Raw genomic sequence first — 107,965 nt, 5'->3', positions numbered from 1 at the left:
CGGGCGCGGCTTCCATGTCACGCCACGTGGCCGTCTCGGCGTCCTCATCGAGGCAGACCCTGAGATGCGTTTCCTTGAGCGTGTGCTGCACCTCGATGCCGCCCTTTTCGCCATAGATCCGCACGCGCAGGTCATTGTGATGGCCCGTTGCCCAGCGCGTGGCGTGGATGACGCCGAGGGCTCCGTTGGAAAACCCCGCTGTCATGACAAAACTGTCATTGGCATCGAGAACATATTCGCCGATCCGGTCGCCGTCAGCCTTAGGGAAGGTCTTGAGGCGGCTTGTGATCGTCTCGATCTCGGTTGCCGCGCCATAGGAGGCGAAATCGAGGATGTGGATGCCGATATCGCCCAGCGTGCCGTTGGAGCCGTGCCCCTTGGAAAGACGCCACAGCCATTGCGGCCCGGTGCGCCAGTCCCCCCATGTCTTTGAAACGAGCCAGCTTTGCAGGTAGGAGGCTTCTATGTGCTTTACCTCGCCAATGCGGCCGGAAAGCACCAGCTCGCGCGCCGCGTGAAGCTCCGCAACATTTCGGTAGCTCAGATTGACCATCGCCACCACGCCTGCCTTTTCAGCCGCATCCGCCATCTCCGATGCTTCGGCGAAACTGGTGGCGAGCGGCTTTTCGCAAAGCACATGCTTGCCGGCGGCTATGCAGGCCAGGCTGGTCGTGTAATGGGCCGCATCGGGCGTCACATTGGTGACCGCGTCGAATTCGCCCCAGGCGAGCGCCTCGTCCACCGTGGCGAACTGGCGCTCGATCTTGTGCAGTTCGCAGAAGGCCTTGAGGCGCTCTGCATTCATATCGACACCGCCGACGATGTGCACGCCGGGAATGGCCGCAAATCGGTTGGCATGCTGATTGGCCATCTTGCCTGTGCCAAGTATGAGCAAACGCATAGGAAGTCGTCCTATCTGAAGCCGGCTTCGCCGGGCTTGTGCAATTTGGGCCCGCGCTCGGTGATGGGTTCGGGAGCTTTTTCCACCGGCACATTCGGCGCATCGTGAATGGCGGTGTAGGCCGGCGCGGGCGAATAGGCCCAGCGCACAGCGTTCCTCAGCACCTTGTGCACCATCGCGTCGTGATAGGTGGGATAAGCCTCGTGGCCGGGGCGGAAATAAAAGATATTGCCCGCGCCGCGGCGGTAAGTAAGGCCCGAGCGGAAAACCTCTCCTCCCTGAAACCAGGAGATGAAGACAGTCTCGAGCGGCTCCGGCACGGAGAATGGCTCCCCATACATCTCTTCTTGCTCCAGCTCGAAATACTGCGGAAGGCCTTGCGCGATCGGGTGGCCGGGATTGACCACCCAGACGCGCTCGCGCTCACCCGCCTCGCGCCACTTCAGCGCGCAGGGCGTACCCATCAGACGCTTGAAGATCTTGGAGAAATGCGCCGAGTGGAGCAGGATGAGGCCCATCCCTTCCCATACGCGCTTCGCCACGCGCTCGACGATCTCGTCCTCAACCTGGCGGTGGGCCTTGTGGCCCCACCAGACGAGCACATCAGTTTCCTTCAGCGCCTTCTCCGTCAGCCCGTGTTCCGGGTCCTGCAGGACGACTGTTTTGACCGACAGATCACCTTCGGCCCCAATGGCCCTGGCAATGGTCGTATGCATTCCTTCGGGATAGATCGAGCGCACGAGCTCGCTTTGCTGCTCGTGCACATTTTCACCCCACACCAATACGTTGATGCTCATGAGCACCCTTTTCTTCTTTTCTTTGGATCATGCGCGCAGGACACCCCGCCTTGGGTCCCTGAGCTCCTTCGTTCAAACGTGCCACCTGATGGAACGCGCCTGACTACAAACCCGGACGGAAAGCCTTGGGCTGGATCCTTGACTCTGGTGTGAATGAACCCGCCTTTTGGCACCCCGTGGTGCAGTGGTTCGGTCGGCAAATGCCGGACTTGCCTTGGTTTAAGACAGTCTCTTGTCGGCTCTCGGCCGAGGACACGCTGCGCCCCCGAATTTCGTTCTGTTCTCTTTCTGCTCCTCAGTCAAGGACGTTTCAAAGGCCGCGGCGAGGATGTTCCCACGCGTGTGATTCCTGCCACGCTTACGAAGCACACTAGCCGATAGACAGAAGCCGGTTGCCGCGCGCGGACGCTGGAAAAACACCCAATTTTGTCGAGATTGCGGGAAAGATCATGCTGAGCCAAAACATCGCAGCCGACGACCACGCCGGACAAGAGCGTTGCTACAGAGCGCGATGGAAAGCGCATCCCGCTTACGCTTTGCATCAATGTGCGGGCGTTCCGCCGCGCCGGACATCCTGCGAGACGGGCGAGAGCATGCGCGTAAGGGTGCCGTCCCGGCGCGCGAACTGATGGTAAAGGGCAGCGGTTGCGTGAAGGAAAGCCAGCACGCCCGAGCCATAAGCCAGATAGGCGTGAATGTTCGACCAAAGTGCTTCAGCCGCCTCTGAGCGCCTCAGCGGCAGGTCCGGCACAAGCACGAGATTGAAGGCGAAGCTCGGTATCATCAGCGGGGAGGTGGAGGCAACCGCCCAGCCGGTGAACGGCACGAAGATGGTCATGGCAATCAAAGTGGAATGAGTGAGGCTGGCGGCGATCGCTTCGAGGCGGGAGGTTCGCGGCACCGGCCGCGGCTTGGCGGCTGCGAGTGCCCAGGCAAGGCGGAGGAGCGCCAGAACCATGGTGAGGAAGCCCAGCGATTTGTGCCATTGGTAAAGATCGAACTGTAGCCGCGGATCGCCGGTGGTTATCTGCGTGAGATATCCGAGCCCGATCTGGCCGAGAAAGAGGATCGCGATGGTCCAGTGGAACAGGATTGCGATGAGGCCGTAGGAGTGGGGGCTGTTGCGCCACATCCCGGCATCTATCCAAGTTGCTCGTAAGCACGGGTCGCGATCTCCTTCAGCCGGTCACGCGGCAGGTCGCCCACCAGCGCGCAGCTTATCCCATCGTCGCTCCAGAAGAATGCCTCGAGCCGTTCGAGCTTGGCGTAGCGGAAGGCCGTTTCCCGATCGTCCTGCGTCGGGATGACGTAAAGCGTCAGCCTGCGGCCGGTCTCATCCTCGTACATGAACTGCGCGGCGGGTCCGCTCGAAGCGGGAAGCAGCCGCCCTCCGACCAACGTAAGACCGTCGGGCCGCAGGTCCGGCACGGTAATCGTGCGGTCCAGCCGCTTGGACAGCCAGGCCTGCAGATGGTCTGCCTCGTCAGCCCAGACCTCCACCGGATGGCGGACTTCGGCGGCGTAGACGCGGTGAGCTTCCAAAGCCTCGGCCACAAGCGTCGCCTGCACGGGAGCAGGGCCCCAGAGATCGCGGGCGAGCCAGCCTCCCGTGGCGCCTGCGGCCACGAGAAGGACGGCGGCAGCCGCCAAGCGGGTCCAATGCATGGTCCGGGCGCGGAATGCGTGCTCGATCCGGCGGGCGCTCAGGCGCGGAGGAACGGGTTCTGCCGCGACATGGCCATAGAGGGCGCGCAACGCCTCGTTCTGCCTGCGCCATGCCTCGACTTCTTCCGCTGCAGCGGGATCGGCGGCAAGATGTGCTTCGACCTCCTGGCGTTTCGGATCTACGAGGGCGCCGTCGGCGTAGGCGTGCAGGTCGTGCTCTGTGATCTTGCTTTCCCTGCGGCTCATTTCACGGACCTCAGTTTCGGCGCGCCCGCCTCCGTCAGACGCCTCAATGTTGCACGCGCCCGTCCCAAGCGCGACATAATGGTGCCCAGCGGAAGAGAAAGGACCTCCGCTGCCTCGGCATAGCTCATTTGCTCGACAGCCACGAGAAGAAGCACTTCCCTTTGCTCCGCCGGCAGCGACTGCATCGCCCGCGCTGTTTCGGCAAGCGCCAGCCGGCCCGATTGCGTATCGGGGCCCGGCGGGTCCGCCGCAAGCACGTCGAGAGGCAGATCAGGCGCATGCCTGCGCCGCCTCATATCGTTTCGGTAGAGATTGAGCAGGATACGGAACATCCAAGAGCGCAGGGAACCCGATGGTTTCCAGAGTGCGCGCTTGCGAATGGCGCGTTCGAGACAGTCCTGGACGAGATCATCCGCGTGATCTGCATCGTGCGTCAGAGCTCGGGCATAGCGCCTCAGCGCTGGCACGCATTCCTCGATCTCGTCCAGGATCTGCGACATGCCCTACTCTTTTGCGAGGTGCCAGACCCCGCCTACGCCGTCTCCCGTTACGTCACCCGGCTTTTTGTCGTTCTTCCAGAGGTAGAGCGGCATGCCTTTATAAGCCCATTGCATGCTGCCGTCCTTGCGCTGGACGAGCGTGAACTCTCCCTCGGCGGCTGCGCCGGATGCAGCGATAAGGGGCGGCCAATTCTCGGCGCAAGTGTCGTAGCAGTTTGTCACCCCTGCGGTATCCTTGTCGAAGATGTAGAGCGTCATGTCCTTGGCATCTGTAAGGATCTTGCCTCCGGCATTCTCCACGGATTTTATCGCTCCGCCCACATAATTCTCGGCGTAGGTGAAGGGCATCGTAGCCGCCAGCGCGGCGGCGACCAGGATTGGAATACGCATGTTTGAAACCTTCCTTTGTGAATGATGCGGGTTGACTGTCCGCAGGAAGAGAACAGTAGCGAAGGGGAATTTAATCCCCGCTTGCCGATAAAATTCGCAATTTTCCTATATCGGCTGCCCCTGAAGCATCATGTCGAAATGCACGATGTTCGAGTAGATCGGCGTGCCGACATCCATGCCATAGGGGGAACGGAACACTTCACCCACCACGCGGAAGGCGATGTCGCGCCCCTGGCGTCCCGCGAAACTTGCATGAAACGTCTCCCGGCGTGTAACGCCGCGCGCGGTAAGCGTTCCTTCGATGATGGCGCTGTTGGGGCCAGCGGGGCGGACACTGGTGGAGCGGAAGGTAATGCTCGGATGCGCGGCTGCGTCAAAGACGGCCTTCGAGCGCAGGAAATTCTCCACCCGCGATTCACCGGTCGCCACGCTCGCAGGCTCCAGCGTGATGGTGACGTTCGAACGCGCGATATCGTCGGGGTGAAGCTCGAAGGCGCCGGAAAAGCGTGAAAACCGGCCCCTGATCCCGCCGCCGCCTACCTGTCCGACGAAGAATGCGATTTCGGAAGAAGGTGCGATAGTATAGCGGCCGCGCAGTTCGGAGAGGGATTGCGCATGAGCGAGGCCGGCGCCGATCAGGATTGCTGCCGCTATCAGCAACGTCTTGAACATGGGTGTTCTCCAAAGGTCGGGAGGCGAGGCCTTAGATTGGAAGAACACCGCATTCCAGCGGATAATCCGGGGCGGCATATGTTTTTTAGCAAGTGGTGTTGCTCGGCGCCGCCTTCGCTCGATTTTGATAGCAAGCCCCATGCCTTTTCAAGGCTTTGGAAACTGTCTGCCATGTCCTTGTTTGACAGTGCCGGAGGGAAGTGAGAGCTTCGATCCGAAGGTCGCCGTGGCCGTTAAACGGCGCGGCGGTCCCGGCTGTTCGTCGGATAAAGGAGACTGCAATGGTTGGCACGGCGGATGTGGCTTCGGGTGGCCGTTCTGAACTTAGAACGCGCTGGGGTTGGGTAGTGGCGCTAGGCGTTATCTTCCTGATCGCGGGCGTCATTGCACTCGGCAGTGTAGTGACCGCCACGGTCGCGAGTGTGTTCGTGGTTGGCGTAATGATGACCCTTTCTGGAATTGCGGAGATCATCCATGGTTTCCAGATGAGGAGCTGGGGGCGCTTCTTCCTGTGGGTACTGATTGGCGCCCTTTATGTGGTGGCTGGCTTTATCGCCTTCTCAAATCCACTCTTGGCCTCCGTGGTCCTGACGCTCGTTCTGGGCATTGGGTTGATCGCGGCAGGAATCGTGCGCGGCGTTCTGGCAGCCCAGATGCGCGATGCGCCCGGTTGGGGCTGGATTCTCGTTTCGGCCGTCATAACGGTGATTGTCGGTCTCATAATTGTTGCCGGCTGGCCGGCGACGAGCCTTTTCGTGCTGGGTATCTTCCTGGGCGTCGATCTGATCTTTGCCGGCGTGGGCTGGATCGCTGCCGGGTTGGCGCTGCGCAACCCGTAATTCGGGAAGCTCCTGCCTCAGCGAGTATGATGCGGCAGGAGTGGAAGGAGCTGCCGCAGAATAGCGTCGATCTTCTCTGCGCAGTTGGCCGCGCTGGTCAGCGCCTCCTCGATCGTGTCCGTGCGCCGGTCTCCGATGGCGGCGGTATTGGTGATCGCGGAAATGCCGATGACGCGCAATCCGCCATGCACCGCCGCGATGACCTCCGTAACAGTCGACATCCCCACGGCGTCACATCCGGAAGCGCGTAAAAAGCGACGCTCGGCAAGCGTCTCCAGGGAAGGGCCGAGAATGCCTCCATAGATTCCCTTGTGGACTGGCTGGAGCGCTCGCTCTGCAGCTTCCTCTGCAAGATCGAGGAGGGCGGGATCATAGGCCCGCGACATATCGGGAAAGCGCAGGCCGATCTCGGGGCTGTTGGAGCCGACAAGCGGATTGAGGCCGGTGAAATTGAGGTGATCCTCAATCAGCATCACGTCCCCTGGCCGGTATGCCGGATGAAGGCCGCTGGCGGCATTTGTGACGATGAGGCTGGCGCTGCCAAGCCGCTTGAGGAGATAAGGACCAAGCGCGATGTCCTGCGGGCTGCGACCTTCATAGAGGTGAAGCCGGCCTTGCATCACCGCCACCCGCCTCCCGTGGAGAGTGCCAATGACGAGCTGTCCTTTATGCCCGGGGGCGGTTGGAACCGGAAAGGCTTCGATCTCGGTATATGGGATCACCTCCGCGTCGTCGACGGATTGAGCCAGATCCCCAAGACCGGAGCCCAGGATGATACCGACCTCGACCGGTGGGCCAGCCCGCGCGGCGATCGAGCCATCAGCGCGATTGAGCCGTTCGAGCAAGCTTTCTGGCATTGGCTCTTCTCCCCGGGAGATTACTTTCCAAGCTCTATGGAACGCTGCCGGGCCGCTTCCACGGCCTCGCCCAGGAGTCTTTGCAGCCGCTCTTCGCCCATCAGAACCTTCAGTGCGGCCGCGGTCGTTCCGTTGGGGCTTGTGACCTGCTCTCTAAGCATCCCTGGCTCCTCGCCGCTTTCCTTGGCAAGAACTGCCGCGCCATAGACCGTCTGCATGGCCAGCTGCTTTGCCGTTTGAGAGGGCAGGCCGGCTTGCTCGCCCGCCGCCGTGAGGCATTCGATGAAGTGGAAGACATAGGCCGGACCTGAGCCCGAAACAGCTGTTACGGTGTCCATGAGGCTCTCATCCTCGATTGTGGCGACCGCTCCGTTGGTGGCCAGGAGTTCGTTGACGAATTCCTTTGTCTGCGGGCGGACATTCCCATTCGAGACAATCACCAGCATGCCCTTCCCGATTGCAGCGGGCGTATTCGGCATGCAGCGGACAACGGCTGCGTTATGTCCCAACAGCTCTTCGAAGAGGGAAATCCCCGCGCCTGCGGCGACGCTCAGAAAGGTGGCGCCTGGCGCGAAGAAGCGATAATCGGGCACCACCTGATGAACCATCTGCGGCTTCACGGCAAAGATGACGAGATCCGCCTCCCTCCAGGGCAACGCATCTGGTTGAGCTGCGACGCTCACCCCACAATCGGCGGCACGGGCACGCAGCTCGTCGTTTGGTTCAACGACGCTGATATCGGCCGCGGAAAGCTTTCCCGCCGCGAGCCAGCCCTTCATCATGGCATAACCCATATTGCCGCAACCGACGAGAACGACTCGCTTGCCCATCAACACCTCCTATGCTGCTCAAGCAATGGCGCGTCGGGCCGCGCGATGCAACCATTTCGATGGAAACTCGCATCCCTCCCGCCGCCACAGGCTTGTTGAACGCTAACGGCTGCGGCAATAAGCGGGGCGACCATGCCGTTGCACGCGCGGGCTTTTGCCGCTTATGTGAGTAATGGGCAGCCGGAGGAGCGAGTTATCCATGGTGCAGATTATTGATGGAAAGGCCGTCGCTGCAACGATCCTGGAAAAGGTGACACGCGAAACTCAGGACCTCAAGGCAAATGGCGTTACGCCCGGCCTGGCGGTCGTGATCGTGGGCGAGGATCCTGCAAGCCAGGTCTATGTGGCCTCCAAGGGGCGGAAGGCAACCGAGTGCGGTTTTCACTCGGTACAGCATTCGCTGCCGGAGAACACCTCCGAAGAGGAGCTTGTTTCACTGGTGGAAGCCCTCAACCGCGATCCGGCAATTCACGGCATCCTCGTCCAGCTTCCGCTTCCCAAGCAGATCGATTCTGAACGCATTATCCACACGATCGCGCCGGAAAAGGATGTCGACGGCTTCCATATTCTGAATGTCGGCATGCTTGGCACCGGCGCGGTCACCAAGGCCCTGGTGCCCTGCACGCCAGCCGGTGCGATGCTTCTTATCGAGGGCGTGCGCGGCAAGGATCTTTCGGGACTGTCCGCCGTCGTCATCGGCCGCTCGAATATCGTGGGCAAGCCAATGGCCAATCTGCTGCTCGCCGCCAACGCCACGGTTACGATCGCGCACAGCCGAACCGCCGACCTGCCGGCGGCGTGCCGCGGCGCGGACATTCTGGTTGCGGCGGTTGGGCGGCCGGAAATGGTGAAGGGCGATTGGATCAAGCCCGGCGCTACCGTTATCGACGTCGGCGTAAGCCGGATTCCCGCGCCCGAAAAAGGCGAGGGCAAGATGAAGCTTGTTGGCGACGTGGCCTATGCCGAGGCGGAGAAGGTGGCCGGAGCTATCACGCCGGTGCCCGGAGGTGTAGGCCCGATGACCATCGCCATGCTGATGGCCAATACGTTGGCGGCAGCTTCGAAAGCTTCCGGTCGCGATTTGCCTGCATTCTGAAGCGAGCTTAAAAGAGCAGCATCCGCCACGCCAGTCCAGCAAGCGCGGCAGAGAAAAGGACCGCGGCAAGCGGCGCTCTGAAAAGGAAAATCGCAAGAAGAGAGGCGGCCGTCAGGACCACCGCTGGCCAATTGACGCTTGACCAGATGGGCACCTCGACGCTCATGCCATAACCCCTCACCAGCGTAAGCGTGCCAAAGAGCACGTGCAGTGAAAACCAGATCGCCAGATTGAGGATGACGCCGACGACGGCTGCGGTGATCGCTGACATGGCGCCCGTAACGGCACGGTTCTCGCGCAAGGTCTCGACAAAGGGAGCACCGAGAAAGATCCAGAGGAAACAGGGGACGAAGGTTACCCAGGTGGTGAGGATTGCGCCCAGGGTGGCTGCGCTCATGGGGTCGAGCGGCCCGGGATCGCGAAAGGCGCCCATGAAGCCCACGAACTGGAGGACCATGATCAGCGGACCGGGAGTGGTCTCCGCCATGCCTAAACCGTCGAGCATCTCGCCGGGCCGCAACCAGCCGTAATGCTCCACGGCCAGCTGTGCCACATAGGCAAGCACCGCGTAGGCGCCGCCGAAGGTCAGCACGGCCATCTGGCTGAAGAAGAGGGCTATTTGGCTGAAGACGTTGTTCAGCCCCAGAGTGCCGACGATGATCGCGACGGGCGCCAGCCAGAGCACGAGCAGGATGATCGATATTTTTAGCGACCACGCGACATTTGGCCGGGCATGCGCTGGCACTTCTTCTCCAAGCACGGAGTCTTGATCGGCTGTGACGACAGCGCTTGTCTTGCCGTGCCCGCCGCCGATCCGGAACAGGGAAGACCCGGCCCTGCCGCCCAGATAGCCGATGAGGGCCGCAGAAAGAATAATGACCGGAAACGGCACGTCGAAGAAGAAGATCGCGATGAACGCCGCTGCGGCAATCGCCAGCATGGCCCGGTTCTTGAGCGCCCGCTTGCCAATCCGCACCACTGCGTGGAGAACCACGGCGAGCACCGCCGCCTTGAGGCCGAAGAACAGGCCTTCGACGAGATCGACATTGCCGAACGCGGCATAGATATAGCTGAGCCCCAGGATGGAAAGAAAGCCGGGCAGCACGAAGAGTGTGCCTGCAACCAGACCGCCCGCCGTGCGATGCATAAGCCAGCCGATATAGACGGCAAGCTGCTGCGCTTCGGGGCCGGGAAGCAGCATGCAGTAGTTTAGAGCATGGAGAAAGCGGCTCTCGCCGATCCAGCGCTTCTCCTCCACGATGATTCGGTGCATCACTGCAATCTGCCCCGCAGGCCCGCCAAAGCTTAAGGCCGCCACCCTGAGCCAAACCTTTACGCCCTCTAAGAAGGGAATTCCGTGCTCGCGAGCGGGCACTGGCCCCACCGCTTTGGACAAGGATTCGCTCATGCCGTGCTCTCTACTGACCCTGGTAAGGCGCGGCGGGATTGGCGCGCTTGGCGAGAGGGGTGGCGCAAGTTTGGTGCACGGTCAAGACGGCACCTTGCGAGCCCTTCAGTTCACCGGTTGAAGCGGATGGATCTCGCCTACGACATTCGCGGGCCCGTGGATTTTATCGGTTACATCGTGAAAGTCGTAAATGTTCGCATCGTTCGGGAAGAAGAAGATGCGGTCCGGTAGAAGGGGGAAATTGGTTCCCAGATAATTGTTGAATACGATGCGGTAACTGTTCACCGGCGTGATGTTGGATCGCAACGCGCCATAGTCCCGATTAGGAAAGAAATAGGCGTTGATAATCCCGGCCTTGACCCGCAGCTCATCGGCGGGGGACTCCTGCCAAGGGACGCGCCAATCCCGTTCCGGAAAAGGTCCCTCATCGGCCTGGAAGATAATGATCGGCGGCTCGCGGTCGGGGCTCTGGAGCGCTTCCACGGTCTCTTCGATTATCTTGTTCGAATAGCCGATCCCATCGATATAGGCTTGATCTTCGCCCCGCTCGCGTTGCTCCAGCATCGTGAGGCACCGGCCATCGGGCGTGAAGACGAACGGTCCGTGGGTGGTCAGGAAATGCGCGAAGACATAGACGGGTTTCTCGCGCTCGCCGATGGCCTTGATCTCTTCCAATTGCCGCGGCACGCGCTGGCATTGCCCATTGTCCCAGTCGATGCGCCGGGTGATCGGCGCCTCGGGAAGAACGTGGAAGAGCGGGCGCATGACGGTGGTCCGAAGATAGCTCATTTCGAATTCGCTGAAACCGTGCGGACGGTTCGCGTCAGCAAGCAGGTTGTCATAGGTGCCAACCCACCAGTTGCCGAATTGGACGATCTCGTAGCGCTGCGATTTCAGGAAGCCGCTTACCCGGCTTCGGTCCAGCATTTCATAAATGGGGTGCCAATTGCTGCCTTTGACGCGCGAATCCTTCTGGAGGGGGTCGAGATAATCCATGTAGAGAGTCGAGGCGATCGAGTGGCCTGTCTTCTGGTAATTCGAGTAACTGTCCCGTGCCACGTAGAAGCCTCGCTCTTCGAGAAATCGCCCGATGTCGCTGTTGTCGATGCCGAAATGCTCCTTCAGAATCGGCTCCGAGGCATAGCGGTCGAAGATGAAGTGGTAGATGTCGGGCGGCCTTTTTCCGGAAGGCCGGTTGCTTGCAGGCGCAGTATAGGGCGCGATTTCCGCCATGGCCCTGTCGAGATCATAGGCGTCACGCGCGGCACCATGCTGCCACTCATAATTCGCCACTTTCCATATGGGCGTGATCAGCAAGACAACCGCAATGCCGGTAAGGACGCTGTGAAGCAGCCTCGCCGCCTTGCGAAGGAGAAGAGCCAGAACGGTCGCTGCCGCCAGAATCGCGAGCGCATAGGGCAGCGTCTTCGCCATGGAAAAACTGCCATGGACGATGTCGTTCAATGGCCTGAACAGCTGGGCGTAGAAGAGCAGGCCGGCCACCCAAACACTGGCCAGGACGGCTGTGAGCCGGTCAAGGCGTCGGCGCAGAAGCGCCACCAGCAGATAGACGGCGAGTGCGAAAATGAGCACGCCGGCAAGCGACTTAAGCGTGTCCCCCAGATCGGCGTGGTCGAGATTTCGCGCCAGAACGGCCAGAACGGAAGCTGCCGCGAATAAGAACGGGTGGAGGGGATATGAGCCGTCCGCAAAGACGGAACGGCGAGAAGAACCCCCAGTTGCGTCCCGCCCGCTCGGCTCTTCAGTCTCGGCCATTCTTACCCTCCATGGCGATGGCGGTCCCCGAACCGTGCTACCGAAACTTTAGTACTTTAGTTAGATGCATTTAGCTGACTCACGTTGTATATGACAGATACATGACAATTTTATTGAACATAAAGGAACGTCTGGGCACCGTTTGCGTTCCAAGCCCGTTGGGACGTGTAACCAACAAGAGGAAAGGCAGGTCTGATGCACCGAAAGATTGCATCCACTCTATTTCCGCTCACACTCTCGCTGTTGTTCGTCGGTATTTCCACTTCCGGTGCCTATGCATATCTGGATGCAGGGACGGGCAGCATGATTCTTCAGGTGCTGCTTGGCGGTCTGGCGGGATTGGCAATCGCTGGAAAGCTTTATTGGCATAAGTTTCTGGCGGCGATTGGCATCAGACGCGAGGCACAACCGGTCGAAGTCAAGGAAGATCCCTCCAAAAACGTGCAGGCTGATAGGTGAACGAACCGCGTCCGCTGCAAAAGGGGGCGACGGTCGCCATTGAAAGCCTGTCAGGAGTAGACACAACCCCGCAGGCCATCGAGCGTGAGCCCGGCTCTTACCGCGATCGGAACGGAGCCGTCTTCTACGGGGACGGCCGGGTATTCCGGTATTTGAGCGCGCAAGCGTTGGCCAACTGGCGCCTGCTTGAAGTGGCGCCGTTTTTTCAAGTGTTTAAGCGTGAGGGCCATGTAGTCGATACCTGGACTGTCGATCCTGGTGCGGAAGGATTGGAACTCGGGCGCTGGGCGGGCGTGGTGGAGCATGCCCGCATGCCCTTCATATCCTACCCCTATGAATGGTCTTTCGGCATGCTGAAGGATGCCGCGCTTCTGCATTTGGAACTGATGCGGGGCGCCCTTTCCGCCGACATGATCCTCAAGGATTCTTCTGCCTATAACATCCAGTGGAACGGGGTTCGGCCGGTTTTCATCGATATTCCTTCTTTCGAGCCGCTGAACAAAGGCGAACCGTGGGTAGGCTACCGTCAGTTTTGCGAGCTTTTTCTCTATCCCTTGATGCTGCAGGCCTATAAGGGCGTGGATTTCCGTCCCTGGCTGCGGGGCCGTGTGGACGGCATTCCGGCGGAGGAGATGCGGGCACTGATGTCTTCGCGCGACCTTCTCAGGCCCGGCGTGCTCCTGCATGTGGCCGCGCAAGCGGCCCTTCAGAAGCGGTATTCCGGTGGCGGGCAGAATATGCGCGGCGCTCTTGCCGATGCAGGCTTCGGCAAAGCGTTGATTGAGCGCAATGTCGAGAAGCTGTCCAGGCTCGTTGGCCGGCTGGAGCCCGCCAATACGAAGACGACCTGGGCGGACTACGACCGCACGCACTCCTATGATGACGCGGAGCTGAATAAGAAGATCGATTTCGTGCGCCGGTCGGCGGCAACCCGGCATTGGCGACTCGCATGGGACCTGGGCTGCAACACCGGCACGTTCTCGCGCATCGCTGCTGAGCACTCCGACTATGTCGTGGCCATGGACGGCGACTGGATGGCCATCGAGCACCTCTACCGGCGCGAGAAGGGCGCGGATCGGGCGAAGAATATCCTGCCCCTTGTGGTCAACCTTGCCGATGCTTCACCAAGCCAGGGCTGGCGCTGCGCAGAGAGAAAGGCCATCACCGAACGCGGCCGGCCGGAACTCACTCTCTGCCTCGCCCTCGTCCATCACATCGTCATCTCAGCCAATATTCCGCTCGCGGATTTCATCAGCTGGCTGGCGGGGCTGGGAACATCGCTGGTGATCGAATTTGTGGGCCGGGACGACGAGATGGTGAAGACGCTGCTCGCCAATAAGGACGATCAGTACGACGATTACCATCCTGATGTCTTCCGCGCGCTTCTGTCGGCTCACTTCGACATCCAAGCGGAGGAACCGCTCAAGGGAGGTAAGCGGCACATCTATTTCGCGACCGCGAAATAGCGCTTCCTAGGGGAGTGTGCCTCAAAACACCGCCGCGCCCTGATCTGCCGGTGAAACGATCTGACGGAAGCTTGCGAAGAGCTCGCGCCCCATGCCGTAATGTTCATAGGAGAGATCGGCCGATGCGGGAGCGCGGGCGGAAAATTCCTCCGCGTCGACCAGAGCCTCGACCGTTCCGGCTTCCGCGTCCAGCCGCACCAGGTCTCCATCCCTGAGCTTTGCGATTGCGCCGCCGTCGGCGGCCTCCGGCGTGACATGGATTGCGGCAGGCACCTTGCCAGAGGCGCCGGACATCCGCCCGTCCGTAAGCAACGCGACCTTGTAACCCCGGTCCTGCAGCACGCCGAGCACCGGCGTAAGCTTGTGCAGCTCCGGCATGCCATTCGCCTTCGGCCCTTGAAAACGGATGACGGCGATAAAATCGCGGTCGAGCTCGCCCGCCTTGAAAGCCGCTTGCAATTCTCCCTGTGCGTGGAAGATAATAGCCGGCGCCTCTATAATCCTGTGCTGGGGCTTTACGGCAGAGGTCTTGATGATGGCCTGCCCGAGATTGCCCTTGAGCACGCGTATGCCGCCGGTCGGCTGAAACGCTTTCGCGACAGGCACGAGCACCTTCTCATCCCCGCTTTCGTTAGGCGCTATTTCGCGCGTCACTGAACCGTCAGGGCCGAGCTTTGCTTCAATCGCATATTGCCGCAGGCCCGCTCCCCAGACGGTCTGCACATCCTCATGCAGAAGACCGGCATCGAGGAGCTCGCGGACAAGAAAGCCGATCCCGCCCGCGGCATGGAAATGGTTCACGTCCGCAAGGCCGTTCGGATAAACCCGCGCCAGAAGGGGCACATGCTCCGAAATCTCGGCGATGTCCGCCCAGGTGAGCTTGATGCCGGCGGCCGCCGCCATGGCCACGAGATGCATCGTGTGATTGGTGGAGCCGCCCGTTGCGTTGAGCCCCACCACGCCGTTCACGACCGAGCGCTCGTCGATCATGCGGCCTACCGGCGTGAACTCGTTGCCAAGCGCCGTAATGGCGAGCGCACGCTTCACCGCCTCTTTGGTAAGTGCATCGCGCAGCGGCGTGTTCGGATTGACGAAGGAGGAGCCCGGAATGTGCAGGCCCATGATCTCCATCAGCATCTGGTTGGAGTTGGCCGTTCCGTAAAAGGTGCAGGTGCCCGGTCCGTGATAGGACTTGGATTCGGCATCCAGCAGCGCTTCGCGCCCGATCTTTCCTTCGGCGAAAAGCTGGCGGATCTTCGACTTCTCGTCATTCGGCAGACCGCTGGTCATGGGGCCAGCGGGGATGAATATGGCCGGCAGGTGACCGAAGGTAAGCGCCGCGATGGTCAGCCCCGGAACGATCTTGTCGCAAATGCCGAGATAGACGGCAGCATCGAACATGTTGTGCGAGAGACCGACCGCCGTGGCGAGCGCGATGACGTCGCGCGAGAAAAGCGAAAGCTGCATTCCCGGCTGGCCTTGGGTAACGCCGTCGCACATGGCGGGCACCCCTGCCGCCACTTGCGCCACACCACCTGCTTCCCGCGCTGCCTCCTTGATGAGCGCCGGAAACGTCTCATAGGGTTGGTGCGCCGACAGCATATCGTTATAGGCGGTGATGATGCCAAGATTGGGAACGGTGTCACCCGCTAGGGCCTGCTTTTCCTGCGGGCCGCAGGCGGCAAAGCCATGCGCCAGGTTTCCGCAGGAGAGCGTGCTGCGATGAGCTCCCTTGGCCGCCGCTTCGTCCACGCGGGCAAGGTAGGTTTCCCGTGTCTGGCGCGAGCGCTCGCGGATGCGGGCTGTGACGGCTTCGATTTCTCGCCTTGCGGTCATGGCTTCATAACCTGTCATGGTCGAGTCCGAGTGGCTTCGGTCTCGATAATATTCAAGATGTCAGGGGCGCTTGCCCGAGGCGCTTGCCGCTCCCGGTGCCCAATAGATAGCGACTGGGGCCGCGGCTTGTTCCACGGCGATCCGCACGGGCAGCTTCGCACCGGTCTCTTCGGCAAGTGCGGCTTCGAGCAGCCGGCGCTTCTCCTGCCCTTCGATATGGAGCACCATGAGCCGTGCCTGGCAAAGAAGGGGCATGGATAGCGTCAGGCGCGGTTCTCCGGCGCTCCTTGCGTGAATGGGCAGCACGCGGCGATTTTCCACCTGCAGCTTGAGCGCGATATCTTCCGCATCCGGAAAGAAAGATGCCGTGTGCCCGTCGAGCCCCATGCCGAGCACGACGACATCGAGAGGCAGCGGGAGCCTGCCGATTTCCTCGTCTGCCTTCTCGGCAGCCTCCTCGACCGTTTCGACCGGCTGGTAAAGCGGTACGAAGCTCGCTCGCGCCGCATCGTTCTGCAGCAAATAACGCGAAGCCAGAGCAGCATTCGACCGCTCGGAAGAGGGAGGAACGAAGCGCTCGTCTACAAGCGTGACGATAATGCGGGCCCAATCGATCTTCTTTCGCGACAGAGCGCGGAAGAATGGAGCTGGAGTGCTGCCGCCGGAAACGGCGATGCTCGCCATGCCGCGCTTTTCCAGAGCCGCCGCAAGGTGCTGCGCCACCGCTTCGGCGAGGGCTTCCGCGAGAGCCTCGCTCGCGGCGAATTCATGCCAGACTGCCTTGGCCATCAGAAGCTCTCATGCCAGGTGCGACCGTCACGTTCGATGAGGGCGATCGACGCTGAGGGGCCCCAAGTGCCTGCGGTATAGGGCTGCACCGACTGGCTACGCTCCTCCCATGCCGCATGGATTGGGTCGATCCACCGCCAGGCAGCTTCCACCTCGTCGCGGCGCATGAAGAGTGTCTGGTTCCCGCGGATTACATCCATGATCAGCCTCTCATAGGCATCCGGATTGCGCTCGTGAAAGGATTCCGCAAAGCTCATGTCCAGCGGGATCTGCCGCAGCCGCATGCCGCCCGGACCGGGATCCTTGATCATGATCCACTGTTTGACACCTTCATCCGGCTGCAGGCGAATGACGAGCTGGTTGGCAAAGATTCGGCCTGCCGCATCGCCGAAGATCGAGTGGGGAATGGGCTTGAACTGGATGACGATTTCGGAAACGCGCGTGGCCATGCGTTTGCCGGTGCGCAGATAAAAGGGCACGTCTGCCCAGCGCCAATTGCCGATCTCCGCCTTCACTGCGACAAAGGTTTCCGTGTCGCTCCCGCCATTCCCAAGCTCTTCCAAATAGCCTTTCACCGCGCCGCCATTCGAAGCACCTGCCCGATATTGCCCGCGCACCGTCACGCGCTCCGAATTGAGCTGATTGATCGGCCTCAAGGCACGCAGCACTTTCAGCTTTTCGTCGCGGACGGCATCGGCATCCAGAGAGGCAGGCACTTCCATAGCGACGAGGCAGAGGAGCTGCAGCATATGGTTCTGCACCATATCGCGCAGGGCGCCGGCTTTGTCGTAGTAGCCGGCTCTGCCTTCCAGGCCGACGGATTCGGCGACGGTGATCTGTACGTGATCCACATGGGCCGAATTCCAGAGCGGCTCATAAAGCGCGTTGGCAAAGCGCAGCGCCATCAGGTTCTGGACCGTCTCCTTGCCGAGATAATGGTCTATGCGGAAAATCCGGGCCTCATCGAAAACCCGGCCTATCGAATCGTTGACCTCCCGCGCAGTTTCCAGGCTTCGTCCGATCGGCTTTTCAACGATGACGCGCGAGGTCGGCGTCGCGATATGGTGAGCATCGATTTGGGCGACGATGCTGCCGAACAGGGAAGGAGCAACGGCGAGATAGAATGCGCGGACATTCGCGCTATCTCCGATTGCCGCCTTCAGCTCTTTAAAGCCTCGGCCCGTGGTGGCGTCCGCCGACACGTAGGAAACTCGGGTAAGAAACCGGTCGAGCTCACGATTGTCGATTTCGGCCTTGGCCACATGCGCTTTGATCGCATCCAGTGCGAAAGAGCGGTATTGGTCGTCGCTCAACTCTGAGCGGGAAGAGCCGATAATGCGTGTCGGCTCGCTGAATTGGCCGGCACGCTGGCGCTGGTAGAGGGCGGGCAGCAGCTTTCGTTCGCAAAGGTCACCTGTTGCCCCGAAGACCACGAGATCAAAAGGCTCTACCGGTATCGTTTGGCTCGTCATTGGCTTTGCGTCCGCTTTGTTATGGTCGCTACATAGTCTAATCGATTTAATAAGGCCAGAGCCCTGCCGCCGGCTTTTTGCCGGGGCGCGATAAGACGGCGTTTCCGTATCAAGAGGATAGGTTGGGAAGCCAGCCTTGCAAGCTTTCACTCCTGGCGAGCGCCGGGATGGTTACCAGCGCCTAGATTCGGTCTCGCAGCGCGTACCAATTCAGCGCGAGGAAAAGGAGGGAATGGCGCAGGCGGGTCCCTCCGGGGAACTGTGGAATGCGCAAATCCTCGAGCAGTTTGAGGCGATCCCGGTTTCCTGCGGCGGCTTCCGCATAGAGCCGGCCCATGAAATTCGCCAGCATCACGCCATGACCGGAATAGCCACCCGCGGCGATGACGTTGGGCATCACTTCCCTCACGAAGGGACGGCGCGGCATGGTGATGCCGACGGAGCCGCCCCAGGCATGGGTGATCTCGATATCGCGCAGATATGGGTAAACTTCAGCGATTTGGCGCCTGATCTGGGCGCGGATTTCACGCGGGCTGCCCTTGGAATAGACTTCCCGTCCGCCAAAGAGCAGCCGCCCGTCTTTAGACTTCCGAAAGTAGCGGACGACGAAACGGGAATCATCGACGCTTTCTCCACCCGGAAGCACGGGGCTATCCGCTCCAAGCGGCACGGTCGCGCCAATGAAGGAGCCGATGGGAAGAAGGTGGGCTGCGACCGCCGGCTGCAGATTGCCGGTATATGCATCGGTCGCAATGAGGCATTTCTCTGCCGTGATCGTGCCGAAGGGCGTCGCCACCCGCACTTTTCCGGAAAGCGTATTGATGTTTGTGGCGCGTGTGCCTTCAAAAAGGTGGGCTCCGGCCGCGGCTGCTATCCGCGCGGTACCGATCACCAGTTTCAACGGATGAATGTGGCCGGTTCCCGTGTCGCGGATACCAGCCACATAGCGTGTGGATCCCAGCCGCTCCCTGGTCTCCTCGGCTCCCATGAAGCTGATATGCGGATAGGAGTAGCGCTCGCGCATGATGTCTGCATGGGCGCGGTATGCGTTGACATACCGCCGCCTATGGACGACGGAAAGCTGCCCCGGCATGTAATCGATCTCGATTCCATTCACCTGCGCGAAATCGATAAGATGCGCCTTGGCTTCCTCGGCGAGATCGAAAAGCGCCTTCGACCGCGTGTAGCCGAGATCAGATTCCAGCTCCTCCGCCCAGGCGCGCTGACCGGTGCCGAGCTGGCCTCCATTTCGGCCGGACGCGCCGTCGCCCATCCTGTGTGCCTCGATCAGGGCGACATCCGCGCCTGCCTTGGCAAGATGGACCGCCGCCGACAGGCCCGTGAACCCCCCGCCGACAATTGCTACATCCGCTTGCCGGTCACCGTCGAGTCGCGGATATTCCGGCCGCAGGCCTATGGTATCCTCATACCAGGAGTAGCCGGGAGAAATGGGGGATTGGTGAGGCATGGCAACCAGCGAATAGGGAGTAGCGAATAGCGAATGGCGGGCTGGCGGAAGATTAAGAATGTCATCCCTACTCGCTAAACCCTATTCGCTACTCGCTTAATCACACATTCAACAACAGATACTCCCGCTCCCAAGGGCTGATGACCTTCATGAACGTCTCGAATTCAGCCCGCTTGATTGCGGCATAGGTGCTCGCGAAAAGATCGCCGACAATATTCCTGAGGCTCTCGTCCGCTTCAAACAGGGCGACCGCCTCGAGGAGACCGCGGGGCAGGTTGATCACGTCCGTGTTGACCGCTGTGCCGGCCGGTGCGTCGGGTTCGATCTTTTGGAGTATTCCGATCAGTCCGCACGCCAGGGAGGCGGCAAGCGCCAAATAAGGATTGGCATCGGAGGAGGGTATGCGGTTTTCCACGCGCCTGGAGTTCGGATCCGAGCGGGGCACGCGAAAGGCAGTCGTCCTGTTGTCATAACCCCAGCGCGTGTTGACCGGCGCCGAGCCCGCCTGTGTCAGCCGCCTGTAGGAGTTCACATAAGGCGCCAGCATGATCAGCGCGTTCGGGATATGCTGCTGTAAGCCGCCGATGAAGTGACGAAAAACGTCTGTTTCTTCGCCGTTCTCATCGGAGAAGACGTTGCGCCCCCCCTTCAACGTCACCACGGATTGATGGATATGCATCGCCGAGCCCGGCTGATCCTGGATCGGCTTGGCCATGAAGGTGGCGTACATCTCGTGTTTGAGCGCGGCTTCCCGGATTGTCCGCTTGAAGAGGAAGACCTGATCGGCAAGTTCAACCGGGTCGCCGTGGCGCAGATTGATCTCCAGTTGCCCCGCGCCCTCTTCGTGGATGAGCGTATCGATCTCCAGCCCCTGGCCTTCGGAGAAGTGGTAGATGTCGTCAATGAGTTCGTCGAACTCGTTGACACCCGCGATCGAATAGCCCTGTCCGCCACCGATCGGCCTTCCCGAACGCCCGACAGGAGGCGTCAGCGGGTAGTCGGGATCAGGATTCTTGTGAACGAGATAGAATTCGATCTCAGGGGCGACAATCGGCTTCAGGCCGTGCTCCGCATATTTGGCGACGACCCGCCTCAGGACGTTGCGCGGGCTGAATTCGACCGCTCGCCCGTCCTGATGCGCCAGGTCGCAGATCACCTGGGCGGTCGGGTCCGTCTCCCATGGAACCACTGAGAGGGTAGAGAGATCCGGCACGAGTTTCAGGTCACCGTCGTCCTCGGGATAGGTGAACCCGTTGCCGTCTTCAGGATATTCGCCGGAGATGGTTGCCATGAAAACGGCGGACGGAAGAGCGAGGGACGTGTTCGAAATGAACTTCTTCGACGGCATCATCTTGCCGCGCGCGACGCCTGCTTGGTCCGGCGCAATGCATTCGATATCCTCGATACCGCGCCATTCGAGCCAGGCTCGCGCTTCTTTCCAGCCCTTAACTCCGCGCAAATTCTTCAAAAAAGCGGGCGTCCGGCGTCCGCCTCTGTTGGTGCGGCCTGCCTTGCTGTCATCTAACATTGGTTCACCAAGAATGCTCTGATCACTATAGCCCTGGCACAACCTAGAAAGAAAGGGTTACCAAGATTGAGCACGGCCCTTTCAGGCCTGCGCCGTCCTTTTTTGGATGCGTGGCTAAGCGGGGTCCCGCGTCAGGCGCTCAACGACCGGCTGCAATGTCTCCGGCATTATCGGCTTTGCGATAACCGCATCCGCTATCCCATCGTAGCCGGGATTACCGAGCCGGGACGGCTCGACGATCAGCACGATTCGAGGGAAACCGGTTGCCGAAGACTGTCTTAGATCGGCCACCGCCTGCAACAATGCATCCAAATCGCCGTATGATCCTTCATCGATGATAAGCAATGCCGGGCGGTTAGTGGCCACCGCCTCGAGCGCGGCTTCGGGGCTGACCGCAGCCGTCTTCAGATAAATGCGCTCGATCATGCGGGAAATGACGATGCGATTGATGGGTGAGGCCGCAACAACAAGGATGCGGCAATCACCCCTAGCCGTGATGGAATGAGTTTCACGGCGGCCTGAACCCCCAAGGCCGTATCGTCCCATGCTTGTCCTCATCCTGATTTTCGCTGAACCGCCGGTTCAATGCATGGTTGCGGTGAGCCGCGGCATACTCGTTATTGGAGGGCCTATGTCAACCCGCATAAACGTACGTATGAAACTTCATCAGGAACCGGTGATCCACCAAATCGCTCTTTGGGAAAGCAGTTGATGGACCGTGGGCGCCGGGCAGGTTTTCTGCGCTATTTTGGCGCGCCTGGAACGGGCGCGCGGGTAAGAATCTTTGCGAAAGGCCGTCCAGACGGATTGGAACGCTTTAAACCGCAGCTTTGCTGCGGAAGCGCATTGCACCACAGCAAATTTCGCCCTTGTCGCCCCCATCAAACGACAATAGGTTTGCCGCTGATTTCCCCGTTTTCCCGCGACGGAAAGGCGGGGCGGAACTGGTCGACAATGGGAGACGAAAATGAACCGAAAGGCTGGTCTGTTTTCTGCCGTTTCCGTCGCTGCGGCGGTATTCGCCTCGGGCGCAGCGGCGCAGGAGCGCACCGTCCACGTCTATAACTGGTCCGATTACATCGACGAATCGATCCTGCAGGAGTTCACTGCCGAGACCGGGATCAAAGTCGTCTACGATCTCTTCGATTCCAATGAAATTCTGGAGACGAAGCTGCTTGCCGGTGGCACCGGCTATGACGTCGTTGTGCCTTCGGGCGAGTTCTTGGCGCGCCAGATCCAAGCAGGCGTATTTCAGAAGCTCGACAAGTCGAAGCTGCCCAACCTCTCGAACATGTGGGATTTCGTATCGGAGCGGACGGCCGTCTACGATCCGGGCAACGAGTATTCGGTCAACTATATGTGGGGCACCACCGGGATCGGCTATAACAAGGCGAAGGTGAAGGAGGCGCTCGGCACGGACAGGATCAATTCGTGGGACGTGGTCTTCAAACCCGAGGTCGCTTCCAAGCTTGCCGGCTGCGGCATACACGTGCTCGATGCTTCGTCCGAGATCACACATGCTGCGCTGAATTACCTCGGGCTCGACCCCAACAGCGACAATCCCGACGATCTTCAGAAGGTTGAGGCGCTGTTGCTTTCCGTGAGGCCCAATATCCGCAAGTTCCACTCTTCCGAATATATCAACGCGCTTGCCAACGGAGACATCTGCGTGGCTGTCGGCTATTCGGGCGACGTTTTCCAGGCCCGCGACCGGGCGGCGGAAGCCGGCCAGGGCGTGGAGATCGCCTATGCGATCCCGAAGGAAGGCGCCCAGATGTGGTTCGACCAGATGGCGATCCCCGCTGATGCGCCTCATGTGGAGGAGGCTCACGAGTTTATCAACTACATGATGCGCCCCGAGGTGATCGCCAAGGCATCGAATTATGTATTCTACGCGAACGGCAATAAGGCTTCGCAGGAATTGCTCGATGCGGAAGTTATCGATGATCCGGCGGTCTATCCCGACGACGCAACCCTGCAAAAACTCTTCACGGCCACGCCCTATGACTCGCGTGCGCAGCGCCTGATCACCCGCATGTGGACCAAGGTGGTCACCGGTCAGTAGCGGCTATAAAGGTCCGGCGGGCTCGCCGGGCTCTCCGCCTCGGGGTGGGACAAGACGGAGCAGGCGATGGCATCGCTGGGCAGCATTCGCAGGAGCTTTGCGCCCTGGGCGGACCCCAGTGCAAAGCCTTATATTCGCTTCGAGAATGTGAGCAAGCGCTTCGGCGACTTCGTCGCCGTGGATGACCTCTCGCTGACAATTTATGAGCGCGAATTCTTCGCGCTTCTAGGCGCTTCCGGCTGCGGTAAGACCACGCTTCTGCGAATGCTGGCCGGTTTCGAGCAGCCGACTTCCGGGCGCATCCTGCTCGACGGACAGGATCTGCTCAGGGTGCCGCCTTACCGCCGTCCCGTGAATATGATGTTCCAGTCATATGCGCTGTTCCCGCATATGACGGTCGAGGCCAATATCGCCTTCGGGCTCAAGCAGGACGGGATGCCCAAGGCAGAAATCGCCGGGCGCGTGGCGCAGATGCTGAAGCTCGTGAAGCTCGAGCCATTTGCGAAACGCAAGCCGCACCAGCTTTCCGGCGGCCAGCGTCAGCGCGTGGCGCTGGCGCGCTCCATTGCGAAAAGGCCGAAGGTCCTGCTGCTGGATGAACCGCTGGGAGCGCTGGATAAGAAGCTCCGCGAGGAGACCCAGTTCGAACTGATGGATCTTCAGCACGACCTGGGCCTCACCTTCCTGGTCGTCACGCATGATCAGGAAGAGGCGATGACGATGGCCGATCGGATCGCCATCATGGATAAGGGCCGAGTGTTACAGGTGGCAACCCCCGCGGAAGTCTATGAAGCGCCGGCGTCTCGCTTCGTTGCGGATTTTGTCGGTTCCATCAACATGTTCGAGGGAAGATTGGTGAAGGAGAACGCCGGCATCGCCCACATCCGCGATGCGAGCGGCGCGGAATTCTGGGTGGGAGGTTCGACGCGCGCCGCGCCCGGCGATACGGTCTGGCTTGCGATCCGCCCGGAAAAGATGCGCGTTTCGCGCGAACGCCCGCCGGAGGCAGAAAACGCGTTCAACGGTGAGATCTGGGACATCGCCTATCTTGGCGATATGACGATCTACAATGTGAGGCTGGATGATGGCCGGATTGTCAAGGCGAGCATGATCAACAGCATGCGCCGGCTTGAGGATGCGCTCACCTGGCACGACCGGGCCTGGATCTCCTTCTCGGCCGATGCCGTCGTGCTGCTGACGGAGTAGAGATGCGAAAGCTTGTCCCCAGCCTCGGCAGGCGCCTGGTCATTGCCGTTCCATATTTTTGGTTGCTGGTCTTCTTTCTCGTTCCCTTCTTCATCGTCCTGAAGATCTCGCTATCGCAGCCGATGATCGCCATACCGCCCTATTTGCCTGTCTTCAGCTGGCAAGACGGCATCGGCGGTTTCATCCAGAAGCTGGGGGCTCTCTCTCTCGACAATTATCTTTGGCTCGCGGGCGATCCGCTTTACGTGAATGCCTATCTCTCGAGCCTTTGGATCGCCGCTGTTTCGACACTTCTCACCTTGCTCGTGGGTTATCCCATCGCCTACGGAATGGCGCGCGCGCCGCTTTCCATCCGGCCCATTCTCCTGATGATGGTGATCTTGCCGTTCTGGACGAGCTTTCTGATCCGCGTCTATGCCTGGATCGGAATCTTGAAGCCTGAAGGGCTTCTCAACCAGTTCCTTATGCTGCTTGGTGTCATCGACCAGCCTCTTGTCATCATCAACACGACGACGGCAGTCTATATCGGCATCGTCTATTCCTACCTGCCATTCATGGTACTGCCGCTCTATGCGACACTGGAAAAAATGGACTATTCGCTGATCGAGGCGGCCGAGGATCTCGGCTGCACGGCCTTCTCTGCTTTTTGGAAGATCACCTTTCCGCTCTCCCGCCCAGGCATCGTTGCGGGATGTATGCTGGTCTTCATTCCGGCCGTCGGCGAATTCGTCATTCCCGATCTGCTCGGCGGTTCCCAGACATTGATGATCGGCAAAACGCTCTGGAACGAGTTTTTCGCCAATCGCGACTGGCCGGTTTCTTCAGCAGTGGCGATCGTGCTCCTGCTCCTTCTGGTATTGCCTATCGTCTACTTCCAGCGTGCCCAGGCGCGTGCGCAGGAAAAGGCGGGTTGACCATGGCTGGCACATGGGGACGTTTCAATGTCGCTGCGCTGGTTCTGGGATTTGCATTCCTTTACCTTCCGATCGTCCTGCTGGTGATCTATTCATTCAACGAATCCCGCCTCGTGACGGTCTGGGCGGGGTTCTCGACGCGATGGTACGTCTCGCTTCTGTCAAATCGCGGATTGATGGAGGCCGCCTGGGTGACGGCGCGGATCGCTTTCATCTCGGCCACGGTGGCAACCGTACTGGGAACAATGGCGGCCGTGGCCTTGACGCGCTACACGCGGTTTCGTGGGCGGCTGCTGTTTTCGGGAATGGTATTCGCGCCTTTGGTTATGCCGGAGGTGATCACCGGGCTGTCGCTGCTGCTCCTCTTTGTAGCGATCGGGCTCGACCGCGGGTTCATGACGGTCACTCTGGCCCACATTACCTTCTCGATGTGCTTCGTTGCCGTGGTGGTGCAATCGCGGCTGGTGTCATTCGACCGCTCGCTGGAGGAGGCGGCGATGGATTTGGGCGCCACGCCAATGCGGGCGTTCTTCCAGGTCACGCTGCCGATCATTCTCCCGGCGGTGATTTCGGGCTGGATGCTTGCCTTCACCCTTTCGCTCGATGATCTGGTGATTGCGAGCTTTACGTCGGGGCCGGGTGCCACGACCCTGCCCATGAAAATTTATAGCCAGGTGCGCCTGGGTGTTACGCCGGAAATTAACGCCGTCTGCACGATTTTGATCGGCGTGGTGACCATTGGGGTCATCGCGGCCTCGATTACAAACAAGCGGCGTGAGTTGCGGCGCCGGCGAGAGGAACTGCTAGCGTTCGGCTCTTAAGGCCTTCAGGGAGTAGATTGGCTTCTCAGTCTTCCGCCGGGAGGAAGGAGGCGATGAATGGGGCCGCCCAGTTGCCTCCTACAAAGAAGGAGAGGGGCGATTTAAGCCGTTCATCCGTGTTTTCCGGCGCAGCAAGCGTGCCATAAAGCGCAAGCCCGCGGCCGGCAAGCGGAACGAAACCATTTATCCCGATGGTGTAAGGGCCCGACTTCGCCTCGGCGTCATTGATCTGCATCACGCCTTTGCTGACCGTCGCCTTCATCTTGATGCTCTCCGTTCGCAGCATCCCTTCTTCCAGCGCTGCCATTGGAAAGAAGTTGCCTGCTTCGCTGCGGGTCAGGAAAGCATCGATACTGAGCCCCGGTACGCTGCCGGCGCCGAGATTTGCCGAAACACTCCCGTCCGCCGATTGCAGCACCGTTTCGATGCGCTGCCCGGTGCCTTTCAGTATCAGGGAGAAATCGCCGGTGGCCTGGGGCATGAGCCTTTGATAGCCGAATGCAGCGGCCATTTCGCCGATATTGATCTCCTCGCCTGTCATGCTGATGTCGACGTTATCTCCGTTGCTTCGGCGCAGGCCAAACTGCAATGTGCCGCCAAAGGCGCTGGCATCGGAAATATCGAATGCCGCAAGGTCCTCGCGCACCATCGCCGCTGCCGCGACATCAGTCAGGACCGCATTGTCATATGTGGCGGAAGCCGCTGAAACACGAAGGTCAAAATCAAGCTCGGTCTGCGCTCCGGGTTCTTTCTGTTCCTCATTGCCGGTAGAAAGCGGATTGAAAGCATCCAGCAAGGCACGCAGATTAAGGGTATCGAATGCAAGGGTGCCCGCAACGGTAGGGCGGCTTGAATCGAAGGTTACGTCGAGAAGACCTTCCGCGGCGCTCTTATCGAGTGTGAGCGCGGCTTGTTCGAATTTCAGGCGTTTTGGATTGCCGAGCATTCTCGCAGAGATGGAAAACGGTCCGATCCTGCTGGCCAGCGGCATGCGCGAGTGGGTCCACTCGACGAGCCGGCTGAGGGAGGGCGCCGATAGTGTAAAATCCCCGTCTACAAAACCGTTTTCCGAACGGCTCGCCATCCCCTCGAAAGAGAGATTGGCTGGCGGCGCTTTAAGCGAAAGACTGACGGCTGTATTGCCGCCGCCGAAAAGGATTAACGGCTCGGCAATGGAGGCGGTGAGCGAAATGCTTTCTCCGTGCCAGATACCTGTGGCGGAAAGCGACGCCTGGCGATTGAGCGCAGGCCAGTCGAGCGTGCCCGAAAAGCTGGTGACTATATCGCTCTGGTTCTGTCCGTCTTCCGCGACAATGCGGCCCTCCTCGAACTCGATCTTGCCGAAGGAGTCATTTGGGAGGAAGGCGGTGTCGGGATTGCGTGGGGCGGCGGAAACTGCCTGCTTGGCGGCTTCTACGGATTGGGGGACCTTGCCCCATCCCTGCGGGGAAATGGGCTGTAGCTCGTCCCCCCGCTGCCTGACACGTAGCACCGGGCGGATCAGCCGCATGCGGGTGAACACGATATCGCCGCGCAGCGCGGCGAGGGCCGAAAGATCTATGTCGATCCGCTCGGCATCGAGCACGGTCTGGCCGTTGCTTCCCTCTGAATCCAGCAAGGTGACGTCGTGGAGCACGGCCTGAAGCGGCCAGACATTGATTTCCGGTGTCTCGTCCAGCCTTACGTGATAGCCGCTCCACGCGCTCATCTGGTAGGCGATGCTGTTCCGCACGATCCGGGTTGAGGCGATTAAAGGAAGCACTGCCACAACCAATACGATGAGGAGCACTACCGTGCCGACAGCCCAGCTACCTTTCTTCGCCAGCGATATCGGCATACATCCTCGCCGTAATTCCCAACTTTGACCGAACCGTTCCTCGCGGTTTAAACGATGGGGTTCCCAATTCAAACCCTTCTAACACAGTTTGTTAGAGGCTGTTAGGGACCTGCGATCTGGGGTGGCAAGCCTGAAGGCTATCCCTGCTTGCTCGTTTGGGTGAGTCGTTGCATAAGCGGCGAGTTTGATGGAGCACGAAACATGAAGCAAGCAATGCCGCTTTGGATCCCATCGGCCGAGCAGATCGAAAAGGCGCCGATGACCGCCTTCATTCGAGAGGCAGTTCACCGGACGGGCCGGTCTATCGATGGTCATGCCGCGCTTCATCGCTGGTCCGTCGATCACCGGGAAGAGTTCTGGCAACTCGTGTGGGATTTCTGCGGCATCATCGGCGAGCGCGGAGAGCGCGTGCTTATCGATGGCGACAAGATGCCCGGGGCCGCCTATTTCCCCGACGCTAAGCTGAATTTCGCTGAGAACCTGCTTTGGAAGTCCGGCAATGGCGATGCGATAGTCTTCCGCGGAGAAGACAAGGTGGAGCGGCGGATCTCGTGGCATGAGTTGAAGGCGCTCGTTTCTCGCTTGCAGCAGCTCTTCAAGGCGGAGGGTGTAAAGGCAGGTGACCGCATCGCCGGAATGATGCCGAATATGCCCGAAACTGTTGCAGCCATGCTTGCGGCCGCATCGCTCGGCGCGGTTTGGTCCTCCTGCTCGCCGGATTTCGGCGTGCGCGGCGTGCTCGACCGCTTCGGTCAGATCGAGCCTGTGCTCTTCATCGCGCCGGACGGCTATTGGTATGGCGGAAAAGCTTTCGACGTGGGCCAAAAGACGGCCGAGATTCTTTCGGCGCTGCCGAGCGTGAGGAAAGCTTTGATCGTCGACTATCTGGGCAGCGCGCGGAATGCTGCATCCGGCATCGAGCGTGCGGTTGCGCTGGATGATGCAATTGCTCCATTCTCGGCGGGGCCGCTCACCTATGAGCGGCTGCCCTTTGCGCACCCGCTCTATATCCTCTTTTCCTCGGGCACTACGGGCATCCCCAAATGCATCGTCCACTCGGCCGGCGGAACGCTGCTCCAACATGTGAAGGAGCATCGTTTGCATGCCGGGCTCGCAGATGGAGACCGCTTCTTCTATTTCACGACCTGCGGGTGGATGATGTGGAACTGGCTGGTCACCGGGCTTGCTTCGGGTGCAACGCTTTTGCTCTACGACGGCTCTCCCTTTTATCCGGACGGAAACATACTCTTCGATTTCGCGGCCGGCGAGCGGATGACCTATTTCGGTACGTCGGCAAAGTTCATCGACGCGGTACGCAAGGCCGGACTTGAGCCGGCGAGAACGCATGATCTTTCAAGCATACGCGTGATTTCCTCGACAGGTTCGCCGCTTTCGCCGGAATGCTTCGAGTTCGTTTATCATTCGATCAAGAAGGACGTGCATCTGGCTTCGATCTCCGGGGGGACCGATATCGTGTCCTGTTTCGTACTGGGGATCCCCCTGCTTCCCGTCTGGAGCGGTGAGATACAGGGGCCCGGTCTTGGCATGGCCATTGAAGTCTGGGACGACCAGGGCCATCCGCTGGAGAGCGGGAAAGGGGAGTTGGTCTGCACGAAGGCGTTCCCCTCCATGCCGATCGCCTTCTGGAACGATCCGTCGGGCGAGAAATACCGATCCGCCTATTTCGACCGATTCGAGAATATCTGGTGCCATGGCGATTTCGCCGAATGGACGCCGCATGGAGGTATCGTCATTCACGGCCGCTCCGACGCCACGCTTAATCCCGGCGGCGTGCGCATCGGCACGGCGGAGATTTACAATCAGGTCGAGCAGCTTCCGGAAATATTGGAGGCAATCTGTATCGGCCAGGATTGGGACGGCGACGTGCGCGTGGTCCTGTTCGTGCGGCTTGCCGAGGGTTTGATGCTCGATGAGGCCCTGCAAAAGAAAATCCGGGATCGCATCAGAACAGGCGCAAGCCCGCGCCATGTGCCGGCCAAGATCGTGGCGGTGAAGGATATTCCGCGCACGAAATCCGGCAAGATCACCGAGCTTGCCGTGCGCGACGTGGTGCATGGACGCGAGGTGAAGAACAAGGAGGCGCTCGCAAATCCGGAGGCTTTGGAACTCTACCGCGAGCTTCCTGAGCTTAAGGATTGAGGCGTCTTACGTGCGAGCTTACCGCTCTACCAAGGTTGATGGAGCGTTGCGCGGGACTTTACCGTAATCCGACGGCGAACCACGCAGTTGCAATTTAACTTTGTCGGGTAAGCTTCTGTTAAGGGTTGGCACCAATAGTCCGAGCCAACTTGACGGATCGGCCCCGAAACGCGGAAAAGATCTCGGCAAGCCCGTTTTTTAAGCACCGCTTTTTAGGCGCCCTCCGGGGGCGCCTTTTTCTTATGCCTCGCGGTCGCGCATTAGCGCGCCGGAGAGCAGGATGACCGGTGCGATGGAAGTCGCAATGATAACAAGAGCAGCCATTGCGCCATCCTCGACCACGCCGCGCGAAGCGTTCTCATATACGAAGGTGGCAAGCGTGTTGAAGCCGAAGGGGCGAAGGAGGATCGTTGCCGAGAGCTCCTTCACCGTATCCACGAAGACGAGGATCCCGGCCGTCAGGATGGCCGGTTTCAGGAGCGGCAGAAGCACCGACAGGGCGCTCCACGCTGCGGATCGACCGAGGCTTCGTGCAGCTTCGTCGAGATGTGACGGCAGTTTCTCAAGACCTGCCTGTATGGCTCCTTCCGCGAGGGCCAGGAAACGGATGGCGCAGGCAAGCACCACGGCTGCCGCCGACCCGGTGAAGATAAGGCCCGTGGAAAAGCCCGCATATTCGCGCGCCAGCGCATCGACCAAGTTGTCGAACCGGGCGAGGGAAATCAGGAGTCCCAGCGCCAGAATAGTTCCGGGCAATCCATAGCCGACGCTGGCGATACGCACGAGCAGCGCCATGGACCGCGAGCGGGCAAGCCTGGCCGCGTAGAGCAGCATCAGCGAGATGGCCACGGTGAGGATCGCCGTTGCAAGGGCCGTTAAAAGGCTGGTGAGAAACGCCTCGGCGAGCTTCGGGTCCGTCAGCTGGTCAAGCCGGTTGAGCGCATATCGGCCAAATACGAGGAAGGGGATTCCGAATCCCGATATGATGGGAAGAAGACCGAGGAAGGTCGCAACCGGCGCGCGCCATCCGCGAAGCTGGATCCGCGACGGTCGCGATTTCATCTGTGTCGCGCGCGGTGCATGGAAGCGCTGGTTGGTTCGCGCCATCCGTTCGGCTGCAAGCAGCGCGATGACGAGAAGTAGCATCACCAGTGCGATCTGCGCCGCGCCCACGAGGCTGCCGCGGTTGAGCCAGGTCGAGTAGACCGAAAGCGTAAGGGTGCGCACTCCCAGATGCTCGACCGCGCCGATATCGTTGATCGTCTCCATGAGCACAAGCGCGATGCCGGCCGCGATTGCCGGCCGTGCCACGGGAAGGAGAACGCGCCAGAAGACGCGGGCCGGAGCGGCACCCAGCGTGCGCGCCACATCGGCGATGTTTCGCCCCTGCATGAGGAAAATGACGCGCGCGGTAAGATAGACATAAGGGAAGGTCACCGAGGTCATGACCAGGGCGGCGCCGCCCGTGGACCGGATTTCCGGAAACCAGTATTCACTGCGGCTTTGGAAACCGAATATCGCCCGTATCATGCTCTGCAGCGGGCCGACATAGTCGAAGAACTCGGCGAACGCATAGGCTGCGAGATAGGGAGGAACGGCGAGCGGAAGCACAAGCGCCCAGGCAAGGACGCGGCGCAAGGGGAAGTCGTAGGCCACCACCAGCCATGCGCAGCCCACACCGATGAAGCCGGTCCCCAAGGCCACGAGCGCAAGGAGCACAGATGTGGTAATGGAAGCTTGCGGAAGAACATACCGCCCCAGGTGCGACCAGTCCGCTCCTCCCCCGGATAAAGCCACTGCGACAACCGTGAGGATCGGCAGGAGCACGATTGCCGCCGTGACAAGCGCGGCGATGAGGGCCACCGGATGGCGCGGCCGCCTGCACCCGCGCGCCAACGCGTCGGGGTCTGAGATCGGTTCCCTGAAGGTGTAGCTGACCATGGTCTAACAGAAAGCCGGGCCGATACGCATCGGCCCGGCTCTCAAATGAACCGAATGGGATTAGCTTGCGGGGCCATCATCGAGGCCGACACGGTCGACCATTTCCGAAGCGGCCTGGCGATATTTTGCGATCTCCGCCAGCGAAAGCGAGTCCGGCTTTATTTCACCGAAGGATGCCACGATCTCGGAGGTCGGAACACCGGGCATGACGGGGTATTCGTTGTTCTTCTCGGCGTAGAGCTTTTGCGCTTCGTGTCCGGAGAGGAATTCCATCAGCTTCAGCGCGTTTTCCTTGTTCGGCGAGTACTTCGCCAGCGCCATGCCGGAGATGTTGACATGGGTGCCGCGGTCAGTGGTGTTGGGGAACAGCACCTTGATCGCGTTCGCCCATTCTTTCTGCTCCGGCTCCTTTTCATTGGTCATCATGAGGCCGACATAATAGGTATTGCCGATCCCGATGTCGCATTCGCCGGCATAGATCGCCTGGGCCTGGTCACGGTCGCCGCCATTCGGCTTGCGTGCCAGATTGGCCTTCACGCCCTTGAGCCACTCCTCAGCCTTCTCTTCACCGTGATGAGCGATCATCGAAGCGATCAGCGCTATGTTGTACATATGCTGGCCGCTGCGCATGCAGATCTTGCCCTTCCACTTAGGATCGGCAAGCTCCTCATACGTAATCTCGTCCTGTTGGACTCGCTCTTTCGACGCGTAAATAACGCGTCCGCGCGTGGTCAGTCCGAACCAGTGCCCTTCAGGGTCCCGGAATTCCGCCGGGATATTGGCGTTGATGACTTCGTCGTCGACTGGCTGGGTGACGCCCTTTTCCTTCACATTGACGAGCCTGCCGATATCGACGGTCAGCACCACATCGGCCGGAGAGTTCTGCCCTTCGGCGGCAATACGGTCCTCAAGTCCCTGATTGAGAAACAGCACCTCCGTTGCGATACCCGTCTCTTCGGTAAAGGCATCGAGCAGCGGCTGGATCAGTCCCGGCTCCCGATAGGTATAAACATTAACCACACCATCCGCCTGTGCGGCGGAAGGCAGGAGGGAAGTTCCGGCCATCAGAGCCAAGGCGGCTAGGCCCATCTTCAACTTGAGGGAATGCATCGTCTTTCTTCTTTCTCTGCTTCACTGGGGGCAAGGCCCAGGAGTGATAAAGCCACAGGCGGCGCGAACTTGTAATGATGGCAAAGTCCGCCCCCGTCAAGAAATTATTTAGTAAAAACAGAAGTTTAGAATTATTCTAAACTATAGTAGTCAAGTTTTAGGAAGTTCCCCTTTTACTCCGCGAGCACGCGTGTTGGGGGGAATATAATTTCCACGAGCGTGCCTTCGCCGGGCGTGGACGCGATTGAAAACTGCGCTCTGTTCGCCTCGACCATGGCGCGGGTGAGCGGCAGGCCGAGGCCCGTTCCGTCCCCCCGCTTACGCCGCAAAGCATTGATTTGCCTGAATGGCTTTAGTGCCTCGTCTAGTTCGGCAGAACTCATGCCCACACCGGTATCACGCACGCGCAGGACGACGGAGCCATCCCGTTCATAGACGGTGGAGACAACCACTTGCCCGCCGGCCGGCGTATAGCGCACCGCGTTGGAGAGCAGATTAATAGCGATCTGGCGCACGCTCCTCAAATCCGCCACCACATCCGGCAGGCGGGAGGCCAAAGACGAGCGGATGATCACACGCTCGCGATTGGCCTGCGGCTGCATCATGGCAATCACCTGGGCGAGGGTGTCGTTCAGCGGTACAGCCTCATGAGCCATCTCCTGCTGACCTGCCTCAATCTTGGAGATGTCGAGGAGATCGTTGACGAGATCGAGCACGTGGTTTCCTGAACGGTTGATATCGCGCAGGTAGTCGCGATAGCGGTCATTGCCGATCGGACCGAATTTCTCATCGATCATCAATTCGGAAAAGCCGATGATGGCATTGAGGGGGGTGCGGATTTCATGGCTTACGCGGGCGAGAAACTCGCTTTTTTGAGATGAAGCGCGCTCGGCCTGCGCCCGTGCCTGGGTCAGGTCCTCCTCCGCACGTTTCCAATGGGTTATGTCTCGCAGCACCGCGCAATAGCCGCTACCATTCGGCAGCCGTCCGATCGTCATGAAAAGCGGGATGAAACGTCCTTGCGATTCACGCCCGATCACCTGCCGGCCGTCATTCAGCACGCTTGCGACGCCGTTGTCGGAGAGCCCGGCAAGGTAATCCTGCACGGTACGCTGGCTTTCGATCGCGAAGAGGGAAGAGAACGGCTTCCCGGTGACATTCTCCGCGTCAAAGCCGAAAAGCGCCTCCGCCGGCCGATTGATGGATCGGATGGTGCCGTCATTGCCGATCACCGCAATGCCGTCTGTCGCCGTGTCGACGATGGCGCGCATTTCCGAAAGCCGCGCCTCAAGCTCTGCAGCCTTCGCCGCTTCCTCCGGTGTCGGTTCGGCCTGCATAGCCGGATGCAAGGCAAGCATGAGTGCTTTTCGGCCGTCCCAGGCAACGGATTGAAGATGCGCCTCAACGGGTCTGTCCGTGCCGTCCGCCATGCGCAGCAGAAGCGTTTTCTTGGGAGAATTGCCCGCAGCCGGTTCCTCGAACAGCGCCCCAAGACCGCCGGCCGATTCGAGCTCGGCGAGATCGGCATAGCCGGTCAGCCTGTAAAATTCACGGTTGGCGTAGTGCAGCCGATCGCCGGAATGAATGAGCACGGGAAGAGGCAGATGGGCGAGGATCGTTTCCGCCTCCGTCTGCTTGCGCTCCGCCTCGGGGCGATGAAATGCGGAAGGCAGATAGGCGATTTGCGACCTGCGTTGGGGTACCGTTTCGTCCGGTTCGGCCGCTGGTCCTTGTTCCTTCGATCCGCTCGCCGCTTGCTGGAGGCTGTCTTCCGTCTCCTCGGGCTCACGATATGTTTGCTCTTCTTCCTGCTCGAAGTGAGCTTCGGTATCAGGAACAGGATCCGATGCCTCGCCCCCGGCTGCCTTTGATTGCCGCGGCGCATCTGCTTCGAGCTCTGGCCGCACCTCCTCACCCTGGCCGCCAGGCGCGGCTTCAAGCTGGAGGTCTGGGTTTTCTTTATCTTCTAAGCTGGCGTTTTTCAGATCGTCCTGATCAACCTGATCAGCCTGATCGGCGGGGGATTGCAGCTCTTCAATATCGTGTCGCGAGCCGTCAGCTTCGACCATTGCGGTCGGCTGGCTCACATTCTCGTTGGCAGGGTTTTCAAAGACCTCTTCCTCTGCCCCGTCATCAAGCTCGCCATTTCCCTGGGCGAGGGGCCCTTCTTCCGCCAAGGTGGTCGAGTTTGGTAGCTCGTCCTGCGTGCTTTCCACCGCCCGGCCGTTCAGCGGGCGGTCTGCACTTTTTTTCCCTTCCTTGTCTTCCGCATCCAGCCGACCTTCGCTGGCTCGCCGCAATCTCTCGCCAATCTCGCGGAATGTCGTGCGCTCACTCGCCGAAAGACTGCCGTCCCAAGTACTCTCCCGATGTTCGGCGAGGCGGACAATTTTAGGCTCGGACTGCGGTTCGGCGGCCCTGCCGCTGGCTGGTTTTTCTCCTTGGAACGGATCAGCTTTAACCGGGTCGCTGGTGGCGGATTTATCTTGGTCAACGGAGAAATCAGAGGGGCGGTGCGGTTCCTGCTCTTCGGAAACGGGGGTTGTGGCGTGTGTATTCCCTCGGCTCGATGGCGCGAGCACCGTTCCGATCGCTTCAGGATCGAGCTCCGCTTCACCCAGTCGAGCAATGCCAAAACCACGGAAGCCTTCGAAAACGCGTCCGCGGCCATAGATCGGCAGCGCCGCGAGATCCACGGGCACTTTGAGGTTGGTGCCCTCCAGCGGCCACATGACGGTGCGCCCGGACCATGTATCCCGTCGATCCAGCAGTCGGCTGATCGAGCCGTCGGCATCAAGGCCGAACGCGTTGGAAACCTCCCGGAACGTTCGGCCGATCACATCCGTCGCGTTCCTGCCCATCGCCTGGGCGAATTCGTCCGAAATCGAGCTGAAACGTCCTTGAGCATCCGTGCGCCAGGAAAAGCGGACCGTGCGCGAAGCGGTTCTTTCGTCCGGCTCGTGTGGCCTTGAAGTGTGGTCCTGCGGCGCAAGCGGCTTCTCTCGCCCGGCCGAACCCTCGTGAGCGGCGCTGCCGGCCTCAAGAGCTTCTTTCTCGGGCGCCGCGACACGGATTGACGCCGCAGGCGCGATGTTCTCAGAAACACCGTCCTCCACGATGAGGAGAAGATGCCGAGCGGGATCGTCCGTAAGGCGGGCGATCCCGGCAGGGAGATGAGTCCTGGCGGGTATCCGCGTCTTTACGAGCCGCGTCTTCTCTTCTCCCACGTCCTGAACGAGACGCAAGAGCGTTTCCGGTTCGATGCCCAGCTGATCGAAGCCGGTGGAAGCGGCCGAGACCGTGCCATCGGCCTCGACAAAAGCGGCGAAGTGGCCCGGTTCGCTGAAACCGGCGACCGCGCGATGGGTAGGCGCTTCGTCCGAAGAGGTCAGGGGAAGAGCAAGCAGGAGCGCTTCCTCACCGCCAGGAAGCGCGATCGCGCTCGCTTGCACCGAGACAATCCGGCTTTTCAGGCCGCTCGTCACCCTAAGCGCGATCGCTCGGTCGCGTCCGATATTTGGGAAGCCGGGGGTGGCACTGATTTGCCGCAGGGCCGTGGCGGGTAAGCGTGACCTCTCGCCAATAGCGGCCTCGATATCGGGAAAACCGAGCCAAGCGGCGCCTGCTCCGTTAGCCCAGAGAATTTCATCAAGGCTCGCCGACAGCACCGCTAACGCGTCACCGGCGGCGAACCGCTCGCGCACTTCATCAAGAACGACTATGTCGAGAAATGAATAGGATTTGGACGCCATTCAGCCCGACCATCAACACGCGAGTTTCAAGTTAACCACTTGTTAATAAGAGCACGATCAGGCGCCGTCCACAAACCTTCTCGGGACGTGCACCGCGAAATCGCAGTTTGGTTAATTGAAAGCGTCGTAATTGTGCACTGCAACAAAAATATTGCAACGCACAAGTTTTGCGCTATATTGAGCTTAGATTTGAAGGATGCCGGCGGGCAGGCTGGCGAACCCGAAGGGATGATCAGCATGAGCAAGACCACCAGCAATAAAGGGCCGGAATTCTCCGCATTCGACCCCTCGACGGCCACGGAACAGCTTCGCAGTTTCACCGAAAAGACGGCGGATCAGGCGAAGGAAACATACGAGCGAATGAAAATGAGCGCTGAAGATGCACGCAAGGCCTTCGAGGCCTCTTTTGATACCGTGAAAAACGTGAGCGACGAGATATTGCTCAAATCCGTCGCTGCTGTACGCGCGGGGACGGAGGCTAATCTTGCCCAGGTCGAGGCTCTGGTGGCTGCCAAGAGCTTCTCCGATATGATGGAGCTGCAGAGTTCGTTTCTGCGCAAGCAGATGGAACTCGCGCTGGACCAGACACGCGAGTTCCAGACCCTTACACAGAAGGCCGCCGTCGAATTGACGAAGCCGGTGAAGGACGCTTTCGAGAAGGCGATCAAGCAGGCAGCGTGAGGCGAAGCGTCGCGCTGTAATTTCGAATAGCGGATTCTATATGTGTTCCGTTCGTTAGAACATGGGGTCGGTACTCCCTCCTCCCTCCGATCCCTTAGAAAAAGACCGGGGTTCCTCCCCCCGGTCTTTTTCTTTGCGCTTGTTGTCGATCAGGCAGCATCCGCTCTTGAAAACACTCGGATTTGCCCGTAAGGACGCGGGGAAAGACGTCGACGGCGCGCGGTTGTAGCTCAGTTGGTTAGAGCGCAGGATTGTGGCTCCTGAGGTCGGTGGTTCGAATCCACCCAACCGTACCATCTCCTTACCCTCCCTGATCGCCCAGCCTATTGACAAGCGCCGCGCCGCGGCCGATCTGGAAAGCTTGGATTTGCGGGCTTCATGTCCGGATTCGCCTCAACCGCGCGACCTGGGTTGGGCGACCTGCTCTAGGCGGCAGACAACGACGTTGAGGATTGTCACTCTGCTCAATGAGAATCGAAGTGCTCGCAAAGAACGCTTCATCGTAGCGAGAATCTGGCGGGTCTCCTAGTCCGAAATAGAAAATGCGGCGTCGGGACCACAGTCGTTCCCGGCCGGGCCAGAAGTCTAGCTTATCCATATTTGCAATATTCTCTATGCAAAGACTGAGCCTTCCACATTGGGTGCCATGCTTATTCTAATGGCGCGGGTGGCGATGCCGCGTTGATGCTTTAAGCCGAACCCGAACTTGGGAGGATCATATGACTAAGAGAATATTTGTAGCGTTGAGTTTGACGCTTCTGGCCTGTACCGCATTCCATAGCTCAGCCCGAGCGCAGACCACCGCGCAGCAGGGGGAAAGCTCGTCGCCTTCCGCGATTCCGGCAGGCTGGCGTGCCCAGGGCTTAGAGCCGATCAGCTATATAGAAGTACTGCCCGGCAGCCTTCGCGCCTTCAAAATGAGCATGAAGCGCGTTGGCGATGCGTGGTACCTGTTCGTTGCGACAGGGGCGCGGGGCAAGGGCGGGTTTGAGGTCTTTGACGTGACCGATCCCACCAAGCCGTCCCGCGTCAGCACCGTGGAGGTGCCGGGCAGCGCCGGGCAGATCACGGTGGGCGACAATCTGGCGATTATCGCCCAGCAAAGGCCCTATGCCGAGCATTCCGTCCAGGAAAAGCCCTTCGATGGCATCGCGGCCGAACCACGTCCGCTCGCGACGATTTTCGACGTCAGCGATCCACGGAATCCGAAGAAGGTTTCGGAATGGATCGCGTCCGGCTGGGGCACGCATCGAAACACCTACCCCGGTGGGCGATACGCCTACATGTCCGCCTGGGTCGAGGGCTTCAAAGGCCAGGCAACGATGGTTGTCCTGGATCTGAGGGATCCCGCAAATCCCGTCGCGGTCGGAGGCTGGTGGCAACCCGGCCAGAAGGACGGTGAGCCCGATCGGCCAACGCCGAACGGCTTCCATGGGCCTGTTAACATCAATCCCGCCGAAAACCTGCTGACCACCGCTTATACCCCGGAACTGGTGAACCTGGACATCACTGACCCCGCAAAGCCAAAGCTGATCGGCAGCCTGACGTTCTCGCCCTTGCCGGATGTCGGCGCGCAAGCGATGCATACCGCCCTGCCAATGCGCAATGGCATGATGCATGTGAACTCGGAACCGTCCAAGCCTGGATGCGGCGCGGAAAACATGAGCTTTGCCGGCATCGTCGACAATAGCAATCCCGCTGCACCTGTCCTGGTCAGCTACTACCCGCGTCCTACCCCGCCTGCCGACTCCGGGATCGCGAGCTTTTGCGAGGAAAGTGGCCGCTTCGGTCCCCATAACGTCAATGGCGAAAGCCACTCGCCGTACCTGAAAGACGCGTCGGAGGACGACCTCGTCTATATGACCTATTTTACCGCCGGCCTTCGCGTTTACGACGTGCACGACCCCTTCGCGCCGAAGGAGACGGGTTGGTTCTTACCTTCGTTCGATCCCGCGGGGCCCTCACGAGGCCTGGAGGATGTGATCGTCGATACGCGCAACGTCGTCTATGCAAGCAATGGCCTGGGGCGCGGCGTCTGGCTTTTGCGTCCCACGGGCGATGGGGCCATATCAGAAACCAATACCAAGACCGGGAACTAGGATTTTCCACATTCAACCGGTGGGCGCGTCGGGCTGGTCAATGCCCGGCGCATCCCTTTGAAGACTGATCGGAAGGACCGATCCCGGCTGCGTCATCTAAAAAGAGAAGCCCAGTCGGCACGCAACTGGTCGGCATCCGCCACTGCGTGCCCCAGCCCGCTTAAGGCTTGCGCAACGGTGGCCACGAGCGCGGCATTGTCGGGCGCGATGCATCCGTCAGGCAAAAAGATATTGTTTTCGAAGCCGGTGCGTACATGGCCGCCCATGAGGACGGCAGCCGTCCCGCAAGCGGCTTCGCGCGGGCCGAAGGCGCAGACCATGAAATGCCGGAAGCGCGGCATGTCTGGTGCGAGAAATGGCAGCAGATCCGCGGGCGCTGAGCGCTGGCCTTCCGTGTAACGGCCAAGCACGTAGAGGACCGGCAGATCATCAAAAGGCAAGACTCCGCGGGCCATCATCTCCTTGAGCTGCCGGGCTTCATCCGGGTGATAGAGGATGATCTGCGGAAGGATATTTTCCTGTTTCATGAACGCCAGAAAGCGCGCGAATTCGGCCTCGTGCGAGGCCTGGGGCACCAATTCTTTCAGTGCGAGTGAGGCGGCTTCGGGCCGAACCTGACGCACAATCTCCATCTGCTCGGGCGGTTGATAACGGCCAACCGCTTCAGTCGTGATCTGAAGCACCAGCTTTTTCCCCACAGCCTTCCGCACGGCGCTGATCGCCTCCGCATAGGCCTCTGCCTCAAGAATGTGCCGGTCTTGTTTGTCGCGTACATGCATGTGGATCATCGCTGCCCCCGCATCGAGACACGCCGCCGCCGTGTCCGCCAGCTCTCTTGCCGTCAGCGGCAGGGCGGGATGGTCGGCTTTAGTGCGTCGCGCGCCATTGGGGGCGATTGCGATAGTGGCAGGTGCCGTCACGGGATCGGTTTGCATCACCGCATTCTCCATTCGTTGCAGACCGTGCAACATTTGTTGCATAGCTGGAATTGCCGGTCTAGGATGCTTCTCATGGATTGTGCGACTTTTGCCGCGGAGATCACAAGGTCGATCGGCACACTTCCCGGCCAGTTGGAAGTGGCGGCACGATATGTGCTGGAAAATCCTGGCGACGTGGCGCTTTTGTCCATGCGCGAGCAGGCGCGCCGCGCCGGCGTTCAGCCCTGGACCATGACGCGACTTGCAAAGCGTTTCGGATTGGATGGCTATGAGGCGGTGCGCGAGCTCCACGGAAAAGCGCTGAAGGAGCAGGCGCTCGGCTTTGCCGGAAGGGCCGGCGCGCAAATGGCGCGCCAGCGTGAGGCGGGCGGGCCGATGCTGGCCAAGGAAATTGCATCCGCAGCCGCCTGCCAGATCTTTGCGTTGGGCGAGGCGGGAGCGGCCCACACCCTTTTCGAAGCGGCTCAGGCCATGGCGCGGGCACGCCGGGTCTATTGCGTTGGTCTGCGCTCCAGCCGGCCGGTGGCCGAACATCTTGCCTATATGTTGAACTTCCTTGGCGAGAAGGCCGTCTACCTCGATTTCAGCGACGGTGTGGGACTAGACGCGCTTCGCTTTGCTACTCAGGACGACCTGGTCTTCGTGGTTACGGTCGCGCCCTATACGAGGGCGGCCGTGGAGGCGGCGCGGCATGCCCATGCCAGGAGTCTTTCGATCATTGCGCTGACCGACCGCCCGGCTTCGCCCGTTGCACGGCTTGCCCGTCATGCCATCCTGGTGGGAACCGAAAGTCCCTCATTCTTCCACGCCATGGCGCCTGCCTTTGCCGCAGTCGAGATCCTGGCGGCTCTGGTGGCCGGGGAGGGCGGCGACGCGGCTCTAGAGGTGATTGCCCGCACGGAGCGCCAGCTTTCCGACCTCAAGGTTCACGTTTTCGAATACGGGTCCGCGCATCGGCAAGGAAACCATTCATGACCTATATCTTGCATCGCCAGATTCATGGCCAATTGCCTGTCGCTGCGGGCGGCCGGGGTGTAAAGCTCTTCGACAGCGCGGGGAAGGAATATATCGACGCTTCGGGCGGGGCGGCGGTTTCCTGCCTCGGCCACAATCATCCTGATGTGGTGGCTGCGCTAAAACGCCAGGCCGAGAAACTCGCCTACGCGCACACGAGCTTTTTCACTAACGAGCCAGCCGAGGCGCTGGCCGAGAGGCTGGTAAAGGCGGCGCCGGAGGGTATCAGCCATGCCTACCTCGTATCAGGGGGGTCGGAGGCGAACGAGGCTGCGCTGAAGATGGCGCGGCAATTTTTTGTCGAGAAGGGCGAAGCGCAGAGGCGGCACATCATCGCCCGCCGCCAGAGCTACCACGGCAACACGCTGGGTGCGCTTGCTGCGGGCGGAAACGAGTGGCGCCGGGCCCAATTCCGACCGCTTTTGATTGAAACGCATCACATTGACCCTTGCTATGCCTATCGCTACCGGCAGCAAGGGGAAAGCGATGAGGAATACGGTCTGCGCGCTGCTCAGCAGCTGGAGGACAAGATCCTTGAACTCGGGCCTGATACGGTTATGGCCTTCATCGCCGAGCCGGTGGTGGGCGCCACTGCGGGCGCGGTGCCGGCCGTATCGGGCTATTTCAAGCGCATTCGCGATATCTGCGACCGCTACGGCGTGCTGCTTATCCTAGACGAGGTCATGTGCGGCATGGGCCGTACAGGTACGCTTTTCGCCTGCGAGGAGGACGGTGTTTCGCCCGATCTCGTCTCGATCGCCAAGGGTCTCGGTGGCGGCTATCAGCCGGTCGGCGCCGTGCTCCTCTCCCGCCAAATCTTCGATGCCTTTGCGCAGGGTTCAGGCCTTTTTCAGCACGGCCACACTTATATTTGTCACCCGATGGCCTGTGCTGCCGCTCTTGCGGTGCAGGAGGTGATCGAACGCGACAACCTGCTCGCCAATGTGCGGGAGATGGGAAGCTATCTTCGTGCGCGCCTTGAAGCACGATTCGGCAATCATGCCCATGTGGGCGATATCCGCGGCCGGGGACTTTTCCTTGGCTTGGAACTGGTCGCCGACCGCGCCACCAAGGAACCGTTCGACCCGGCACGCAAGATTCATGCAGGCGTGAAGAAGGAAGCTATGGCGCGGGGCCTTATGGTTTATCCTGCCGGAGGAACCATAGACGGCGCGCGCGGCGATCACGTGCTTCTTGCCCCGCCATTCATTCTGGACAAAGAGACGGCGGATACCATCGTCGATCGCCTGGGAGAGGCAATCGATGCTGCGTTGGGTTAAAAAAAGATGCAAAGGGAGGACGCCGGAAGCCCATCCTGAACACTGAGGAATACATAAACAATCTGTTGCAACTTGCGGCAGAATGCGCAGTTTAGTCATCGGACTGGCTGGGGTGTAGCGAAACTGGCTCCTGCCAGCGCGATACGGGAAAAGGCCTGATGTTCCGCACGTGGCGCAGGCGCTGGCTTTCGCAATGCGAGGGCCGTTACGATATCGACGTGCATATCATTGTATAGGGATCTAGGGAGTCGCCATATGAAATCCAATCGAACACTCGGTCTTGGACTCGCCGCGGCCATGGTCGGTACGCTCCTGGCCGGCAATGCCGCTGCACAGGAGCAGCGTTTCGTATCGATCGGTACGGGCGGCGTAACCGGAGTCTACTATCCGGTCGGTGGCGCCATATGCCGTCTGATGAATCAGAACCGTCGTGAGCATGGCGTTCGCTGTTCGGTGGAATCGACCGGCGGCTCGGTTTTCAACGTGAACGCAATCAAGGGCGGCGACCTGGAGTTCGGCACGGTGCAGTCGGATGTTCAATATAATGCCTTCAATGGCGAGGCCGATTTCGCCGACGGGGGCGCGCACGAGAAGCTGCGCTCGGTATTCTCGCTCCATGCGGAGCCGCTGACGGTTGTGGCACGTGCCGATGCCGACATTTCCGACTTCGACGGCCTCAAAGGCAAGCGGGTCAATATCGGGAATCCCGGCTCTGGCCAGCGTGCGCTGATGGACCTGCTCATTGCCGAAAAGGGCTGGACCAATGCCGATTTTGCTCTCGCGTCGGAGCTTGCTCCGGCGGAGCAGGCTTCCGCGCTGTGCGATAACAACATCGATGCCTTTGCCTACACGGTTGGCCATCCGGCCGGCGCTATCGAGGAGGCTACTACGACTTGTGACAGCGTGATCGTGCCGGTGGAAGGCGAACTGGTCGACAAGCTGGTCGAGGAAAATCCATACTACTTCAAGGCCGTTATCCCAGGTGGCATGTATCGTGGCACCGATCAGGACGTGAACACCTTCGGCGTGGGCGCTACGCTGGTGACTTCCGCAGATGTGCCGGAGGACGTCGTTTATACGCTGGTGAAGGCGGTCTTCGACAATTTCGACGACTTCAAGAGCCTGCATCCGGCGCTTGCCGGCTTGACGCCCGAGCAGATGGTCAGCCAGGGCAATTCGGCTCCGCTCCATCCGGGTGCCGAGAAGTACTACGAGGAAAAAGGCTGGCTCAACTAAGCTAGCTTTCCAAGAGGGCGCCCGTGTGGGCGCCCTTCTTCGTTGCGCATGCGCGACAGCGCGCGATAGCTAACATGAAGTGCGCAATAACTAAAATTGATAATAAAAAGAATTTCGATCGGGAACATACAGATGGCCGAAAAAACGAAAAACGTGACGGGAGAACAAGCTCCACTTTCCGCAGACGATCTGCAGGATCTTGTCGCCTCAACTGATACCGGTGCTCGGGAGCCCTCCGGTATCGCAGGCTATATCATTGCCGGCGTGGCGCTCTGCTGGTCGCTGTTTCAACTCTATATCGCTTCGCCGGTGCCGTTCTCTCTTTCCTCGCTGACGGGTCTGCCCCTCGTTTTCAACGATACGCAGATACGCTCGGTGCACCTCGCTTTTGGCCTTCTGCTTGCGTTCCTGGCCTATCCTGCCTTTTCGAGCAGCCCGCGCGATCGCATCCCTGTGATCGACTGGATCCTGGCGATAGCGGCTGCATTCTGTGCTCTTTACATCTTTATCTTCTATCGCGAGCTTTCCGGCAGGCCGGGCGCATCCATCACCCGTGATTTGGTGGCCGCCGGGATCGGCATGGTCCTGCTTCTGGAAGCAACACGACGCGCGTTAGGTCCCCCCCTCATGGTGGTGGCCATTATCTTCCTGGCCTATGTCTTCTTCGGTTCTTCAACCGTTGTTCCGGATGTCCTGAGATGGGGCGGCGCCTCGTTTTCGCGCGCCATGGACCAGATGTGGCTCACGACCGGCGGCGTTTTCGGCGTTGCCATCGGGGTCTCGGCCTCGTTTGTCTTCCTTTTTGTGCTGTTCGGCTCGATGTTGGACAAGGCCGGGGCAGGCAACTTCTTCATCAAACTCGCCTTCGCATTTCTCGGTCATTTGCGCGGCGGTCCGGCGAAGGCTTCGGTCCTTTCCTCATTGATGACCGGAATGATTTCCGGCTCGTCCATCGCGAATGTGGTCACGACCGGCACCTTCACCATTCCTCTCATGCGCCGTATCGGCTATTCCGCCGAGAAGGCCGGCGCGATCGAGGTGGCAAGCTCGGTCAACGGGCAGATAATGCCGCCGGTCATGGGCGCGGCCGCTTTCTTGATGGTCGAATATGTCGGCATCCCCTATTCGGAGGTCGTCCGGCACGCCATCCTTCCGGCACTCATCACCTATATATCGCTGCTTTACATCGTGCATCTGGAAGCGGTGAAGAAGGACATGCCGGTGCTGCAGCGCCGCCAGAGCGGCCCGTTCTTCATGTCTCTGGTGCGCTCCCTTATCGTCTTCCTGTCCTTCGTTCTCGTCCTGATCGGCACCTACTGGCTGGTCAAGCTGGTAAGGATGGCTCTGCCGGGACTTTCGACGGAGATCTTGATCTTCCTTCTGCTGGGGGCGTATGTGGCCGCGCTTTGGTTCGCGGCCAAGGTACCCGACCTTGAACTGGACGATCCCAACGCACCGGTGGTGAAGATTCCCAGCGCCCTGGAGGTTGCCAAAACCGGCTTCCACTTCCTTTTGCCGCTCTTCGTACTTGTCTGGATGTTGCTGGTGGAGCACCGCTCGCCGGGGCTTTCGGCCTTCTACGCGGTCCTGCTGCTGATTGTGATCATGCTCACCCAGAAGCCGTTGAAGGCGTGGTTCCGCCGGTTGCAGACGCCGGAAATCCGTGCCGCTGCTCTGGAAGGCTGGTACGATCTCGGCAATGGTATGATCCTCGGCGCGCGCAACATGATCGGCATCGCCTGCGCGACCGCCGCGGCGGGCATCGTCGTCGGCACCGTCACGCTCACGGGCGTCGGCCAGGTCATGGCCCAGTTCGTCGAGCTGCTTTCGGGCGGCAACATCTATCTCATCCTCATCTTCACCGCCATCATCAGCCTGATCCTGGGCATGGGGTTGCCGACGACGGCGAACTATATCGTCGTCTCCACCTTGATGGCGCCGGTGATCGTGAACCTTGGCGCCGCGAACGGCTATCTCATCCCGCTGATCGCGGCCCACATGTTCGTCTTCTATTTCGGCCTGATGGCTGATGTGACGCCGCCCGTTGGGCTTGCTTCCTTCGCCGCATCCGCCATTTCAAGGGCCGACCCGCTGCGCACCGGCGTTCAGGCGTTCTTCTACGAGATGCGCACCGCGCTCTTGCCGTTCGTCTTTGTATTCAATCAGGAACTCCTGTTGATGGACGTGACGCTGCTGGGCGCGATCTTCGTGTTTATGAAGTCTACAATTGCGATGCTGCTCTTTGCCGCCGCGACGCAAGGCTTTTTCATGACCAAGTCGCGCCTATGGGAATCGGCAGCGCTTCTGCTCGTTACCGCCGCGCTCCTCCGGCCGGGCTTCTTTCTCGATTTCGTGCAGCCGCCCTATGAGCAAATCGAGCCACAGCGGCTTTTCGAGGTCGTGGAGCAGCTTCCGTCTGATTCAGAGGTGCGTGTGCTGATCAGGGGCCCGAGCTTTGAAGATCCTGACCAGACATTGGAGCGCACGATGGCCTTCAATCTCGGAGAGGCAGGGCAGGATGGGCAGATGCGTTTCGAGGAGGCGACAGACCTGCCGGCGCGCATTGAAAGCGGCTCGGTCATTCTTGATGAGCCCCTGGACCTGAACAGCCTGTCCGGCCGCACCCTGTCCAATATGGACTTCTATGCTGATGAGCCGGTGCAGGTCGTGGCTTTCGAAGTGCCCGCGGAACGCATGCCGAGGGAGGTCTTCTATATACCCGCCGTGTTTATACTGGGACTGGTCATGTTCCTGCAGCGCCGGCGCGGCGGTACGCTCGCCGGCAATCCTGTCCCGCAACCCGCCTGAGAAGAAGCAATGTACAAGGACATACTCCTCTCCATCGATCTCGGCCATGCGGAAGACGAGCTGCGTGCGGTCAATACCGCTGTGGAATACGCCCGCTCATTCGGCAGCCGTCTGCACGTGATGACCGTCGTCCCCGATTACGGGATGTCTATTGTTGGCGGCTTCTTTCCCAAGGAGCATGAGCAGAAGGCGATCGAGCACGCGAACGAGGCGCTGCACGAATTCACCAAAGAAAACGTGCCCTCTGAGATCAAGCACCGTCACATCGTAGGCCACGGCTCGATTTATCGCGAGATCCTGCGCTATGCGGGGATCGTGAAGGCGGATCTGATCGTATTGTCGGCCAAGAGGCCGGGACCGGAAGACTACCTGATCGGCCCCAATGCAGCGCGGGTCGTTCGCCACGCCATGATTTCAGTACTGGTTGTACGGTAGCGCGAGCGGCTCCTGAAAGGTGTCCGATCTTCGATCAGCCATTTCCCTAAAAGCTGGCGAAAGAGAAATACCACGCAGCCTGCGCAAGGGTGTTGCCGCGGACCCCGTTTTGCCGTTCAATGCCCTCCTGGCGGGTGCGAGGAAACTGGATGCGCGACGAGGGCGCTTTTCACTTTCTGGACGGCGGCGGATCAATGGCCGCAGCTATACGAGGCCATGACTGGGCATCGACTTCCCTGGGACCTATCGACAGGTGGGACGCAGCCCTCAGGATCGCCGTGTCTATGATGCTGAATTCCAGCTTCCCCGGATGCATCTTCTGGGGGCCGGACTTCATCAGCATTTACAATGATGCCTTCAAGCCGATTCTGGGGGAGAAGCCGAAGGCCCTTGGTAGACCGCTCCGGGAGGTTTGGAGCGAAATTTGGCCCACGGTCGGCCCAATTGCGCAGAAGGCTTACCGTGGCGAGGCGACATTCAGCGAGGATTTTCCGGTAGTCATAAACCGGCATGGTTATCCGGAGGAGGCGTGGTTCACTTTCTGCTATAGCCCCGTCCGCGACGAAAAGGGACATATCGCAGGGATATTGGCCACCGTGTCGGAGACGACAAATAAGGTCCGGGCCGAACAGAAGCTGCATTTGCTCAATGCCGAACTTTCTCATCGGATGAAGAACCTGCTTGCAATGGTTTCCGGCCTGGCCGGACAGACGCTCCAGTTCGCCGCTTCGAAAGAAGAGGCGCACAGAACGCTCGTGCAGCGCTTGTCGGTGCTGGCTGAAGCACATTCGGTGTTCATGGAAGGAAGGCGTAGCCGAGCGCCAATGAGGGCTGTCATCGAACGGGCATTGTCGCCGTTCAGATCCGGGCGGGGGCGGATATCGATTGATGGCGCGCCGCTGGACCTTTCCGACAAGCAAGCGCTGTCACTGGCGCTCGCGATTCACGAACTCGCCACCAACTCCATCAAATATGGCGCTCTTTCGGCCCCGGCGGGAGAAGTTGCAATCTGCTGGAAAGCAGGCGACGTCGGCACAGAGGATGAATTCAAGCTGGTCTGGATCGAGAAAGGAGGGCCGCCCGCCAAAGAGCCTTTGCGAGCAGGCTTCGGCACGCGGCTAATCGGGGAGGTGCTGGCCGCCGACTTCCGAGGCAAGGTGTCGCTCACCTATCCGCCCGAAGGCTTTCGCTGCGAACTGGCGACTCGCATGAGGGAGCTTGATTCGCCCGACAGCCCTGAATCGGATCCTCGCTTGCTGGCGCCGGCACCGAGCGTGCCGGCCACCCACTGAATATCCCCGCTCAATTGCTGCAAGCACACTGATGCGGCGCGGGCATATCGCTTGGACAAGCGGCGGAGCTTCCGTTCGCCTTGGCTCTTGCGTTCATCTGATTATTTACTGCGCATGATCGATCCCAGCCGGGCTCGGTCGGTCACCTTGAAATCAAACACAAGAACCCCTCCGTCGGCCAGATAGGGACCGACGAACTCCTTGAATTTCTGGTGCTGGGGATCGAAATACCTGGTCTCTTTTACGACAGGCGCCCCAACATAATAGTTCCGGTCCCCTTCGGAGCTGAATGTAACGACGAAGGCTTCCTCGAAACCGCCTGCTACGCCTTCTCCGCTGCTTTGTTTGCCGGATTCGATCAGAACGATGTAGGGCTTGCCGTTACGCGTCGCCGACTTGGCCAGGTCCATGAACCGGATCCTGATTTCTTCTCGCTGGTTTTCCGTGGTTCCGGCCTTGTAGCGGAAGAGGACGATGTGCCGGATAAGGCCAGGCTTGTAGTCAGGGCTGGTGAAGGTGGCCGCGCCCACTTCGCGAAGCTCATTATCCAAAATCTGACGCGCCGGAACGCTCTCAGCGGCATAACCCGGACCAATCATGGATACTGAAACCAGAAGGGTTGCTATAAGCTTTTTCATAATTTACTCCAAACCTAATAAACTATACAAATTCCATTTTACTATTCTACGATATGAGAAATGCATTGCCGTTTTATAAATGAAACCCCAGGCTTTTAGGTAAATTATTCTTCAGAAAAGTGAGCCTTGCTTTCCGGGCTCTCGTGCAGGAGCGCTTTTCCGGTTCGTATTCGAGGACTTCCCGGTTGAGATCGCCCCTATGTTGCCGTCCGCAAATTGCAGGCGTAGCGTCTCGCCCGGCTTCACATCGCTCGCGCGCTTAAGCGGCCTGTCTTCGCCATCCCGCACCAGCGCGAAACCGCGTTCCAGAACGCTTTTATAGGAAAGCGATTCCGCGAGCCTGACCGCCTGCTCATAAACCGTCCTCGCGCGTTCCACCCGGAGGGAAACTGCGCGGTCCTTCCTCGCTATGGCAATCTTCAGGCGCTCGCCAAGAGTTGTTATTCGCTGCAGCGTCACGCGCGGGCTGACGCGTGCGGCATCGCGGTCGAAACGGGCGCGGCGATGGCGTACCAGGCCTTGATAGACGAGGGGCAGCCGCTCACCGCATTGGTTGGCATCGCGCCTTGCCTGTGCAATCCGCCGATCGAGCGTGGCGATGGAAACCCGGACGGCGTTTAGATGCAGGCGCTTGCCTTGCGTGGAGGTTTGCAGCGCACGGCCCAGCCTGCCTGCCGCTTCGTCGAAGCGTCGGCGCGGCAATGCGAAGAGCTGGTCAGGGGAGGGGAGCGCACGCGCCAGACTGCGCGTCTCCTGCCGCCGCCGGTCGAGACAACGGGATATGGCGCCCTTAAGCCGGGCGGAAAGGCGCGCGATATTGGCCTCCAGTTCCGCTTTCACCGGCACGGCCACTTCGGCGGCGCCCGTCGGGGTCGGTGCGCGCCGGTCGGCGGCAAGGTCTATGAGTGTCCAGTCCGTCTCGTGACCGACCGCCGAGATCAACGGAATCGCGGATGCGGCGGCGGCGCGCACAACCGCCTCGTCATTAAAGCCCCACAGATCCTCCAGGCTGCCGCCGCCGCGCGCGACGATAAGGATATCGGGTCGCGGGATTGTCCCGCCCGGCTGAAGCGCATTGAAGCCTGAGATCGCGGCGGCAACTTCCGCGCCGGTAGTCTCTCCCTGGACCCGCACAGGCCAAACGACGACATGGACGGGAAACCGGTCGGTGATGCGATGAATGATATCCCTGATAACGGCACCGGTTGGCGAGGTAACGACGCCGATCACATGCGGCATGAAAGGCAGCGGCCGTTTTCGGCTCTCCGCAAACAACCCTTCTGCGGCCAGCTTGCGCTTCCGCTCCTCCAGGAGCGCCATCAGAGCGCCGGCCCCGGCCGGTTCAAGACTCTCGATGACGATTTGATATTTTGACGAGCCCGGAAAGGTGGTGAGGCGGCCTGTCGCGATCACCTCCAGCCCTTCCTGTGGAGGAAAGCGCAATCTGGCGAAAGTGGTTTTCCAGATCACCGCTTCCATACGTGCCCGCTCGTCCTTGAGCGAGAAATAGCAATGGCCCGATGAATGGGCTCCACGGAAACCGGAGATCTCGCCACGCACGCGCACATGTCCGAAGGTATCTTCGATCGTGCGCTTCAGTGCATGCGAGATCTCGCTCACCGAATATTCGGCGACATTGCTGAGCGAATCGTCTTTTTTTGCTTCTTCCATTTTTCGATTGAGCAGCCTGCCGCTTCCAGCGTCAACCCGTTCTAAGCCGCCGACGGACCTCCCACCGGCCACCGGCTATCGCGGGACGTCACGGCAATTGTGCTCCAGAAACTCACCACCCCGGTAGCATGTGGCTGGGTCGCAAGCGCTTACCCCGTTTCATGCGATGCGAGAAGGCGGTAAAATCGAGGCCTTCCGTCTCCTCCACCACGGAAAGCGGCATGGAGATGTTGTCCAGGCTTTCCGAAATGTGGCGTGCAAGCGCGTCCACGAGCTCGGTCTGGTTCGTGCGTCCTCGCATGATGCCGATATGGCAGTCCGGCAGCTTTGGGAAGCCGTCCTTTTCCGCGAGAATCCGCATTCCGGGTCTGAGTGTGCATTCCGGAAGGACGGAGATCGCCGCTCCAGACAGAACCGCAGCGGTGATCACGGTTGCCGAGAAGCTTGTAAAAAGGATTCGATAATCGCGGTTGATTTCGCGCAACGTATCGCAGGCAAGCCGTCGCCAATTGCAGGTTGGCCGTCCAAAAGCCATTGGCAACACTTCACGCTCATGGGTGGAGTGATTGGCCGAACCGACCCACAAGAGCGGCTCGCGCCGCACTGTCTCTGCCCCTTCCTGATCCGTCACCAGGGCAAGATCCACATTGCCTTGCCGGACGTGGTGCACCAGGTTGGCAGTCGGCTCGCAAAGAACCGACATCTCCACACGCGGGTTGGAGTGGGAGAAGCGGGCCATAATCTCCGGCAGGAAACGCTCGGCATAATCATCGGGCATGCCGATCCGCACATGTCCCTCAAGGCTGTCGTCATCGAAGGCAGCCAGCGTTTCGCGATTGAGGCGCAGGAGCCTCCGGGCGTAGAGGAGCAGCCGCTCGCCATCGTCGGTCAGCCGGTTCGAACGGCCGTCTTTCTCGAAGAGCGGCTTCCCTACCCGCTCTTCGAGGCGCCGCATCTGCATGGACACTGCTGATTGTGTTCGATGAACCTCTTCCGCCGCTCGCGTGAAGCTTCCCGTGTCCGCAATGGCGATAAAGGTCGCAAGCTGGTCGAGATCGAGCGGCGCCGACATTGCGGCCTCCTATAAAGGACATTGATGGAAAAGATTAAAAACATTCGTTCGACTAATCAATACCCTTATGAGAGAAGGGCACCGTTCCTGAGTAGGACGGCAGACTGTTCGTCGCGGTAGACCCTTTCCGCGCGACCCATTCGTCGTTTCCAAAAAGCCGCTATTCAGAAATGGCTAAAGGAGATTGCCATGCGTGCAGAACAGACAATCGCGCCGATCACCACCGCCAGGCCGGGTATTGTACTGCGTCTAGCGCGCACGGTATCGGACATGCTGCGTTTATGGTCGAACCGGCGCGCGATGCGCAGATTGAGCGAGCTCTCGGATTGGGAACTCGTGGATATCGGCCTCACCCGCGAGGATATCACGCGAGCCTATGACGGACCCATCTTGAATGATCCGACGCGGCACCTTGAACAGATCGTGCGTGCCCGCGCCAATGAGGAATGCGTGATACGCCGCCGACCCTGATCAACCGTTCATGCAGGCATTTACTCCCATCACGCCGGTTCCCCCCGGCTGCCTGCAAACCTGCCCGGCTCTCTGGAGCCGGGCTTTTTTATTGGGCCGATCCTGATTCGTCCTCTTCTTCCTCCGCCGGGCGGCCGGGAATGACATAAGACCCCGATAGCCATCTATTCAGGTCGATGTCTTTGCAGCGTTTGGAACAAAACGGATAGAACTCGCGCGACGAGGGTTTGCCGCATTCAGGGCAGGGCCGCTTGGGCCGCAGCGGCGTGATCTTTTCAGCCTTTTCAGTCGCACCAGCCATAGGTCAGACTTGTGTCCCCGCCGGCCAGTTCAGATAGGCTTTGAACCCGTCGGCGGCAAGTAAGCTTACCGTTTCATGGAGTGGCAAGCCCACCACATTCGTATAGGAACCGACCAGCTTGACGACGAAGGAGCCGGCCAGGCCCTGAATGGCGTAGCCGCCCGCTTTTCCCCGCCATTCCCCGGACGCGATATAGGCTTCCAGTTCTTCTCGGGAGATGCGCTTGAAGCGCACGCGCGTTTCCACCAGCTTGTGCCGAAGCTTACCGGTTGGGGTGAAAAGGCATATGCCGGTATAGACCCGATGCGAACGGCCCGAAAGAAGACGAAGACAGTTTGATGCCTCATCGGCGATCTCCGTCTTCGGCAATATGCGCCGCCCGACAGCCACCACCGTATCTGCCGCAAGCACGAAGGAATCGCGTTCTTCGCCGTCCTTCCTCAGTCGCTCCAGTGCCTTTTCGGCTTTGCTGCGTGCGAGTCGCTTTGCCAGCGAACGTGGGTGCTCCGCCTTCAGCGGCGTTTCGTCGATTTCCGCCGGAACAAGCCGATTCGGCTCCAGCCCCGCCTGTTGCAGGAGCTGCACCCGCCGGGGCGAAGCCGACGCAAGGATAAGTTTGGTGGGTGCGCTCATTGCCCTGCTAGATAACGCAGCTATTTGAAGCGATAGGTGATCCTGCCCTTGGTCAGGTCATATGGCGTCATTTCCACAAGAACCTTATCGCCAGTCAGAACGCGGATGCGGTTCTTGCGCATGCGGCCCGCAGTATGTGCGATGATCTCATGGTCGTTCTCGAGCTTTACGCGGAACATAGCGTTCGGCAAAAGCTCGGTAACAACACCGGGAAATTCCAGGACTTCTTCCTTCGGCATCCGATACCTTCATTTTGGCGGCACAGTCGACTTGGCCGGTTCTTTCACCGTTGCAGAGCTCGGGAGATTAAGGGGCCAAGCCGAAATCGCGCGGAACCTAGCCCATCCTCCACCATTTGTGAACAAGCAACAGTCATGTTTCGTCAGTGAATGCCAGCCCGAACCTTTCGGCAATTTGCACGGCAATCGCGTTTCGCACGTCCCGGTAGGCGGCCATGATCTGATCACGCGTCCCCTCGACCGCGGAAGGATCGAGTGTCGGCCAGTACTCCACCTCGACAGGCATGGTGCGTGTGAGCTCCAATGCGGCGTGGTGCGCTTCCGGTGCGAGTGTGACGATGAGATCGAAAAACGTGTCCTCCAGTTCCTCCAGCCGGCGCGGCACCCAGTTCTCCAGAGCAAGGTTTTCTTCCGCCAGAACCGAGTCGACAAAGGGATCGCGCGGCCCTTTGCGCACGCCAGCCGAGGCAATGAAGATAGATCTTGGCAGCATGTGCTTTGCAAGCGCTTCGGCCAGGGGCGAGCGGATGGAATTGCGCCCGCAAAGAAAGAGCACCGAGCGTGGCCTCGTGTCCCTCACACCCGATGGCCTTATGCCTGGATGGCCTCCGGAAAACTGCGATGTCATGGTCATCTTCGCCAATGCAACACGCAGATCAAGGTGAAGAGCCGCCGGGCCGTGTTGAAATCCACCTCGATCTTTCCATTGAGGCGATCCATCAATGTCTGTGATCCCTCATTGTGGAGCCCGCGTCTTCCCATGTCTATCGCTTCGATCTGGCTCGGCGTGGCGGATCGGATAGCCTGGTAGTAGCTTTCGCAAACGAGGAAATAATCCTTTACGATGCGCCGGAATGGCGTGAGAGAGAGCATGTGGGTAACGACGGGATCGCCACCCTCTCTCGTCACACTGAGCGCCAGGCGCGAGTCGATCAGCGAGATCTTCAGCCTGTAGGGGCCGCCCGCCTGATCGCCTACAGGATGAAACGTATTTTCCTCGACGAGGTCGAAAATGGCGACCGCACGTTCATGTTCCACATCGGGCGGTGCGCGCCCGACGGTCTCGTCCAGCTCGACATCGATGAGGCGTGCCTTGGCTGAACTCCGCTCGCCCATCGGTTTACCTTGGCAGCCTCTAGGTATTGAGCCGTATCGAGACGGAACGGCCATGCGCCTCCAGGCCTTCAGCCTTCGCGAGAGCAATGGCGGCCGGGCCCAGTACCCGCAGCTGATCCGCGCCGAGCCGAAGTATCGACATGCGCTTCATGAAGTCGAGCACGGAAAGGCCTGAGGAAAAGCGTGCTGAGCGGGCCGTCGGCAATACGTGGTTGGATCCGCCCACATAGTCCCCGATGACCTCAGGCGTGTGGCGGCCGATAAAGGCCGCCCCCGCATTGCGGATACGCGAAAGCAGCACTTCTGCATTCTCCGTCGCCAGCTCCAGATGCTCCGGTGCGATCCGATCAACGAGTTGAGGGACTTCCTCGAAGCTGCGGACGAGAATGACTGCCCCGAAATCACGCCAGCTCGCGCCCGCGATTTCCGACCGGGAAAGCCGCGTAAGCTGCCGCTCGACGGCATCGGACACCGCTTCAGCGAAGTTTGGATCGTCCGTCATGAGGATCGACTGCGCCGCTGCATCATGTTCAGCCTGGGCCAGAAGATCGGCCGCGATCCAGTCAGGATCGTTGTCACGGTCCGCGACGACCAGCACTTCGGAGGGGCCGGCGATCATATCGATACCGACCTGTCCGAAGACCTGCCGCTTTGCGGCGGCTACATAGGCATTTCCTGGGCCGACGATCTTGTAGACGGGGGCGATGCTCTCCGTTCCATAGGCAAGCGCAGCCACGGCCTGTGCGCCGCCGATCCGGTAGATCTCGCTCACGCCCGCCAGATCAGCCGCAACCAGCACAAGAGGATTGATCTCGCCGTCCGGGGAGGGGACCGTCATCACCACGCGCTCGACGCCGGCCACACGGGCCGGTATCGCATTCATGAGCACCGAGCTTGGATAGCTGGCGAGCCCGCCAGGCACATAAAGGCCCACGGCGGTAATCGGCGTCCATCGCCAGCCGAGTTCCACCCCGAGCGGATCGGTGTAGCGCGCATCGGCAGGAAGCTGGCGGCGGTGGTGCGCCTCGATACGGTCCTGCGCGAGCTTCAAGGCTTCAAGCGTCTCGGGATCCGTCTTCCCGTATGCCGCCTCGATCTCCTCGCGCGAAACGCGCATTTGGATCTGCGCAGGATCAAAACGATCGAACCGCCTGGTATAGTCAGCCACGGCTGAATCGCCTTCAGCCCGCACGCGGGCGATAATCTCCCGCACGGCGGTGTCTACTTCCTCGGAAACCTCGCGTTTGGTCGACAAGAAGGCGGCGAAAGCCGTTTCAAAGTCCCTCTCGGCGGTGGAAAGTCTCATCGGCATGCGTGCGCCCTCAATTGCTGTGCCGGGGGCGAACCGGCGTTTCCCAGGCCGCACCTAAATCGCTCAGCCGCGCCTCAATGCACTCCACCTCGAGCTGGACCGTGGCCCCGCCGGAAAAGTCGAGCTCGACCGTTCCCGACGGCGTTTCACCCGGTAAGAACCGGACGGCCAGCAACGAAAGCACTTCTTCCGGCTTAGCCATATCGATGCCGGCGGAGCGGACTGTCAGCACTCGGTCAAACGAAAGTGCGGAAAGCCGCCGCTGGTGAGGCTGCCGGCGGAAGAAGAAGCCTTGCCCTTTGTTTTCCCAAACGAAGCGCCGCATGGCGAGAGTGAAACGCTTTTCGCGCTTTTGGTAGGTGATCTCTCCCACCTTCATTACCGCGTCCTGAACATGCGCGGAAATGATGTTCAGATCTTCCTCATCGAGTGCGGCGAGCTTCAACAGTTCCATCACTCCACTCATATTCCGGGCCGGCGGACCGGTTGGTAGCTCCTGCTGCGGCGGTCAGCCGGAAATGCGCTCAATGTCAGCGCCGCAGCTGGACAGTTTTTCCTCCAGCCGCTCAAAACCGCGATCGAGGTGATATACGCGATTGACGGTGGTTTCGCCCTCGGCTGCCAGGCCTGCGATCAGGAGAGACACCGACGCCCGCAGGTCGGTCGCCATTACGGGCGCACCTTTCAGCCGGTCCACCCCCTCCACGACGGCCTCTTGCCCGGATAGTGAAATGCGCGCGCCGAGGCGCGCCAATTCCTGCACGTGCATGAAGCGGTTCTCGAAGATCGTCTCTGTGATCCGTGAGTTGCCCTTGGCCTTTGTCATCACGGCCATGAATTGAGCCTGCAGGTCGGTGGGAAAGCCGGGGAACGGCTCGGTCGTGATGTCGACCGGGCTGATGCCGTTGCCGTTGCGCCTGATCCTAATGCCGGTATCGGCTCGGGTGATTTCCGCCCCGGTCTGTTGAATGACATCGAGCGCGGTTTCAAGAAGATCGGCCCGCGCCCCTTCAAGCATTACGTCGCCACCCGCCATGGCGACCGCCAACGCATAGGTGCCGGTCTCGATCCGGTCCGGAATGATGCGATGGCGCGCGCCGGAAAGGCTGGTGACGCCTTCAATAGTGATTGTCGGAGTGCCGGCACCGGATATCTTAGCGCCCATGGCGTTGAGGCAGTCGGCAAGATTGACGATCTCCGGCTCTCTTGCGGCATTTTCCAGCACCGTCTGCCCCCTTGCGAGTGACGCGGCCATCATCAGGACATGGGTGGCGCCGACCGACACTTTCGGGAAACGGAACCGCGTCCCAACAAGGCCGTCCTTCGCCCTCGCGATCACGTAGCCGCCTTCGATATCGATCGCAGCTCCCAGGCTGCGCAGGCCCTCGATGAAAAGATCCACCGGGCGCGTGCCAATGGCGCAACCGCCCGGCAGCGAAACTTTCGCCTCGCCCATCCGCGCCAGAAGCGGGCCAATAACCCAGAAGCTCGCCCGCATCTTGGACACGAGTTCATACGGAGCCGTCGTGTCGACGATGCTGCGAGCGGTGAAATGGACGGTGCGCGAATAGCCCTTGTCCTGGTTCTCGCGCCTGCCATTGACGGAGTAGTCCACGCCATGATTGCCGAGAATGCGGATCAGTTGCTCTACATCAGCAAGATGCGGGACATTTTCCAATGTCAGCGTATCGTCAGTCAGAAGAGAAGCGATCATCAGCGGCAGCGCGGCATTCTTCGCCCCGGAGATCGGGATCGTTCCATTGAGCTCGCTGCCCCCGCGGATGCGTATGCGGTCCATGAATGTCTCTTTCCCGGGAGAGAGGGAATCCCGGTGTTGACGGTTGCTGATCTTGCCTCTCCTAGAGCAACCCCGCGGCCGGTTCAAGAAAATGCGTCCGCTGCGTTCCTTGAGCCGAATTCAGTTCTGCCCGGTTTTCCCAGCCGATGGAATTCCGTCTGCCCGTTCGTCGGCGTTGCCGTTGCGGCGCGAGCGGGCCTGGGCCTTTCTGCGCGCCAGATTGGCCCTGAGTTCGGCAGCAAGGCGTTTCTCCCGCTCCTTCTTGGTCTCCGTCTTTTCCTTCATTGTCACTTCTGGCTCCTTTCAGTTTCCCACCTCGGCTTGGCGCTGAAGCGATCTGCACATCCTCCTATATATAATGGAGCTAGCGCTTGCGCTGCGGCGATCGATATGGCAGAAGGCCGCCCGAACGCGACGCTGCCGTAGCTCAGTGGTAGAGCACTCCCTTGGTAAGGGATCGCCTTTTTCATCTAAGCACCTGTCTTTGTTAGGATTTCTGTGGCGGCGTCAGGGCCTTGGGCCGCTAGTGGGCCAGTAAGCCGGTTTGTGACTGTTCTGTCCTTCATCGCATGCCCGTAGATGTCGATAACGATCTGTGGGCTTTCCCAGCCACCAAGCCACGCCACAGTTACGGGGTCTACACCGGCCCTTAGAAGCCCGGTGGCAAAGCCATGCCGCAATGCATGCGGTGTGAGTGGTTTTATCCCCGCCCTCTTGATGGACGCCTTCCAGGCCGACTTGACGCTGTGGCGGCTGGAGTAGCCAAACACCTTTCCACCCCTGTCTGTGGTCAGGTTCGCCAATCTCACCACCAGATGGGGCGGCAAATGCACCACGTGGTCATGGCCGTTCTTCGTCTTCCATAGGACAGCTTCACGCCTCTGGAAATCTATGGTCTTCCAATGCAAGTCGGTCAGGCTGCTTAGGCGCGCACCCGTCAGATAACCGAAAACAGCCAACGCCCCCAGATGTGGCGGCGCTTCCTTCTCGAAAGCCAGTACCCAATCCCAATCAGCTTCATCCCGATGCTTTTTGGGTACCTTGAACCGCTCCACTTTCCGTAGCGGCGGGCACAACTCCAGGCTGGCAGCGTGATTGATGACTGCCACGGTTGGCGTGATGAACTGGCGGTTGCGTGTAGATGGCGAGGCTTTGGGGTAGACCTTGATGGCCGCAAGCCGGATGGCACCCGCCGTGATGTCCTTGACCAGTGTTTCCTTCCAATGCTCCAAGACGGGGACTAGGAAGCGGTCAGATTTCCCCGCATCGAGATAAAGCGTCACGGCGTGCGCGAATGTCAGGACCGAGGCCGGTCCATCGAGATCACGTTTGAAGGCTTGCGCTTCCGCTCTGTTGGCGAGCCGCTGGGCGATTTCTTTGTCAGTCGTTTTAGCGCTTGCGTGTAGGCGTCTTCCGGCAACCGTGCCACGGTACCACCAGACTTCACCGCGCTTGTAGAGCTTGAGCGGCATGGACGGCTTGCCTCCAGAATTGCTTCAATATCGTCTGTCGTCAGGAGCATACGATTGCCGATAATCCGGCACGCGCCAAGGTGTCTTGCCATCTCCCGCACGCGGCGCGGGGACCAGCCCGTTTCTGCGGCAAACTCTTCCGGCGTGACCAGTGCGGGTAGGAAAGCAGCCTTCGTCATCCCCGCCCGTCCCCTTCGAGTGCGCGGCGGTCTGCTTTCAGGGAGCGGATTGCGGCAGCACCCTTTTCCTTCGCGTTGTTCTGAGCCAAGGTGTAAAGAGTGTATGCCTCCGGTGTCCATCCAACCCACGGAACACCGGGTTTCCCGTATCTCCCTTCGCATGGCAATGAAGAAACCACCCCCGCTGCCCTTTCCAGGGTCTCGTCGTCTAGCTGTCCGGGGGCGAGTATGCGATAGCCTGCGGCGGTGAGTGCCGCAATCTGCTGGTCTACGGCAAACTCCAGTTTACGACCTCGAATGGGGAGATGTAGGAGTCCGTTCGTCAAGATGTCGCGCGCGCTCATCGCCCACTCTCCTCGTCCTGCTCGTCAGTCGAGAAAATCCATCTCGCTGTGCTACTCACCTGGAAGCCGCGCTCGCAAGACGGGCATTCAACGTCATGTGTGTGGTTCTCATCGTAGAGAAACCACGCCTCGTTGCGGTCGATATCGAAGTCGATGCCGCAATGCGGGCACTTGGGCGCGGCGGTTGCGGAGAATTCCCAGGGCCGGCCTTCTTTCAATGCTTTCAATGGTTCACTCATCGCCCGCTCTCCTCACCTTGGCCTGTATCCTGGTCGGATAGGGCGCGGAGGGTTGCTAAGAGAAGAGCGATGGCGGGGGTAGCGCCCGTGGCGGCAGAATCGACGTGAGGGCCGCATATCTCAGCCCTGCCATACGTCCGGCCACCACCGCTGAGATATGCCACCTCGATGTCAACGAAACCGTTGTCGAGAAGGAGCGTGGCAAGCCACAGAGCGTCATCAACCTTCGTGGTGAAGCACCGGTAGGTGTGAGGATCGGCCCCGCTGTCGTCGTCGCGTTGGCGCAGGACCGATATCTGTGGGACCAGAGCCGTTGCTATTGCCACGTCGAGTGCGTAGCTAGGCCCTTCCGTTTCCAGTCGCTCGATCAGTTCCCGCAGATCACCCATCGCGGCCCTCCATTTTGAGGGCGGCGCGGCCGCGTATGATGGCCGAGGCGATGCTGTCGCCGCACCATTCGACAGTGCCATCCGCCTCTTCCCATCGCGCCCAGAATGGCGGTGTTTCCGGGTGCGCGCGGCATCGAACGATCGGCGTTCCACCTATGTTGGATGGGCTATAGATCGACTCGCCCGTAAAGCCGACAATCTCCCACTCCACGCCGTCAGCGTGGAACCGATCACCGGTACTCACCTCCACCGTACCGGCGCTGCCCGTCAGCCTACTCCGCATCGCCACCTCCTGCTGTAGGGGCGGCGTCCTTCATCGCTTCTGCCCGTTCCTTGGCAGCTGCGAGAGCTTCGTGTTCCGTATCGAATAGGATGACTTCATCATCATCGTCATCAGGGTTGAGCGTCGGTGATCGAAATGCAAACTTATCGGGGCCGTTATAGCTGCTCCGAAGAAGGCAAACGCAGAAATCCGGCACATTACGCAGCGCCTCGTGCGGAGAGTCGCCGCTGTCTTCGGGGTCGAAGTCGCGCCACCACCAGTCCGGCTCGCTCGGCACCGCCTGCTCCGGCTTGCCTGCCGTGAGGGCATCGCGCAGTGTATGCGCAGCGTCGGTGTCCTTGGTCGGCATCTGATGGCCGCACACATCGCAGGCTAGAAATCCACTATCAAGGTACAGCAAGGCCACCTTGGCCGCTGACTCCAACTCCTCCCGGTTCGGCTTGCCTGCCGTGAGGGCGGAGCCGAAGGGTTCATTTGGATATATGCGCTCGTCTCCTATTACCGGCTCTCCGGCATTGGCTTCCGCTCTGGCGAGGGCTCCGTCTAGCGCTTCGGCGGCCTCGGCTACGACCTGTCCGAGAACATCATTACCACGATCAGCAAGATAGGCGCGCTGGGCCTCCCGCAGTGCCTTAGCAGTCTCTAGCACTTCCGCGTAACGGGACGCTCCCGCTTCGTCCTTAAGCATTTCTATGGGATGCCTTGCTTGGGCGAGAGCGGCTTCAGCGTCGCCAGCTAATCGGTCAATAATCGGAAGCCAGTCAGCCCGTTTATCTCCTTCCTGGCATCTAATACGGATCGCCTTTAATGCGCGCAGAGCATCCGTCACCCGTGCTTCGGTGGCCTTGCGGCACCGAGCATGGAAAAGACCGATCCTGACCGCCTCGTCCCGTTCCCACTTCAGCCGCAAGATTTCCTGCTCTCCCATCACCTCCCGGCCCTCGGCATTGGCTTCCGCTCTGGCGAGGGCAGCGGCTTCGAGTGCTTCTATGTACGAAAGCAGAGCTTTGGCATAAGGACCGTAGTCAAAACCGGTATCTCTGGCTTCAAATGCCTTTTGCACCAATTCAGGGCGGTCACTCATCCCCGCCTCCCTTCACAAGCGAGCGGGCGATGGCGGACTCAACCACTGTCGCATCAGGTATGAGCGCCCATGCTAGGCACTCGCCCTCTATGCGGTAGTAGCAGTTTTCATATTCGAAGTTCGCGTTGTCATAGAACCAGCCCGTGACGGGGCACCCGTCATCGTGCATATCCTCGCAGTTCGGGTCGCCGCAGCCGTCTTCGAATTCCAGAGGATAGCTGTTCAGATAATACGCCGGCATGGTGAAATTCTTACCTGTGTGGCGACTCCTCATCATGATGATGCATGCCTCCATGTTGCCCCTAGCGACATCCGGCACCTCACTCCCCGCCTTGAATTCGAGCGCCACACGCTCCGCGAGCCGGTCGCGCTCAGATTCGGCATTCTTCGCCTCTGCCTCCAGGTTCATGGAGAGCGTTTCCAATTCACGAACCCTCTGGTTCGCTACCATCAGCTTTCCAATGGTCTCAGCCAGCTTGGCACGGAACTCATCCCGCTCCCCCTCCAGCGCCGCGTTGCTCTCTAGGAGGGTGCTGAGGGCTTGGGTGGCTTCATCGACGGCTAATTCGATGTTGATGTTCCCGGGATAACACCGGTCCCATCCTTCCAGCCGCGCAATCAGCCCCGCATAGTCTGGTGTGGTGGTCATTGCTGTGCCTCGTAAATCGGCCTTGGCCCGGGAACGGGGAGCTTCGGTGCCCGCTCCTTCTTGGCAAAGCCTTGTGATTGGATCTTCACCTTCGCCCTGGTCTTCATGCCCATGAACTGCTGGCGAACGGTCTTCGCTGCTGTCGGGGTATCTCTGTTCCGTGTTTTCCAGCCATGGCAGCGTGGGCAGACAGCGCGGCAGTTCTCCAGGCTGTTGTCCTTAGAATTGGCATCGAGAATGTAGTGGTCGTATTCGACGCCAAGACTTAGGTCTGCGGTGCAGCGCTGGCCTTCTGGAAGGCCGTACCAATCCCCGACAGCCTCACAGCGTTTGCCGGAGCGCTTGAGGGCTTCCTTGCGGGTCTTGGTGGTGAACTCCTTGCGGGCCATCATGCTAGCTCCCACAGTTCGCCACGGCGGTAGCTGGTATAGGTGAGCCAATCCATGGCTCCGCGACCCGTGTTGCACTGGTAGCAAGCTAGAGCGAGGTTATCGCGGCGACTTGTACCTCCTTCGCTTTGCCTACGAAGGTGCTCTAGCGTTTCTGATGTCGGTAATGGCTTCCGCTTCTTGGTCGTGACAATAGGCGGCGTCAAACTCACGCCGCAGTAACAACACCGGCGTCCCTGCCTCTCTCTCAGGATGGTTCTCAGGGCATCTTTCGCCATTACCGCACCTCGCGCAGATAATTGGCGTACTGCCTGCCGAACTCGTCTTCGAAAGCCTGGGACAGTTCCCGCTCCAGATCGCGTAGGATGACGTATTCATTCAAAAGCCGGGTCATGCGCTCCTTGGCTTCTGCGTCGGGATCTACAGGAGCGCGGCGCGTGTGAGGTTTGATCTGGAGGGTCTTGGTCATGCGGCGACCCTCCGCTCATGGCGGTAACGCTGCGGCTTCCTTCCTTCGTACCAAAACATCACTCGCGGCGGCTCGTTGAACACGGCGAGTGTCAAGGAGCCCGGATAGCGGCGTGCGGACTTCCGCAATGTTCTGCCGCTCTGAGAGGCTGTATCAACGATCAACAGCGTCCCGTGATCCGGGGCTTTGGCTCCAAACGGAATGAACGGGACTCTAAGAATATGGGAGGCATAGACTGCCGCAACCGCGCCAGATCTACCTGGGCCAGTCACCGCCCCAACCCAAGTATATTCTGCTGACCGCAGCGCTGTTTGCAGCCTCGTGCGGAACTCCAGTTCTGAAACGACGCGCGTCATGCGGCCCTCGCTTGCGGCACATAACCGTATTTCTCTGCCAGCCAGCGCTGAGCGATATTGAAAAATTCGGACATTTCCGCTTCGTTCATTCGGTCGAAAGCGATGGATCCGGGAATGGCGACCGTCAGATTGCCTACCTTCACCAAGTCAACAATGCCAAGCTCCAGCTTCATCGCCTCGTGAAGGCGCTCGGCAGAAGCCGCGCATTCCGTGGCCGCGACGACTTCATGCAACATAGACCAGTATGCCCTTAGGCGGGGGAGGCTGCGGAAGGCCTTGATATCGACCTTCACGCGCTGTCCCTGCGCCACGCCATCAAGGGCGCGCAAATCCATGTCCATCTCTGGCACGAGATTGTTTCCGCGTCTGATGAAGGCATAGATCGGCTTTTCTGACTGTTTCCCCGCCATCGCCGCTGCTCCTAGAAAGGCAATGGGTCGTCGTCCAGATCGTCGTGGACGTAACCGCTTTGCTCAGGCTGATGGTTGTTGACCACATCGGATATTTGCCGTGCATCGAGCATCTGAAGCTCGCCGCGATACTTCTGCAGGACAATCTCGGTCGTGTATTTGTCGTTACCCTGCTGGTCCTGCCATTTGCGGGTTTGCAGAGAGCCTTCAACAAAGACCTTCATGCCCTTGCGCAGGAACTGCTCAGCAACCTTGGCGATCATCTCATTGAAGATCACCACGTTGTGCCATTGCGTGTTTTCCTTGCGCTCACCCGTATTCTTGTCGCGCCAAGTCTCGGCGGTCGCGATTCGTAGGTTCACTACCGGTGAACCGTTGTTCAGGCGGCGGACCTCGGGGTCTGCCCCAAGGTTCCCAATGAGGAATACGCGATTCAGTGATCCAGCCATGATGATTATCCTGCCATTGTGTAGTCGATTGGTTCTTTGGCCGCTTCGGCGCGGAGCTGAAGCCGCCGCTTCTCAAGCTCTTCCTTGACGAGCGCCTTCCAGCTTTCCGGCCACTTGTCGTCGTCGGCCTTCTTGCGCCACATCTCGGCTAGTTGCTTGAGACCCGCGCCTGTGTGGACCTCCAGCAATTCCTGCTGGAACTCGTCCCAAACCTTTTCTTGCCGAAGGGAATACGGAGTGCGGGTTCCGTCCTCGCGCCAGCCAGTTTCGGGCCTGCCGTTGGCCTTCCGTGGCGGTTCTGAGTTGGAGCCGGCTGCTTCCTCCGCGAATTCCTGCTGCATGGTGTTGACGTATTTGTTGTCGTCAAACATGCCCATATGCACGTCTGCGCCGACACCAAGCAGCTTGAACGCGTTGGTTAGAGCGTCCGTGAAGGCCTTCTTAAAAGCCTCATCGTCGTTTTCCCAGCGCTCGGGCCGGTTGTATTGCGTGTTCGCCTTGATGTGAGTGACAACCTTGTCTCCACCGACACCGAAGACCGCGCGGCGCTCTCCATCCCACATGTACCAGCCAGAGACGGTGCAGTAGACGAGGACTTCCCTGTTGTCGCCGGGAACAACTTGGAAAACTGGCTCGTTCACGCCCCAGCCGGTTCCGCATGGGCCGAACTCTTCCGTCAAGCGGCGGTATGACCACATTGGCTTGATCGCCGTACCGGAGAAGCCGCCGCCGCGCTTGAACCGTGTCGTGTGCTTGGGGTCGGTTCGCCCCAGAATATCCCAAAGCTTAGTATTCTCGCTCATTGTCTCAATCCACGTATGCGATTTCGAGTTCGGCCATTGCCTGCGGTGACGTGGCTGTGTCGCGTAGAAGCTGAGCCATGCAGCCTGCGCAGGCGGTGAAACCTTGCTGGGTGTATTTGAGCATCCGCCGCATGGTCGCGACGGGATAGGTAACCTTGTGAATCGCCAGCTTCTTTCGCCCAAGATCCCAAAGGGCATAGGGCGTCGTCACCAGTTCCTCGCCGTCGAGCGCGAACTGTGTGATTGTGTAATCGAAGCTGTCGATTACCTCTTCGGCACTGGCGTAAAACCTAAAGCGGATAGCCTGGATATCGATGGGTAAATCACTACCCTCAATTGTGCCTCTCCAGTGCTTATGATGCTCTGTTTCGCGCACAAGCTTCAGCGTGTCCGGTAGGTTCTTCTCCCACTCGGCCAAATGATCGGCATCACGAAAGAAGAAGTCGAAATCGCTGTCGAGAGACTGACGGATGAGTGTCCCGCGGATCGCGCCGCCTGCGCACCACGCCCCGTTCTGGACCTTGCCAAGGATACGCATCAGGTCAGCGGTATCGCTGCCGGAGCGCTCGCAAAATTCCGGAAAGTTAAACCTCAAAGTGCTCATCGGTTCACCCGCCTTAATTCGTCTTCCAGAAATCGTGAGAGTTGCCACGGCGCATCCTTGGGGCCGTAAAGCTCGATCAATTCGCGGATGATGCAGCGGGCCTCATACTCTGTTCGCCCTGGCTGCTTTTCGAACACGCTAGGTTCGTCCAGCCTTTGTGCTGTCTCAGCCATTGCTCTCTCCTGACAGCTTCACCAATTGCGCGCGAAGCTCTTGGATTCTCTTGGTGTTGGCGTATTTGCCGTCTCGGAGATCGTTCGGGAGGTTTGCTGCCTCTGCGAGATCGAGGGCTTCATGGAAGAGATCGGCCCTGACGTATTCCGTGCAGCCGTTCTGCTCCCGGCTTTCACCGACAACAGTCAGATACGGCTTGCCGGATGGGAGAGAGACGCCACCGCCACGGACGCGCGCCCAGATCCGTTCGGGCATTCCGCTGTGTTCTGCTTGGGAGGCGTGTTGGAGGGATCGGGTCATGCGGCCTCCTCCTCCACCCTGCGTCTTAAAGCCTCGAATGTACGTTCGGTGCAGAAGATCACCCGGCCCTTCACGGCCACCGTCTCATCATCGACCGTGATTGCTTCACCGGAACGCTCGTCAGTGATTGTAGTGCCAGCGTCCACCTGCATCACGTGCATAGACCCGATAGGAACAGTGTGGTATTCAGACGGGGAGAGGGTCATGGGCGCTTCCCCTCGGCTTTAGCTATGGCTTTGTCAGCTATGGCTTTGATGTTCCGATAGGTTTCCGCTCGCCTCGTGCCACAAGGGCCGGGGTGAACAAAATAGTCGTCGCATGGGTGCGTGCATGAGCACCGATGCGAGGAAATCTCAGCGTCGAGTGATCGTGCTATTTTCTTTAGCGCCTCCAGCATCTCGGGGGCGGCGGCCATGATTTTTCTACCCCCTCCGCGCGAGTGGTCTAACCCCCAATGCGCTACGACATCCGGTGGCGTCTTTGGGTGCATAAGTCTGCTCACGCCACTTCCCTCTCGACTTCCAGAAGCACGTCCAGCACCTTGTCATCCGCTTCGATGCGCTCTGCGATCAGAGCGGCCATCTGCCGGAACATGCTCATTTGGCTGCGGTAGAGATTGACGCCGTTGACGTAGACGTCTGTGACGCAAACAATGCGTTCGCCGGTCTTCGCATCCCAATCGAGGCAGCAATCGGCTTCGCCTTCGATGTCCATCAGGACGGGCTTGTCAGTGTCGGGATCGGTGATTGTCTCACAAAACGGAAGTCTCATATCCGTTCTCCTCATTCGAAACTGATGTTCTGAACGTGCTGGCAGAACTCATCGCCAGCTTCGGCTTCGATCAATTGCAGGGCCACCAGCTCTGCCTGTGCGCGGATCAGGGAAAGCGCCTCCGAAATGTTGACGCCGTTCTGAACCGCGACATCCTTCACTCTCGGGAGAAACACGGCGTCGGGGACGACTGCCCCGCATACGCCTGCGGCTATCGCCATGAACGCCGCTTCCTCGATTGGATCGGAATGGGCGGGGTTCTCGAATGCGCCTACCCATATTGCGCTAGCGAGGGTCACTGCTGAAATCCGCTTAAGCATCTCGCTCTCCTCTCTCGGCAAAGCCGTCTCTGCCGGGGTTAGGCGTGGCCGTCGCCGTCATGGCTGTAAACACGGGTGTTCCACGCTTGAATTGCCTCTGAACGAGTGTCCTTGGCCGGACCATCCGCGTGACAGTCCCGGCAGACAACGAAGTAGATGCTGACGAACCCGTAGTGAGAGGCGCTGTCCTGGGTGCGGCGCGATCCGCAGAAGGGGCAGGGCTTTCGGTCGTAGGGCATCGGTTCGTTTCCCGTTCAACAATTGTCATCATATACGGAAAAAAACGCATTGCAAGCGGAAATGCGGAAAAATTCGGAAATTGTTTTGCGGAAGGCGGAAAAGTCCGCTACATAGTCCGCATGAAGAAACGTAAGAAGAACGTTCCCTTTGCCGCCCGACGATTCGCTTTCAGGCGTGATGTGTGGCTGCGCAACCTGCTGTGTTCGGATCTTCCCTCGGGCGCTAAGGTCGTGGGCGCGCGGCTCTCGCTTTACATGAATGAGGGCAAGCAGTCGGCGTTCCCCACCCATGACAAGCTTGGAGAAGAGTGCGGACTATCCGGGCGTCAGGTCAGGGATCATTTGCAGAAATTGGAGGGCGAACGCTGGGTGCTCATTAAGCATGTTCGCAACGCCGGAAACCATTACTGGCTCCGGTATTGGTGGGATGAATAACGGAAGTGCACCGCCGTTATTTAACGGAAGTGCACCGCCGTTGAATAACACAAGCTGAATAACACAAGCTCTTTATCTCTAGTTATTGGGCTCTGAGATAGAAGGGTAAGCTCTAGGGGAATTTTGGGTTAAAGACGCTCAATACGACCCCCTTCACCACCACATAGAAGGCTTCGTCTCCACCTAGAATGAGCGGTTTATAAATCGGGTTCGAGCTGCGGGGGTGCAATACCGTCTTGCCGTTCTCGAAAGACACCTTTTTCAGGGTTGTCTCGGACTTCCCGTGCTCCATGGCTTCGACATGGACAAGCATCCCTGGCTTGAGTGTCAGCCCGCTATCGCCAAAATCAACGCAGACCACAAAGGACCCATCTGGTGCCTCCAGGTCCATGCTATCCCCCGCCACGGCCAATGCGTATTGCTTCGCATGCAGGAATCGCCTGTCTTTTGCGACGGGGATAGTCCCCTGATCATCGTGCTCCAACATGTATGTTTCAATCCAAGCTCCCGCGCGTATCGTTCCAATGACGGGCATCTCGGACAAATCATTTTCGAGGGCAACCTCTTTTAACGTTGACGGCTCGTTAAGATCACCCCCGAGTTTTTCGGCAATTTTTTCCAGATCCTCAGCCTTGAGGCTGCGCTTCCGCCCAATGAGGTAGTCGCGCACATAGTCCTTGTCGCGACCGATTTCCCGCGACAGCCGGGCGGCTGTGAAACCCGCATCTCGAATGGCCTCGGCCAGTTTTTCCGGCGTCAGTTTTGGCATGCGCGGAATCTATATTCGCAAGAAATGCAGGCAACGCGTAAAAATTCGCTTGCATGAGGCGTAGAAATACGCATACTGGCAACTATGGAACAGGAACTTCGATCCCGACTTTTCGAGACCGCCGAACGTCTGTCCAGCCTTACGGGCATGTCGGAGCAAACGATTAGCCAGCGCGCAATCAAAGACAACACATTTTTCAAGCGCGTTCGCGAGAACGGGGCCGGGTTCACCGTGAAGACGTACGACCGGCTCATGGAATGGATGGAACGTGAGTTGGAGCGGGCGCATGTGGAGGCCGCATGACCAAGCGCATGAATTGGCGCAATGCGCGCCGACAGGTTGTCCCTCAGTGCTTGAGCGAAGGCGAGGTCCAATCTCAATCTGGTGCAAATGCGAACCTCTGGAACATTGCCACCATCAATGACAGTCTCGGCCAGGGACAGGTAGATAACGCTTCCGTTAACCACGCGCGCCTCTGTGAGCAGAGTGGGCATTTTGGCGTCGACGTGAACAGGTTCCTCGATGACCCAATCTATATCGCCTATGCGAAGCGTCTTCCCACTCCGAACCACAACCTCATCGCTCATCAGAAATCCCCCTTCGGTAAGAACTACGACCTGGCGAGCGTGAACGCGAAATTGGCGGGAGTCCAGTCATGACCAAGATCAACGATGGTGGGCCTGCTTTCGGTTGCGGTGTCATGCCTCATCCGACTGATGTCACAAAGTCAGTACCGGTGGCTGGGCTTACGGTTCGTGACTGGTTCGCGGGGCAGGCTCTTTCCGCTATTGCAAAGAACCGTGAGGCCCTCTCCTACGCGACCGTAGGAGTAGAGGCGGCTCAATGGATGGCGAAGCAGGCATATGATCTGGCCGACGCTCTCCTTGCCGAACGCTCCAAATCCCAGGGGCAAGAGCCATGAGCGCCTCCATTATCTCATTCACCAATCACCGCGTCCCTTCCTCCCGCGCGGTGACTCCAGCCGACGAGGGGTGTTTCTCCTCCCGCCTCTCGTCGGCCCCCCTTTCACCACTGGAGTGTGACGCGCTCACTCGCGTGGGTAGCAGCACGATCTATCAGCCTTCCTCATCCATGGTGACGCCAGTCCGCAGGAAGGTAGGCAGGTCTCCTCACGACCGACTGAACCACCGTGACAAAGACGGGCTGGCACTGTTTTCCTACTGGACCGCTCCTAAAGACCATTGGTGGCGCGCATGATCTGGCGTGAGAATTACGAAATCGTCTGGCACTCCGAGACCACCGACGACCTTGAGGTTCTGGTCCGCAAGGACATTGCCTCCGCGTTGGAAGGGCTCGATAGCCCAGAAAATCTTATTTTCCATACCGTTTTCTTGGACGAAAGCAGCTACGACAACTGCCCCGTCGTGATCGTATGGGGCCAAGAGGGCGATCAGCGGTTCCACGCCGAATACCATTCTGGATCAAGCCTCGTTCCCATAGCCGAGGTTTTCGAATGATTGTCATTGCAGCCTATCCAGGCGCGGCGGCCGAGCGTGGGGCTGGGCATTGCGGCGGTCCCAGCCCCACTCTTCGGCGCGAGTGCGAGGTTATCCGCGCCGCCTGTGAATTCTTTGGGAGCATAAGGGCGCTCCCAAGCCCTGTTTCTTTCGCGCGTGCGCTCATCCAGCTTCGCCAAAAGTCGTTGAGCGTCTGCGCTGAAGTCTTGCACCAGTTCTCTCCATTCGCCGCCACTTGCGGCTTAGTTGCTGTCCCTGACGGACACAGGGGTAGCAAGAAGGAAATGAAATGTCCGACAAGCGTCTTGAAGGATCTGACAAAATGAGTGTCGAAGTTGTCAGTCAGGCACGGGGGATGGCGGATTTTATCATCCGATCCGAACATCGCGGGCCGGGGGATACTGTTGAGGCTGCAATCCATAGGGCGGCACGCAACTACGGCGTACCGGCTCAATGGCTTCACCGTCTTCGCTACCGTCATCGCAGCTTGCGCGATCTCCCGGCATCAGCATTCCTTTCGCTCGTCAATGCCTGCCAGAGGGCATCTGAGACGGCAGAGAAAGCTTACCAATACGAAAAGGCATTAGCGGATGCGCGCAATTCGAAACTTGCTGGCCTGGCTTCTGCTTTGGCTGGAGAGGAAGCTGAGGGGTCTTTGAAATGACGGTCTATTGCATACGACGGCGTGGGGACGGGAATGGATTACTGAAGTTAGGCTATACAGGTAATCTTGAGGGGCGCGTGCGCCAATACCGGCAGCAGCACCCCGAAGGTATAGAGTTGGTTGTATCAGTCCCAGGAGACAGAGACCTTGAGGCGGTCCTTTTGGAGCACCTCAGTGGGTCAAATTCCGTTGGGGAATGGTTCGAGCCAACCATGGAAGTGCTCTCTATGGTCGAGACGCTTGAGCGGGTTGCCAAAAGGCGTCGAGGACATATCGGAGACATCAAAAGTTCCGATACGGCTCCGTCCGGCGACGCACCCCCTATTCCTAGTGAAGATCCAACGATGGAAGCGATTTGGAATGCCGCTCCCGATCTATCGAAAATTCCAGACGATATAGCTCTCGACATACAATCTCTTGATTGGGAGAGCCGTCATCGGATGGCAATCGAGCTTAGGGAGTGGGCTGCTTCGGCGGCTGAATGGGTAATGCCTGAGTTGAAGATGGGTCGCCTCGAATGATCCTTCTCCGTGATCGGGCGGGGGATTGGGCCGAATGGATCTGTCCTGAGCTAAAGGACGACTAGCGCCACTCACCCCTCACCACACCCGGAATCTGTTCAAATGAGAGAACAAATGCCGACCTTAAGACGAACAAAGCCGAATTGGGGCTTCATCGCCACGCTGGTTCTCTGTCTTGGCGTGTGGGCCTTTGCGTTCTGGTGCGGGCTTGCGAGGGGGTTCTAATGGTCAAGGATATTCGCTTCCTCAGCCGCCGCGACAAACGCCTGTCTCGCTTGTTCGGGTTCGCATTTCCCCTGAAGGCATCGCAGGAGAACTTTACGCGCCTTCAAGTTAGCGGGGCCTTTCGGTGCGTGTGCGGGCCATTCCTGCAACATAATCCTTGCGGCCAAGGCAGCATCTCCGACAACCCAACGCTTATTCCCGGCCTTACCGGCGAACACACATACAGGCGGGGACCAAGAGCCAATCGGCATAACGCGATTCAATGCGTGGCGGGCGGGGAGGTTGCATGAGCCTCAATCGATACGCCAAGAAGCGAGACGCTGCCGAACCAGAGGTCGTTTCCACCCTCCTCAGGCGCGGCTTTAGTGTCGAACGCGTCGACAAGCCCGTGGATCTCCTCGTTGGCTTCCGTGGCCGTATGTGGCCCGTCGAGGTGAAAAGTGGCCACAGTGGCTACGCCAAACGCCTCAACGAAAACCAGCAGAAGTTTGCGGACAAGTGGCGCGGTCCTGCCGTGGTCATCCTCCGAAGCGCTCAGGACGCGATGGATTGGGCTGTTTCTGTAGCCAGTGGAGAGGCCGCATGAAGTTCTCCATGGCTGAACTCTACGAGATTTACCAGGGCGTATGTGCCTCACTGGCGGATTTCATTGACCTTCACCGGTTGAAGAAAGACCGGCCCGATAGTTGGTTTTCACAACAGGAACGGCTGCTCGCCGCGCACAGACAGACGCGGGATGCCTACGAGCGCGCCGCAAAGAGGAATGCTGCAGCATGAGGAGCTTGCCCAAGGAAATGACACTTCGCGAAATCCTCTCATGGGCCAGCAGGTCGCCCATAGTGCAACAAGGGATGATTGACGAGAATGGTGAACCGTATTGGCTCCCCGCGCGCTCACTATCGTATTGGCCGGGGCCAATTACCCGTGTTCGTCATCGTCTCCGCTGCGCATGGCTCGTATTCGCTGGCCGTGCTGACGTTCTGCACTGGAGGTAGCAGCATGACACAAGCAAACGAAACGAGGGCTGTTCTACGGCAAATTTCGAAACGGCTGCGCGCCAAGGGGTTGGAATTAGCCCTCAACGAGAGCAGCACTTTCGGTGACAAGGTTGTCGGAGCGGCGCTTATCCATGCTGCGGAGGAGATCGGTGCCGCCCTCAAAGAGGAGGTGTCGGGATGAACTTCGAACGTTTCTGGAGTCTCTATCCTCGCAAGGTCGCCAAGCGCACGGCCCAAAAGGCATGGGACAAGGAATTGCGGGCAGGGACCGACCCGGCAGAAATCATCGCCGGACTAGAGCGTCAACTGCCGACCTTGGTTCGTAGGGAGCCTCAATTCATCCCCCACGCTAGCACGTGGCTACATCAGGGCCGTTGGGAAGACGAGATAGAAGCGCCGCGCCCGAGCAATACAATCTCAGCAGCCCAATCCATCATAGCCAGACTGGAGCGCGACCATGAACGCGAAGGACAAGATCCGCGCGGCCAAGGCCATATCGATCATGCTCAATTCATTTCCTCTACAGCACGGCACTGATGCTGAGGTTCAGTTGGCAAGCTTCCTGGAGTGCATCGACCAATTCTCGCCTGAGGCTGTGGAGGAAACCTGCCTTCGATATCGGCGCGGCGAAATTGTCGGGCACGATGCCCGGTTCGCGCCTTCAACGGCGCAATTCACTCAATCCGTGAAAGAGCGGCAAAGCCATCTCGATTGGCTCAATGCGTCGCGTATCGCGCCGGAGCGGCAAATCCCCAAGCCATACTCGCCGCGCGTCAGCAAAGAGAAGATGCAGGCATTCACCGACGCACTGCATGGGAGGCGTTCATGGGAAAGCCTGTCGGAAGAATTTGGCATCCCTGTGAGGGATGTCGACTGAATGAATGGACCCCTGAGTTGTGGGAAATCGCAACAGCAGATTGGGGGAACTGGGAAACGCAAGAGGTAAGAAATGCCGTCAGCAAAACTAAACCCGATGGCGAGACACGCAATAGCCCGAGCCTATTTCGCGGGAGCGAGACCAAGCGAGATTGCGCAGGATTGGGGCGTGAGCTTGGAATACGTTCTCGCACAAGCCCGTTGGTTGGAAAAGCGCAGGCTGGAGCGACAGGCGAAGATTGCGGCCAAAAGGCTGCGTGAGTTCCAGCACACAGCGCAGATCATACATGTGAGCTTTGGAAGGTCGAAGCCTGAGATCGTGCCTCTCAAGTCAGCGGTAGGACGGGAAATGGGCATCAAGGCTTATCAGGAGAAGGGGAAAGTCACTGTCCCGTATGTGAGCATTATTCACGGCAAGTAGCATCATCAACCAAGCGGCGGGGAAAGATGACTTGGTATGCAATCAGGACTGTGCCGGGAGCACAGAAACCGCAGAGAGAATATGCAGTTGAGCCCACATCTCTCGGCAAAGATGGACGGCCACGGGGTAAAGGTTACCGCATCGTTCCGAGCCTCAATCCGAATATGTCAGCAGTCGAGCGAGCGTTGAGTGAGGCGGGCTATGTACATTACATGCCAGCGGAACGGCGTCTCGTTCGGGATCGCAAGCACACCGATCTCTGGAAAGCGCGCCGCTTTGCCATGCTGGTAGGGTACGTTTTCGTCAAAGGGCCGGTGGACTTCAGAGCGCTGGAGCCTGTTCCCGGCGTTCACAGTATAGTGGGCATTTGCGGAAGGCCCATGGAAATAGACTTGCTCGACATTCTCACGCTTCGTTCGATGGAAGCGATAGCGGAAGAAAAGTTTGACAGGGATGCTCGGGTAGCGCGTAAGACGATCCGCATCAAATCCAAGAAAGACGCTCGCTTGAAGAAGATTGTGGAAAAGCTGGAGCGTGCCGATGATTTGGTGGTATCTCTGGATGTGGTTGCCGCTTGACAGAGTCGTTACTTTCCCGTAATGATTGGAATGGTGATTTGCGCGACGGGGATTCGTCCCGGCGCACAGCGGGGAACTTCACCACTCCGCGCATGGCAAAATATTGCCTGAATTTTCAGATCGGGCGCTCCCAGCGAGGCGCGCTTAATCGCTGAGGGAGAGGCCGGATGCCATTCCTGCCACTAACTGGACCTCCCGCGTGAGTTAGCCCGACCATTCCCCTGCCAGGGGTCGCCAGAGGCCGTATCGGATACAAGCCCGGTGCGGCCTCAATCAATTCACAGCTTGCGAGGTTGCTTACCGAAAAGGCCCCTGGGCCGCGCGAATGCGCTAGGTAAGACGGTTGCGGATTTCGCCCCTCGCACACAGGTAGGATTGGGTGAGTCTCGGCTCTTAAATGGCTCTGCCAGCCTGTCCTACCCCATCACAGCTTGCCCGCCTCCCACGCAACAGCACAGAAGATATTATCTCTCAGGCGTCTGGCGAGTGCGGGCAGACCTATTCGGAGCATCTCATGTCCCGCTCCAGACGCAAGACGCCGATCAGCGGCATAACCAAGGCAGAAAGCGACAAGTGGTTCAAGCGCAGCGAGCATCGGCGTGAGCGTCGTGCTGTCTCTACTGCTCTTATATCGGGTGAGGATCTTCCCAGCCCGAAACAATACGGCAATCCGTGGCGCGCGATGAAGGACGGCAAGAGCTGGTTTGACCCGATCTGCTTCCCGCAACTGATGCGCAAGTAGGAGGTGTTCAATGCCCCGCGAATATTTCATCAAGCGCCGCTCGGCAGACATCGACGGGGAACCGGACGGCGAACACTACCTCGCCAAGACGGTCTACGAGGAATACGAGCTGATTGACACGGGCGTCGTTGATCAGAACGGCGACAAGATCATGGCTCGCCGGAAGATGCAGCCGATTGGGTTCGTTCGGTTCCCAAGCAAGTAGCTGAGGGAGTTAACGGTCAACTCTCTTGAGAGTTTCGCCTTTAAAGGAGCTTCCTTTCTTTTCGTGTGCGTTAGGGCCGATGGAATTAAACCAAACACACCACCACTCGTCTCCGTTCTGGCGACTCTCGACGGTCATATTTGGACCGCCAGAATTAAGCTCTACGACATCACCCACTTTGAATTCCATTTCTCACCTCCATTGATTGAAGCCCGACTAAAGCAAACAACCATCCGATTCGGCAAGCTTCCCTGAATTAAATCAAAGGAAATCAAACATGGCTCGTGGCGGTAAGCGCGAGGGCGCTGGCCGACCGGCTGGTGCTGTAACCAAGCGCACGAGAGAGATAGCGGACAAAGCGGCCACTGATGGCATTACGCCGCTGGAGTTTATGCTTCAGGTGCTTCGCAATGACGGGGCAGACATCAAGGACCGCATGTGGGCTGCTGAGAAGGCAGCGCCGTATGTCCATGCCAAGCTTTCGAGCATTGAGCATCGCGGCGATCTGAACGTCACCACACGCACGAAGGAAGAGAGAGACGCAATTGTCGAAGCCGCTCTACGCGCCGACACTTGAAGACCTCGCCTTTTCCCGGCTCATTGCATATGCGGCATATCAATGGCCTGGCTATCGGGACGCGGCGCACCATAGGCTTATCGCGCGCCATCTGGAGGCTGTAGAGCGGGGCGAGATCAAGCGCCTTATGATCACGATGCCGCCGCGCCATGGCAAATCCATGCTGGCGTCGGAGTTCTTCCCGGCTTGGTATCTTGGTCGCAACCCTGATCATTACGTTGTCACGGCCACCTATGCACAGGAACTGGCCGACGATTTCGGGCGCAAGGTCAAGAACCAGATCGAGGACGATTATTTTCGGGCTGTGTTTCCCGGCGTCGGGCTGGCTGACGATAGCAAAAGCGCCAAGCGGTTTCACATAGATGGGCAGTTCGGCGGCTACGAGCACGGCACTACGCAACGCGGTGCGTTCTACGCTGTCGGCGTGGGTGGACCACTCACCGGTCGTGGGGCTCATCTGCTGCTCATTGATGATCCGGTTAAAAACCGGGAAGACGCGGAATCCGAGGTAATCCGCAAGAAGACCAAGGACTGGTACACGTCGACCGCCTACACGCGCCTAATGCCGGGTGGCCGCATCGTCATCATCCAGACGCGGTGGCACGAGGACGATCTGGCTGGCTGGCTCCTTTCGGAGCATGGTCACGAAAACTGGACAGTTCTAGATCTTCCGGCCATCAGCGATGATGGAGAGGCCCTATGGCCCGAACAATACGACATCGAGGCATTGGAGCGCATAAAGCGCGCCCTTCCGCCGCGTGACTGGTCGGCGCTCTATCAGCAGCGGCCAAGCCCCGAGACGGGCGACTATTTCAAGCGCGAATGGGTTCACACCGTCGATAAGCTGCCGCCACGCGATCAGATGCTGATCTATGGCGGTTCTGACTATGCCGTCACAGCAGATGGCGGCGACTTCACCGTGCACGTGGTGATTGGGCTCGATCCAGAAGGCCGCATGTATTTGCTCGACCTGTGGCGCGGGCAAGCCTCGTCGGATGTATGGGTAGAGGCGTTCTGCGATCTGGTCCTGAAATGGAAGCCCGTTGGCTGGGCGGAAGAGACAGGCCAGATCAAAAGCGGCGTTGGGCCATTCCTCGTTAAACGTATGCTGGAGCGAGCTGCATATGTCGCTCGCGAGAGTTTCGCCACGCGGGGCGACAAGGCAATCAGGGCGCAATCAATTCGTGGCCGCATGGCGATGAACGGGTTGTACGTCCACAAGGACGCGCCGTTTCTGTCCGACCTGATTTCGGAGCTTATGAGTTTTCCGGTTGGCGTCCATGACGATCAGGCCGACGCGCTCGGGCTCGTGGGGCAATTGATCGATCGCATGAGTAACGGCAGCAAGCCCAAGGCAGAGAAGCCCAAGCCTGTCTATGCATTCGATGACGGTAAGGTGCTTGCGCCACCGCTACCGGGGCAGAGGAGACGATAATGGAACTTCTGAACTTTGTCTTCTCGTCCTTCTGGACATTTTGCGGCAGCGTGATCCTGCTTTGGATTGTCGTGATGCCTTTTCTTGCCATCGCAGTGGCAATCGGAGCCCGTAAATAGCGATGGCTGACGCTCTCGAAACAGAATACGCCGATACGCTTGAGGTCGAGAACGACCCTAAGTCGTCCGCGCGTGTTCTGGCGGCGATCAAGAAGGCAGAGCGCGCCCTTAACGACTGGCAGGCACTTTGCGACCGCATTGACGACATCTATTCGCGGCGTGAGCTTTATAGCGAAGACTGGATAGACCCGGACTATGATTTGTTCTGGGCGTCCATGGAGATTATGAAGCCCGCAGTCTATGCGCGGCCTCCTGTTCCTGTCGTCTCGCCACAGTTTAAGGACCGGCGCAAGCTTCAGAACGTCACGGCTGAGCTTCTGGAGCGGTCTGTCATATCGGGCTTTGACCGCACGTGCATTGACGAGGCGATGTGCTGCACCCGGGATGACCTGATTTTCTACAATCGCGGTCAGCTATGGCTCACCTATGAGACCGACGAGAAGGGCGGCGGTCAGCGCGTTGTTGTCGATCACGTAGACCGCAAGGACTTCCTACATCCTCCGGCGCGCAAATGGTCTGAGGTGCCTTGGGTCGCGAAACGAGCCTGGATGACCAAATCGGAGATGCGCAAGCGTTTCCGTAAGACATCCGGCGATGCCTATATGGATGCGAAACTGGCAACACCCAGCCCTCAGCAGCGTGACGATGACGGCGGGGCAGACCACAGCAAGAAGGCTGGTGTCTGGGAGGTCTGGCACAAGCGCGATAACCGCGTCTATTGGGTGGCGGAAGGCGTTTCCGTCATGTTGGACGAGGGCGAGCCGCACCTGAAGCTTCGCGGCTTCTTTCCTTGCCCCAGGCCAGCCTATGGCACACTGCGGCCTCGCACACTTGTTCCAGTACCGGATTATCTTCGGTATGCAGGTCACTTCAAGAAAATCGACAGTCTGACGCGGCGCATCTACGCATTGCTTGATATGGTCCGCATGAAGGGCCTTATCCCGGCAGGTGGTGACGTTGGAGACACGGTAGAGGAGCTGCTGCGCAATGATAGCGACACAGCCATGCTGGTCCCTGTCCCTCAGGCTGCATTAACCTCGGGCACTGGGGATTTCGTCCAGTGGATGCCCCTTGCTGAACTGGCTCAGGCCATTCAGGGGCTTATTGAGGCCAGAAGGGAGCTTTTCTCCGATTACGACCGTCTTTCCGGCATTTCCGACATCATGCGCGGCGAGACCGAAGCGGATGAGACGCTTGGTGCCCAGCAGCTCAAAAGCCAGTATGGGAGCGTACGTGTTCGCGAGAAGATTGACGAGCTTCAGCGCATTGCCCGCGATGTGACGCAGATCGCCGCTGAGATCATGGCGGACAACTTCAGCCGGGATACCCTGCTCGAAATGAGCCAGATGGAGATTCCGACAAAGGATGATATCGAGAAGCGCGTTCAGGAAATCGAGAACGCTGCCGAAGAAGAAATGAACAAGCTGGGTGAACAGGCCAGACAGGCCATGCAGCAAGCCCAGCAGTCCGGTCAGCAGCCCGACCCCAATCAGACCAAGCAGCAGCTTCAGCAGGCTCAGCAGCAAATCGTCGGGAAGTATGGCCCGATGCTGAAGGAAGCCAGTGAACAGGTGCCTATCGAAGACGTGATGGATCTGCTTCGCAATGACAAGGCGCGCGGCTTCGCCTTCGAGGTGGCGACGGACAGCACCATTCTTACCGACGAGCTTCAGGAGAAGCAGCAGCGCAATGAATTCCTGACAGTCTTTACCGGCGCGTCCCGGGGCCTGATTGCGTTGGCTGGCATGGGTGAGCCCGCCGCGAAATTGGCAGGTGAGGTGCTTAAGTTCGTGCTCCAGCCATATCGCGTTGGTCGTGAGCTTAACAGCGTCATTGATGAGTTCATCGATTCCGCTCCGCAGATGGCCCAAGCGGTTCAGGGCGGGGAGGGCGGCGAGGCTGAGAAGGCCATAGCAGAGGCCAACGCCAAGATTGCCGAAGCGGAGCTTGGAAAGGCGCAAGCGGCTATTAAGAAGGTCGATGCAGACACGCAGCTAAAGACTTTTGAGCTTCAGCAGAAGCAGCAAGCCGCTGCGGTTGAGGCCCAGCAGGATCGCGAGCGCTTCCAACTGGAGATTGCCGATACTCAGGGCAAACTCAAGGAGACGGCGGCCCGCATTGATAAGATTATGGCGGAAATACGGAAAATGGGCGTCGACGCTCAGAACCAGACGCGCAAGGAAGACCGCGAGGACTTCAAGGCCACGACTGAAGTGCAGATGCGCGCCACTGATCAAGCCATGCAGGCGGAGAACGCCGAGCGTGAAGCGGCCTTTCGCGCACAAGACGGTCAGAGAGCCGACAGGCAGCAGGATTTCACCGAGCGCAGCAGTGATCGGCAGATGAGCCTTGCTGAACGGCAAGCAGAACGTGAGGGAGCCGAATAATGGCTGTAGGTGGAATCCCGGTCGTCATTGTTCCAAACGGCTCTCCAGTCTCTCCCGGCGCTCTTGGTATTCCCGTCACCATTGTTGGCGGTAACGGTGCTGCAGCCGTTCAGGACGGCCAGACAGTCGCCATGGAGGATGGCAGCGGTAACAGCCTTGGTAATGGCACTATCCACATAGATGCTAACGGCAATGTCACCGTTGACTGGCCAGGTGGTGGTTCTGGCACACCTCTTGAAGACGGCGAACCCGTCAATCTCGATAGCCATGACGGCAATACCATTCTTGCATCGACCGTCGCGCGCGTGGCCGATGGAAACCTTGTCGGCGTGCTTCTCCCTCAAAATTACGCGGTCATTCAAGATGGCGTAGGCAATTTCGATATTGCGAACTACGGCTCCGGCCAGGGTGCGGTAGCGGTCATTGCTCGTGTGTCGAATAACGAACCTGGCGTGCAGCTTGCCAACTCCACCACGAAAATCGCCATCAATGCGGCTCCTGTTTCGATCACGGCAGGTGGCAAAACCGTAGGCGCAACAATCGCCGTGGATCAAGGCGAATGGCAAGCCTTTCCATTGACGGATGCGACAGACGCCATTGTCGAAACGTCCGATACCATCCCGGTTATCGATATGGGCGGCTCCAATGAGGATGCCGTAGTGGTGGTGGACAACCATGTTGTTCTGCACGCGCTTTTGGCCCCGAACCGCTGCATAGCGCACGACCAGCAGGCGCTCCAGATCCCGGTGACGGGGACATACACGGATACGGCCACGCTCACTGTGGCGAACGGCGTCATAACCGGAATTACACTCAGCTAGGAGAAATACCAATGTCAGACGTGCGCAGGCTTGTAGAGCTGGGCATGGTGCCCCCGCTCGCCAAGGAAGTAGCAACACAGATCGATGCGGCAGGTGGTGATCCCATTACGCCACCGGCCCCAATCGCTACGGCGGATGCGACCGATGCGGCGACCACGCAGGCGCTCGTCAATGAGTGCAAGGCCAAGATCAACGAGATTATCGCGGCCCTCTGATGGCGTTTGCATGGTTTGATGCCGGGGATGGCCGCAAGGTCTACCGGCGCATTCCAGAAGGGTCACCGAAGGCGCGTTCTGTCCTCCCATGCCCTATGCTCATCAAGGATTTTGATGAGCCCGTACAGAGCATGGCGGATGGCAAATGGTATTCGTCCAAGTCCGCTCTTGCTGCTTCGCATAGAGCGAGCGGCAACCCATACGGTCAGGACTTCATTGAACTTGGCAATGAGCAAATGCCGTTTGTCGAGCACAAGACCGATGAAAAAAAGCTTCGCGATGATATTCGCGCGGCAAAGGCTGACCTCGATGCTGGCTGGCGTCCAGAGGTCGTAGCACTGGAAGACTGACCAGCCTCCTTTCCTCAGACAAGGATATCATGATGGAAACCACCACGGTCGAGCAGCCGGGGACGGTGGCGCTTGAGCCGCCTTCCACGGTCCTTAATCCTGATACGGTCAAGAACCCAAGCGGGGGCGGTCAGCCCCCCTTGAGCGATCAGGCACCATCGGTCGAATCCGTTCTAGAAGGCGAGCTTGCACGCCTGAAGGAAGAGGATGTGAAGGCTGAGAAGCCTGAGGCCAAGCCCGAGAAAGAGCCTAAGGACGCACCGAAGGAAGCGGCAAAGGTCGAGGACGACAAGGCAAAGGCCGAAGACAAGACGGCCAAGCAACGGGATGAGACGGGCAAGTTTGCCAAAGCCGAGAAGCCTGCCGAGCAGGTAGAGGCCAAGGCAGAAAAGGGCGCGCCTGAGCAGGCCGCAGCCGAGCGGAGCGCGCCGGAGGAAACCCGCCAGTCTGAGGGGCGGAAGTACGCCGAGCCGCCCGCTCGGTTCCTGCCGGAGGCTCGCACCAAATGGGCAAACGTTCCCAACGAGGTAAAGGCGGAGTTTCACCGCGTTTCTGAGGAGTTTGAACGCGAGCTTCAGGAGCATAAGCAGTTTCGCGAAGAGCTGCGCGAATACGAGGATTTAGCTAAGCAGCACAATGTGACCGTCAAGGACACGATGGCTCGCTATGTCGCCGCTGATCGGCATCTAAACCAGAACTTCGGCCAAGGCGTGGCGCAACTCATGCAGATGTACGGCCACAACCCGGCACAGGGTCTTTCTGCCATCATGCAGGCCCTTGGGGTCACGCCGCAACAGTTTGCCGAGTATGTGACGAAGAACCCGCAGGTCGCGGCTGCGCCGCAGTCTCCTCGCCCGCAAGCACCACAGCAGCAAACGCTTCCGCCGCAAATGCAGGAGCTTCAGCGCGAAGTGCAGGAACTCAAATCGCAGCTTGTGACGCAGACGGTCTCGCCCATTATCGAGCGCTTTGCGTCCGAGCATCCAGACTATCGCACGCTGGAGCCGCAGATTGTTGCGGTCCTTAAGTCCGGCGTGATCGAAGAACTTTACGGCACCGGCTTGTCGCCGGAACGGAAGCTCGCAGAGGCGTACCGGATAGCTGGTGGGAATCTCTCACCTTCACGTTCCGTGCCAGAGCCCGTTCCCGCACACTCCGAGCCGAAACCCGTGCCTTCCAACGATGCTGGCATGAAATCCATCCGTGGCGCTCCCGACGATGGTGCAGACACCGTGGTCGAGGAGGCTGAAACCGACCTTCGCGAGACGCTTCGCAAGGAACTGCGCAAGCTCTCCGCATAATCCGAAAGGAACGAGCCCATGGCTATCGTAGAAGATCGCCATTATAGGCAGCTCCTGACTGCCGCCGTTGCCAAGAGGCAGCGCGAAATTCAGGACATCGTGTACAATGCGACCCCACTTACCCGCATCCTTCGGGATCAGGGCCGCATTCAGGTTAAGCGTGCTGGTGGCCCAGAGCTTCGCGTTCCCGTGGAATTCGAGAAGCTACAGGCTCAGTGGTTCACCGGGTACGACAAGATCGAGATCACTCCCAAGGAGCTGCTGAACTCGGCAGTCTTCAACTGGTCTCGCGTCGTCGGCATGTTCTCCCTTACGGGTACGGAACTGCTGTTCACGCGCGGCGAGGAAGAGGTGATCGACCTCATGTCGTTCTATGTCCGCGCTGCGGAAAAGAGCGTCAAGGAGGAATGGGAAACCTCGATTGTCGCTGACGGTACAGGCAACGGTGGACGGCAGATGATCGGCTTTGGCGGTGCCATTCCGATTGTACCGAATACCGGCGTCTATGGCGGTATCGACCGTGCGGAAGTTGCCAACTGGCGCACTAGCACGTTCAACGCTACCACTGACTTCACCGATATCGGCACGGCCTGGGATTCCACGACCGCACGCCCGATCATTGAGCGCATTGCCCTCAATCGTTCGCGCAACGGTCAGTACCCGGATCTGTGGATCTTCGACGCCTTGTCGTACCAAGCTGTCTCGGCTTCGTTCGTTGCGCATCAGCGCCTCGCAACGGAGCGTTCGGCTCGTCTCGGCTACAACGGCCTTGCCTACCACACCCCGGCTGGTCTGGTCGATCTGGTCGCAGCGGGCGGCGTCGGGAACGTCATGCCGGCGAATACTGCGTTCGGCATCGATACGTCCGCGCTTTCGATCTACGAGTTCCCCGGCCAGTCCTTCGTGCCCTTCCATCCGGGCGATGGGATGCGTCCCATCAACCAGGATGCGGTTGCGCAGGGCATTGTGTGGTCCGGTCAGCTCGTGCTCGAAAACCCGCTCTTCACTGTTCGCCTGATCACGGCGTAACCGAAGAAAGGAAAAGATCATGGCTTTCCGCACTACTCCCCAGCTTGGTCAGCAACTCGATGAAGTTGGCGCCAACTATTGGGACCTGCTGGCCGGCATCACCATGCCGTCCCCCAAGCCCGGCAACAAGGAGCTGGGCAGCGACGGGGGCGAGTACTTCTTTGTCACAGCCACCGCAGACATTGCGGCCACGGCGACGACGGGAACGCAGGTGACGCTCACCTATCCGGCCTATACGGTCGCAACCGGTTCTGGCGGTTTCTATACGCCTCCGGGCGTTGCCGTGAAGAGCGGTGATGCCCTGTGGGTTCGCCGCGGTGCCTATAACGCCGCTCCGGCGTAAATAGGCAACATCGGAACCAAGAGGGGCGGCTTACGGGCCGCCCTTTTCCTTTCAAACCTCAGACAAAGGAATTCACCATGGCTCTTTCAGTGCCAATCGATACGCGTGACATCACCATCACGCCCGTTTTCAAGTACATCACCGTCGAGGACGTGCCCGCTTCGGAGCGCGAAAAGCGCCCAGTCATGAAGACCATCGAAGCCGTTGAGGTGCGCTTTGCCGGTTCCAGGCTCTATTCCCCGGTCTTCCCCGTCGATGCTATGTGGAAGCGGGAAGGGCACACCATCATCACCTATGCCGAGCGCTGGGCTGACCAGTACCGCGATTTCCTCGCCGGTAATGATCAGAAGGCGCAGGGCACGCCGCTTGAGATGCTGAAGCCCTACGGCGTCACAGATGCTCAGCTTTCCCTCTGCCGTGCACTCAAAATATACTCCATCGAAGCCCTGCACCATCTGGAAGGCCAAAACCTGAAGAGCCTCCAGATGAACGCCAATCCCCTTAAGGACATGGCGCGCAAGTATATGTCGGATCGCGCCAAGGGCGACACCGCGAGCGCCGAGATTGCGGCCTTGCGGGCAGAGATCGACCGTCTGAAAACTGCGCAGGCGATTCCGGCGAGTGATCCGAAGCCAGACGAGATCGAGGCGGCTATTGAGGCCGCTGACGATGAATATAAGGGTCTCACCGAAGATGATCTGAAAACCAAGATTGCCGAGATTACCGGCTCGCGGCCCCGTGGCAATCCCTCCCGCACGACACTCGTGCAGTCCCTTCGTGAACTGGAAGGCGCGGCGTAAATGACGATCCTGACGGCGGCACAAGCAGCAATTGCGAAGCTGGTGGGCCGACGCCCTGCGGCGGTTGTCTCATCCACGGATGAAATCTGTGTCGAGATTACTGCTCTTGCTCAGGAGGCCGCCGTCGAGATTGCCAAGGCATGCGATTGGCAAGAGCTGACCGAATTTTATGAAATCACGGCAGACGGGGAGGCGAGCGCGTATCCCTTCCCGTCCGATTATGACCGCATGGTGCAGGCGTCGGAAATCTTCGATCCGAATAACTGGTGCTGGGGGTATCATCACGTCCCCAATTACAGCGAATGGATACTGTACGAAATCCGCAAGATAGCCATGCTGACGCCTGGCATCTGGACCATTCGCAAGAACCAATTCCACTTCATGCCCACGCCAGCGGCAGGGCAGAAAGCTATCTTTCCCTACATTTCCAAAAACATCTTCCTGTCCCAGAACGAGGCACCCAAGGACACGATCACTAGCGATAGCGATTCCTTTGTTCTGGATGAGCGCCTTCTGACCCTCTCTCTTATCTGGAAATACAAGGCCATGAAGGGCCTCGATTACCAGCAAGAGGTTGACGACTACAACATAGCGCTCTCGCAGGAGATGACGCGGAACAAGGGCGCTCGCACAATTCGCAAGGGGTGTCGCTTTCGCACCATCGGTGCCTATCCGGCATGGCCGTGGCCGCTTGGTGGAGTATAGCCCATGCTTCGTCGTGCTGTCCGAGCCGTAGCACCTCCGAAGCAGCGTAAGGCGGAAATCGCCTATTTCACAGCTCCTGTGGCAGGCTGGATAGCTAACCGTGCCTTAGCTCAGCCTAATACAGGCCCCCAGGGCGCGGTTGTGCTGGAGAACTTCTTTCCCACGGCAACGGGCGCAATCCTTCGGCGCGGACGGCAAAAGCACGCCGAATTGCCGACAGAAGTGCGTTCACTGTTCAAATACGTGGTGGGGAACAACAGGCATCTGTTCGCGTCAACCGTCACCACGATCTATGACGTTACCATTCCGGATTATCCCGAAAATATCCTGATCGGCCTTGATGACTACAACATCGGTGAGGGTGGTGATGAAATCGGAGAAATCAGCCTCGCTGATGATCATGTTGTGTGGGACGGCGCGACGGGCGGGGACTGGTTCACGGTCCAGTTTGCGACCACTGGTGGTGTCTTTCTCGTTGGAGTGAACGGGCAATCTACCGGCTTCATCTATGACGGACAGGCATTCTATCCGAATGTTGCCGGTGGCGTGTGGACGGTATCCTTTGACGCCGAGACGACTCCGTTTCAGGTGGGTGAGGTTGTTACCGGGGGTACGTCTGGGGCGACCGGCACGGTGATTGAGGTTATCGACGGCGCAAATCCGGGTGAGGGCGGTCTGATCCTTAGCGGTGACGCTGAAGGCTTTCAGAACGACGAATCCCTCACTGGTAGCCTTGGCGGTGGGGCAACAGCATCGAGCGATGCGCAGAACCTTGTCCCCGGCGTGGAATTCCCAGACGGTCTCACTTCCGCCGATATGGCCTTTGTCTGGGTCTACAAGAATACGTTGTGGTTCGTGCAGAAAGAGAGCCTTACGGCATGGTATTTGCCGGTCGACCAGATCGGCGGTTTGGCAAAGCGCTTCGATCTGGGCGCTGAGTTCGGTCAAGGCGGTGCTCTGTTGGTCGGGCAATCATGGTCCATGTCGAGTTCCGGGCAGGGCGGCTTATCGGATCAATGCACATTCGTTTCGACTGAAGGCGAAGTTGTTGTCTACCAGGGTTCACACCCTGACGTGTCGGGGGACTGGAGCAAGGTTGGCATTTATCGGATCGGCAAGCCTCTAGGCCGTCGGGCCTTCATCCGTGCGGGGGGCGATCTGGTATTTGCCACGACAATCGGGTTCGTGGCCCTTTCTACGGCCATTCAGGTCGATGTGGCAGCGCTTTCGCCAAAGGCCGTATCTTTCGCAATCGAAGACGTCTGGAACGAGACCGTCAACACCCGTAGCGGCGATTGGGTGTGCTGCCTTTGGCCCGCTGGTCAAATGGTGGCAATCGCTCCTCCGGTTGGCGACGATGACATGCTGTTCTGGGTCTCGAATGCCCGTACAGGTGCTTGGGCACCGTTCACGAATTGGGCGGCGAGCTGCATGGAGGTATTCGAGGGTCGGCTGTACTTCGGCATGGGCGAATTTGTCATGCAAGCGATGGTGGGGGGCACCGACGCAAGCGAACCCTTTGCCGGAACCTACATGCCCTTGTTCTCGGACAACGGTAAGCCTTCTGCGCACAAATACGCGAAGATGGCGAGGGCTGAAATCATCTCGGCAACGGTGCTGGAGGAAAAGCTTTCGTGTCGTTTCGATTTTGATACGAATCTGCCGCCAGCGCCGAATGTCGCGCCTGTCCCGGTCGGGAACGAATGGGACAATGCCATTTGGGACGAGAGCTTGTGGAGCTCTCCCCGAGACCAGATCGTCAGCAAGCGGCGTCATTCGGTATCCGGCGATGGGTATAGGATTTCGCCAGTCTTGCAGATTTCCTCAGGCGCTGCGGTGCCATTGGATGCGCAGATCGTCTCGCTCGATTTGCTATACGAGACAGGTGATGTATTTACCTAGGGCATTGAATCTAATACAAAAATGGGCTGGTGGTGTTCCCGCACCAACCAGCCCTGACCAAGCCCGAACGTAGGAGGTTCGAGTGGCTAAGACCAATCGTATATGTGTGATCCCTGATTGCAACAAGCCCCAGCAGGCGCGCGGGTACTGCTCTATGCACTACCGCCGTTGGCGCCTCAACGGCAGCCCGGATATTGTGAAGACACGTGAGCGGCGGCGTTGCTCCGTAGATGAATGTGGACGCCCAGCAGTGGGGCGCGGCTATTGCAACAAGCATTATCTGCGGCTCATGAAATATGGCGATGCAGGCGCCGTTGATGGCACAGCCCCAGGGGAAGCTCAGGCGTATCTAGTTGGGGTAGTCTTGAACTATGATGGCGACGAGTGCCTGATATGGCCATATTATCGAAACGAAGGCGGCTACGGGGTCGTCGGTGAGGGAGACGCCACCCGCTTGGTGTCACGCCTCGTATGTGAGCACGAGCACGGCGCTCCACCAACACCGAAGCATGAAGCCGCTCATTCCTGCGGCAACGGCCATTTAGGCTGCTGCACAAAAAGCCACCTCCGATGGGCAACGCGCAAAGAAAATCAAGGGGATCGCCTAATTCACGGCACGTCTCCTCGCGGTGAAAATTGCGGCAATGCAAAGCTAACTGAGCAGCAGGTTCAAACGATACGTGCCCTGCGGGGTGTAAAGCGGCAAATCGACATCGCCCACGAATACGGCATAGCCGAAACAACCGTCTGCGAAATTCAGAACCGTAAGCTGTGGGCGTGGCTTAAGTGATCGTCACGGACGAAAGGGTCGCACGCTTCGTCGGAGATCGGTGCGGGGTTTTCATTTGTCCACCGTGGACCGCGATGGGCATCGAGCGTGGCGGCGAAGTCATCGCGGGCGTGATTTTCAATTGCTTCACTGGGCCAAACGTCGAGGTGACGATTGCCGGTCATGGATGGACGCGCGGCTTTCTTCGCGAGGTCGGAAAGTACGTGTTCGACCATCTCGGCTGTATTCGCATGACAGCCACGACAGAAAAATCCGAGGTGATCGCGATCGCGACACGCCTCGGCGGAACGGTGGAGGGTGTGATGCGTGATTTTTACGGGCCCGGACGTGACGGGACGATCATCGGCATTCTTCGCAACGAATACAGGTTCCTGTCATGAAGGCTCCCAAAGCACCAGATCCGTGGCAGACAGCGGCAGCGCAAGGCGCGTGGAACAGCTTCACGGCCCAGCAGCAGCAGTCCATGAACATGATCGGGCAAAACACCCCATGGGGTTCGCTCGACTACCAACAGACTGGCTCGACGTGGATCACCGATCCGACCGGCAAGCGCATTGAGATGCCGACCTATACGGCGAACGTCAATCTGTCTCCTGAGCAGCAGGCGATCTTTGAGCGCACACAGGCTGCGGAAGGGAACCTCGCCCAAATCGCTCAGGATCAGTCGGAATGGCTTGGCGAGTATCTTCAGGAGCCGTTCGAGTTCAACAACCGTGATGCGGAGGAATGGGTGTGGGATCTAGCATCTCCGCGTATCCTTCAGCAGCAGGAGCAAAATCAGCAGGCCCTTCGCACGCAGCTAATCAACTCCGGCCTTCGCCCAGGCACGACCGCTTGGGATGCCGAGATGACGCGGCTGACCAACGCCAACACGGACCAGATGAACCAGCTCGCGCTTACCGGGCGGCAGATGGCGTTCAATGAGGCGCTGGCTCAGCGCAACCAGCCGCTCAATGAGATCATCGGCCTCATGAGTGGAACGCAGGTGCAGAACCCGAATGCGACCTTCGCCCAGACTCCGCAGTCTGGTGTTGCCGGTGTGGATTACACAGGTTTGGTCAATCAGAAGTATCAGGCTGACGTGGCCAATTATCGGGCAGGCATGGGCGGACTGTTCGGCCTGGGTTCCGCGCTGATCGGGCTCCTGCCCTCGTCTGACGAGCGACTGAAGTCCGATATCCGGCGCGTGGGAACGACTGATGGTGGCGTACCAATCTATATCTTCCGCTATCGTGATGATCCGTTCAAGGTCTGGCATATCGGCGTCATGGCGCAGGAAGTGCCCGAGGCTCGTGTGTCGGACGAGAGTGGGTTCTTCCGCGTTGATTACGGGAGGGTCCACTAATGGTGAACCCGATCGCTCAGGCCCTCCAGCCTCTACAGCCTTTCATCTGGGGGCGGGGAGGGGCAAAGCTCACCCCGGAACAGATTGCCCGCGAGCGCGAGATTGCCGAAGCTCTGGGCGTGGTCGATACCTCTCCAGTGGATCACTGGCTTCAGGGCGCGGCGCGTATGGCGAACACGCTCACCGGTCGCATCCGTGAGGGTAGGGCAGACAGAGCCGAGCGGGAAAACCAGGCATTCAATGAGGACATCGTAAGCAGCCTGTTGGGTAGCGTTGGTGGAACCACCACGCCCGCGCCTACAAGCCCCGCCGCACAGCCGTTGGACTATGCCTCTCAGCGTGTCTCACAAGCCCATGGCGACATGGGAGCCTACCGGAACGCCATTGCCTCTATTGAGAGCGCTGGAAGCGGCGATTATCAGGCTGTAGGCCCCGCTCACCCGACGCTTGGCCGCGCCTTGGGCCGCTATCAGGTCATGGAGGCGAATGTCGGACTCTGGACGGAAAAGCACCTTGGCCACAGGCTCACGCCTGAGGAATTCCTTGCCAGTCCAGAGGCGCAGGATGCCGTCTTCGACGGTGAGTTCGGGAGCTATGTTCAGCGTTTCGGAGATCCAGCCATTGCCGCCCAGGCATGGTTCGCTGGTCCCGGTGGGGTTGGCACAGAGCGGCAGGACTCCCTTGGGACGAGCGTCCCCGAATACGCGCAGAAGTTCACGACCGCCCTTGGAAGAACACCAGCGCAGGGTGGTATTCAAGCACAGCTTGAGAGCCTGCCTGTTGGCGGCTCCATGACGATGCCGCGTGGCTCCACAAGCCCTGTGGCGGCAGCGCTTGCGATGCAACCTGGCGCGTCTCTCCCGAGAACTGCGACCCCAGGTTCTATTACGCGCGGTCCTGATGGGCAAACGTATCAGTACGTGGAAACAAGAGGAATGGCCGGGGCGCAGGGTGATTATGGGTGGAAACCTGTCAACACCGGTAGTGCACAGACTGCGCAGGCCGGTGGTATCAATCCTGCCATTATCGAGGCCCTTTCCAGCCCATACGCCAACGAGGGCACGCGCCGAATTGCGGCGTTGTTGCTCGAGCAGCAGATGCAGCCACGCGAGGCACAACCGCTCATCAACGCGGGTGACGGCAGGCTTTATGACCCGAATACCGGGCAATGGGTGATAGCTCCGCAAGGTGAGCCGCAACTGCCGGAATCTGCACAGACCCTCCAGTGGCGCGCTCAGCAGGCCGGTCTCGTGCCGGGTACGCCTGAGTATAATGAGTTCATGATTTCGGGTGGTCGCGGCGGTACTTCGCTAAGCATTGGCCCTGACGGCACGGTTCAGTTCTCTCAGGGAAATGCAGCGCGACCGTTAACTGAAGCTCAGTCGAAGGATGCGGTCTATGCCACAAGGGCAGAGGGCGCGCTTGGGACGCTGGACCAGTTTGATACAGCACTGACAAGCGCGTCCGAGCGTGTAGCGGAGTATGACCCGACTGGCGTCGTTCGCGGCATGCAATCCGAGGAGTTCCAAAAAGCTCAACAGGCCGGACTTGAGTTCTTGCAGGCCATTTTGCGCAAGGATACTGGCGCGGCAATAGCAAAGGAAGAACTGGATCAGTACGGGCGTACATATCTTCCGCAGCCGGGGGACGGCCCTGCTGTTCTAGAGCAAAAACGCATGGCGCGCAGGCGCGCTCTGGAAGCACTTAAGGCTGGCATGGCTCCGCAGGCTATTCTCAACCAGGAAAAGGCACTGGAGCAATCGTCTGTGCAACCCGCGCCAGGTTCAGGCGCAACGGGAGTTCCTGCCGGGGTTGATCCTGCCGATTGGCAATACATGACGCCGGAAGAAAGGGCGCTGTTCCAATGACGCCAGAGCAGCAGAGAGCGCTAGCCATTGCTCGCGCCAGACGGCGTAGAGCCGAGGCTGGTGGACAGCAGCGGCCCGCCTCACAAGGGGAACCCAATGTTGTTTCTGATGTCGCTGCTTCTGGCCTGACCGGCATTGCACGCGGCGCTGCCGATCTTGCTGGGCTTCCTGGCACTATCGCCAATGCCATTGATGCGGGTGGTGAATGGGTCCAACGGCAATTAGGCCTGCCTACTCGCAGTGAGGCCATGGCAGGATATGGCATCGAGGCTACCGGCAATCCGCTGAGCGGCAGCGTGTTTCGCAGTGGGCTTTCTGCCCTGACTGGAGGCGCGACAGATTATCAACCCCAGACAACGGCGGGGGAGTATTCGCGCACCATTGGCGAGTTTCTTCCCGGTGGCGCTGCCTTTGGTGGCGGATCGCTTTTGAACTTGGGCAGATATGCCCTTGCACCCGCTGTTGCAAGCGAGACGGCGGGGCAAGCGAGTGAAGATACCGCTCTTGAGCCATATGCGCGAGTGGTTGGTGCGCTGCTGGGTGGATTCGCCGGTTCTCGCATCGGAGGAGCAAAAGCACCCGCTCCCCCTTCTGCTGCCGAGATTAAACGGTCCGCAGGATATGGCGACGACATGACGAACATGCTTCGTCAGGCACGCACCACGGAGCAGACGTACCAGAACATCGTCAAAGATCTATGGGATGACGTCAGGCAGGCGGGCACATCGTATGAAGTCCAGCAGAATTTCGGCAGAACGCTCGCAAATGAGATGAAGCTTGTCCAACAGGAGGGCGCTTCACTGCATAGCCTTGAACGATTGAGGCGGGCGCTCCGCAGCGCTGGCGGCGGCACTCTCGATACTCCCAATCAGGCCATAGCAAATCGTCTCATCGAAAAGCTGGATGACGCGGTTGATAACCTGTCTGCCGCCAATGTCGCGGCGTCTCCGCAAGGCGGAGCCCCGGTACTTGATGTGCTGAAAGAGGCGCGGCAGATATACCGTACGGGCAAGAAGGCGGAAATCATCGAGCGGGCAATCCGTAACGGCATGGATGCTAAGTCCGGTGTTGAAAACGGTCTGCGTGGTGAGTTCACGAAGATCCTCAAGAATGAGAAACTGATGCGCGGCTTTACCAAGGCCGAGCAGGACGCCATACGCCTTGCGGCGAAGGGTGACTTTTCATCTTTGGCTATGCGCTGGCTCGGAACCTTTGGGGTGCCGGTCGATCAGGGCCGCGCATTTCTGGGTAGCGTCATGGGTGGCGGCAGCGGTGCAGCAATCGGAAGTGCTCTTGGTGGGCCCGTAGGAGCCGCCGTTGGCGGAGTGGCACTCCCGGCAATTGGTACGGCTGCAAAGATAGGCGCGTCCCGTGCGGCCCAAAATCAGGCGGCTATCGCTGAATCTCTGATCAAAGCCGGTCCGCAGGGCCAGCAGGCCTTCTCCGCCGCGCAGGGGGCGCGTCAGGTGGCCGGTAGAGAAGCTGTAATACGGGCTCTCCTTCAATCCCAAAGCGCGGCCCGAGTCCCATCCGCCAGAGAATACGCGCAATAATGTGCGTCGTGATCCAAGCGACCATGCCGCCCATAACACCGGCAGCTAGACCGTCTACACCCCATTCGAAATAGATGTTTGCGAACAGGAAAAAGCAAACGACTGCGATTTGGTAGATGCGCCAGATCATCAAGGCTCCTTAGGGCGCGCAGAATCCCACAACCATTTCTGAAAAGCAAGCAGGTGACGTAAGCGATGAGCTACGATCCATCGGGAATCTATAACCTCCCGCCAGTCTACAAGGCTGAGCCAGGGACGACGATCCGCTCCGAGCAGCACAATTCGCCGCTTGAGGACATCGCGCAAGCACTCTCGTTCGTGTTGGTGAGAGACGGACGTGCGGGGATGGTTGGTAATCTGCCCATGGGCGGTTATCGGGCCGTCAACATGGCGGCAGGAACAAATGTGACGGACGCGGCAACTGTTGGTCAGCTTGTACCCATAGGGACGATAGTTGACTATGCGCTTTCGACCGCGCCGGAAGGGTGGACCTTCTGCTATGGTCAGGCGCTCACAAGCAGCACACCGTACCCGCTCCTGAGGGCAGCCCTCTTGGCCGCTGGATCTCCTTTTGGGACGAGTGGCAGCGACCCACGCGTCCCAGATTACCGGGGGCGTGTTGGTGCCGGTAAGGACAATATGGGTGGGACATCAGCAAACCGCCTTACCAATCAGAGCGGCGGCGTGAATGGTGATGTTCTGGGCGACACCGGGGGCGCGGAAACCCACACCCTCTCAGTTGGTCAGATGCCTAGCCATAACCACAGCGGTTCAACGGGAAGCGGCGGCAACCACACCCATACAATGGATGTGAAAAACCTATCCGCAGGCTCGGGCGGCAATCCTGTCACAGGCACCCCCTCAGGCACAATCGACAGCACGTATCAGTCGGACCCGTCTGGAAGTCACAGTCATTCCATCCCTTCCCAGGGCGGCAATGACCCGCACAATAACGTGCAGCCCACGATCATCGTGAACAAGATTATCAAAGCCGCCTATTAAGCAGACCCCTCCGCCACGTGCACACAAACCGCCTTCTGAGGCGGTTTTTTCGTTTGGAGATTTCATCTTGGCAATCATCCCAATCAGAGACGTCCCCGGCAGTCCCGTACAGCCCTCGGGTAGCGAACTCATCCTGATCGACAATGGCATTGCAATGCAAAAGGCCACGATCAACGATGCGGTGACGCCGAAGGCAACCGAAATTGCGGACGCGAAGATTGCCGCACTAAATCTCGGCACGGCAGCTCAGGCTGATACCTCTGATTTTGCTACCGCTGCACAGGGCGCTCTAGCCGATACTGCCGTTCAGCTGGGGGATTTGGCTGCTGTCGCGACCTCAGGCAATTATAATGACCTGAGCAACCTTCCCACGCTTGGTACAGCCGCAGCAGAGGACGTAAGCGCATTTGCTCCGGCTACAAAAGGCATCCCCGATGGGGGTGCTACAGGCCAAGTTCTCGCCAAAGCCAGCAATGCTAACAACGATGTCAATTGGGTCACGGCGGGTTCTGGCATCAGCAACATCGGTGTTGACCCCTATATGTTCGGCGCGATTGGCGATGGGGTGGCGGACGATCTTGTCCCACTCAATGACATGTTCGCGTATGCAGCGGCCAGCGGTGTACCGGCTTGGATCACGGCGGGCACCTTTGCGTGCATAGCCGGGTCTCCGGTTGTTCCCTCCAACGTCACCGTCTACGGGATTGCTGGCGGGACCATTGTCCAGAAGACGTTGCCGAACACCAATCCTCTGTCCAACTCCGATCCTGGCAACGGCGAGTTCTCCGGGTTGCACATCAATCGTGAAAGTCATGATGTAACGATCGATGGGGTTAGGCTTCGCGGTCCCTACGGCGATATCACTGAAGGCGTAGGGCTCGGGCGCATTGTCGTCAGCAATGGTGGCTCGGGATACACTTCTGCGCCAACGGTGGTCATCACTGGAGGAGGAGGTGTCGGGGCAACGGCGACGGCGAACCTCACCGGGAATGCTGTCACGTCCATTACCGTAACGAACCCAGGTTCCGGCTACACGAGCCGATCGACAATCGTTCTGACCGGAGGCGGCGGAACTGGCGCAACGGCCTATGCGACGACAATCGAGACGCGCTATCGCTCCATCGGTATCGCCATTTCGGGGCGCTATGACCAGTATTTCTACGAAAACCCGAACTATCCCGGCAACCCGAATGCTCCGCTTGCCGCCCCCTGCCGCAACATCTTCATTCGCAATTGCGATATCGAGGGCTTCGGCCAATCGGGCATTTTGGCTGATCACATCGTCAACTTCGAGGCGATCAACAATCATATTCGCCGCTGCGGTCGCGACGGCATTCGAACTTATGGCGTCGTCAATCCGCGCATCTTTGGCAACGACATAGACGAGATAGCACCTGGCTTCCTGGGCGAAGGAACCTACCCGAACAACAACGTCTACGGTATCGAACTGACGCGGATCTATCATTCAACGGCAGGCGATGGAACGCTCACCGATTACCCGCCCTCGCGCGACGGTATCGTCATCGGCAACACGATCAAGAACTGCTGGTCGTGGAAATCGATAGGGGTCCATGGTTCGGTGAACATCGGTTTCTACCAAAACCGTTGCCGCGATAGCTACATTGGCTTGGGCATCGACAAAGGTGGATTCGACCTCGCCGACGGATATGCGCCGCCTGTCGATATCAAGGAAGACGGGAACACGTTTGAGATAACATCCGCCTTCCCGCTAACCCCTCGCACCGGCATCTTCCTGACGGCGCACGACGGGACCGCGAACAATATCGGGCGTGGAAACTGCCTGGGCAGCAGCACTACTATCGGCTACGGGCGCGATGGCGCAGAAGGAGCAATCTATATCGGCAATCAGCGTGACGGGAAGTGTATCGGGCCGACGCTGCGAAACAGCCTGCGAGCCGCAATCGTCCTGCGTGAAACCGTGGATGATTTCACCGTAGACAACTATACGATTGAAGATGTGCGCCAGAGCACCTTGGGGATGTGTGTCGCCATCAGCGTTGAGTCCAGTACCGTTCGGGCTAACATCGGCACGGGTACAATAACGCAATCATTGGCTGCGGTGCTAACACCTTACAACTTCGCCAATGCAGCGTCCGGTTACGGCTGCCATCTCGAAACAGGAACCATATTCGACGGGAATGTCGGCTTGCCTTCTAACGCCGGAGCGCTGGATGGTGGGACTTATGTCCTGGCGCCGCGTGCGTGGGCGAACGTCAATGTTAGCGGAGGAGTTGCCTCGTTGAGCTCCTTCAAAGGCGTGGCCTCTGTTGCGCGCCAGGCGCAAGGCGTTGTCCGTGTTGTTTTAGAGCGCGCCATGAGTGTGGTTAACACTTATGTTGTGGTCGCTGTCCCGAAAGGGAGCGGCCCCTACCAAGCCACTTTCAACGCAATCGACAGTTCTACCTTCGACATCTATGTTAAAGACAACGCGGGGGCCAACCAGGACATAGGATTTGTCTGTCTCGTAACGGGCTATTAAACAGGGCTCGGTGAACTTAACGGATAGTCCCGCCTGTATCCGAGGAGGGCGACCAGCTCGTCATACAGGGGGTCATCGATTATATCCCTGACGAGCCGTTCGGGCATAAACTGTCTCCATTTCTCATCGATAAAGAGGCCGCTGTGGGCGCGATAAGCATCCAGCCGGTCGGCGTCGGTAGCTGACTTGAATGCGCCGCCTGCCTTTGTCTGGACGAGAGGGCCGCTGTTGCCTCCTATGGGGTGAATCTCCGCGTCGCCCCAAGCGTCCACGGCGAAGTTGTTCCGAGGTATCCCGAAAAAGAGCGATGCAGGCTCTGTGATCGTCACGGGGTTTGTCACCACGTCTTCTATGCGGATAAGCGGCACATCACGGAGCCATGGCCTCGGACGTTCGAGGGCATCGCGGTAGTAAGAGCGCAACTGCGCCAGGAAGGCCTTTGCGAGAATCGAGCCCTCTTGAGTATCCAAAAAAGCACGAACGTCCGCATAAGTGCCAAGCCTTCGATCTACCACGGCGCTCTTGTTGTAGAGATGCGAAGCGACGTGAGCCAAGGGGTTTTTGGCAACGAGAACGAACTGAAAGTCTACGCCTGCCAGACGCGCGGCGGAAACCACATCCCTTGAAAAATGCATGATCGACTTGCTGGCATCTACGAGGAGCGGCGTCCCCGCCGCATCACCGACCCGCCAATAGAACTCTCCGTCAGAGGCTGCAGAGATGGCCTCCCGTGCGGGTTTCGTCCAAACTCTGCACTGCCCGCCGCAAATAGCGCATCCGTACTTGGCGGATTTCCGCAAACGCCATAGCTCGCTGGCCCCGACGACCCCGGGGGCGGAATTAAGAACGTGGTTGAGGACCGTGGAACCGCTGTAAGACTTTCCTAAAATACCGAAGACTTTCACTTCGCACCCACTTTCGCAAAGCGCCGCCTTATGGAGAAAGCGAGCACGGAAAGCAATGGATAACCCACCGGCCTCGGAGCGTCCCCCCTCGCAAGGGACGCCCCAACGGTGGACGCGGTAAGGTTCTCCTTCGCCACGAGCGACAGCAAGCGCCTCCCGCATGCCATCTGCAATCTTATTGAATACTTCTTTGATCTAGTATCGCGCTTTAGCGACAAACTCTAGTGAAAACCGTACGGTTGCAACACTTAGGAGCGCCCATGCCTCTCCTTGGCTCTTTGTCGCGCCTTATCAACTACTGGACGGGCGGGGATAGGAACGAAAGCCTTTGCGGCAGATGGTGCCGCGTTCATGGCTCAGACGCTCTGATATGCCGCTTTATTGATTGGTGGCTTGGCGACCATCACTGTTTGGATGAGCGCATTGCGCACCTGAAGCAGCTTAGGAAGAAGTGAGGTGGTGCAGAATGCAAACAGGCCCTAAGGTTTCCCCTGGGCCTGTAGCATGGGGGAGTAGGGCGAAATGCTTCCGATTTGGCGGCGGAGCAATGGTGCCTACTCCCAAAACCCCTTTCGGGGACACTTTCAATATGGCGCAGAATGCCGTTGGTTTCAACCCAGTCCCAGGCAGTCGCGGAGAGCTACTTCGACTCTCTCCAAATCTGCTGATTTCATGAACTCGCTTGGGTGACGGCGACCGTTCCTCAACACGAGGTCCAATCGGTCATGAGACACTGTGCAGATCAGCTTACCACGCAACCAGGAGTTCTCCGTTAGGCTCCAGTATGAACCTACCGGGAAGAAAATATCTTCGGGACCGGCTGTGCGGGGCGCTTTTGTGGTGAACGGTACAACAACACACGTTCCGGCTAACCTCGCATGCCGATAATTAAATTCGTTCTTCGAGACGACTAGCACTTGCCGAAATTTGTCCATCTCGGGCGGCACGCAGGCTCTGTCGAAGTCGCACATAAGAATAGCGCCACGCTTTGGCGCAAACGTGATCCCCACGGCTCACCCCACCATTCGAAGTCTCAGATCCAAATAAAGCAACTTGAGGGCGTCAATCAATGGTTGACCTTGTAACAGGCCACACGCGCCTGATCATAGACACATGCCTAAAACATGGGCTTCTCCGCAATCAAACGGCCTATGTGCTTGCCACGGCGCGGTGGGAAACAGCCCACACCATGAAGCCCGTCAAGGAGGCCTATTGGCTCTCTGAGACGTGGCGTAGGAACAACCTTCGCTATTACCCCTGGTACGGCAGGGGCTTTGTTCAATTAACGTGGGAAGCCAACTACCAGAAAGCCGCGAAGAAGACCGGCGTAGCGCTCGACAAGGACCCTGATCTTGCGCTTGACCCCCACACCGCTGCTGACGTGCTGGTCATCGGCATGGCCGAAGGCTGGTTCACCGGCAAGAAGCTCTCCGACTACATCACCCTGAAGTCCTCAAACTTCGTCAGCGCGCGCCGGATCGTGAACGGCACCGACAAGGCCGCACAGATCGCAGACCTAGCGAAGCAGTACGACGCGCTACTGAAGGCAGAGGGGTACGGCGGGACGGCCACCCCAAATTCCAATGAAAACAATGATATAGGTGCAGATTCGGCACAAAGACCGGCCACCTTCCTTTCCCTTCTCATCTCCTTCCTCTCACGCATCTTCAGGAGGCACCCATGAGCGGACCAATCGCACGTATCATCCTGCGATACGTCGCAGGCATGCTTGTAGCGAAGGGCATTCTTGACCCTGACAGCGCCTCACTAATCAACACCGACCCTGACCTTATCGAGCTTGCCACCGCCGCGGTCGGCGTCCTGATGGGCATTGGCACGGAATTTTTCTATCGCCTCGCCCGCAAGATGGGGTGGGAACTCTAGTGCTGGGGTGGCTCGTATCGGCGCTCTTGCGCCCCCTCACGGCGCTTGGCGAAAAGTATCTCGACAACCAGCGCGATAAGGCCCGCCTTGAAGCAGGCGTGACAGAAGCGGCCTACAGGGCAGATGAAGCGGTTCGGCGTATAAAGCTGTCCTATGTCCTCGGACGCCTGCCGCTATTCGTCGCTGAGATGTCGTGTGCCGCCTACATCGCTGCCATCCTCATCGACAGCACCTATCCCATGGGCTGGCTAACGCCGCTCCAGCTCCCGGCATGGTTCATGAGCAGGTTTGACATGATCCTGGCGAGCATCTTCGGGATTGCCGCCTTTGAGCGTGTGGTGAGGCGCAAATGAGCAGCGAGCGTATCAAGGAATTGCGCCGTGAGGCACGCTCGCTAAACGCCAAGGCCAAGAAGGCGGCAATGGATGCTGGCGGCTGGTGCGCGGTGGATGACGATGCGATGGCAGACTTTCAGCGATATTGCCAGATCCAAATAGAGATTGCTGCTCTCAAGAAGGGAGGCGGCAAATGACGGGCGCGGTCAGCTGGGAAGCGCTCGCCGGTCTGTTCAGCTTCCTTGTCGCCCTTGGCGGCATCTGGTGGCGATGGCAGGCCGTTATCCGCTCGATTGAAACAGACCTGTCTCAATACAAGCTCCACGTGGCGGAAACCTACGTCACCAAGCAGGGACAGCGCGAGCAGACGCAAGCGATGCTTGAAGCAATCCATTCTGTCCGCACTGACATCAAGAGCCTGAACGACCGCATAGACCGGCTCTTTGAAAATCCTCCCAAGCGTACCCGTTCAACATCATAGGAGGCCCGCATGAGGACTCTGTTTGTCGTGGTGGCCTTCGCTGCCGCGCTTCTCACCGCGTGCTCATTCTCCAGACAACCCGCCATGGCTGATTCCGTGGTGAAGATCATCGTTGGCGCAGGCCACGGCTCAGGCGTTCACATCGGGGACGGCTATATCATCAGCGCATCCCATGTGGTGGGTACTGCCGAGAAGGTTGAGCTAAAGACATCATCCGGGGGCGAGGCCGAAGCAGTCGTGCTGTGGGCCAACAAGGCTTACGACATCGCGCTCTTGCGTGTCTCGGATCGGTCTGGGTTAGGAATGTCCCGGCTCGCCTGCACCGTCCCTTCCGTGGGCGATGAGGTGATTGCCAAGGGCAACCCCATCAATGCCGAGTTCATCACTGTGTGGGGCCGCATAGCCGATTCCGTCCGTGAGGCTGGGCCGTGGAAGTCCGTGGTTATAACGGACATTGCAACAGTGCCGGGTCAGAGCGGCGGCGGTGTTTTCGACACCCAAGGGCGTCTAATCGGAATCACCGTTGGCGTCATGGTCGCGCCGGTTGGTTTCTCGGCCTCGCTGGTGGGTGTGGGCTACGTTGTACCAGGCCGCGTTGTTTGTGACCTCCTTGCGCGGGGTGCCTGATGAAAATCCCCTCTCTCGATGATGAGACGATCCAGAAGATCATCCAGACCTATAGGGAGACAGGAAATTTCAGAGAGACAGGCAGGATTCACGGCGTAGCGGAAAGCAGCGTACGTAAGTATGTGAAGAAGGCGCGTGAGGAAGTCCAATACACTCCGGACCTGGGCGACCTTGGCACCGGTAAGCCGCGCATTCGCGTCAGGGCCTACAACCCCAATATGACGCGGGAACTGCAGGCGCGGCGTGTGATCTGCATCGGTGACATGCACCGCAAGCCGGGACAACCGATAGAAATCATGCGCTTCATTGGCCGGTATGTGGCTGAGACGCGCCCCGATAATGTCATTCAGATTGGCGACTTTTTAGACATGGAGAGCTGCGAATTTCACAGCGCTCCCGGCTCTGCTGCGCAAATGCAGCGGCCCTGCGTTCTGGATGAGATCGACCACGGCGATGAATCCCTGAGCGAGTACCATAAGGAAGTCGGGGTAGGGGAAATTCCGCACCACGTAACGCTGGGGAACCATGAGTTTCGCGCCAATCGCCTTGAGGAGCTTGCCCCCAATCTGACCGGCACAGTCACTATCCAGATCGATCAGCTTTTCTCCCGCTACAGGTGGGCCATTACCCCCTACAAGCACTGGATGTTCCTTGAAGGCGTCGGCTTCACCCACGTTCCCCTGAGCATCATGGGAAAGCCGGTGGGCGGCAGATACCCGGAAAACACCATCGGCAACCAATCCACGCATTCTGTCGTCTTCGGCCATACCCACCGGTACAACCACGTCACCGTGCCGAAGATCGGGATCAACAATTCGATCACCGTGACGAACGTGGGTTGTGCAATGCCCTACGGCTACATCCCCAACTACGCCGATGGCTGCACAACGGGTTACTCCTACGGCATCGCAGATTTGCGGTTGCGGGGAGGCCGCGTCGAAAGCGCCAGCTTTATCTCAATGCTCGACTTGCAGGAGCGATTTTCCTAATGACTAACCGCGTCCATATCCGCGTATCGATGGAAGGCAATCAGCCCAAATGGGAACTGATGCATGACGGCCTGAAGATCACCGAACTGTCATTCATTGAAGTGCTGGAGCTTGCCATGCAGGCCACAAGCAGCCTGCGCTGGATACCCCGGAAGCTGGATTAGTTACTGCCTCGTCTTCCCCGGCAGGTGAGTAGGCCACACATTCATTTCAGGAAATGCGGCTATCTCTTCCATTCTCAAGCGCACGCACTCCCGCTCATCTTCGGTAGCGTCTTCCCACTGAACGCCTAATTCAATTTCGCAGACGAGATTGCGAACGATCTCCTCCTGAGACGGCGGCTTTATTCTTGGGACGCGCATTTCTCCCCCATCACCCTGAAATACACTTCCTCTACGGCCTTGGCTGCTTCCATCTTTGTGTCAGCAAAGCCGCCCTGGCTCAACCACATGCGCCGGTCAGGTATGTACCCGTTGGCGGCCCATCTCCACTGCTTGACGAGCGTTCCCGGCTTTAGGGTGCTGTAGATACGGCCAACCGATTCATCCAAGCCCGGTGCGAAGCAGATGAAATCCTGAGGCCGATCATCCCATGTTCTCCGCCAGACTAAGCGCAGAGACATTCCATGCTCTCCTGTTGCGGCGCATGGCAGGAATATGTTCCTATTCTGTTCCGGGAGTCAATCCGTCACTTCCCACTCTCTGGGACGCACTCGAACAGAGTGACGGGCCTGTATCCCAACACCCTCAAAATGTCCGGTAAAGTGGCCGCTCGTCCATCTGATACCATGTGAAGGATATGATCCTTCCCTGTGATCTTATTGGCTCGGAGCCACTTCTTCGCGCCACCCGCAGCCTCTACCGCAGTGCGCAATGCCTGTTTCAGTTCGTCCTCTGTAAGCAGTTCTTTCTTCATCTCACCCCACCATCCAAATCACCACAGCCAGGATAATAGCGGCTGCTAGAAGATAGCCTATGTTGCGTTCGGTGGGGCGCACGGCTAGTCCTCCGAGCGGTCTATTAGACTGTCCAGTTGCTTCTTGAGAAAGACAGCTTGGCACGATGCGCAGCCAAATGCATGCTCCGTTTCGCACCCTTTTGATATCCACTCCCGGTCAAGGTAGTTCTTGACCGCCTCGATGCATGCTATCGGGGGCCGCTCCTCTTCCCACGCGATATGGCCGTCCAATAGACCCTCCACCTTGACCGCGTGCCTATCTGCCTCGCGCAGGGCATCGGTGAACCTCTCCCTCTCTGCCATAATGGCGCGGGCGATGTAGCCCGCACTCGTCTCAACAACTTCACGAGCGGCATCCACGCTGGCTCCGAGGGGTAGGCCAGCAAGCGCGAAATTTGCAGCCTTGCGTGCCGCCTTCATCACGTCTTCCGGTATCGTCTCACTCATTCTCTATTCTCCAGCCATAAGGAACACACCCGGAACGTCTTCATTGGATTTTGGGCCACTGGTGGGCCACACCACCTTACCTGTTCCTGTGATGTTCTGCAAAAACCTGCAAGGGGATGGCTTGACGAATGTGCAGAAATGCCCGAAAAGCCGCCCATCGCTGCCGTAGCTCAGTGGTAGAGCACTCCCTTGGTAAGGGAGAGGTCGACAGTTCAATCCTGTCCGGCAGCACCATTTTTCCTCTACCAATTAAGCTCTTACGGAACGCGGGCCTAACCGGCACCGGGCTTTTCAACGTGCCAAATCAAACGAATCCTCGGCTCTGCTGGTGCAAAACTAGTGCAGCCGAATTGATGCCAAATAAGATACCGCCGTTAAGGCGGGGCTGATTTCCAGCTTCCGGAGCTGACGATTCTCCTCGCGACCAGGCGTCGAAGATGAGCGCCTTTATTCCCCCAGCGGCAGAGTGATCAACGTGACGGCGATGACGGCAAGAAGAAGGCCGGCTCCCTGAAACAGGGTAATTCGCTCGCCGAAGAAGAAAAGCGCCACCGCGTTCACCGCAACAAGCTGCACGACGGCCGAGAGGCTGAGCGCGATTGCCATTCCAACATCGCGGATCAGCCTCAGCATAATGAGGTTGCCGATCGTATAGAGCACCAGCGTGAGTATGAGCCAGACGAAGTTGTCGTTTGAAATGGCCCAGTTCTTGGCTGAGCTGGCAGCTGCGATGAAGATCATCGTGGAGAGTGTTAGAAGCGCAAAGCTTGTGGGGGACATGGGCCATCCATTTCATGCGGGATGGCTGAAAATAACGGGACCTCCCATCGGTGGATAGGGAGGATGCGCGCTTTGCTATTCCAAGGCCCCGCTCCCACAATCGCTTGCCGGAGCAGGGCCTTGGGTAAGCCGGTCCGGGGGGCGGGAGGACCGACATTGCTTGCCGCAGGCGTGCGGCATTATCAGGGTTCCAAGGTCCCGCTCCAGCCAGTCGCTTGGAGCAGGACCTTGGTAAGAGTCGGTCCGGGGGGCGGGAGGACCGACATTGCTTGCCGCAGGCGTGCGGCACTATCAGGGGTTCCAAGGCCCCGTTTTCAGACAATTGCTTGCCCGAACGGGGCCTTGGACCAAGCCAGTCCGGGGGGCGGGAGGACCGGCTATCGCTCATGCGCAGCGCTAAGGGCTGCCAAGCTTCCTCTTCCTGGTACCTGAGATGCCAAGCCGAGGAGGCAGGGTAAGCCGGCCCGGAGCTCGAGTGGGCCAGCTTTCTTCATACCGCTCGAGCAGGCGTTGTCTGCACCTCTTCACGTGGGAACGCCCGTACAGAGTCATTTTTGCCCTTCGAGCATCGCTCCGTGCTTGGCTGAAGTCATGCCACCAAAGAAACGACTTCTTTCGTTGCCCTGGTGCATTGTTGTCTTCTTGGTGCATCTTGATCGCCTTGAGTTGCGGCAGTTCGATCTGACGCACCCCTTATGGCCCGATTCACCGCTTATATTTAAATAGCCCACAACTATAACTTGAAAAAATTTTCACGCCGGAATCGATTATAATCGCGCTGCTTCTGCAGTGCGCGGAGAGCGCCTCTTCGGCAGGTTCACTTTCATACACTTACCTCCAACCAGCCGGGCTGCTGTCGAATTTCCAAGAGGGAGTTCCTATTTGAGCTGCATCGAAACCTTGGGACAGATATGACCGAAGCACAACAAAGGCGCGCACTCCTCCTCGTCAACAACAAAGCCCGCCGTGGCCAGGAAGCGATCGAGCCGGTCATGCAGCGCCTTCAGCAGGGCGGTCTGTCGGTCGCCTTCGAGCCATTCGAAGCGCTCCCCGAGATCGCGCGCGATATCATGCGCCTGCGTAAGCGGGCTGATCTTATCGTCGTGGGCGGTGGTGACGGCTCCGTCTCCTCGGCGGCGCTCGCTGTGATGGAAAGTGGCCTCCCGATGGGCATTATTCCGCTGGGGACGGCCAACGATCTGGCTCGCACTCTCGACATACCCATGGACTTGACGGCGGCCGCCGATGTGATCGTCAAGGGCAAGGAGCGGCGGGTCGACGTTGGCACCGTCAATGGGCACGCCTTCTTCAATGTAGCCAGCATCGGGCTCAGCAGTGAACTGGCCAAGGGGTTGGATCCGGCATTGAAAAAGCGTTTCGGCCGGCTCGGCTATGCAATTGCCGCACTGCGCGTTCTGGCGAAGTCGGGACACTTCAAGGCCCGTATCGTGGAGAAGGGCCAGGCGATCGAGGTCGATACCTATCAGATAGCGGTAGGCAACGGCGTCCATTACGGTGGCGGCAATGTCGTACAGGAAGACGCCGAGATCGACGACGGCCATCTCGATCTTTACAGCCTCGAGATGAAAAATCTCTGGAAGCTCGCATTGATGTTGCGCTCCTTCCGCACGGGCAAACATGGTGCGTGGAATGAGGTGCGGACGGCGAAATGCGTGGAATTCGATATCGAGACGGAGGCACCCATGCCCGTCAATGCCGACGGCGAAATCGTGACCTCCACGCCAGCGCATTTCAAAGTGCATCCCAAGGCGATCTCGGTCTTTGCCCCATAAGCCCGCCGTAATCGCGCATGGCCATCTCAAGCACGCGATAGATCCGCTCGTCCTTTGACTGAGCGACATTGAAGCGCAGGAAACCGTTCGCCGAATGTGAGAGGCTGAAGGCGTTTCCGGGTGCCAGCACGACATTTTCGGAGAGGGCACGTCGCGCGACCGCTGCTGCGTCGATTCCTTCCGGAAGCCTGCACCAGAGAAAAAGGCCACCTTCAGGTTTTACCCATGGCTCTATGCCGAGGGGCTTAAGCCGTGTGATCGTTTCCTCCATCGCGCTTGCCAGGCGGGTACGCAGGGCTTCAAGGTGTCGGCGGTAGGTTCCGTCTTTGAGCAACATCAAGACGAGCTCGGCCGAGAGACGCCCTCCGCCAAAACTGGTAGCTACTTTCAGGTCGGCGAGATCTTCGATCCACCGGCGGGGCGCCGCGATAAAGCCGCACCGAATCGAGGCCGAAAGGGTCTTGGAGAAGCTCCCGATATGCACCACCCGTTCCAGGCCGTCGAAGGCCGCGAGCCGCGGCGCGTGCTTCCACTCGAAATCGGCGAAGATATCGTCCTCGATGATGGTGAGCCCGCTATCTTCCGCAAGCTTCAGGATCTTGTGGGCTGTCACGGGTGAAAGCGTTACGCCGGTCGGGTTCTGCAGAGCGGAATTGGTGATGTAGAGCCGTGGCCGGTGTTCCTCCAGGGCTTTGGCGAACTGAGCAATGTCGGGGCCGTTCGGCGTATAGGGCACTCCGACCGGCTTGGCGCGATGCGCCCGCAAGAGAGCATGAAAATTGAAGTAGCAGGGGTCGTCCACGATCACCGCATCACCGGGCTCTAAGAGAAAACGGCAGAGAAGGTCGATAGCGTGGGTTCCCGACTCGGTGAGGATGATCTGCTCTGGCGCAGCTTCTATTCCGTGATCCGCCATTCGGCGGGCAAGCAGCACACGCAGCGCAGGCAGGCCGAACGGCGTGCCGTAATCCGCCAAGGTGGAAGTGTCGGCGCGGGAAAGCGCGCGCAGCGCCTTGCGCAATGCTTCCTCCGGCATCCAGGATGCGGGGAGCCAGCCGCAGCCTGGTTTCAGCACGTCCTCCCCGCTGGCCAATGATTGGCGCGATATCCATAGGGGGTCGATCTCTCGGTCGAGCTTGGGTCCGATTTCGGCAAGCGAGAGCGGCGCGAGCGGTGCGGTGACATAGAATCCGGAGCCGGGGCGCGAACGAATGATGCCTTCGGCCACCAGCCGTTCATAGGCTTCAACAACCGTCGAACTCGAAACCTGCAGCGTTTTCGCGCAGGCCCGAACCGAGGGAAGGCGTGCGCCGGGCGACAGGCTGCGTGAGGCGATGCGGTTCCGGACTGCGTCCATCACCATGTCGACCAGCCTGCCGCCATTCGCCGTTCGGTCGAGACGCTGTTCCATACTGTACTGCTCCCGTGAGAGAACAGTTTTAGCAAATTGTACCGCCCTGTCTCTGGAAAAGTTCGTGCCCGTTTCGGATGCAAGGGGCAAAATGGAGATGTCGATGCAACGGGCGAACGGCTGGATCAACGGATTTGCCGGAGTTCTGATCTTCAGTGGTTCGCTTCCAGCCACGCGTGCCGCGGTGGCGGGTTTTGATCCCTTGTTCCTGACGGTAGCCCGGGCTTCCATTGCGGGCCTCCTTGCCCTGGCGCTGCTTTGCCTGTTTCGCCAGGAGCGGCCGGAAAGACGCGATTTGCGTTCCCTGCTGGTCGTGGCGCTCGGGGTCGTCGTTGGCTTTCCGCTTCTGACGGCGCTTGCCTTGAGGCAAATCACCTCGGCTCACTCCATCATGTTTATCGGGCTCCTGCCTCTCGCCACGGCGTTCTTTGGCGTTCTTTGCGCGGGAGAGCGGCCGCGATTTTCCTTCTGGCTCTTTTCCGCGCTGGGCACCATGCTCGTAACAGGCTTTGCACTGTCGCACGGATTTTCCGCCGAGCCGGAGAGCGATCTCCTGATGCTCGCCGCCATCATCATTTGCGGGTTAGGCTACGCGGAAGGCGCCAAGCTCGCCCGCAGGCTCGGGGGCTGGCAAGTGATCTCAT

The 107,965-nt window shown here is 59.2% G+C and carries 126 protein-coding genes, 3 tRNA genes and 1 pseudogene (2 of these 130 only partly in view); 67 read left to right on the top strand and 63 right to left on the bottom strand.

The genetic code is table 11. The annotated features are described in order from the left end of the window. The 7 genes from GNP00_RS06930 to GNP00_RS06900 form a co-directional block, all read right to left on the bottom strand. Nucleotides 1-901 carry the 5' portion of a Gfo/Idh/MocA family protein gene (locus tag GNP00_RS06930; protein WP_011579490.1) on the bottom strand. Its footprint begins 146 nt before the window's first position, so only the first 901 of its 1,047 coding nucleotides appear in the window; the start codon lies at nt 899-901; the stop codon falls past the left edge of the window. Nucleotides 902-912: 11 nt separating this feature from the next. Next, entirely contained in the window at nt 913-1,698 is a 786-nt protein-coding gene (locus GNP00_RS06925; protein WP_011579491.1) for a ThuA domain-containing protein, read from the bottom strand. A gap of 541 nt (nt 1,699-2,239) precedes the next feature. Further along, the gene (locus GNP00_RS06920) at nt 2,240-2,830 is read right to left on the bottom strand and encodes a cytochrome b (protein ID WP_011579492.1); all 591 of its coding nucleotides are present in this window, start codon (nt 2,828-2,830) and stop codon (nt 2,240-2,242) included. An 8-nt stretch (nt 2,831-2,838) separates the two neighbouring features. Further along, nucleotides 2,839-3,609 (bottom strand): anti-sigma factor family protein, encoded by a 771-nt coding sequence (locus GNP00_RS06915; protein ID WP_011579493.1) that lies wholly within the window; start codon nt 3,607-3,609, stop codon nt 2,839-2,841. After that, nucleotides 3,606-4,109, bottom strand: coding sequence for a sigma-70 family RNA polymerase sigma factor (locus GNP00_RS06910; RefSeq protein WP_011579494.1), 504 nt, complete (start codon nt 4,107-4,109; stop codon nt 3,606-3,608). Before GNP00_RS06910 ends, GNP00_RS06915 begins: the two co-directional genes overlap by 4 nt. Nucleotides 4,110-4,112: 3 nt before the next feature. Next, complete coding sequence (locus GNP00_RS06905) at nt 4,113-4,499, bottom strand: COG4315 family predicted lipoprotein (RefSeq protein WP_011579495.1); 387 nt, start codon at nt 4,497-4,499, stop codon at nt 4,113-4,115. A gap of 105 nt (nt 4,500-4,604) precedes the next feature. Further along, nucleotides 4,605-5,171 carry a YceI family protein gene (locus GNP00_RS06900; RefSeq protein ID WP_011579496.1) on the bottom strand — a complete coding sequence of 189 codons (567 nt, stop codon included), beginning with the start codon at nt 5,169-5,171 and terminating at the stop codon, nt 4,605-4,607. A gap of 281 nt (nt 5,172-5,452) precedes the next feature. Here GNP00_RS06900 and GNP00_RS06895 point away from each other — a divergent pair, with 281 nt between their 5' ends. Beyond that, nucleotides 5,453-6,010: an HdeD family acid-resistance protein gene (locus GNP00_RS06895; protein WP_011579497.1), complete on the top strand. Its 558-nt coding sequence runs from the start codon at nt 5,453-5,455 to the stop codon at nt 6,008-6,010. Between the two features lie 17 nt (nt 6,011-6,027). Here the strand turns inward: GNP00_RS06895 and GNP00_RS06890 are convergent, their stop codons facing one another. Next, a complete protein-coding gene (locus GNP00_RS06890) occupies nt 6,028-6,867 on the bottom strand; it encodes a purine-nucleoside phosphorylase (RefSeq protein WP_011579498.1) in 840 nt (279 codons plus the stop codon). Nucleotides 6,868-6,887: 20 nt separating this feature from the next. Next, on the bottom strand, nt 6,888-7,697 hold the full coding sequence (gene proC, locus GNP00_RS06885; protein ID WP_011579499.1) for a pyrroline-5-carboxylate reductase: 810 nt from the start codon (nt 7,695-7,697) through the stop codon (nt 6,888-6,890). Nucleotides 7,698-7,896: 199 nt separating this feature from the next. Between proC and GNP00_RS06880 the strand changes: the two genes are divergently transcribed. Beyond that, nucleotides 7,897-8,793, top strand: a complete 897-nt coding sequence (locus GNP00_RS06880) for a bifunctional methylenetetrahydrofolate dehydrogenase/methenyltetrahydrofolate cyclohydrolase (RefSeq protein ID WP_011579500.1) — start codon at nt 7,897-7,899, stop codon at nt 8,791-8,793. Nucleotides 8,794-8,800: 7 nt separating this feature from the next. On the opposite strand, the gene chrA is transcribed toward GNP00_RS06880, so the two are convergent. Both chrA and GNP00_RS06870 read right to left on the bottom strand, forming a co-directional pair. Next, nucleotides 8,801-10,201 (bottom strand): chromate efflux transporter, encoded by a 1,401-nt coding sequence (gene chrA / locus GNP00_RS06875; RefSeq protein WP_011579501.1) that lies wholly within the window; start codon nt 10,199-10,201, stop codon nt 8,801-8,803. Between the two features lie 105 nt (nt 10,202-10,306). Further along, the gene (locus GNP00_RS06870) at nt 10,307-11,977 is read right to left on the bottom strand and encodes a sulfatase-like hydrolase/transferase (RefSeq protein ID WP_011579502.1); all 1,671 of its coding nucleotides are present in this window, start codon (nt 11,975-11,977) and stop codon (nt 10,307-10,309) included. Between the two features lie 195 nt (nt 11,978-12,172). Between GNP00_RS06870 and GNP00_RS06865 the strand changes: the two genes are divergently transcribed. Together GNP00_RS06865 and GNP00_RS06860 are read left to right on the top strand one after the other, a co-directional pair. After that, nucleotides 12,173-12,436 carry a hypothetical protein gene (locus GNP00_RS06865; RefSeq protein WP_011579503.1) on the top strand — a complete coding sequence of 88 codons (264 nt, stop codon included), beginning with the start codon at nt 12,173-12,175 and terminating at the stop codon, nt 12,434-12,436. After that, nucleotides 12,433-13,902 (top strand): NoeA host specific nodulation protein, encoded by a 1,470-nt coding sequence (locus GNP00_RS06860; RefSeq protein ID WP_011579504.1) that lies wholly within the window; start codon nt 12,433-12,435, stop codon nt 13,900-13,902. Before GNP00_RS06865 ends, GNP00_RS06860 begins: the two co-directional genes overlap by 4 nt. A 21-nt stretch (nt 13,903-13,923) precedes the next feature. Here GNP00_RS06860 and edd read toward each other — a convergent pair whose 3' ends face one another. The 6 genes from edd to GNP00_RS06830 all read right to left on the bottom strand — a co-directional run bounded on the left by edd (nt 13,924) and on the right by GNP00_RS06830 (nt 21,541). Further along, nucleotides 13,924-15,738 carry a phosphogluconate dehydratase gene (gene edd / locus GNP00_RS06855; RefSeq protein WP_011579505.1) on the bottom strand — a complete coding sequence of 605 codons (1,815 nt, stop codon included), beginning with the start codon at nt 15,736-15,738 and terminating at the stop codon, nt 13,924-13,926. A 60-nt stretch (nt 15,739-15,798) separates the two neighbouring features. Continuing rightward, nucleotides 15,799-16,527, bottom strand: coding sequence for a 6-phosphogluconolactonase (gene pgl / locus GNP00_RS06850; RefSeq protein WP_011579506.1), 729 nt, complete (start codon nt 16,525-16,527; stop codon nt 15,799-15,801). Next, complete coding sequence (gene zwf, locus GNP00_RS06845; protein WP_011579507.1) at nt 16,527-17,999, bottom strand: glucose-6-phosphate dehydrogenase; 1,473 nt, start codon at nt 17,997-17,999, stop codon at nt 16,527-16,529. Before zwf ends, pgl begins: the two co-directional genes overlap by 1 nt. Nucleotides 18,000-18,180: 181 nt before the next feature. Then, entirely contained in the window at nt 18,181-19,467 is a 1,287-nt protein-coding gene (locus GNP00_RS06840) for an NAD(P)/FAD-dependent oxidoreductase (RefSeq protein WP_011579508.1), read from the bottom strand. 100 nt (nt 19,468-19,567) lie between these two features. Then, the gene (locus GNP00_RS06835) at nt 19,568-20,995 is read right to left on the bottom strand and encodes a glutamine synthetase family protein (RefSeq protein ID WP_011579509.1); all 1,428 of its coding nucleotides are present in this window, start codon (nt 20,993-20,995) and stop codon (nt 19,568-19,570) included. Nucleotides 20,996-21,109: 114 nt separating this feature from the next. After that, a complete protein-coding gene (locus GNP00_RS06830; RefSeq protein ID WP_011579510.1) occupies nt 21,110-21,541 on the bottom strand; it encodes a response regulator receiver protein in 432 nt (143 codons plus the stop codon). Nucleotides 21,542-21,962: 421 nt separating this feature from the next. Between GNP00_RS06830 and GNP00_RS06825 the strand changes: the two genes are divergently transcribed. From GNP00_RS06825 to GNP00_RS06810, 4 genes are all read left to right on the top strand, one after another. Continuing rightward, on the top strand, nt 21,963-23,060 hold the full coding sequence (locus GNP00_RS06825) for a polyamine ABC transporter substrate-binding protein (RefSeq protein WP_011579511.1): 1,098 nt from the start codon (nt 21,963-21,965) through the stop codon (nt 23,058-23,060). A gap of 66 nt (nt 23,061-23,126) precedes the next feature. After that, nucleotides 23,127-24,266, top strand: coding sequence for an ABC transporter ATP-binding protein (locus tag GNP00_RS06820; RefSeq protein WP_011579512.1), 1,140 nt, complete (start codon nt 23,127-23,129; stop codon nt 24,264-24,266). A gap of 2 nt (nt 24,267-24,268) precedes the next feature. Next, entirely contained in the window at nt 24,269-25,180 is a 912-nt protein-coding gene (locus GNP00_RS06815; RefSeq protein WP_011579513.1) for an ABC transporter permease subunit, read from the top strand. Between the two features lie 2 nt (nt 25,181-25,182). Beyond that, nucleotides 25,183-26,001, top strand: coding sequence for an ABC transporter permease (locus GNP00_RS06810; protein ID WP_011579514.1), 819 nt, complete (start codon nt 25,183-25,185; stop codon nt 25,999-26,001). 25 nt (nt 26,002-26,026) lie between these two features. On the opposite strand, the gene GNP00_RS06805 is transcribed toward GNP00_RS06810, so the two are convergent. After that, complete coding sequence (locus GNP00_RS06805; RefSeq protein WP_011579515.1) at nt 26,027-27,838, bottom strand: AsmA family protein; 1,812 nt, start codon at nt 27,836-27,838, stop codon at nt 26,027-26,029. Nucleotides 27,839-28,039: 201 nt separating this feature from the next. On the opposite strand from GNP00_RS06805, the gene GNP00_RS06800 reads away from it, so the two are divergent. Then, complete coding sequence (locus GNP00_RS06800) at nt 28,040-29,998, top strand: acetoacetate--CoA ligase (protein WP_011579516.1); 1,959 nt, start codon at nt 28,040-28,042, stop codon at nt 29,996-29,998. A gap of 240 nt (nt 29,999-30,238) precedes the next feature. Here the strand turns inward: GNP00_RS06800 and GNP00_RS06795 are convergent, their stop codons facing one another. The 3 genes from GNP00_RS06795 to GNP00_RS06785 form a co-directional block, all read right to left on the bottom strand. Then, on the bottom strand, nt 30,239-31,939 hold the full coding sequence (locus GNP00_RS06795) for an ABC transporter permease (RefSeq protein WP_011579517.1): 1,701 nt from the start codon (nt 31,937-31,939) through the stop codon (nt 30,239-30,241). Between the two features lie 60 nt (nt 31,940-31,999). Continuing rightward, nucleotides 32,000-33,028 carry a Fe(3+) ABC transporter substrate-binding protein gene (locus GNP00_RS06790; RefSeq protein WP_041544978.1) on the bottom strand — a complete coding sequence of 343 codons (1,029 nt, stop codon included), beginning with the start codon at nt 33,026-33,028 and terminating at the stop codon, nt 32,000-32,002. A 194-nt stretch (nt 33,029-33,222) separates the two neighbouring features. Continuing rightward, on the bottom strand, nt 33,223-36,801 hold the full coding sequence (locus GNP00_RS06785) for a PAS domain S-box protein (protein WP_011579519.1): 3,579 nt from the start codon (nt 36,799-36,801) through the stop codon (nt 33,223-33,225). A gap of 87 nt (nt 36,802-36,888) precedes the next feature. Between GNP00_RS06785 and GNP00_RS06780 the strand changes: the two genes are divergently transcribed. The 3 genes from GNP00_RS06780 (at nt 36,889) to GNP00_RS06770 (ending at nt 39,581) form a co-directional block, all read left to right on the top strand. Continuing rightward, nucleotides 36,889-37,482, top strand: coding sequence for a phasin (locus tag GNP00_RS06780; protein ID WP_343034341.1), 594 nt, complete (start codon nt 36,889-36,891; stop codon nt 37,480-37,482). A gap of 219 nt (nt 37,483-37,701) precedes the next feature. Next, nucleotides 37,702-37,778 (top strand) — tRNA-His (locus GNP00_RS06775). Between the two features lie 423 nt (nt 37,779-38,201). Next, nucleotides 38,202-39,581: an LVIVD repeat-containing protein gene (locus GNP00_RS06770; RefSeq protein WP_011579521.1), complete on the top strand. Its 1,380-nt coding sequence runs from the start codon at nt 38,202-38,204 to the stop codon at nt 39,579-39,581. Between the two features lie 92 nt (nt 39,582-39,673). On the opposite strand, the gene GNP00_RS06765 is transcribed toward GNP00_RS06770, so the two are convergent. After that, nucleotides 39,674-40,516, bottom strand: a complete 843-nt coding sequence (locus GNP00_RS06765; protein ID WP_011579522.1) for a beta-keto acid cleavage family enzyme — start codon at nt 40,514-40,516, stop codon at nt 39,674-39,676. Between the two features lie 75 nt (nt 40,517-40,591). Between GNP00_RS06765 and GNP00_RS06760 the strand changes: the two genes are divergently transcribed. From GNP00_RS06760 to GNP00_RS06735, 6 genes are all read left to right on the top strand, one after another. Continuing rightward, on the top strand, nt 40,592-41,494 hold the full coding sequence (locus GNP00_RS06760; protein ID WP_011579523.1) for a MurR/RpiR family transcriptional regulator: 903 nt from the start codon (nt 40,592-40,594) through the stop codon (nt 41,492-41,494). Continuing rightward, nucleotides 41,491-42,813: an aspartate aminotransferase family protein gene (locus GNP00_RS06755; RefSeq protein ID WP_011579524.1), complete on the top strand. Its 1,323-nt coding sequence runs from the start codon at nt 41,491-41,493 to the stop codon at nt 42,811-42,813. The genes GNP00_RS06760 and GNP00_RS06755 overlap by 4 nt, the downstream gene beginning before the upstream one ends. Before the next feature lie 255 nt (nt 42,814-43,068). Then, nucleotides 43,069-44,049 (top strand): TAXI family TRAP transporter solute-binding subunit, encoded by a 981-nt coding sequence (locus GNP00_RS06750; RefSeq protein WP_011579525.1) that lies wholly within the window; start codon nt 43,069-43,071, stop codon nt 44,047-44,049. 132 nt (nt 44,050-44,181) lie between these two features. Continuing rightward, nucleotides 44,182-46,857, top strand: a complete 2,676-nt coding sequence (locus GNP00_RS06745; protein WP_011579526.1) for a TRAP transporter permease — start codon at nt 44,182-44,184, stop codon at nt 46,855-46,857. 9 nt (nt 46,858-46,866) lie between these two features. Beyond that, nucleotides 46,867-47,292, top strand: a complete 426-nt coding sequence (locus GNP00_RS06740; protein WP_011579527.1) for a universal stress protein — start codon at nt 46,867-46,869, stop codon at nt 47,290-47,292. A 149-nt stretch (nt 47,293-47,441) separates the two neighbouring features. Further along, nucleotides 47,442-48,584 carry a sensor histidine kinase gene (locus tag GNP00_RS06735; protein WP_011579528.1) on the top strand — a complete coding sequence of 381 codons (1,143 nt, stop codon included), beginning with the start codon at nt 47,442-47,444 and terminating at the stop codon, nt 48,582-48,584. Nucleotides 48,585-48,685: 101 nt separating this feature from the next. Here GNP00_RS06735 and GNP00_RS06730 read toward each other — a convergent pair whose 3' ends face one another. The 3 genes from GNP00_RS06730 to GNP00_RS06720 all read right to left on the bottom strand — a co-directional run bounded on the left by GNP00_RS06730 (nt 48,686) and on the right by GNP00_RS06720 (nt 51,965). Then, on the bottom strand, nt 48,686-49,222 hold the full coding sequence (locus tag GNP00_RS06730) for a Dabb family protein (protein ID WP_011579529.1): 537 nt from the start codon (nt 49,220-49,222) through the stop codon (nt 48,686-48,688). A 111-nt stretch (nt 49,223-49,333) separates the two neighbouring features. Further along, nucleotides 49,334-50,893: an exodeoxyribonuclease VII large subunit gene (gene xseA / locus GNP00_RS06725; protein WP_011579530.1), complete on the bottom strand. Its 1,560-nt coding sequence runs from the start codon at nt 50,891-50,893 to the stop codon at nt 49,334-49,336. A gap of 112 nt (nt 50,894-51,005) precedes the next feature. Further along, the gene (locus GNP00_RS06720) at nt 51,006-51,965 is read right to left on the bottom strand and encodes a LysR substrate-binding domain-containing protein (RefSeq protein WP_011579531.1); all 960 of its coding nucleotides are present in this window, start codon (nt 51,963-51,965) and stop codon (nt 51,006-51,008) included. 189 nt (nt 51,966-52,154) lie between these two features. Between GNP00_RS06720 and GNP00_RS06715 the strand changes: the two genes are divergently transcribed. After that, nucleotides 52,155-52,436: a DUF1127 domain-containing protein gene (locus GNP00_RS06715; RefSeq protein ID WP_011579532.1), complete on the top strand. Its 282-nt coding sequence runs from the start codon at nt 52,155-52,157 to the stop codon at nt 52,434-52,436. Nucleotides 52,437-52,524: 88 nt separating this feature from the next. On the opposite strand, the gene yacG is transcribed toward GNP00_RS06715, so the two are convergent. The 9 genes from yacG to GNP00_RS06670 form a co-directional block, all read right to left on the bottom strand. Continuing rightward, on the bottom strand, nt 52,525-52,737 hold the full coding sequence (gene yacG / locus GNP00_RS06710; protein WP_011579533.1) for a DNA gyrase inhibitor YacG: 213 nt from the start codon (nt 52,735-52,737) through the stop codon (nt 52,525-52,527). Nucleotides 52,738-52,740: 3 nt separating this feature from the next. After that, the gene (locus GNP00_RS06705; RefSeq protein ID WP_011579534.1) at nt 52,741-53,370 is read right to left on the bottom strand and encodes a Maf-like protein; all 630 of its coding nucleotides are present in this window, start codon (nt 53,368-53,370) and stop codon (nt 52,741-52,743) included. Between the two features lie 20 nt (nt 53,371-53,390). Further along, entirely contained in the window at nt 53,391-53,609 is a 219-nt protein-coding gene (infA, locus tag GNP00_RS06700) for a translation initiation factor IF-1 (RefSeq protein WP_011579535.1), read from the bottom strand. A 133-nt stretch (nt 53,610-53,742) separates the two neighbouring features. Then, nucleotides 53,743-54,243 carry an arsenate-mycothiol transferase ArsC gene (locus GNP00_RS06695; RefSeq protein ID WP_011579536.1) on the bottom strand — a complete coding sequence of 167 codons (501 nt, stop codon included), beginning with the start codon at nt 54,241-54,243 and terminating at the stop codon, nt 53,743-53,745. After that, complete coding sequence (locus GNP00_RS06690) at nt 54,240-54,725, bottom strand: UPF0262 family protein (RefSeq protein WP_011579537.1); 486 nt, start codon at nt 54,723-54,725, stop codon at nt 54,240-54,242. The genes GNP00_RS06695 and GNP00_RS06690 overlap by 4 nt, the downstream gene beginning before the upstream one ends. Nucleotides 54,726-54,744: 19 nt before the next feature. Then, on the bottom strand, nt 54,745-56,037 hold the full coding sequence (gene hisD / locus GNP00_RS06685; RefSeq protein WP_011579538.1) for a histidinol dehydrogenase: 1,293 nt from the start codon (nt 56,035-56,037) through the stop codon (nt 54,745-54,747). A gap of 10 nt (nt 56,038-56,047) precedes the next feature. Beyond that, nucleotides 56,048-56,491, bottom strand: a complete 444-nt coding sequence (locus tag GNP00_RS06680) for a DUF2948 family protein (protein WP_041544372.1) — start codon at nt 56,489-56,491, stop codon at nt 56,048-56,050. Nucleotides 56,492-56,545: 54 nt separating this feature from the next. Next, nucleotides 56,546-57,835 (bottom strand): UDP-N-acetylglucosamine 1-carboxyvinyltransferase, encoded by a 1,290-nt coding sequence (murA, locus tag GNP00_RS06675; protein WP_011579540.1) that lies wholly within the window; start codon nt 57,833-57,835, stop codon nt 56,546-56,548. A gap of 120 nt (nt 57,836-57,955) precedes the next feature. Then, nucleotides 57,956-58,120, bottom strand: coding sequence for a hypothetical protein (locus tag GNP00_RS06670; RefSeq protein WP_011579541.1), 165 nt, complete (start codon nt 58,118-58,120; stop codon nt 57,956-57,958). Nucleotides 58,121-58,251: 131 nt separating this feature from the next. Here GNP00_RS06670 and GNP00_RS06665 point away from each other — a divergent pair. Beyond that, nucleotides 58,252-58,342 (top strand) — tRNA-Thr (locus GNP00_RS06665). Here GNP00_RS06665 and GNP00_RS06660 read toward each other — a convergent pair. The 20 genes from GNP00_RS06660 to GNP00_RS23840 form a co-directional block, all read right to left on the bottom strand. Continuing rightward, nucleotides 58,306-59,307 (bottom strand): tyrosine-type recombinase/integrase, encoded by a 1,002-nt coding sequence (locus GNP00_RS06660; protein ID WP_011579542.1) that lies wholly within the window; start codon nt 59,305-59,307, stop codon nt 58,306-58,308. The two genes, GNP00_RS06665 and GNP00_RS06660, sit on opposite strands and share 37 nt — an antisense overlap. A gap of 175 nt (nt 59,308-59,482) precedes the next feature. Next, nucleotides 59,483-59,830: a hypothetical protein gene (locus GNP00_RS06655; protein ID WP_011579543.1), complete on the bottom strand. Its 348-nt coding sequence runs from the start codon at nt 59,828-59,830 to the stop codon at nt 59,483-59,485. Continuing rightward, on the bottom strand, nt 59,827-60,069 hold the full coding sequence (locus GNP00_RS06650; RefSeq protein WP_011579544.1) for a hypothetical protein: 243 nt from the start codon (nt 60,067-60,069) through the stop codon (nt 59,827-59,829). Before GNP00_RS06650 ends, GNP00_RS06655 begins: the two co-directional genes overlap by 4 nt. Next, a complete protein-coding gene (locus GNP00_RS06645; RefSeq protein WP_166015794.1) occupies nt 60,066-60,458 on the bottom strand; it encodes a hypothetical protein in 393 nt (130 codons plus the stop codon). The genes GNP00_RS06650 and GNP00_RS06645 overlap by 4 nt, the downstream gene beginning before the upstream one ends. Further along, complete coding sequence (locus GNP00_RS06640) at nt 60,451-60,741, bottom strand: hypothetical protein (RefSeq protein ID WP_041544374.1); 291 nt, start codon at nt 60,739-60,741, stop codon at nt 60,451-60,453. The genes GNP00_RS06645 and GNP00_RS06640 overlap by 8 nt, the downstream gene beginning before the upstream one ends. Further along, nucleotides 60,731-61,807, bottom strand: coding sequence for a hypothetical protein (locus tag GNP00_RS06635; RefSeq protein ID WP_207634018.1), 1,077 nt, complete (start codon nt 61,805-61,807; stop codon nt 60,731-60,733). The genes GNP00_RS06640 and GNP00_RS06635 overlap by 11 nt, the downstream gene beginning before the upstream one ends. A 10-nt stretch (nt 61,808-61,817) precedes the next feature. Beyond that, on the bottom strand, nt 61,818-62,474 hold the full coding sequence (locus tag GNP00_RS06630; RefSeq protein ID WP_011579548.1) for a hypothetical protein: 657 nt from the start codon (nt 62,472-62,474) through the stop codon (nt 61,818-61,820). Beyond that, nucleotides 62,471-62,866 carry an HNH endonuclease signature motif containing protein gene (locus GNP00_RS06625; protein WP_246263707.1) on the bottom strand — a complete coding sequence of 132 codons (396 nt, stop codon included), beginning with the start codon at nt 62,864-62,866 and terminating at the stop codon, nt 62,471-62,473. Before GNP00_RS06625 ends, GNP00_RS06630 begins: the two co-directional genes overlap by 4 nt. Then, entirely contained in the window at nt 62,863-63,141 is a 279-nt protein-coding gene (locus tag GNP00_RS23845) for an HNH endonuclease (RefSeq protein ID WP_083764403.1), read from the bottom strand. The genes GNP00_RS06625 and GNP00_RS23845 overlap by 4 nt, the downstream gene beginning before the upstream one ends. Then, nucleotides 63,141-63,332 carry a hypothetical protein gene (locus GNP00_RS06615; RefSeq protein ID WP_041544375.1) on the bottom strand — a complete coding sequence of 64 codons (192 nt, stop codon included), beginning with the start codon at nt 63,330-63,332 and terminating at the stop codon, nt 63,141-63,143. The genes GNP00_RS23845 and GNP00_RS06615 overlap by 1 nt, the downstream gene beginning before the upstream one ends. A 352-nt stretch (nt 63,333-63,684) precedes the next feature. Then, nucleotides 63,685-64,098 (bottom strand): hypothetical protein, encoded by a 414-nt coding sequence (locus GNP00_RS06610; protein ID WP_011579551.1) that lies wholly within the window; start codon nt 64,096-64,098, stop codon nt 63,685-63,687. An 11-nt stretch (nt 64,099-64,109) separates the two neighbouring features. Then, nucleotides 64,110-64,547: a single-stranded DNA-binding protein gene (gene ssb / locus GNP00_RS06605; protein WP_011579552.1), complete on the bottom strand. Its 438-nt coding sequence runs from the start codon at nt 64,545-64,547 to the stop codon at nt 64,110-64,112. 5 nt (nt 64,548-64,552) lie between these two features. After that, a complete protein-coding gene (locus GNP00_RS06600; protein WP_049764598.1) occupies nt 64,553-65,350 on the bottom strand; it encodes a hypothetical protein in 798 nt (265 codons plus the stop codon). 4 nt (nt 65,351-65,354) lie between these two features. Next, nucleotides 65,355-65,954 (bottom strand): Gabija anti-defense Gad2 family protein, encoded by a 600-nt coding sequence (locus tag GNP00_RS06595; RefSeq protein WP_041544377.1) that lies wholly within the window; start codon nt 65,952-65,954, stop codon nt 65,355-65,357. After that, on the bottom strand, nt 65,951-66,127 hold the full coding sequence (locus GNP00_RS06590; protein ID WP_157037999.1) for a hypothetical protein: 177 nt from the start codon (nt 66,125-66,127) through the stop codon (nt 65,951-65,953). The genes GNP00_RS06595 and GNP00_RS06590 overlap by 4 nt, the downstream gene beginning before the upstream one ends. Then, on the bottom strand, nt 66,120-66,428 hold the full coding sequence (locus GNP00_RS06585) for a hypothetical protein (RefSeq protein WP_157038000.1): 309 nt from the start codon (nt 66,426-66,428) through the stop codon (nt 66,120-66,122). Before GNP00_RS06585 ends, GNP00_RS06590 begins: the two co-directional genes overlap by 8 nt. Then, nucleotides 66,425-66,634, bottom strand: coding sequence for a hypothetical protein (locus GNP00_RS06580; protein ID WP_041544381.1), 210 nt, complete (start codon nt 66,632-66,634; stop codon nt 66,425-66,427). The genes GNP00_RS06585 and GNP00_RS06580 overlap by 4 nt, the downstream gene beginning before the upstream one ends. Before the next feature lie 292 nt (nt 66,635-66,926). Next, entirely contained in the window at nt 66,927-67,199 is a 273-nt protein-coding gene (locus tag GNP00_RS06575) for a hypothetical protein (RefSeq protein WP_011579555.1), read from the bottom strand. 11 nt (nt 67,200-67,210) lie between these two features. Beyond that, a complete protein-coding gene (locus GNP00_RS06570; protein ID WP_011579556.1) occupies nt 67,211-67,519 on the bottom strand; it encodes a hypothetical protein in 309 nt (102 codons plus the stop codon). Nucleotides 67,520-67,557: 38 nt separating this feature from the next. Next, entirely contained in the window at nt 67,558-67,758 is a 201-nt protein-coding gene (locus tag GNP00_RS23840; RefSeq protein WP_041544383.1) for a Lar family restriction alleviation protein, read from the bottom strand. Between the two features lie 120 nt (nt 67,759-67,878). Here GNP00_RS23840 and GNP00_RS23835 point away from each other — a divergent pair, with 120 nt between their 5' ends. Then, the gene (locus GNP00_RS23835) at nt 67,879-68,193 is read left to right on the top strand and encodes a hypothetical protein (RefSeq protein WP_041544384.1); all 315 of its coding nucleotides are present in this window, start codon (nt 67,879-67,881) and stop codon (nt 68,191-68,193) included. Between the two features lie 112 nt (nt 68,194-68,305). On the opposite strand, the gene GNP00_RS06555 is transcribed toward GNP00_RS23835, so the two are convergent. Further along, complete coding sequence (locus GNP00_RS06555; protein WP_011579558.1) at nt 68,306-68,962, bottom strand: LexA family protein; 657 nt, start codon at nt 68,960-68,962, stop codon at nt 68,306-68,308. A gap of 84 nt (nt 68,963-69,046) precedes the next feature. On the opposite strand from GNP00_RS06555, the gene GNP00_RS06550 reads away from it, so the two are divergent. From GNP00_RS06550 to GNP00_RS23295, 7 genes and pseudogenes are all read left to right on the top strand, one after another. Then, a complete protein-coding gene (locus GNP00_RS06550; protein WP_041544386.1) occupies nt 69,047-69,265 on the top strand; it encodes a hypothetical protein in 219 nt (72 codons plus the stop codon). Further along, nucleotides 69,262-69,621, top strand: coding sequence for a hypothetical protein (locus tag GNP00_RS06545; protein ID WP_041544388.1), 360 nt, complete (start codon nt 69,262-69,264; stop codon nt 69,619-69,621). The genes GNP00_RS06550 and GNP00_RS06545 overlap by 4 nt, the downstream gene beginning before the upstream one ends. Further along, nucleotides 69,618-69,884, top strand: a complete 267-nt coding sequence (locus tag GNP00_RS06540; RefSeq protein ID WP_011579560.1) for a hypothetical protein — start codon at nt 69,618-69,620, stop codon at nt 69,882-69,884. The genes GNP00_RS06545 and GNP00_RS06540 overlap by 4 nt, the downstream gene beginning before the upstream one ends. 292 nt (nt 69,885-70,176) lie before the next feature. Then, on the top strand, nt 70,177-70,440 hold the full coding sequence (locus tag GNP00_RS06535; RefSeq protein WP_157038001.1) for a hypothetical protein: 264 nt from the start codon (nt 70,177-70,179) through the stop codon (nt 70,438-70,440). 289 nt (nt 70,441-70,729) lie between these two features. Next, nucleotides 70,730-71,104 (top strand): hypothetical protein, encoded by a 375-nt coding sequence (locus GNP00_RS06530; RefSeq protein WP_011579562.1) that lies wholly within the window; start codon nt 70,730-70,732, stop codon nt 71,102-71,104. Next, nucleotides 71,101-71,325, top strand: a pseudogene (locus tag GNP00_RS23830) (GIY-YIG nuclease family protein); the annotation flags it as partial. The gene GNP00_RS06530 and the pseudogene GNP00_RS23830, both read left to right, overlap by 4 nt. Nucleotides 71,326-71,331: 6 nt before the next feature. Further along, nucleotides 71,332-71,625 carry a hypothetical protein gene (locus GNP00_RS23295; RefSeq protein WP_246259192.1) on the top strand — a complete coding sequence of 98 codons (294 nt, stop codon included), beginning with the start codon at nt 71,332-71,334 and terminating at the stop codon, nt 71,623-71,625. Nucleotides 71,626-71,846: 221 nt separating this feature from the next. Here the strand turns inward: GNP00_RS23295 and GNP00_RS23825 are convergent, their stop codons facing one another. After that, the gene (locus GNP00_RS23825; RefSeq protein WP_083764404.1) at nt 71,847-72,101 is read right to left on the bottom strand and encodes a DUF982 domain-containing protein; all 255 of its coding nucleotides are present in this window, start codon (nt 72,099-72,101) and stop codon (nt 71,847-71,849) included. Between the two features lie 35 nt (nt 72,102-72,136). Between GNP00_RS23825 and GNP00_RS06515 the strand changes: the two genes are divergently transcribed. The 9 genes from GNP00_RS06515 (at nt 72,137) to GNP00_RS06475 (ending at nt 75,670) form a co-directional block, all read left to right on the top strand. Continuing rightward, nucleotides 72,137-72,436 carry a hypothetical protein gene (locus GNP00_RS06515; RefSeq protein WP_041544389.1) on the top strand — a complete coding sequence of 100 codons (300 nt, stop codon included), beginning with the start codon at nt 72,137-72,139 and terminating at the stop codon, nt 72,434-72,436. Further along, the gene (locus GNP00_RS06510) at nt 72,433-72,627 is read left to right on the top strand and encodes a hypothetical protein (RefSeq protein WP_041544390.1); all 195 of its coding nucleotides are present in this window, start codon (nt 72,433-72,435) and stop codon (nt 72,625-72,627) included. The genes GNP00_RS06515 and GNP00_RS06510 overlap by 4 nt, the downstream gene beginning before the upstream one ends. Nucleotides 72,628-72,849: 222 nt before the next feature. Next, a complete protein-coding gene (locus GNP00_RS06505; RefSeq protein WP_041544391.1) occupies nt 72,850-73,029 on the top strand; it encodes a hypothetical protein in 180 nt (59 codons plus the stop codon). Then, a complete protein-coding gene (locus GNP00_RS06500) occupies nt 73,026-73,385 on the top strand; it encodes a hypothetical protein (RefSeq protein WP_157038002.1) in 360 nt (119 codons plus the stop codon). The genes GNP00_RS06505 and GNP00_RS06500 overlap by 4 nt, the downstream gene beginning before the upstream one ends. Beyond that, entirely contained in the window at nt 73,306-73,725 is a 420-nt protein-coding gene (locus tag GNP00_RS06495; RefSeq protein WP_011579566.1) for a hypothetical protein, read from the top strand. Before GNP00_RS06500 ends, GNP00_RS06495 begins: the two co-directional genes overlap by 80 nt. A gap of 168 nt (nt 73,726-73,893) precedes the next feature. Beyond that, the gene (locus tag GNP00_RS06490) at nt 73,894-74,145 is read left to right on the top strand and encodes a hypothetical protein (RefSeq protein ID WP_157038003.1); all 252 of its coding nucleotides are present in this window, start codon (nt 73,894-73,896) and stop codon (nt 74,143-74,145) included. Between the two features lie 380 nt (nt 74,146-74,525). Further along, the gene (locus GNP00_RS23290) at nt 74,526-74,723 is read left to right on the top strand and encodes a hypothetical protein (RefSeq protein WP_246263706.1); all 198 of its coding nucleotides are present in this window, start codon (nt 74,526-74,528) and stop codon (nt 74,721-74,723) included. A gap of 514 nt (nt 74,724-75,237) precedes the next feature. Then, nucleotides 75,238-75,465 (top strand): hypothetical protein, encoded by a 228-nt coding sequence (locus GNP00_RS06480; protein ID WP_049764602.1) that lies wholly within the window; start codon nt 75,238-75,240, stop codon nt 75,463-75,465. A 10-nt stretch (nt 75,466-75,475) separates the two neighbouring features. Continuing rightward, on the top strand, nt 75,476-75,670 hold the full coding sequence (locus GNP00_RS06475; RefSeq protein WP_041544394.1) for a hypothetical protein: 195 nt from the start codon (nt 75,476-75,478) through the stop codon (nt 75,668-75,670). A gap of 9 nt (nt 75,671-75,679) precedes the next feature. Here the strand turns inward: GNP00_RS06475 and GNP00_RS23820 are convergent, their stop codons facing one another. Beyond that, complete coding sequence (locus GNP00_RS23820; protein ID WP_041544395.1) at nt 75,680-75,859, bottom strand: YodC family protein; 180 nt, start codon at nt 75,857-75,859, stop codon at nt 75,680-75,682. A gap of 88 nt (nt 75,860-75,947) precedes the next feature. Between GNP00_RS23820 and GNP00_RS06465 the strand changes: the two genes are divergently transcribed. From GNP00_RS06465 to GNP00_RS06375, 19 genes are all read left to right on the top strand, one after another. Beyond that, nucleotides 75,948-76,247 carry a hypothetical protein gene (locus GNP00_RS06465; protein ID WP_011579570.1) on the top strand — a complete coding sequence of 100 codons (300 nt, stop codon included), beginning with the start codon at nt 75,948-75,950 and terminating at the stop codon, nt 76,245-76,247. Further along, on the top strand, nt 76,216-77,682 hold the full coding sequence (gene terL, locus GNP00_RS06460) for a phage terminase large subunit (RefSeq protein WP_011579571.1): 1,467 nt from the start codon (nt 76,216-76,218) through the stop codon (nt 77,680-77,682). The genes GNP00_RS06465 and terL overlap by 32 nt, the downstream gene beginning before the upstream one ends. A gap of 121 nt (nt 77,683-77,803) precedes the next feature. Further along, nucleotides 77,804-80,188: a hypothetical protein gene (locus GNP00_RS06455; protein ID WP_011579572.1), complete on the top strand. Its 2,385-nt coding sequence runs from the start codon at nt 77,804-77,806 to the stop codon at nt 80,186-80,188. Continuing rightward, nucleotides 80,188-81,009, top strand: a complete 822-nt coding sequence (locus GNP00_RS06450) for a hypothetical protein (RefSeq protein WP_011579573.1) — start codon at nt 80,188-80,190, stop codon at nt 81,007-81,009. Before GNP00_RS06455 ends, GNP00_RS06450 begins: the two co-directional genes overlap by 1 nt. An 11-nt stretch (nt 81,010-81,020) precedes the next feature. Then, nucleotides 81,021-81,224 carry a hypothetical protein gene (locus tag GNP00_RS06445; protein WP_041544396.1) on the top strand — a complete coding sequence of 68 codons (204 nt, stop codon included), beginning with the start codon at nt 81,021-81,023 and terminating at the stop codon, nt 81,222-81,224. Further along, the gene (locus GNP00_RS06440; RefSeq protein ID WP_011579574.1) at nt 81,224-81,574 is read left to right on the top strand and encodes a hypothetical protein; all 351 of its coding nucleotides are present in this window, start codon (nt 81,224-81,226) and stop codon (nt 81,572-81,574) included. The genes GNP00_RS06445 and GNP00_RS06440 overlap by 1 nt, the downstream gene beginning before the upstream one ends. Nucleotides 81,575-81,606: 32 nt before the next feature. Next, nucleotides 81,607-82,875 carry a hypothetical protein gene (locus GNP00_RS06435; RefSeq protein ID WP_166015793.1) on the top strand — a complete coding sequence of 423 codons (1,269 nt, stop codon included), beginning with the start codon at nt 81,607-81,609 and terminating at the stop codon, nt 82,873-82,875. An 18-nt stretch (nt 82,876-82,893) separates the two neighbouring features. Further along, a complete protein-coding gene (locus tag GNP00_RS06430) occupies nt 82,894-83,904 on the top strand; it encodes a phage major capsid protein (RefSeq protein ID WP_011579576.1) in 1,011 nt (336 codons plus the stop codon). Between the two features lie 19 nt (nt 83,905-83,923). Further along, nucleotides 83,924-84,247 (top strand): hypothetical protein, encoded by a 324-nt coding sequence (locus GNP00_RS06425; RefSeq protein WP_011579577.1) that lies wholly within the window; start codon nt 83,924-83,926, stop codon nt 84,245-84,247. Nucleotides 84,248-84,324: 77 nt separating this feature from the next. Then, a complete protein-coding gene (locus tag GNP00_RS06420) occupies nt 84,325-85,047 on the top strand; it encodes a hypothetical protein (protein ID WP_166015791.1) in 723 nt (240 codons plus the stop codon). Further along, a complete protein-coding gene (locus GNP00_RS06415; protein ID WP_166015789.1) occupies nt 85,048-85,752 on the top strand; it encodes a phage adaptor protein in 705 nt (234 codons plus the stop codon). It begins immediately after the preceding gene. Between the two features lie 3 nt (nt 85,753-85,755). Then, nucleotides 85,756-87,654 (top strand): hypothetical protein, encoded by a 1,899-nt coding sequence (locus tag GNP00_RS06410; protein ID WP_011579581.1) that lies wholly within the window; start codon nt 85,756-85,758, stop codon nt 87,652-87,654. Nucleotides 87,655-87,736: 82 nt separating this feature from the next. Continuing rightward, complete coding sequence (locus GNP00_RS06405; RefSeq protein WP_011579582.1) at nt 87,737-88,444, top strand: HNH endonuclease; 708 nt, start codon at nt 87,737-87,739, stop codon at nt 88,442-88,444. 74 nt (nt 88,445-88,518) lie between these two features. Further along, complete coding sequence (locus tag GNP00_RS06400; protein WP_011579583.1) at nt 88,519-88,824, top strand: GNAT family N-acetyltransferase; 306 nt, start codon at nt 88,519-88,521, stop codon at nt 88,822-88,824. Continuing rightward, entirely contained in the window at nt 88,821-89,789 is a 969-nt protein-coding gene (locus GNP00_RS06395) for a tail fiber domain-containing protein (RefSeq protein WP_011579584.1), read from the top strand. Before GNP00_RS06400 ends, GNP00_RS06395 begins: the two co-directional genes overlap by 4 nt. Then, nucleotides 89,789-91,657, top strand: coding sequence for a hypothetical protein (locus GNP00_RS06390; protein WP_166015787.1), 1,869 nt, complete (start codon nt 89,789-89,791; stop codon nt 91,655-91,657). Before GNP00_RS06395 ends, GNP00_RS06390 begins: the two co-directional genes overlap by 1 nt. A gap of 248 nt (nt 91,658-91,905) precedes the next feature. Then, nucleotides 91,906-93,210: a hypothetical protein gene (locus GNP00_RS06385; RefSeq protein ID WP_166015785.1), complete on the top strand. Its 1,305-nt coding sequence runs from the start codon at nt 91,906-91,908 to the stop codon at nt 93,208-93,210. 195 nt (nt 93,211-93,405) lie between these two features. Further along, nucleotides 93,406-94,212: a phage tail protein gene (locus tag GNP00_RS06380; RefSeq protein ID WP_166015783.1), complete on the top strand. Its 807-nt coding sequence runs from the start codon at nt 93,406-93,408 to the stop codon at nt 94,210-94,212. Between the two features lie 67 nt (nt 94,213-94,279). Next, on the top strand, nt 94,280-96,712 hold the full coding sequence (locus tag GNP00_RS06375; RefSeq protein WP_166015781.1) for a right-handed parallel beta-helix repeat-containing protein: 2,433 nt from the start codon (nt 94,280-94,282) through the stop codon (nt 96,710-96,712). Here the strand turns inward: GNP00_RS06375 and GNP00_RS06370 are convergent. Together GNP00_RS06370 and GNP00_RS23815 are read right to left on the bottom strand one after the other, a co-directional pair. After that, on the bottom strand, nt 96,709-97,617 hold the full coding sequence (locus GNP00_RS06370; RefSeq protein WP_011579589.1) for a hypothetical protein: 909 nt from the start codon (nt 97,615-97,617) through the stop codon (nt 96,709-96,711). The two genes, GNP00_RS06375 and GNP00_RS06370, sit on opposite strands and share 4 nt — an antisense overlap. A 611-nt stretch (nt 97,618-98,228) precedes the next feature. Further along, a complete protein-coding gene (locus GNP00_RS23815) occupies nt 98,229-98,627 on the bottom strand; it encodes a type II toxin-antitoxin system PemK/MazF family toxin (RefSeq protein ID WP_083764405.1) in 399 nt (132 codons plus the stop codon). 59 nt (nt 98,628-98,686) lie between these two features. Between GNP00_RS23815 and GNP00_RS06360 the strand changes: the two genes are divergently transcribed. Genes GNP00_RS06360 through GNP00_RS06325 form a run of 8 tightly spaced genes read left to right on the top strand, consistent with a single transcriptional unit; the run spans nt 98,687 to nt 102,097 of the window. After that, on the top strand, nt 98,687-99,301 hold the full coding sequence (locus GNP00_RS06360) for a hypothetical protein (protein ID WP_011579590.1): 615 nt from the start codon (nt 98,687-98,689) through the stop codon (nt 99,299-99,301). Continuing rightward, nucleotides 99,298-99,501, top strand: coding sequence for a Pam3-gp28 family putative phage holin (locus GNP00_RS06355; RefSeq protein ID WP_011579591.1), 204 nt, complete (start codon nt 99,298-99,300; stop codon nt 99,499-99,501). The genes GNP00_RS06360 and GNP00_RS06355 overlap by 4 nt, the downstream gene beginning before the upstream one ends. Next, entirely contained in the window at nt 99,501-99,854 is a 354-nt protein-coding gene (locus tag GNP00_RS06350) for a hypothetical protein (RefSeq protein ID WP_011579592.1), read from the top strand. Before GNP00_RS06355 ends, GNP00_RS06350 begins: the two co-directional genes overlap by 1 nt. Next, nucleotides 99,851-100,033 carry a hypothetical protein gene (locus tag GNP00_RS06345; protein WP_166015779.1) on the top strand — a complete coding sequence of 61 codons (183 nt, stop codon included), beginning with the start codon at nt 99,851-99,853 and terminating at the stop codon, nt 100,031-100,033. Before GNP00_RS06350 ends, GNP00_RS06345 begins: the two co-directional genes overlap by 4 nt. Beyond that, nucleotides 100,030-100,317 (top strand): calponin homology domain-containing protein, encoded by a 288-nt coding sequence (locus GNP00_RS06340; protein WP_011579593.1) that lies wholly within the window; start codon nt 100,030-100,032, stop codon nt 100,315-100,317. The genes GNP00_RS06345 and GNP00_RS06340 overlap by 4 nt, the downstream gene beginning before the upstream one ends. A gap of 9 nt (nt 100,318-100,326) precedes the next feature. After that, a complete protein-coding gene (locus GNP00_RS06335; RefSeq protein ID WP_011579594.1) occupies nt 100,327-100,944 on the top strand; it encodes a S1 family peptidase in 618 nt (205 codons plus the stop codon). Beyond that, entirely contained in the window at nt 100,944-101,933 is a 990-nt protein-coding gene (locus tag GNP00_RS06330; RefSeq protein ID WP_011579595.1) for a metallophosphoesterase, read from the top strand. Before GNP00_RS06335 ends, GNP00_RS06330 begins: the two co-directional genes overlap by 1 nt. Then, nucleotides 101,933-102,097, top strand: a complete 165-nt coding sequence (locus tag GNP00_RS06325; protein WP_157038004.1) for a hypothetical protein — start codon at nt 101,933-101,935, stop codon at nt 102,095-102,097. The genes GNP00_RS06330 and GNP00_RS06325 overlap by 1 nt, the downstream gene beginning before the upstream one ends. 179 nt (nt 102,098-102,276) lie before the next feature. On the opposite strand, the gene GNP00_RS06320 is transcribed toward GNP00_RS06325, so the two are convergent. Continuing rightward, nucleotides 102,277-102,555 carry a hypothetical protein gene (locus tag GNP00_RS06320; protein WP_011579596.1) on the bottom strand — a complete coding sequence of 93 codons (279 nt, stop codon included), beginning with the start codon at nt 102,553-102,555 and terminating at the stop codon, nt 102,277-102,279. A 377-nt stretch (nt 102,556-102,932) separates the two neighbouring features. Next, on the bottom strand, nt 102,933-103,337 hold the full coding sequence (locus tag GNP00_RS06315; RefSeq protein WP_011579597.1) for a hypothetical protein: 405 nt from the start codon (nt 103,335-103,337) through the stop codon (nt 102,933-102,935). Nucleotides 103,338-103,496: 159 nt separating this feature from the next. Here GNP00_RS06315 and GNP00_RS06310 point away from each other — a divergent pair. Then, nucleotides 103,497-103,571 (top strand) — tRNA-Thr (locus tag GNP00_RS06310). Nucleotides 103,572-103,784: 213 nt separating this feature from the next. Here the strand turns inward: GNP00_RS06310 and GNP00_RS06305 are convergent. Next, nucleotides 103,785-104,117: a hypothetical protein gene (locus GNP00_RS06305; protein ID WP_011579598.1), complete on the bottom strand. Its 333-nt coding sequence runs from the start codon at nt 104,115-104,117 to the stop codon at nt 103,785-103,787. 911 nt (nt 104,118-105,028) lie between these two features. Here GNP00_RS06305 and GNP00_RS06300 point away from each other — a divergent pair. Next, a complete protein-coding gene (locus GNP00_RS06300) occupies nt 105,029-105,910 on the top strand; it encodes a lipid kinase (protein WP_011579599.1) in 882 nt (293 codons plus the stop codon). Here GNP00_RS06300 and GNP00_RS06295 read toward each other — a convergent pair. Further along, complete coding sequence (locus tag GNP00_RS06295) at nt 105,870-107,321, bottom strand: aminotransferase-like domain-containing protein (protein WP_011579600.1); 1,452 nt, start codon at nt 107,319-107,321, stop codon at nt 105,870-105,872. The two genes, GNP00_RS06300 and GNP00_RS06295, sit on opposite strands and share 41 nt — an antisense overlap. 103 nt (nt 107,322-107,424) lie before the next feature. On the opposite strand from GNP00_RS06295, the gene GNP00_RS06290 reads away from it, so the two are divergent. Then, nucleotides 107,425-107,965: the 5' portion of a DMT family transporter gene (locus GNP00_RS06290; protein ID WP_049764908.1), read on the top strand. 320 nt of this gene lie beyond the right edge of the window; only the first 541 of its 861 coding nucleotides appear in the window; it begins with the start codon at nt 107,425-107,427; its stop codon lies off the right edge, out of view.

This window comes from Chelativorans multitrophicus, from assembly GCF_011317445.1.
GTDB classification, from domain to species: Bacteria; Pseudomonadota; Alphaproteobacteria; order Rhizobiales; family Rhizobiaceae; genus Chelativorans; species Chelativorans multitrophicus.
Note: the sequence above shows the minus strand (reverse complement) of the source record. Positions and strands in the feature narration are given on the sequence as shown.

What these genes read in the sequence shown, in the direction of transcription:
- GNP00_RS23825 (WP_083764404.1), bottom strand. Translation starts at nt 72,101, where the DNA reads ATGCCGATTGGCTCTTGGTCCCCGCCTGTATGTGTGTTCGCCGGTAAG.
- GNP00_RS06495 (WP_011579566.1), top strand. Translation starts at nt 73,306, where the DNA reads ATGAACGCGAAGGACAAGATCCGCGCGGCCAAGGCCATATCGATCATG.
- GNP00_RS23290 (WP_246263706.1), top strand. Translation starts at nt 74,526, where the DNA reads ATGGAAATAGACTTGCTCGACATTCTCACGCTTCGTTCGATGGAAGCG.
- GNP00_RS06575 (WP_011579555.1), bottom strand. Translation starts at nt 67,199, where the DNA reads ATGAGACTTCCGTTTTGTGAGACAATCACCGATCCCGACACTGACAAG.
- GNP00_RS06530 (WP_011579562.1), top strand. Translation starts at nt 70,730, where the DNA reads ATGTCCGACAAGCGTCTTGAAGGATCTGACAAAATGAGTGTCGAAGTT.
- GNP00_RS06545 (WP_041544388.1), top strand. Translation starts at nt 69,262, where the DNA reads ATGACCAAGCGCATGAATTGGCGCAATGCGCGCCGACAGGTTGTCCCT.
- GNP00_RS06840 (WP_011579508.1), bottom strand. Translation starts at nt 19,467, where the DNA reads ATGCCTCACCAATCCCCCATTTCTCCCGGCTACTCCTGGTATGAGGAT.
- GNP00_RS06570 (WP_011579556.1), bottom strand. Translation starts at nt 67,519, where the DNA reads ATGCTTAAGCGGATTTCAGCAGTGACCCTCGCTAGCGCAATATGGGTA.
- GNP00_RS06295 (WP_011579600.1), bottom strand. Translation starts at nt 107,321, where the DNA reads ATGGAACAGCGTCTCGACCGAACGGCGAATGGCGGCAGGCTGGTCGAC.
- GNP00_RS06705 (WP_011579534.1), bottom strand. Translation starts at nt 53,370, where the DNA reads ATGAGCGCACCCACCAAACTTATCCTTGCGTCGGCTTCGCCCCGGCGG.
- GNP00_RS06805 (WP_011579515.1), bottom strand. Translation starts at nt 27,838, where the DNA reads ATGCCGATATCGCTGGCGAAGAAAGGTAGCTGGGCTGTCGGCACGGTA.
- GNP00_RS06315 (WP_011579597.1), bottom strand. Translation starts at nt 103,337, where the DNA reads ATGAGTGAGACGATACCGGAAGACGTGATGAAGGCGGCACGCAAGGCT.
- GNP00_RS23820 (WP_041544395.1), bottom strand. Translation starts at nt 75,859, where the DNA reads ATGGAATTCAAAGTGGGTGATGTCGTAGAGCTTAATTCTGGCGGTCCA.
- chrA (WP_011579501.1), bottom strand. Translation starts at nt 10,201, where the DNA reads ATGAGCGAATCCTTGTCCAAAGCGGTGGGGCCAGTGCCCGCTCGCGAG.
- GNP00_RS06455 (WP_011579572.1), top strand. Translation starts at nt 77,804, where the DNA reads ATGGCTGACGCTCTCGAAACAGAATACGCCGATACGCTTGAGGTCGAG.
- GNP00_RS06550 (WP_041544386.1), top strand. Translation starts at nt 69,047, where the DNA reads ATGGAACAGGAACTTCGATCCCGACTTTTCGAGACCGCCGAACGTCTG.
- GNP00_RS06425 (WP_011579577.1), top strand. Translation starts at nt 83,924, where the DNA reads ATGGCTTTCCGCACTACTCCCCAGCTTGGTCAGCAACTCGATGAAGTT.
- GNP00_RS06300 (WP_011579599.1), top strand. Translation starts at nt 105,029, where the DNA reads ATGACCGAAGCACAACAAAGGCGCGCACTCCTCCTCGTCAACAACAAA.
- GNP00_RS06760 (WP_011579523.1), top strand. Translation starts at nt 40,592, where the DNA reads ATGGATTGTGCGACTTTTGCCGCGGAGATCACAAGGTCGATCGGCACA.
- GNP00_RS06740 (WP_011579527.1), top strand. Translation starts at nt 46,867, where the DNA reads ATGTACAAGGACATACTCCTCTCCATCGATCTCGGCCATGCGGAAGAC.
- GNP00_RS06870 (WP_011579502.1), bottom strand. Translation starts at nt 11,977, where the DNA reads ATGGCCGAGACTGAAGAGCCGAGCGGGCGGGACGCAACTGGGGGTTCT.
- GNP00_RS06690 (WP_011579537.1), bottom strand. Translation starts at nt 54,725, where the DNA reads ATGGGCGAGCGGAGTTCAGCCAAGGCACGCCTCATCGATGTCGAGCTG.
- GNP00_RS06445 (WP_041544396.1), top strand. Translation starts at nt 81,021, where the DNA reads ATGTCAGACGTGCGCAGGCTTGTAGAGCTGGGCATGGTGCCCCCGCTC.
- GNP00_RS06355 (WP_011579591.1), top strand. Translation starts at nt 99,298, where the DNA reads ATGAGCGGACCAATCGCACGTATCATCCTGCGATACGTCGCAGGCATG.
- GNP00_RS06320 (WP_011579596.1), bottom strand. Translation starts at nt 102,555, where the DNA reads ATGTCTCTGCGCTTAGTCTGGCGGAGAACATGGGATGATCGGCCTCAG.
- GNP00_RS06920 (WP_011579492.1), bottom strand. Translation starts at nt 2,830, where the DNA reads ATGTGGCGCAACAGCCCCCACTCCTACGGCCTCATCGCAATCCTGTTC.
- GNP00_RS06900 (WP_011579496.1), bottom strand. Translation starts at nt 5,171, where the DNA reads ATGTTCAAGACGTTGCTGATAGCGGCAGCAATCCTGATCGGCGCCGGC.
- infA (WP_011579535.1), bottom strand. Translation starts at nt 53,609, where the DNA reads ATGCCGAAGGAAGAAGTCCTGGAATTTCCCGGTGTTGTTACCGAGCTT.
- GNP00_RS06590 (WP_157037999.1), bottom strand. Translation starts at nt 66,127, where the DNA reads ATGGCTGAGACAGCACAAAGGCTGGACGAACCTAGCGTGTTCGAAAAG.
- GNP00_RS06600 (WP_049764598.1), bottom strand. Translation starts at nt 65,350, where the DNA reads ATGAGCGAGAATACTAAGCTTTGGGATATTCTGGGGCGAACCGACCCC.
- GNP00_RS06535 (WP_157038001.1), top strand. Translation starts at nt 70,177, where the DNA reads ATGATCTGGCGTGAGAATTACGAAATCGTCTGGCACTCCGAGACCACC.
- yacG (WP_011579533.1), bottom strand. Translation starts at nt 52,737, where the DNA reads ATGGCTGGTGCGACTGAAAAGGCTGAAAAGATCACGCCGCTGCGGCCC.
- GNP00_RS06435 (WP_166015793.1), top strand. Translation starts at nt 81,607, where the DNA reads ATGGAAACCACCACGGTCGAGCAGCCGGGGACGGTGGCGCTTGAGCCG.
- GNP00_RS06640 (WP_041544374.1), bottom strand. Translation starts at nt 60,741, where the DNA reads ATGCGGAGTAGGCTGACGGGCAGCGCCGGTACGGTGGAGGTGAGTACC.
- hisD (WP_011579538.1), bottom strand. Translation starts at nt 56,037, where the DNA reads ATGCCGATGAGACTTTCCACCGCCGAGAGGGACTTTGAAACGGCTTTC.
- GNP00_RS06420 (WP_166015791.1), top strand. Translation starts at nt 84,325, where the DNA reads ATGGCTCTTTCAGTGCCAATCGATACGCGTGACATCACCATCACGCCC.
- murA (WP_011579540.1), bottom strand. Translation starts at nt 57,835, where the DNA reads ATGGACCGCATACGCATCCGCGGGGGCAGCGAGCTCAATGGAACGATC.
- GNP00_RS06905 (WP_011579495.1), bottom strand. Translation starts at nt 4,499, where the DNA reads ATGCGTATTCCAATCCTGGTCGCCGCCGCGCTGGCGGCTACGATGCCC.
- GNP00_RS06340 (WP_011579593.1), top strand. Translation starts at nt 100,030, where the DNA reads ATGACGGGCGCGGTCAGCTGGGAAGCGCTCGCCGGTCTGTTCAGCTTC.
- GNP00_RS06925 (WP_011579491.1), bottom strand. Translation starts at nt 1,698, where the DNA reads ATGAGCATCAACGTATTGGTGTGGGGTGAAAATGTGCACGAGCAGCAA.
- GNP00_RS06735 (WP_011579528.1), top strand. Translation starts at nt 47,442, where the DNA reads ATGCGCGACGAGGGCGCTTTTCACTTTCTGGACGGCGGCGGATCAATG.
- GNP00_RS06385 (WP_166015785.1), top strand. Translation starts at nt 91,906, where the DNA reads ATGGCAGGATATGGCATCGAGGCTACCGGCAATCCGCTGAGCGGCAGC.
- GNP00_RS06750 (WP_011579525.1), top strand. Translation starts at nt 43,069, where the DNA reads ATGAAATCCAATCGAACACTCGGTCTTGGACTCGCCGCGGCCATGGTC.
- GNP00_RS06330 (WP_011579595.1), top strand. Translation starts at nt 100,944, where the DNA reads ATGAAAATCCCCTCTCTCGATGATGAGACGATCCAGAAGATCATCCAG.
- GNP00_RS06830 (WP_011579510.1), bottom strand. Translation starts at nt 21,541, where the DNA reads ATGGGACGATACGGCCTTGGGGGTTCAGGCCGCCGTGAAACTCATTCC.
- GNP00_RS06745 (WP_011579526.1), top strand. Translation starts at nt 44,182, where the DNA reads ATGGCCGAAAAAACGAAAAACGTGACGGGAGAACAAGCTCCACTTTCC.
- GNP00_RS06390 (WP_166015787.1), top strand. Translation starts at nt 89,789, where the DNA reads ATGGTGAACCCGATCGCTCAGGCCCTCCAGCCTCTACAGCCTTTCATC.
- GNP00_RS06755 (WP_011579524.1), top strand. Translation starts at nt 41,491, where the DNA reads ATGACCTATATCTTGCATCGCCAGATTCATGGCCAATTGCCTGTCGCT.
- GNP00_RS23845 (WP_083764403.1), bottom strand. Translation starts at nt 63,141, where the DNA reads ATGGCGAAAGATGCCCTGAGAACCATCCTGAGAGAGAGGCAGGGACGC.
- GNP00_RS06325 (WP_157038004.1), top strand. Translation starts at nt 101,933, where the DNA reads ATGACTAACCGCGTCCATATCCGCGTATCGATGGAAGGCAATCAGCCC.
- GNP00_RS06645 (WP_166015794.1), bottom strand. Translation starts at nt 60,458, where the DNA reads ATGGGTGATCTGCGGGAACTGATCGAGCGACTGGAAACGGAAGGGCCT.
- GNP00_RS06910 (WP_011579494.1), bottom strand. Translation starts at nt 4,109, where the DNA reads ATGTCGCAGATCCTGGACGAGATCGAGGAATGCGTGCCAGCGCTGAGG.
- ssb (WP_011579552.1), bottom strand. Translation starts at nt 64,547, where the DNA reads ATGGCTGGATCACTGAATCGCGTATTCCTCATTGGGAACCTTGGGGCA.
- GNP00_RS06505 (WP_041544391.1), top strand. Translation starts at nt 72,850, where the DNA reads ATGACACAAGCAAACGAAACGAGGGCTGTTCTACGGCAAATTTCGAAA.
- GNP00_RS06730 (WP_011579529.1), bottom strand. Translation starts at nt 49,222, where the DNA reads ATGAAAAAGCTTATAGCAACCCTTCTGGTTTCAGTATCCATGATTGGT.
- GNP00_RS06790 (WP_041544978.1), bottom strand. Translation starts at nt 33,028, where the DNA reads ATGGGCCTAGCCGCCTTGGCTCTGATGGCCGGAACTTCCCTCCTGCCT.
- xseA (WP_011579530.1), bottom strand. Translation starts at nt 50,893, where the DNA reads ATGGAAGAAGCAAAAAAAGACGATTCGCTCAGCAATGTCGCCGAATAT.
- GNP00_RS06765 (WP_011579522.1), bottom strand. Translation starts at nt 40,516, where the DNA reads ATGCAAACCGATCCCGTGACGGCACCTGCCACTATCGCAATCGCCCCC.
- GNP00_RS06475 (WP_041544394.1), top strand. Translation starts at nt 75,476, where the DNA reads ATGCCCCGCGAATATTTCATCAAGCGCCGCTCGGCAGACATCGACGGG.
- GNP00_RS06540 (WP_011579560.1), top strand. Translation starts at nt 69,618, where the DNA reads ATGACCAAGATCAACGATGGTGGGCCTGCTTTCGGTTGCGGTGTCATG.
- GNP00_RS06380 (WP_166015783.1), top strand. Translation starts at nt 93,406, where the DNA reads ATGAGCTACGATCCATCGGGAATCTATAACCTCCCGCCAGTCTACAAG.
- GNP00_RS06335 (WP_011579594.1), top strand. Translation starts at nt 100,327, where the DNA reads ATGAGGACTCTGTTTGTCGTGGTGGCCTTCGCTGCCGCGCTTCTCACC.
- GNP00_RS06680 (WP_041544372.1), bottom strand. Translation starts at nt 56,491, where the DNA reads ATGGAACTGTTGAAGCTCGCCGCACTCGATGAGGAAGATCTGAACATC.
- GNP00_RS06395 (WP_011579584.1), top strand. Translation starts at nt 88,821, where the DNA reads ATGAAGGCTCCCAAAGCACCAGATCCGTGGCAGACAGCGGCAGCGCAA.
- GNP00_RS06655 (WP_011579543.1), bottom strand. Translation starts at nt 59,830, where the DNA reads ATGAGCGCGCGCGACATCTTGACGAACGGACTCCTACATCTCCCCATT.
- GNP00_RS06555 (WP_011579558.1), bottom strand. Translation starts at nt 68,962, where the DNA reads ATGCCAAAACTGACGCCGGAAAAACTGGCCGAGGCCATTCGAGATGCG.
- GNP00_RS06440 (WP_011579574.1), top strand. Translation starts at nt 81,224, where the DNA reads ATGGCGTTTGCATGGTTTGATGCCGGGGATGGCCGCAAGGTCTACCGG.
- GNP00_RS06785 (WP_011579519.1), bottom strand. Translation starts at nt 36,801, where the DNA reads ATGGCGTCCAAATCCTATTCATTTCTCGACATAGTCGTTCTTGATGAA.
- GNP00_RS06585 (WP_157038000.1), bottom strand. Translation starts at nt 66,428, where the DNA reads ATGACCCGATCCCTCCAACACGCCTCCCAAGCAGAACACAGCGGAATG.
- GNP00_RS06890 (WP_011579498.1), bottom strand. Translation starts at nt 6,867, where the DNA reads ATGCCAGAAAGCTTGCTCGAACGGCTCAATCGCGCTGATGGCTCGATC.
- GNP00_RS06305 (WP_011579598.1), bottom strand. Translation starts at nt 104,117, where the DNA reads ATGTCCCCCACAAGCTTTGCGCTTCTAACACTCTCCACGATGATCTTC.
- GNP00_RS06480 (WP_049764602.1), top strand. Translation starts at nt 75,238, where the DNA reads ATGTCCCGCTCCAGACGCAAGACGCCGATCAGCGGCATAACCAAGGCA.
- GNP00_RS06770 (WP_011579521.1), top strand. Translation starts at nt 38,202, where the DNA reads ATGACTAAGAGAATATTTGTAGCGTTGAGTTTGACGCTTCTGGCCTGT.
- GNP00_RS06825 (WP_011579511.1), top strand. Translation starts at nt 21,963, where the DNA reads ATGAACCGAAAGGCTGGTCTGTTTTCTGCCGTTTCCGTCGCTGCGGCG.
- GNP00_RS06810 (WP_011579514.1), top strand. Translation starts at nt 25,183, where the DNA reads ATGGCTGGCACATGGGGACGTTTCAATGTCGCTGCGCTGGTTCTGGGA.
- GNP00_RS06800 (WP_011579516.1), top strand. Translation starts at nt 28,040, where the DNA reads ATGAAGCAAGCAATGCCGCTTTGGATCCCATCGGCCGAGCAGATCGAA.
- GNP00_RS06415 (WP_166015789.1), top strand. Translation starts at nt 85,048, where the DNA reads ATGACGATCCTGACGGCGGCACAAGCAGCAATTGCGAAGCTGGTGGGC.
- GNP00_RS06835 (WP_011579509.1), bottom strand. Translation starts at nt 20,995, where the DNA reads ATGTTAGATGACAGCAAGGCAGGCCGCACCAACAGAGGCGGACGCCGG.
- GNP00_RS23840 (WP_041544383.1), bottom strand. Translation starts at nt 67,758, where the DNA reads ATGCCCTACGACCGAAAGCCCTGCCCCTTCTGCGGATCGCGCCGCACC.
- GNP00_RS06895 (WP_011579497.1), top strand. Translation starts at nt 5,453, where the DNA reads ATGGTTGGCACGGCGGATGTGGCTTCGGGTGGCCGTTCTGAACTTAGA.
- GNP00_RS06450 (WP_011579573.1), top strand. Translation starts at nt 80,188, where the DNA reads ATGGCTGTAGGTGGAATCCCGGTCGTCATTGTTCCAAACGGCTCTCCA.
- GNP00_RS06510 (WP_041544390.1), top strand. Translation starts at nt 72,433, where the DNA reads ATGAAGTTCTCCATGGCTGAACTCTACGAGATTTACCAGGGCGTATGT.
- GNP00_RS06465 (WP_011579570.1), top strand. Translation starts at nt 75,948, where the DNA reads ATGGCTCGTGGCGGTAAGCGCGAGGGCGCTGGCCGACCGGCTGGTGCT.
- GNP00_RS06400 (WP_011579583.1), top strand. Translation starts at nt 88,519, where the DNA reads ATGGGCATCGAGCGTGGCGGCGAAGTCATCGCGGGCGTGATTTTCAAT.
- GNP00_RS06345 (WP_166015779.1), top strand. Translation starts at nt 99,851, where the DNA reads ATGAGCAGCGAGCGTATCAAGGAATTGCGCCGTGAGGCACGCTCGCTA.
- pgl (WP_011579506.1), bottom strand. Translation starts at nt 16,527, where the DNA reads ATGGCCAAGGCAGTCTGGCATGAATTCGCCGCGAGCGAGGCTCTCGCG.
- GNP00_RS06795 (WP_011579517.1), bottom strand. Translation starts at nt 31,939, where the DNA reads ATGGTCAGCTACACCTTCAGGGAACCGATCTCAGACCCCGACGCGTTG.
- GNP00_RS23295 (WP_246259192.1), top strand. Translation starts at nt 71,332, where the DNA reads ATGGTCGAGACGCTTGAGCGGGTTGCCAAAAGGCGTCGAGGACATATC.
- GNP00_RS06515 (WP_041544389.1), top strand. Translation starts at nt 72,137, where the DNA reads ATGAGCCTCAATCGATACGCCAAGAAGCGAGACGCTGCCGAACCAGAG.
- GNP00_RS06630 (WP_011579548.1), bottom strand. Translation starts at nt 62,474, where the DNA reads ATGACCACCACACCAGACTATGCGGGGCTGATTGCGCGGCTGGAAGGA.
- GNP00_RS23835 (WP_041544384.1), top strand. Translation starts at nt 67,879, where the DNA reads ATGAAGAAACGTAAGAAGAACGTTCCCTTTGCCGCCCGACGATTCGCT.
- GNP00_RS06430 (WP_011579576.1), top strand. Translation starts at nt 82,894, where the DNA reads ATGGCTATCGTAGAAGATCGCCATTATAGGCAGCTCCTGACTGCCGCC.
- GNP00_RS06625 (WP_246263707.1), bottom strand. Translation starts at nt 62,866, where the DNA reads ATGATGGCCCGCAAGGAGTTCACCACCAAGACCCGCAAGGAAGCCCTC.
- edd (WP_011579505.1), bottom strand. Translation starts at nt 15,738, where the DNA reads ATGACCGCAAGGCGAGAAATCGAAGCCGTCACAGCCCGCATCCGCGAG.
- proC (WP_011579499.1), bottom strand. Translation starts at nt 7,697, where the DNA reads ATGGGCAAGCGAGTCGTTCTCGTCGGTTGCGGCAATATGGGTTATGCC.
- GNP00_RS06695 (WP_011579536.1), bottom strand. Translation starts at nt 54,243, where the DNA reads ATGACCATGACATCGCAGTTTTCCGGAGGCCATCCAGGCATAAGGCCA.
- GNP00_RS06595 (WP_041544377.1), bottom strand. Translation starts at nt 65,954, where the DNA reads ATGAGCACTTTGAGGTTTAACTTTCCGGAATTTTGCGAGCGCTCCGGC.
- GNP00_RS06670 (WP_011579541.1), bottom strand. Translation starts at nt 58,120, where the DNA reads ATGAAGGAAAAGACGGAGACCAAGAAGGAGCGGGAGAAACGCCTTGCT.
- zwf (WP_011579507.1), bottom strand. Translation starts at nt 17,999, where the DNA reads ATGACGAGCCAAACGATACCGGTAGAGCCTTTTGATCTCGTGGTCTTC.
- GNP00_RS06500 (WP_157038002.1), top strand. Translation starts at nt 73,026, where the DNA reads ATGAACTTCGAACGTTTCTGGAGTCTCTATCCTCGCAAGGTCGCCAAG.
- GNP00_RS06820 (WP_011579512.1), top strand. Translation starts at nt 23,127, where the DNA reads ATGGCATCGCTGGGCAGCATTCGCAGGAGCTTTGCGCCCTGGGCGGAC.
- GNP00_RS06815 (WP_011579513.1), top strand. Translation starts at nt 24,269, where the DNA reads ATGCGAAAGCTTGTCCCCAGCCTCGGCAGGCGCCTGGTCATTGCCGTT.
- GNP00_RS06610 (WP_011579551.1), bottom strand. Translation starts at nt 64,098, where the DNA reads ATGGCGGGGAAACAGTCAGAAAAGCCGATCTATGCCTTCATCAGACGC.
- GNP00_RS06880 (WP_011579500.1), top strand. Translation starts at nt 7,897, where the DNA reads ATGGTGCAGATTATTGATGGAAAGGCCGTCGCTGCAACGATCCTGGAA.
- GNP00_RS06715 (WP_011579532.1), top strand. Translation starts at nt 52,155, where the DNA reads ATGCGTGCAGAACAGACAATCGCGCCGATCACCACCGCCAGGCCGGGT.
- GNP00_RS06720 (WP_011579531.1), bottom strand. Translation starts at nt 51,965, where the DNA reads ATGTCGGCGCCGCTCGATCTCGACCAGCTTGCGACCTTTATCGCCATT.
- GNP00_RS06410 (WP_011579581.1), top strand. Translation starts at nt 85,756, where the DNA reads ATGCTTCGTCGTGCTGTCCGAGCCGTAGCACCTCCGAAGCAGCGTAAG.
- GNP00_RS06660 (WP_011579542.1), bottom strand. Translation starts at nt 59,307, where the DNA reads ATGCCGCTCAAGCTCTACAAGCGCGGTGAAGTCTGGTGGTACCGTGGC.
- GNP00_RS06650 (WP_011579544.1), bottom strand. Translation starts at nt 60,069, where the DNA reads ATGAGTGAACCATTGAAAGCATTGAAAGAAGGCCGGCCCTGGGAATTC.
- GNP00_RS06360 (WP_011579590.1), top strand. Translation starts at nt 98,687, where the DNA reads ATGGTTGACCTTGTAACAGGCCACACGCGCCTGATCATAGACACATGC.
- GNP00_RS06865 (WP_011579503.1), top strand. Translation starts at nt 12,173, where the DNA reads ATGCACCGAAAGATTGCATCCACTCTATTTCCGCTCACACTCTCGCTG.
- GNP00_RS06615 (WP_041544375.1), bottom strand. Translation starts at nt 63,332, where the DNA reads ATGACCAAGACCCTCCAGATCAAACCTCACACGCGCCGCGCTCCTGTA.
- GNP00_RS06915 (WP_011579493.1), bottom strand. Translation starts at nt 3,609, where the DNA reads ATGAGCCGCAGGGAAAGCAAGATCACAGAGCACGACCTGCACGCCTAC.
- GNP00_RS06580 (WP_041544381.1), bottom strand. Translation starts at nt 66,634, where the DNA reads ATGACCCTCTCCCCGTCTGAATACCACACTGTTCCTATCGGGTCTATG.